This is a genomic window from Microbacterium mangrovi (assembly GCF_000802305.1).
In the GTDB taxonomy this organism is placed as follows: Bacteria; Actinomycetota; Actinomycetes; order Actinomycetales; family Microbacteriaceae; genus Microbacterium; species Microbacterium mangrovi.
Genome location: NZ_JTDK01000010.1, coordinates 56,511 through 171,853 on the forward strand (window position 1 = coordinate 56,511; position 115,343 = coordinate 171,853).

The 115,343-nt window shown below is 70.3% G+C and carries 101 protein-coding genes and 6 tRNA genes (2 of these 107 cut by a window edge); 74 read left to right on the plus strand and 33 right to left on the minus strand.

Translation table 11 applies throughout. The annotated features are described in order from the left end of the window. Both LK09_RS11005 and LK09_RS11010 read left to right on the plus strand, forming a co-directional pair. Positions 1-65, plus strand: the 3' end of a protein-coding gene (locus LK09_RS11005) for an aspartate aminotransferase family protein (protein ID WP_039399234.1). Its footprint begins 1,264 nt before the window's first position; only the last 65 of its 1,329 coding nucleotides appear in the window; its start codon lies beyond the left edge, outside the window; the stop codon is at positions 63-65. Next, entirely contained in the window at positions 52-1,224 is a 1,173-nt protein-coding gene (locus LK09_RS11010; protein WP_039399236.1) for an amidohydrolase family protein, read from the plus strand. Before LK09_RS11005 ends, LK09_RS11010 begins: the two co-directional genes overlap by 14 nt. 60 nt (positions 1,225-1,284) lie before the next feature. On the opposite strand, the gene glnA is transcribed toward LK09_RS11010, so the two are convergent. Continuing rightward, complete coding sequence (glnA, locus tag LK09_RS11015; RefSeq protein WP_039399238.1) at positions 1,285-2,709, minus strand: type I glutamate--ammonia ligase; 1,425 nt, start codon at positions 2,707-2,709, stop codon at positions 1,285-1,287. A 128-nt stretch (positions 2,710-2,837) separates the two neighbouring features. On the opposite strand from glnA, the gene LK09_RS11020 reads away from it, so the two are divergent. Beyond that, positions 2,838-3,236, plus strand: a complete 399-nt coding sequence (locus LK09_RS11020; protein ID WP_039399240.1) for an RDD family protein — start codon at positions 2,838-2,840, stop codon at positions 3,234-3,236. A gap of 59 nt (positions 3,237-3,295) precedes the next feature. Here the strand turns inward: LK09_RS11020 and LK09_RS11025 are convergent, their stop codons facing one another. Continuing rightward, positions 3,296-4,006, minus strand: coding sequence for a DUF4191 family protein (locus tag LK09_RS11025; protein WP_039399243.1), 711 nt, complete (start codon positions 4,004-4,006; stop codon positions 3,296-3,298). 112 nt (positions 4,007-4,118) lie between these two features. Between LK09_RS11025 and LK09_RS11030 the strand changes: the two genes are divergently transcribed. Then, entirely contained in the window at positions 4,119-5,498 is a 1,380-nt protein-coding gene (locus LK09_RS11030; protein WP_039399244.1) for a hypothetical protein, read from the plus strand. Positions 5,499-5,510: 12 nt separating this feature from the next. On the opposite strand, the gene sucB is transcribed toward LK09_RS11030, so the two are convergent. The 3 genes from sucB to LK09_RS11045 form a co-directional block, all read right to left on the minus strand. Beyond that, positions 5,511-7,265: a 2-oxoglutarate dehydrogenase, E2 component, dihydrolipoamide succinyltransferase gene (gene sucB / locus LK09_RS11035; RefSeq protein ID WP_039399246.1), complete on the minus strand. Its 1,755-nt coding sequence runs from the start codon at positions 7,263-7,265 to the stop codon at positions 5,511-5,513. A gap of 74 nt (positions 7,266-7,339) precedes the next feature. Further along, positions 7,340-8,713 (minus strand): dihydrolipoyl dehydrogenase, encoded by a 1,374-nt coding sequence (lpdA, locus tag LK09_RS11040; protein WP_039399248.1) that lies wholly within the window; start codon positions 8,711-8,713, stop codon positions 7,340-7,342. Continuing rightward, positions 8,713-10,194 (minus strand): leucyl aminopeptidase, encoded by a 1,482-nt coding sequence (locus LK09_RS11045; RefSeq protein ID WP_039399250.1) that lies wholly within the window; start codon positions 10,192-10,194, stop codon positions 8,713-8,715. The genes lpdA and LK09_RS11045 overlap by 1 nt, the downstream gene beginning before the upstream one ends. Positions 10,195-10,293: 99 nt before the next feature. Here LK09_RS11045 and LK09_RS11050 point away from each other — a divergent pair, with 99 nt between their 5' ends. From LK09_RS11050 to LK09_RS11060, 3 genes are all read left to right on the plus strand, one after another. Beyond that, positions 10,294-11,220 (plus strand): proteasome assembly chaperone family protein, encoded by a 927-nt coding sequence (locus LK09_RS11050; protein WP_052226678.1) that lies wholly within the window; start codon positions 10,294-10,296, stop codon positions 11,218-11,220. Positions 11,221-11,443: 223 nt separating this feature from the next. After that, positions 11,444-12,787 (plus strand): RNA polymerase sigma factor, encoded by a 1,344-nt coding sequence (locus tag LK09_RS11055; protein ID WP_039399252.1) that lies wholly within the window; start codon positions 11,444-11,446, stop codon positions 12,785-12,787. After that, a complete protein-coding gene (locus tag LK09_RS11060) occupies positions 12,784-13,482 on the plus strand; it encodes a coenzyme F420-0:L-glutamate ligase (RefSeq protein ID WP_039399254.1) in 699 nt (232 codons plus the stop codon). The genes LK09_RS11055 and LK09_RS11060 overlap by 4 nt, the downstream gene beginning before the upstream one ends. A 64-nt stretch (positions 13,483-13,546) precedes the next feature. On the opposite strand, the gene LK09_RS11065 is transcribed toward LK09_RS11060, so the two are convergent. Next, entirely contained in the window at positions 13,547-14,572 is a 1,026-nt protein-coding gene (locus LK09_RS11065) for a sugar-transfer associated ATP-grasp domain-containing protein (protein ID WP_039399255.1), read from the minus strand. Between the two features lie 90 nt (positions 14,573-14,662). Between LK09_RS11065 and LK09_RS11070 the strand changes: the two genes are divergently transcribed. The 3 genes from LK09_RS11070 to LK09_RS11080 are packed head-to-tail and all read left to right on the plus strand — an operon-like array spanning position 14,663 to position 17,399. Beyond that, complete coding sequence (locus LK09_RS11070; protein ID WP_039399258.1) at positions 14,663-15,679, plus strand: sugar-transfer associated ATP-grasp domain-containing protein; 1,017 nt, start codon at positions 14,663-14,665, stop codon at positions 15,677-15,679. Then, positions 15,673-16,359, plus strand: a complete 687-nt coding sequence (locus LK09_RS21975) for an alanine racemase C-terminal domain-containing protein (protein ID WP_039399260.1) — start codon at positions 15,673-15,675, stop codon at positions 16,357-16,359. Before LK09_RS11070 ends, LK09_RS21975 begins: the two co-directional genes overlap by 7 nt. Next, positions 16,356-17,399 (plus strand): alanine racemase, encoded by a 1,044-nt coding sequence (locus tag LK09_RS11080; RefSeq protein ID WP_039399262.1) that lies wholly within the window; start codon positions 16,356-16,358, stop codon positions 17,397-17,399. Before LK09_RS21975 ends, LK09_RS11080 begins: the two co-directional genes overlap by 4 nt. Positions 17,400-17,404: 5 nt before the next feature. Here LK09_RS11080 and LK09_RS11085 read toward each other — a convergent pair whose 3' ends face one another. Continuing rightward, positions 17,405-17,629: a DUF7455 domain-containing protein gene (locus LK09_RS11085; RefSeq protein ID WP_039399264.1), complete on the minus strand. Its 225-nt coding sequence runs from the start codon at positions 17,627-17,629 to the stop codon at positions 17,405-17,407. 182 nt (positions 17,630-17,811) lie between these two features. Between LK09_RS11085 and LK09_RS11090 the strand changes: the two genes are divergently transcribed. From LK09_RS11090 to LK09_RS11100, 3 genes are read left to right on the plus strand one after another with little or no spacing between them, the layout of a single operon-like run. Continuing rightward, entirely contained in the window at positions 17,812-19,887 is a 2,076-nt protein-coding gene (locus LK09_RS11090) for a DNA gyrase/topoisomerase IV subunit B (RefSeq protein ID WP_082008206.1), read from the plus strand. A 38-nt stretch (positions 19,888-19,925) separates the two neighbouring features. Beyond that, the gene (locus tag LK09_RS11095) at positions 19,926-20,156 is read left to right on the plus strand and encodes a CopG family transcriptional regulator (protein WP_156138749.1); all 231 of its coding nucleotides are present in this window, start codon (positions 19,926-19,928) and stop codon (positions 20,154-20,156) included. Next, positions 20,153-20,581, plus strand: a complete 429-nt coding sequence (locus tag LK09_RS11100) for a TA system VapC family ribonuclease toxin (protein WP_039399268.1) — start codon at positions 20,153-20,155, stop codon at positions 20,579-20,581. Before LK09_RS11095 ends, LK09_RS11100 begins: the two co-directional genes overlap by 4 nt. A 7-nt stretch (positions 20,582-20,588) precedes the next feature. Here the strand turns inward: LK09_RS11100 and LK09_RS11105 are convergent, their stop codons facing one another. Beyond that, positions 20,589-23,030, minus strand: a complete 2,442-nt coding sequence (locus LK09_RS11105) for a DNA gyrase/topoisomerase IV subunit A (RefSeq protein WP_039399271.1) — start codon at positions 23,028-23,030, stop codon at positions 20,589-20,591. A 65-nt stretch (positions 23,031-23,095) separates the two neighbouring features. On the opposite strand from LK09_RS11105, the gene LK09_RS11110 reads away from it, so the two are divergent. Continuing rightward, entirely contained in the window at positions 23,096-24,229 is a 1,134-nt protein-coding gene (locus LK09_RS11110) for an alkaline phosphatase family protein (RefSeq protein ID WP_039399273.1), read from the plus strand. On the opposite strand, the gene sepH is transcribed toward LK09_RS11110, so the two are convergent. Further along, the gene (gene sepH, locus LK09_RS11115; RefSeq protein WP_039399275.1) at positions 24,230-25,282 is read right to left on the minus strand and encodes a septation protein SepH; all 1,053 of its coding nucleotides are present in this window, start codon (positions 25,280-25,282) and stop codon (positions 24,230-24,232) included. Positions 25,283-25,494: 212 nt separating this feature from the next. On the opposite strand from sepH, the gene LK09_RS11120 reads away from it, so the two are divergent. Then, entirely contained in the window at positions 25,495-25,788 is a 294-nt protein-coding gene (locus LK09_RS11120; protein WP_039399277.1) for a DUF4193 domain-containing protein, read from the plus strand. Here LK09_RS11120 and LK09_RS11125 read toward each other — a convergent pair. Beyond that, on the minus strand, positions 25,785-26,261 hold the full coding sequence (locus LK09_RS11125) for a DUF3093 domain-containing protein (RefSeq protein ID WP_156138751.1): 477 nt from the start codon (positions 26,259-26,261) through the stop codon (positions 25,785-25,787). The two genes, LK09_RS11120 and LK09_RS11125, sit on opposite strands and share 4 nt — an antisense overlap. A gap of 12 nt (positions 26,262-26,273) precedes the next feature. On the opposite strand from LK09_RS11125, the gene dut reads away from it, so the two are divergent. The 5 genes from dut to dxs all read left to right on the plus strand — a co-directional run bounded on the left by dut (position 26,274) and on the right by dxs (position 33,100). Beyond that, entirely contained in the window at positions 26,274-26,741 is a 468-nt protein-coding gene (dut, locus tag LK09_RS11130; RefSeq protein WP_197061031.1) for a dUTP diphosphatase, read from the plus strand. Then, the gene (locus LK09_RS11135; RefSeq protein WP_082008207.1) at positions 26,738-27,352 is read left to right on the plus strand and encodes a DUF3710 domain-containing protein; all 615 of its coding nucleotides are present in this window, start codon (positions 26,738-26,740) and stop codon (positions 27,350-27,352) included. The genes dut and LK09_RS11135 overlap by 4 nt, the downstream gene beginning before the upstream one ends. Next, positions 27,349-28,149 carry a DUF3159 domain-containing protein gene (locus tag LK09_RS11140; RefSeq protein WP_407939164.1) on the plus strand — a complete coding sequence of 267 codons (801 nt, stop codon included), beginning with the start codon at positions 27,349-27,351 and terminating at the stop codon, positions 28,147-28,149. Before LK09_RS11135 ends, LK09_RS11140 begins: the two co-directional genes overlap by 4 nt. Before the next feature lie 134 nt (positions 28,150-28,283). Further along, positions 28,284-31,082 (plus strand): aconitate hydratase AcnA, encoded by a 2,799-nt coding sequence (gene acnA / locus LK09_RS11145; RefSeq protein WP_039399279.1) that lies wholly within the window; start codon positions 28,284-28,286, stop codon positions 31,080-31,082. A 62-nt stretch (positions 31,083-31,144) separates the two neighbouring features. Further along, positions 31,145-33,100, plus strand: coding sequence for a 1-deoxy-D-xylulose-5-phosphate synthase (gene dxs, locus LK09_RS11150; protein ID WP_039399281.1), 1,956 nt, complete (start codon positions 31,145-31,147; stop codon positions 33,098-33,100). A 28-nt stretch (positions 33,101-33,128) separates the two neighbouring features. On the opposite strand, the gene LK09_RS11155 is transcribed toward dxs, so the two are convergent. From LK09_RS11155 to LK09_RS11175, 5 genes are all read right to left on the minus strand, one after another. After that, the gene (locus tag LK09_RS11155; protein ID WP_039399283.1) at positions 33,129-33,905 is read right to left on the minus strand and encodes a hypothetical protein; all 777 of its coding nucleotides are present in this window, start codon (positions 33,903-33,905) and stop codon (positions 33,129-33,131) included. Between the two features lie 210 nt (positions 33,906-34,115). Beyond that, complete coding sequence (locus LK09_RS11160; RefSeq protein ID WP_039399689.1) at positions 34,116-36,260, minus strand: 3-hydroxyacyl-CoA dehydrogenase NAD-binding domain-containing protein; 2,145 nt, start codon at positions 36,258-36,260, stop codon at positions 34,116-34,118. Positions 36,261-36,271: 11 nt separating this feature from the next. Then, positions 36,272-37,477 carry a thiolase family protein gene (locus tag LK09_RS11165; RefSeq protein WP_039399285.1) on the minus strand — a complete coding sequence of 402 codons (1,206 nt, stop codon included), beginning with the start codon at positions 37,475-37,477 and terminating at the stop codon, positions 36,272-36,274. A 73-nt stretch (positions 37,478-37,550) separates the two neighbouring features. Beyond that, entirely contained in the window at positions 37,551-38,747 is a 1,197-nt protein-coding gene (locus tag LK09_RS11170) for an HRDC domain-containing protein (protein WP_039399288.1), read from the minus strand. Beyond that, complete coding sequence (locus LK09_RS11175; RefSeq protein WP_039399290.1) at positions 38,744-39,319, minus strand: DUF3000 domain-containing protein; 576 nt, start codon at positions 39,317-39,319, stop codon at positions 38,744-38,746. Before LK09_RS11175 ends, LK09_RS11170 begins: the two co-directional genes overlap by 4 nt. Positions 39,320-39,344: 25 nt before the next feature. On the opposite strand from LK09_RS11175, the gene LK09_RS11180 reads away from it, so the two are divergent. Further along, the gene (locus tag LK09_RS11180; protein ID WP_052226679.1) at positions 39,345-40,556 is read left to right on the plus strand and encodes an alpha/beta hydrolase family protein; all 1,212 of its coding nucleotides are present in this window, start codon (positions 39,345-39,347) and stop codon (positions 40,554-40,556) included. On the opposite strand, the gene LK09_RS11185 is transcribed toward LK09_RS11180, so the two are convergent. Further along, complete coding sequence (locus LK09_RS11185) at positions 40,541-40,972, minus strand: SufE family protein (RefSeq protein WP_039399292.1); 432 nt, start codon at positions 40,970-40,972, stop codon at positions 40,541-40,543. The two genes, LK09_RS11180 and LK09_RS11185, sit on opposite strands and share 16 nt — an antisense overlap. A 119-nt stretch (positions 40,973-41,091) precedes the next feature. Here LK09_RS11185 and zapE point away from each other — a divergent pair, with 119 nt between their 5' ends. The 3 genes from zapE to LK09_RS11200 all read left to right on the plus strand — a co-directional run bounded on the left by zapE (position 41,092) and on the right by LK09_RS11200 (position 44,036). After that, the gene (zapE, locus tag LK09_RS11190) at positions 41,092-42,057 is read left to right on the plus strand and encodes a cell division protein ZapE (protein WP_082008226.1); all 966 of its coding nucleotides are present in this window, start codon (positions 41,092-41,094) and stop codon (positions 42,055-42,057) included. Between the two features lie 143 nt (positions 42,058-42,200). Then, positions 42,201-43,463 (plus strand): ammonium transporter, encoded by a 1,263-nt coding sequence (locus LK09_RS11195; protein ID WP_052226680.1) that lies wholly within the window; start codon positions 42,201-42,203, stop codon positions 43,461-43,463. 48 nt (positions 43,464-43,511) lie between these two features. Next, positions 43,512-44,036 (plus strand): type II toxin-antitoxin system PemK/MazF family toxin, encoded by a 525-nt coding sequence (locus LK09_RS11200; RefSeq protein WP_039399296.1) that lies wholly within the window; start codon positions 43,512-43,514, stop codon positions 44,034-44,036. 198 nt (positions 44,037-44,234) lie between these two features. Here the strand turns inward: LK09_RS11200 and LK09_RS11205 are convergent, their stop codons facing one another. Next, entirely contained in the window at positions 44,235-46,235 is a 2,001-nt protein-coding gene (locus LK09_RS11205; RefSeq protein WP_052226681.1) for an ATP-dependent helicase, read from the minus strand. Positions 46,236-46,358: 123 nt separating this feature from the next. After that, positions 46,359-46,431, minus strand: a tRNA-Val gene (locus LK09_RS11210). Between the two features lie 70 nt (positions 46,432-46,501). On the opposite strand from LK09_RS11210, the gene LK09_RS20760 reads away from it, so the two are divergent. From LK09_RS20760 to LK09_RS11255, 9 genes are all read left to right on the plus strand, one after another. Further along, positions 46,502-48,082, plus strand: coding sequence for a D-alanyl-D-alanine carboxypeptidase family protein (locus LK09_RS20760; protein WP_052226682.1), 1,581 nt, complete (start codon positions 46,502-46,504; stop codon positions 48,080-48,082). Positions 48,083-48,179: 97 nt separating this feature from the next. Further along, positions 48,180-48,252, plus strand: a tRNA-Gly gene (locus LK09_RS11220). A gap of 50 nt (positions 48,253-48,302) precedes the next feature. After that, positions 48,303-48,376: transfer RNA gene (locus LK09_RS11225), tRNA-Cys, on the plus strand. A 38-nt stretch (positions 48,377-48,414) separates the two neighbouring features. After that, positions 48,415-48,486 (plus strand) — tRNA-Val (locus LK09_RS11230). Positions 48,487-48,697: 211 nt separating this feature from the next. Continuing rightward, positions 48,698-49,930 carry an acyltransferase family protein gene (locus LK09_RS11235; protein WP_039399298.1) on the plus strand — a complete coding sequence of 411 codons (1,233 nt, stop codon included), beginning with the start codon at positions 48,698-48,700 and terminating at the stop codon, positions 49,928-49,930. A 60-nt stretch (positions 49,931-49,990) separates the two neighbouring features. After that, on the plus strand, positions 49,991-50,494 hold the full coding sequence (locus LK09_RS11240; protein WP_039399300.1) for a glycine cleavage system protein R: 504 nt from the start codon (positions 49,991-49,993) through the stop codon (positions 50,492-50,494). Continuing rightward, on the plus strand, positions 50,491-51,177 hold the full coding sequence (locus LK09_RS11245) for a DNA alkylation repair protein (protein WP_052226683.1): 687 nt from the start codon (positions 50,491-50,493) through the stop codon (positions 51,175-51,177). Before LK09_RS11240 ends, LK09_RS11245 begins: the two co-directional genes overlap by 4 nt. A 41-nt stretch (positions 51,178-51,218) precedes the next feature. Further along, the gene (gene thrS, locus LK09_RS11250) at positions 51,219-53,228 is read left to right on the plus strand and encodes a threonine--tRNA ligase (RefSeq protein WP_039399302.1); all 2,010 of its coding nucleotides are present in this window, start codon (positions 51,219-51,221) and stop codon (positions 53,226-53,228) included. Next, entirely contained in the window at positions 53,225-53,773 is a 549-nt protein-coding gene (locus LK09_RS11255; RefSeq protein ID WP_039399304.1) for an HIT family protein, read from the plus strand. Before thrS ends, LK09_RS11255 begins: the two co-directional genes overlap by 4 nt. A 68-nt stretch (positions 53,774-53,841) precedes the next feature. Here the strand turns inward: LK09_RS11255 and pdxY are convergent, their stop codons facing one another. Both pdxY and LK09_RS11265 read right to left on the minus strand, forming a co-directional pair. Beyond that, complete coding sequence (gene pdxY, locus LK09_RS11260; protein ID WP_039399306.1) at positions 53,842-54,693, minus strand: pyridoxal kinase PdxY; 852 nt, start codon at positions 54,691-54,693, stop codon at positions 53,842-53,844. Between the two features lie 18 nt (positions 54,694-54,711). Continuing rightward, the gene (locus LK09_RS11265; RefSeq protein ID WP_197061033.1) at positions 54,712-56,058 is read right to left on the minus strand and encodes an aminotransferase class I/II-fold pyridoxal phosphate-dependent enzyme; all 1,347 of its coding nucleotides are present in this window, start codon (positions 56,056-56,058) and stop codon (positions 54,712-54,714) included. Between the two features lie 97 nt (positions 56,059-56,155). On the opposite strand from LK09_RS11265, the gene pdxS reads away from it, so the two are divergent. From pdxS to LK09_RS11325, 12 genes are all read left to right on the plus strand, one after another. Beyond that, positions 56,156-57,046: a pyridoxal 5'-phosphate synthase lyase subunit PdxS gene (gene pdxS / locus LK09_RS11270; RefSeq protein WP_039399308.1), complete on the plus strand. Its 891-nt coding sequence runs from the start codon at positions 56,156-56,158 to the stop codon at positions 57,044-57,046. After that, a complete protein-coding gene (gene pdxT / locus LK09_RS11275) occupies positions 57,040-57,636 on the plus strand; it encodes a pyridoxal 5'-phosphate synthase glutaminase subunit PdxT (protein WP_039399713.1) in 597 nt (198 codons plus the stop codon). The genes pdxS and pdxT overlap by 7 nt, the downstream gene beginning before the upstream one ends. Before the next feature lie 16 nt (positions 57,637-57,652). Next, on the plus strand, positions 57,653-58,174 hold the full coding sequence (locus tag LK09_RS11280) for a hypothetical protein (RefSeq protein WP_039399310.1): 522 nt from the start codon (positions 57,653-57,655) through the stop codon (positions 58,172-58,174). Then, positions 58,174-58,728: a DUF1697 domain-containing protein gene (locus tag LK09_RS11285; protein WP_039399312.1), complete on the plus strand. Its 555-nt coding sequence runs from the start codon at positions 58,174-58,176 to the stop codon at positions 58,726-58,728. Before LK09_RS11280 ends, LK09_RS11285 begins: the two co-directional genes overlap by 1 nt. Positions 58,729-58,817: 89 nt before the next feature. Then, on the plus strand, positions 58,818-59,579 hold the full coding sequence (locus tag LK09_RS11290) for a YebC/PmpR family DNA-binding transcriptional regulator (RefSeq protein ID WP_039399314.1): 762 nt from the start codon (positions 58,818-58,820) through the stop codon (positions 59,577-59,579). Positions 59,580-59,651: 72 nt separating this feature from the next. After that, positions 59,652-60,212: a crossover junction endodeoxyribonuclease RuvC gene (ruvC, locus tag LK09_RS11295; RefSeq protein ID WP_039399316.1), complete on the plus strand. Its 561-nt coding sequence runs from the start codon at positions 59,652-59,654 to the stop codon at positions 60,210-60,212. 62 nt (positions 60,213-60,274) lie between these two features. Continuing rightward, complete coding sequence (ruvA, locus tag LK09_RS11300; RefSeq protein WP_039399318.1) at positions 60,275-60,886, plus strand: Holliday junction branch migration protein RuvA; 612 nt, start codon at positions 60,275-60,277, stop codon at positions 60,884-60,886. After that, positions 60,879-61,907: a Holliday junction branch migration DNA helicase RuvB gene (gene ruvB / locus LK09_RS11305; RefSeq protein WP_039399320.1), complete on the plus strand. Its 1,029-nt coding sequence runs from the start codon at positions 60,879-60,881 to the stop codon at positions 61,905-61,907. Before ruvA ends, ruvB begins: the two co-directional genes overlap by 8 nt. A gap of 83 nt (positions 61,908-61,990) precedes the next feature. Further along, positions 61,991-62,497, plus strand: coding sequence for a preprotein translocase subunit YajC (locus tag LK09_RS21150; protein ID WP_039399322.1), 507 nt, complete (start codon positions 61,991-61,993; stop codon positions 62,495-62,497). 42 nt (positions 62,498-62,539) lie between these two features. Continuing rightward, positions 62,540-64,273, plus strand: a complete 1,734-nt coding sequence (secD, locus tag LK09_RS11315; protein ID WP_039399323.1) for a protein translocase subunit SecD — start codon at positions 62,540-62,542, stop codon at positions 64,271-64,273. After that, positions 64,273-65,262: a protein translocase subunit SecF gene (secF, locus tag LK09_RS11320; RefSeq protein WP_039399325.1), complete on the plus strand. Its 990-nt coding sequence runs from the start codon at positions 64,273-64,275 to the stop codon at positions 65,260-65,262. The genes secD and secF overlap by 1 nt, the downstream gene beginning before the upstream one ends. 61 nt (positions 65,263-65,323) lie before the next feature. Next, positions 65,324-67,579, plus strand: coding sequence for a RelA/SpoT family protein (locus LK09_RS11325; protein WP_039399328.1), 2,256 nt, complete (start codon positions 65,324-65,326; stop codon positions 67,577-67,579). Here the strand turns inward: LK09_RS11325 and LK09_RS11330 are convergent. The 3 genes from LK09_RS11330 to LK09_RS11340 all read right to left on the minus strand — a co-directional run bounded on the left by LK09_RS11330 (position 67,566) and on the right by LK09_RS11340 (position 69,822). Then, positions 67,566-68,105 (minus strand): hypothetical protein, encoded by a 540-nt coding sequence (locus LK09_RS11330; protein WP_052226684.1) that lies wholly within the window; start codon positions 68,103-68,105, stop codon positions 67,566-67,568. The two genes, LK09_RS11325 and LK09_RS11330, sit on opposite strands and share 14 nt — an antisense overlap. A 63-nt stretch (positions 68,106-68,168) precedes the next feature. Then, on the minus strand, positions 68,169-69,455 hold the full coding sequence (locus LK09_RS11335) for a DUF349 domain-containing protein (protein ID WP_407939166.1): 1,287 nt from the start codon (positions 69,453-69,455) through the stop codon (positions 68,169-68,171). A 73-nt stretch (positions 69,456-69,528) separates the two neighbouring features. Beyond that, complete coding sequence (locus LK09_RS11340) at positions 69,529-69,822, minus strand: hypothetical protein (protein WP_039399330.1); 294 nt, start codon at positions 69,820-69,822, stop codon at positions 69,529-69,531. A gap of 132 nt (positions 69,823-69,954) precedes the next feature. On the opposite strand from LK09_RS11340, the gene LK09_RS11345 reads away from it, so the two are divergent. Both LK09_RS11345 and LK09_RS11350 read left to right on the plus strand, forming a co-directional pair. After that, the gene (locus tag LK09_RS11345; RefSeq protein WP_197061034.1) at positions 69,955-73,098 is read left to right on the plus strand and encodes an ATP-dependent helicase; all 3,144 of its coding nucleotides are present in this window, start codon (positions 69,955-69,957) and stop codon (positions 73,096-73,098) included. Continuing rightward, positions 73,095-76,436 carry an ATP-dependent DNA helicase gene (locus LK09_RS11350; RefSeq protein ID WP_039399332.1) on the plus strand — a complete coding sequence of 1,114 codons (3,342 nt, stop codon included), beginning with the start codon at positions 73,095-73,097 and terminating at the stop codon, positions 76,434-76,436. Before LK09_RS11345 ends, LK09_RS11350 begins: the two co-directional genes overlap by 4 nt. Positions 76,437-76,456: 20 nt before the next feature. On the opposite strand, the gene LK09_RS11355 is transcribed toward LK09_RS11350, so the two are convergent. After that, the gene (locus LK09_RS11355; protein ID WP_082008209.1) at positions 76,457-77,680 is read right to left on the minus strand and encodes a phosphotransferase; all 1,224 of its coding nucleotides are present in this window, start codon (positions 77,678-77,680) and stop codon (positions 76,457-76,459) included. A 62-nt stretch (positions 77,681-77,742) separates the two neighbouring features. Between LK09_RS11355 and nudC the strand changes: the two genes are divergently transcribed. Further along, on the plus strand, positions 77,743-78,690 hold the full coding sequence (gene nudC, locus LK09_RS11360; protein WP_039399334.1) for an NAD(+) diphosphatase: 948 nt from the start codon (positions 77,743-77,745) through the stop codon (positions 78,688-78,690). Further along, the gene (locus LK09_RS11365) at positions 78,687-80,450 is read left to right on the plus strand and encodes an ATP-dependent helicase (protein ID WP_039399726.1); all 1,764 of its coding nucleotides are present in this window, start codon (positions 78,687-78,689) and stop codon (positions 80,448-80,450) included. The genes nudC and LK09_RS11365 overlap by 4 nt, the downstream gene beginning before the upstream one ends. A gap of 736 nt (positions 80,451-81,186) precedes the next feature. Here the strand turns inward: LK09_RS11365 and LK09_RS11370 are convergent. Beyond that, a complete protein-coding gene (locus tag LK09_RS11370; RefSeq protein ID WP_039399336.1) occupies positions 81,187-82,605 on the minus strand; it encodes a zinc-dependent metalloprotease in 1,419 nt (472 codons plus the stop codon). Positions 82,606-82,730: 125 nt separating this feature from the next. Here LK09_RS11370 and LK09_RS11375 point away from each other — a divergent pair, with 125 nt between their 5' ends. The 4 genes from LK09_RS11375 to LK09_RS11390 all read left to right on the plus strand — a co-directional run bounded on the left by LK09_RS11375 (position 82,731) and on the right by LK09_RS11390 (position 87,862). After that, on the plus strand, positions 82,731-83,855 hold the full coding sequence (locus LK09_RS11375) for a YlbL family protein (RefSeq protein WP_039399338.1): 1,125 nt from the start codon (positions 82,731-82,733) through the stop codon (positions 83,853-83,855). 62 nt (positions 83,856-83,917) lie between these two features. After that, positions 83,918-86,833: a UPF0182 family membrane protein gene (locus LK09_RS11380; RefSeq protein ID WP_039399340.1), complete on the plus strand. Its 2,916-nt coding sequence runs from the start codon at positions 83,918-83,920 to the stop codon at positions 86,831-86,833. A gap of 40 nt (positions 86,834-86,873) precedes the next feature. Next, positions 86,874-86,947: transfer RNA gene (locus LK09_RS11385), tRNA-Met, on the plus strand. A 105-nt stretch (positions 86,948-87,052) separates the two neighbouring features. Next, positions 87,053-87,862, plus strand: coding sequence for a carbon-nitrogen hydrolase family protein (locus LK09_RS11390; protein ID WP_039399727.1), 810 nt, complete (start codon positions 87,053-87,055; stop codon positions 87,860-87,862). A 6-nt stretch (positions 87,863-87,868) separates the two neighbouring features. Here LK09_RS11390 and LK09_RS11395 read toward each other — a convergent pair whose 3' ends face one another. Beyond that, positions 87,869-88,987: an aminotransferase class I/II-fold pyridoxal phosphate-dependent enzyme gene (locus LK09_RS11395; RefSeq protein WP_082008227.1), complete on the minus strand. Its 1,119-nt coding sequence runs from the start codon at positions 88,985-88,987 to the stop codon at positions 87,869-87,871. 198 nt (positions 88,988-89,185) lie between these two features. On the opposite strand from LK09_RS11395, the gene LK09_RS11400 reads away from it, so the two are divergent. The 3 genes from LK09_RS11400 to LK09_RS11410 are packed head-to-tail and all read left to right on the plus strand — an operon-like array spanning position 89,186 to position 93,513. Beyond that, positions 89,186-90,781, plus strand: coding sequence for a S1C family serine protease (locus tag LK09_RS11400; protein ID WP_039399344.1), 1,596 nt, complete (start codon positions 89,186-89,188; stop codon positions 90,779-90,781). Between the two features lie 45 nt (positions 90,782-90,826). Beyond that, positions 90,827-92,101, plus strand: a complete 1,275-nt coding sequence (locus tag LK09_RS11405; protein ID WP_039399733.1) for a CDP-glycerol glycerophosphotransferase family protein — start codon at positions 90,827-90,829, stop codon at positions 92,099-92,101. After that, the gene (locus tag LK09_RS11410; RefSeq protein ID WP_039399346.1) at positions 92,098-93,513 is read left to right on the plus strand and encodes a CDP-glycerol glycerophosphotransferase family protein; all 1,416 of its coding nucleotides are present in this window, start codon (positions 92,098-92,100) and stop codon (positions 93,511-93,513) included. Before LK09_RS11405 ends, LK09_RS11410 begins: the two co-directional genes overlap by 4 nt. A gap of 3 nt (positions 93,514-93,516) precedes the next feature. Here LK09_RS11410 and LK09_RS11415 read toward each other — a convergent pair whose 3' ends face one another. The 3 genes from LK09_RS11415 to LK09_RS11425 all read right to left on the minus strand — a co-directional run bounded on the left by LK09_RS11415 (position 93,517) and on the right by LK09_RS11425 (position 95,636). Further along, entirely contained in the window at positions 93,517-94,605 is a 1,089-nt protein-coding gene (locus LK09_RS11415; RefSeq protein ID WP_039399348.1) for a glycosyltransferase family 2 protein, read from the minus strand. 68 nt (positions 94,606-94,673) lie between these two features. After that, the gene (locus LK09_RS11420; RefSeq protein ID WP_039399350.1) at positions 94,674-94,862 is read right to left on the minus strand and encodes a hypothetical protein; all 189 of its coding nucleotides are present in this window, start codon (positions 94,860-94,862) and stop codon (positions 94,674-94,676) included. 81 nt (positions 94,863-94,943) lie between these two features. Continuing rightward, positions 94,944-95,636 (minus strand): phosphocholine cytidylyltransferase family protein, encoded by a 693-nt coding sequence (locus LK09_RS11425; protein ID WP_039399352.1) that lies wholly within the window; start codon positions 95,634-95,636, stop codon positions 94,944-94,946. Between the two features lie 273 nt (positions 95,637-95,909). Here LK09_RS11425 and LK09_RS11430 point away from each other — a divergent pair, with 273 nt between their 5' ends. From LK09_RS11430 to LK09_RS11440, 3 genes are read left to right on the plus strand one after another with little or no spacing between them, the layout of a single operon-like run. Next, complete coding sequence (locus LK09_RS11430) at positions 95,910-97,268, plus strand: ABC transporter ATP-binding protein (RefSeq protein ID WP_082008211.1); 1,359 nt, start codon at positions 95,910-95,912, stop codon at positions 97,266-97,268. After that, entirely contained in the window at positions 97,244-98,806 is a 1,563-nt protein-coding gene (locus LK09_RS11435) for a hypothetical protein (RefSeq protein ID WP_039399355.1), read from the plus strand. The genes LK09_RS11430 and LK09_RS11435 overlap by 25 nt, the downstream gene beginning before the upstream one ends. A 40-nt stretch (positions 98,807-98,846) precedes the next feature. Next, entirely contained in the window at positions 98,847-99,113 is a 267-nt protein-coding gene (locus LK09_RS11440; protein WP_039399357.1) for a DUF3039 domain-containing protein, read from the plus strand. A 24-nt stretch (positions 99,114-99,137) separates the two neighbouring features. On the opposite strand, the gene LK09_RS11445 is transcribed toward LK09_RS11440, so the two are convergent. Then, entirely contained in the window at positions 99,138-100,478 is a 1,341-nt protein-coding gene (locus LK09_RS11445) for a nicotinate phosphoribosyltransferase (RefSeq protein WP_039399736.1), read from the minus strand. A 65-nt stretch (positions 100,479-100,543) separates the two neighbouring features. Here LK09_RS11445 and murI point away from each other — a divergent pair, with 65 nt between their 5' ends. From murI to LK09_RS11465, 4 genes are all read left to right on the plus strand, one after another. Then, positions 100,544-101,392 carry a glutamate racemase gene (murI, locus tag LK09_RS11450; protein ID WP_039399359.1) on the plus strand — a complete coding sequence of 283 codons (849 nt, stop codon included), beginning with the start codon at positions 100,544-100,546 and terminating at the stop codon, positions 101,390-101,392. Next, a complete protein-coding gene (gene rph, locus LK09_RS11455; RefSeq protein WP_039399361.1) occupies positions 101,389-102,120 on the plus strand; it encodes a ribonuclease PH in 732 nt (243 codons plus the stop codon). Before murI ends, rph begins: the two co-directional genes overlap by 4 nt. Next, positions 102,117-102,731 carry an RdgB/HAM1 family non-canonical purine NTP pyrophosphatase gene (gene rdgB / locus LK09_RS11460; RefSeq protein ID WP_039399363.1) on the plus strand — a complete coding sequence of 205 codons (615 nt, stop codon included), beginning with the start codon at positions 102,117-102,119 and terminating at the stop codon, positions 102,729-102,731. Before rph ends, rdgB begins: the two co-directional genes overlap by 4 nt. Positions 102,732-102,810: 79 nt before the next feature. Next, on the plus strand, positions 102,811-103,719 hold the full coding sequence (locus tag LK09_RS11465; protein WP_039399366.1) for a cation diffusion facilitator family transporter: 909 nt from the start codon (positions 102,811-102,813) through the stop codon (positions 103,717-103,719). Between the two features lie 6 nt (positions 103,720-103,725). Here LK09_RS11465 and LK09_RS11470 read toward each other — a convergent pair whose 3' ends face one another. Then, positions 103,726-106,161: an ATP-dependent DNA ligase gene (locus tag LK09_RS11470; RefSeq protein WP_039399368.1), complete on the minus strand. Its 2,436-nt coding sequence runs from the start codon at positions 106,159-106,161 to the stop codon at positions 103,726-103,728. A gap of 58 nt (positions 106,162-106,219) precedes the next feature. On the opposite strand from LK09_RS11470, the gene ku reads away from it, so the two are divergent. Further along, positions 106,220-107,044 (plus strand): non-homologous end joining protein Ku, encoded by an 825-nt coding sequence (gene ku, locus LK09_RS11475; protein ID WP_039399370.1) that lies wholly within the window; start codon positions 106,220-106,222, stop codon positions 107,042-107,044. On the opposite strand, the gene LK09_RS11480 is transcribed toward ku, so the two are convergent. Next, the gene (locus LK09_RS11480; RefSeq protein WP_039399737.1) at positions 107,032-107,766 is read right to left on the minus strand and encodes a DedA family protein; all 735 of its coding nucleotides are present in this window, start codon (positions 107,764-107,766) and stop codon (positions 107,032-107,034) included. The two genes, ku and LK09_RS11480, sit on opposite strands and share 13 nt — an antisense overlap. Before the next feature lie 42 nt (positions 107,767-107,808). Next, positions 107,809-107,890, minus strand: a tRNA-Leu gene (locus LK09_RS11485). Positions 107,891-108,040: 150 nt separating this feature from the next. Between LK09_RS11485 and LK09_RS11490 the strand changes: the two genes are divergently transcribed. From LK09_RS11490 to ftsE, 10 genes are all read left to right on the plus strand, one after another. Beyond that, positions 108,041-109,342, plus strand: a complete 1,302-nt coding sequence (locus LK09_RS11490) for an alpha/beta hydrolase (protein WP_039399372.1) — start codon at positions 108,041-108,043, stop codon at positions 109,340-109,342. Between the two features lie 175 nt (positions 109,343-109,517). Further along, complete coding sequence (locus tag LK09_RS11495) at positions 109,518-110,636, plus strand: CpaF family protein (protein ID WP_039399738.1); 1,119 nt, start codon at positions 109,518-109,520, stop codon at positions 110,634-110,636. Beyond that, complete coding sequence (locus LK09_RS11500; RefSeq protein WP_039399374.1) at positions 110,633-111,493, plus strand: type II secretion system F family protein; 861 nt, start codon at positions 110,633-110,635, stop codon at positions 111,491-111,493. Before LK09_RS11495 ends, LK09_RS11500 begins: the two co-directional genes overlap by 4 nt. Next, entirely contained in the window at positions 111,490-112,422 is a 933-nt protein-coding gene (locus LK09_RS11505; RefSeq protein WP_039399376.1) for a type II secretion system F family protein, read from the plus strand. The genes LK09_RS11500 and LK09_RS11505 overlap by 4 nt, the downstream gene beginning before the upstream one ends. Before the next feature lie 50 nt (positions 112,423-112,472). Further along, the gene (locus tag LK09_RS11510; protein WP_052226687.1) at positions 112,473-112,673 is read left to right on the plus strand and encodes a hypothetical protein; all 201 of its coding nucleotides are present in this window, start codon (positions 112,473-112,475) and stop codon (positions 112,671-112,673) included. Beyond that, on the plus strand, positions 112,673-113,089 hold the full coding sequence (locus tag LK09_RS11515; RefSeq protein ID WP_052226688.1) for a TadE family protein: 417 nt from the start codon (positions 112,673-112,675) through the stop codon (positions 113,087-113,089). Before LK09_RS11510 ends, LK09_RS11515 begins: the two co-directional genes overlap by 1 nt. Further along, complete coding sequence (locus LK09_RS11520; protein ID WP_039399378.1) at positions 113,064-113,546, plus strand: TadE/TadG family type IV pilus assembly protein; 483 nt, start codon at positions 113,064-113,066, stop codon at positions 113,544-113,546. The genes LK09_RS11515 and LK09_RS11520 overlap by 26 nt, the downstream gene beginning before the upstream one ends. After that, a complete protein-coding gene (locus LK09_RS11525) occupies positions 113,543-113,983 on the plus strand; it encodes a hypothetical protein (RefSeq protein ID WP_231563018.1) in 441 nt (146 codons plus the stop codon). Before LK09_RS11520 ends, LK09_RS11525 begins: the two co-directional genes overlap by 4 nt. A gap of 27 nt (positions 113,984-114,010) precedes the next feature. Next, positions 114,011-115,123 (plus strand): peptide chain release factor 2, encoded by a 1,113-nt coding sequence (gene prfB / locus LK09_RS11530; protein ID WP_039399382.1) that lies wholly within the window; start codon positions 114,011-114,013, stop codon positions 115,121-115,123. An 89-nt stretch (positions 115,124-115,212) separates the two neighbouring features. Further along, positions 115,213-115,343, plus strand: partial view of a cell division ATP-binding protein FtsE gene (gene ftsE, locus LK09_RS11535; RefSeq protein WP_039399383.1) — the beginning only. It continues 883 nt past the right edge of the window; the window shows 131 of its 1,014 coding nt (coding positions 1-131); the start codon lies at positions 115,213-115,215; its stop codon lies off the right edge, out of view.

The following is a 115,343-nucleotide window of genomic DNA, read 5'->3' on the forward strand; positions in this document are numbered from 1 at the left end:
CGATCAGCGACGCCGTCGCGGGAGCCGTGAGTGATGAGGAGGTCGGCGCGTATGCCGGTTGGTGAATTCGACGTGCTGGACGGGCTGGACAGCATTCCCGGCCGGCTGGCGGAGGCGGCGGCGACACTGCGACTGGTCGACCATCACGTGCACGGATGCTTCGTCGACCCGATCGACCGGGGCGCTTTCGAGGAGTCCTTCAACGAGGCGTCGACCGATCCGATCCCGCCGTTCATGACGCAGTTCGACTCGCAGCCCGGGTTCGCCTTCCGCCGCTGGTGCGCGCCCCTGCTCGGCGTCGAACGGCATGCGCCGGCGGATGACTACTGGGCGGCGCGTGCGTCGCTCGCGCCCGCCGACCTCGACCGCCGGCTGCTGCCGCCGGCCGCGGTCGACCACTGGATCATGGACACCGGCTTCAGCCTGCGACCGATCACGACCCCGGTCGAGATGGCGGCGGAATCCGGGGGACGCACGAGCGAGATCGTCCGCCTCGAACTCCTCGCCGAGGAGCTGCTGGCCGCCGGGATCGCGCCCGCGGAGTTCGCCGACGCGTTCCGCGCGCGGATCGCGGCCGCCGCCGGGGAAGCAGTCGGGTTCAAGACGATCGTCGCGTACCGCTCCGGGTTCGACATCGACTGGGCGCCGCCGGGCGACGCCGCGGTCGCGATCGCCTTCGCACACTGGGCGGCCGCCGAACAGGCGAAGCCGCGTCTTGCCGACCCCGTCCTCGAAGCCTTCGTGGTGCACACCGCGCTCGCGACCGGACGGCCGCTCCAGGTGCACGTCGGGTTCGGGGACCGCGACCTCGACCTGCACCGCACGAATCCGATGCTGCTGCTTCCGCTGCTTCGCCGGCCGGAGGCCGCGCGTGCGCCGATCATGCTGCTGCACTGCTATCCGTACCATCGCGAGGCCGGCTACCTCGCGCAGGCGTTCGACAACGTCTATTTCGATGTCGGACTGGGCGTCAACTACGTGGGTGCGCAGAGTCGGCAGGTCATCGCCGAATCGCTGGAGCTCGCTCCGTTCGCCAAGCAGCTCTATTCGTCCGATGCGTTCGGCCTCCCCGAACTCCATCTCGTCGGATCGGTGCTGTGGCGGCGCGGGATGGCCGCCGTCCTCGCCCGATGGGTCGCCGAGGGCGAATGGTCGGAGGCGGATGCCTGCCGGGTGCTGCAGATGATCGGCTCCGAGAACGCCCGCCGCGTGTACGGCGTCTGAGTTCTCCGAGAGCGACGAAGGCCCCCGGTCGGTGACCGGGGGCCTTCGTGACGGCGGGACTCAGACGCCGAAGTACAGCTCGTACTCGAACGGGTGCGGACGCTGGGCCAGCGGCTGGATCTCGTTCGTGATCTTGTAGTCGATCCAGGTGTCGATGAGCTCCTGCGTGAACACGCCGCCCTCGAGGAGGAAGGCGTGGTCCGCGGCGAGGGCGTCGAGCGAGTCCTGCAGGGAGTTCGGCACCTGCGGGATGTTCTTCGCCTCCTCGGGGGGCAGCTCGTAGAGGTCCTTGTCGACCGGCTCGTGCGGCTCGATGCGGTTCTTGATGCCGTCGATGCCGGCCATCAGCTGCGCCGCGAATGCGAGGTACGGGTTGCCCGAGGCATCCGGCGCACGGAACTCGATGCGCTTGGCCTTCGGGTTGGAGCCCGTGATCGGGATGCGGATGGCCGCCGAGCGGTTGCCGGCCGAGTAGACCAGGTTCACCGGTGCCTCGAAGCCCTTGACCAGACGGTGGTAGCTGTTCAGGGTCGGGTTGGTGAACGCGAGCACGGCCGGAGCGTGGGCGAGCAGGCCGCCGATGTACCAGCGCGCGACGTCACTGAGTCCGCCGTAGCCCTTCTCGTCGTAGAACAGCGGCTTGCCGTCGAGCCACAGCGACTGGTGGGTGTGCATGCCCGAGCCGTTGTCGCCGAAGAGGGGCTTCGGCATGAACGTCGCCGTCTTGCCCCACTGCTCCGCGGTGTTCTTGACGATGTACTTGAACTTCAGGATGTCGTCGGCCGCGTGCACCATCGTGTCGAAGCGGTAGTTGATCTCAGCCTGACCGCCGGTGCCCACCTCGTGGTGAGCGCGCTCCAGGATGAGGCCGGCGTCGATCAGCTTGAGGCTGATGTCGTCGCGCAGGTCGGCCTGCTTGTCGACCGGCGAGACGGGGAAGTAGCCGCCTTTGTACGGGGTCTTGTTGGCGAGGTTGCCGCCCTCTTCTTCGCGGCCGGTGTTCCAGGCGCCCTCTTCGGAGTCGACCGAGTAGAAGCTCGCGTTCTGGGTGACCGAGTAACGGACGTCGTCGAAGATGTAGAACTCGGCCTCGGGTGCGAAGAAGGCCGTGTCGGCGATGCCCGTCGACGCGAGGTACTTCTCGGCCTTGTGTGCGACCTGGCGGGGGTCCTTCGAGTAGATCTCGCCGTTGCGCGGGTTGTAGATGTCGAAGACCATGATCAGGGTCTTCGCCTCGCGGAACGGGTCGAGGTAGGCCGTGGAGACATCCGGGATGAGCTGCATGTCCGACTCGTGGATGTTCGCGAAACCGCGGATGGACGAGCCGTCGAACAGCTGCCCCACGGTGAAGAACTCTTCGTCGACCGTCGAGGCGGGGATGTTGAAGTGCTGCTGCACACCAGGAAGGTCCGTGAAACGGATGTCGAGGAACTTGACGTCCTCGTCCTTGATGAACTTCAGCACCTCGGAGGAATCTTTGAACATGGAGTCTCCAGATCGGGTGCGGTTCGGCTCTGCCCACGGCGGAGCAGGCCCGACCTTACCGACGCGGCATTGCCCGGCAGTATCTGTCGTGTTTCGGGCATGTTACACGGACGGCGTACGCTTGACCGGTGACACAGGACGCCACGAACAGCTTTCCCGGTGAACGTCTGGGTCTTCCCGAGACCGGACGAGGAAGCATCGCCCGACCGGGGCGCCGGATCGCGGCACTCGCGATCGACTGGGCGTGCGCGGTGCTGATCTCGGTCGCGTTCTTCCAGTACAACCAGTGGGCGACGCTCGAGGTGTTCGCACTGGTGCAGATCGTCTTCCTGCCCACCCTCGGCGGGAGCCCCGGGCATCGGATCATGGGGCTGCGGCTGATGCTCCTGCCGGGCGGCTGGGTCGGCGTGTGGCGTCCGATCGTGCGGACCGTCCTGCTGGTCCTCGTCATCCCGGCCGTCATCTGGGATCCCGACCAGCGCGGCCTGCACGACAAAGCCGTCGGCACCGTCCTCATCCGCGGCTGAGCGCGGACCGGGGTCCGCGCCGGCCGGTCGAGGGAGCCGACGGCTGAGCGTCGCGTCGCTTACCGCGGGCGCTGCGCCCGGGCGCGCATCGGGTCGATCCCCTTCGGGATCGGCAGCGACGCAAGCGACTGCGACACCGAGGCGAGGCGCTTGATGACCGCCGCCTCGGTCGACTTGTCGATCGCCTTGGGGAGCTTCTTGATGGTCTTGGAAAGGTCGGCGATCTTCACGTCGTCGGCCTCGTGCCCGACGTACAGCACGGTGACGGGCACGCCGGATGCGACGCGCTGCGCCTTGGAGCGCTCTTCGTTGACGAGCCGGGTGAGGCGTCCGCGGGCGCCCTCGCCGACGATCACGATGCCGCCGCGGCCGACCGCGCGGTACACGGCCTCACGGGTCTTGGGGTTGACGCCCACGGGGGAGTCGCTCGCCTGCCAGCTGCGGCCGAGGGACGTCGAGAGCACGTGGCCGGCAGCGCCGGGCATCCCGTCGATCTTTCGGTACATGGCCACCGACGACAGACGCGTCGTGGCCATGAGGGCACCGAGCACGCCGAGCAGCAGGCCGGTGATGCCCCACAGGATGATGCTCCACACGGCCACGGGAGGGATCGCGAACCCCACGCCGACGCCGGCGAGGATGCCGAGCACGATGATGCCGGCGATCATCCAGGGCAGCCACCCGAAGGCTTCCTTCGTGAAGGTGTAGAGCGTCCGGATCTGAGAGAAGAAGCCGGGACCCTTGTCGGCTGCGGAACTGCGGGATGCCATAGGTTCCATTCTACGTGGCCCGGGGCGCGCCGACGATCCGAGCCCTCGGAAGTTATCCACAGGGGGCGTTCCGAGGATGCGGGCGGGAGGCGGGCGACCGCACACTCGAAGCATGGACACCTCCGCCGCCACGCCCGTCGCCGTCGCCGCTCTTCCCGGTGCGCTCCCGCTGGCCGGGGCGCCTCGCCCGGTCCGGCGCCTCGCGCCGCCCGAGGTGCCCTGGCCCGGAAGCCTGGCGGCCCACGGAGACGAATCCTGCTTCCTCGTGGACGCCGCACTGCTTCGGGACTGGCCGGGCTGGGATGCCGATCCGGACAGCCACGTGCTCGGGCCGGCCGACCTCGTCCGCCGGGACGACGGGCACGATGTCGTCCTGCCGCTGTGCACGGAGCGTCTCGTGAGATTCCTGCAGAGGCGAACCGGTCGCGGCGCGCTGCTGAGCGCCGGTGAGGCGGTCACCGTGCTCGTCAGCATCCTCCGGGGCACCGCAGACGCGTTGGCGCGCTCACCGTTCGCCGCCGGTGAATGGTGGCTGACGGATGCCGGCAAACCGGTGTTCGTGCAGGGCGACGGCCCGGATGCGGCCATGGCGGCGGATGTCTGTCTCGCCGCTCTCGGCGGAGTCCTCCCCGAGACGCCACAGCTGCGGGAGCGGCTCGGTGCCGGCACGAACGGCGGGCAGGAGCAGGCGAGCGCGGACCTGGCCCACCCGCGCGCCCTCGCCGCGGCACTGCCGGAGATCGAGGCGGCCCTGTTCGCCCGCACTGCACCCGAACCGTTGGCGACGACCGATCTCGCGCCGGCGCGGGCGCGCGTCCTCGGCGCCGTGACCGAACGCGCGGACGACGTCCTCGCGCACACGGGCCGAGGGCGCTGGAACGCTCTTTCCGGTTTCGTCGACAGTGACCTGCGCGAGGTGCTTGCGGCCGGATGGGACGCGCTCCGTGAACGCGTGCGCCGGAGGACGCGCTCGCGCGCACGCGAGTCCGGTTCGCGGGCATCCCGTCGCCGAATGGTCCTGGTCGCCGGGCTCGCCGGTGCGGCGGTGATCGCCGTCGGGCTCCTCTGGCCGCACGGTGATCCGGGGAGCAAGGGTGGCGCGGCGCCGGGTCGTCCCGTCACATCGCCCCCGGCCACGGCCTCGGCGCCCGCACGGACCCCGACGACCGCGTCGCCCGCGTCGTCGACCGCGTCGACGTCGACGATCGCCACGCGGGTGCAGGCCATGCTCGCCGCGCGCATCGCCTGCGGGGACGACCGGGCGTGTCGCGGATCCTTCTCGGAGGATCCGGACCACGTGATTCCTCCCGGGGCGATCGACCGAGCGGACCAGTCGGTCGAGCTGCTCGACGACTTCGGGGGCGCCGCCGTCCTGCGGGTGGCCAGCAGCGCGGCGACGGGCAGGGGGCGCAGTCAGCTGGTCGTCGTGGTCCGCACAGACAAGAAATGGCTGATCCGCGACGTCACAGACGCCGCGGATCAGCCAGGGTGAGGCAGTGCCGGGTCAGATGCCGAGATCCGCCTGGAAGTCGCCGGCCTCGAGACGGGTCTTGATCGCGCCCAGGAAGCGCGCCGCATCGGCACCGTCGATGATCCGGTGGTCGTACGACAGCGCCAGGTAGACGTAGGAGCGCACCGAGATGGCTTCCTTGCCGTCGACCGTCACGATCCCGGGCCGCTTGACGACGGTGCCGGTGCCCAGGATCGCCGACTGGGGCAGGAACACGACCGGGGTGTCGAACAGCGCGCCGCGCGACCCGGTGTTGGTCAGCGTGAACGTGCCGCCGCCGAGCTCGTCGGGCTTCAGCTTGTTGTCGCGCGTGCGGGCAGCGAGGTCGGCGATCTCGTGCGCGATCTGCGCGATGTTCTTCGAGCCCGCGTCGCGCAGGACCGGCGTGAGCAGGCCGCGCTCGGTGTCGACCGCGATCGAGATGTTCTCGGTCGCCGGGTAGACGATCTGGTCGCCGTCCACGGTCGCGTTCACGATCGGGAAGGCCTGCAGAGCCTCGGCGGCGGCGAGGGCGAAGAACGGCAGGAACGACAGCTTGTCGCCCGTCTTGGCGAGGAAGTCGTTCTTGGCACGGTCGCGGAACGACGCCACCTTGGTGACGTCCACCTCGACGACGGTCGTCAGCTGCGCGGTCTGCTGCATCGACGCGACCGCGCGCTCGGCGAGGATCTTGCGAAGACGCGACATCGGCTGCGTCGTTCCGCGCAGAGCGGAGACCTCGCGAGGAGCGCGTGCCGCGGCGGCCGGCGCTGCGGCAGCTGCGGCGGGGGCGGATGCCGCCTCGGCCGCCTTGAGGACGTCCTCCTTGCGGATGCGGCCGCCGACGCCGCTGCCGGTGACAGTGGTGAGGTCGATGCCGTTCTGCTGCGCGAGGCGGCGGACCAGCGGGGTGACGTAGGTCACGTCATCGGCGGGTGCCGGGGCCGACGGTGCCGGGGCGGACGGTGCGGGCGCGGCGGGTGCCGGCGCGGCGGGAGCAGCTGCAGCAGGAGCAGGAGCAGGAGCGGCCGGAGCCGCCGGAGCGGGGGCTGCCGGAGCTGCCGCAGTGGGCGCGGGAGCTGCCGGAGCGGGCGCGGCCGGGGCCTCGACCTCGGCCGCGGGCGCCGGGGCGGCGGGTGCGGCCGGAGCATCGCCGATGCGCGCGAGCGCGGCGCCGACGGCGACGGTCTCGTCTTCCTGGACGAGGATCGCCTGAAGGGTGCCCGCGACCGGCGAGGGGATCTCGGTGTCGACCTTGTCGGTGGAGATCTCCAGCAGGGGCTCGTCGATCGCGACGTCGTCGCCGACCTGCTTGAGCCAGCGGGTCACGGTTCCTTCGGTGACGCTCTCGCCGAGCTCGGGGAGGACGACCTCGGTGCCGCCGGAGGAAGCGGGGGCGGGGGCGGCGGGTGCCGACTCGGCCGGTGCGGCTGCGGCGGGCGCAGGCTGAGCAGCGGGTTCGGGTGCGGGGGCGGCCGGAGCCTCGGCCGGAGCGGCGGGCTCGGGCTCGGGAGCTGCAGCGGGCTCGGCGGCGCTGTCGCCGATCTTGGCCAGGACGGCACCGACCTCGACGGTCTCGTCTTCCTGCACCAGGATCTCCTGGATCACGCCGCTCACGGGGGAGGGGATCTCGGTGTCGACTTTGTCCGTCGAGATCTCGAGCAGACCTTCGTCCTCCTGAACCGTGTCTCCGACGTTCTTGAGCCAGCGGGTTACCGTTCCCTCGGTGACGCTTTCACCGAGAGCAGGCAGGACCACGGAAGTGCTCATGCGTATCTCTCCTTACGGATTGGCCGATGTGTTTCTAGCTTAGTGTCGTGCGAGGCCGCACAAAGTTGCACGGCCTACAAAGCGTGCAGGGGTTTGCCCGCGAGGGCGAGGAAGGCTTCGCCGAGCGCCTCGCTCTGCGTCGGGTGCGCGTGGACGAACGGTGCGATGTCCTCGGGATGCGCGCCCCAGCCGACCGCGAGCTGGCCCTCGGTGATCAGTTCGCCGACGCGGTCGCCGACCAGGTGGACGCCGACGACGGGACCGTCCTTGACCCGCACGACCTTCACGAGGCCGCCGGTGCCGATGATCTCGCTGCGTCCGTTGCCGGCGAGGTTGTATTCATACGCCGTGACCGCTTCCGCCCCATGCTCCTGGACGGCCTGCTGCTCGGTGAGGCCGACCGACGCCACCTCCGGGCTGCTGTACGCGACGCGCGGGATGTGCCGCTCGGGCACCGAGACCGGGGACAGTCCGGCGATCTGCTCGGCGACGAAGATCCCCTGCGCGAACCCGCGGTGGGCCAGCTGAAGGCCCGGGACGATGTCGCCGACCGCCCAGACGTGCGGCGCGGTGGTGCGCAGCAGCTCGTCCACGACGACGAATCCGCGATCGAGCGCGACGCCGGCATCCTCGAACCCGGCATCTGCCGTGGCGGGGCCTCGTCCGACGGCGACCAGCAGGATGTCGCCCTCGTAGGTCTTGCCGTCCTCGAGCGTGACGGTGACGCCCTGCTCGGTCTGCGCGGCCGACGCGAACCGGACGCCGAGCGACGAGGCGATCCCGCGCTTTCGGAAGGCCCGCTCCAGGGCCTTGCTGGAGGTCGGGTCCTCAGCGGGGAGCAGATGGTCGAGCGCCTCGATGACGGTGACCTCGGCGCCGAGCGACCGCCACGCGCTGGCGAACTCCACGCCGATCACGCCGCCTCCGAGCACGAGCGCGCGTGCGGGCACCTCGTCGAGCTCGAGGGCCTGCTCGCTCGTGATGATGCGTCCGCCGATCTCGAGGCCCGGAAGCGACCGGCTGTACGAGCCGGTGGCGAGGATGAGCTCGCCGCCGCGGTACTCGTCGTCGCCGACGACCACCGTGCGGTCGCCGGTCACGCGCCCGCGGCCGTCCACGACGGTGATGCCGCGCGCCTTGATGAGCCCCTGGAGTCCCTTGTACTTCTTCGCGACGATGCCCTCTCGATAGGCGCGCAGGGCGGGGCCGTCCACGCCGTCCAGCGCGGCCCGCAGGCCGACCTTGGCGGCATCGCGGGTGGCATCCGCGACCTCGCCGGCGTGCAGCAGAGCCTTCGTCGGGATGCAGCCGCGATGCAGACACGTCCCGCCGACCTTGTCCTGCTCGATGAGCGCGACGCTCTTGCCGAGCTCCGCGGATCGGAGGGCGGCGGCGTACCCGCCGCTGCCCCCGCCGAGGATGACGATGTCGAATTCGTGCGCGGCCATCAGGACTCCTTCGCCTCGGACTCGAGGAATGCGACGAGCGCCCGGACGGACGCGCCTGTCGCCCCCTTGTCGGTGAAGCCGTACGGGGCTCCCTTGTGCCAGCCGCTGCCGGCGATGTCCAGGTGCGCCCACGCGATGCGCGGCGCGTCGTCCTCCTCGCCGCGGCGCCCGACGAACCGCCGCAGGAACAGACCGGCGAACAGAGCCCCGCCCAGGGGGTCGCCGATCTTCGCGTTGACGAGATCCGCGATGGGGGAGTCGAGTTCGGACTCCATGTGCTCCGGCAGCGGCATCGGCCAGCCGAGCTCTCCGGTGACGTCGCTCGCGATCAGGTAGCGGGCGACGGTGTCGTCGTCGCCCATCACGCCGGTGTGGCGGGAACCGAGCGCGGTCATGATCGCTCCGGTGAGGGTGGCCACGTCGACGATGACGTCCGGGTTCTCGCGGCTCGCGGCCACGAGGCCGTCGGCGAGGACGAGGCGGCCCTCGGCATCCGTGTTGAGGACCTCGACGGTCTGGCCGTCGGCGATGCGCAGCACGTCACCGGGCCGGATCGCGCTTCCGGACGGCATGTTGTCGGCGATGCACATCCACGCGGTGACCCGCACCGGCAGCCGGAGGCGGGCGGCGGCCTGGATCACGGCGAGCACGCTGGCCGCGCCGCACATGTCGTCCTTCATCCCGACCATCGAGCCGGCGGGCTTCAGCGAGAGGCCACCGGTGTCGAACGTGATGCCCTTGCCCACGAGGGCGACGTGACGGGTCGCATCCGCCGGGGTGTACGAAAGCCGGACCAGACGCGGCGGGCGCGCCGAACCCTGGCCGACGCCGAGGATGCCGCCGAACCCGCCCTCGGCCAGAGCGGCCTCGTCGAGGATCTCGACCTCCACGGGGAGATCCGCGACGGCCTGCTGCGCGCGCTCGGCGAGGTCTGCCGGGCCCATCCATTCGGCGGGGATCGTCGTGAGGTCCTTGACGAGCGCGACAGCATCCGCCAGGGCCCGCGCACGTTCCAGGTCGTCGTCGTCGAGCTGTTCGCTGTGCAGGGTGACCAGTTCCGGGCCGCCCTTGCGCTCGCCCGACTTGTAGTCGTCGAAGCGGTACCCGCCGAGGGCGGCGCCCTCCGCGGCGGCCGCGGCATCCGCGGCGCCCGCACCCGGGATGCCGACGCGCACGTGGGCGCGGCCATTGATGGAGCGCACGGCCGCACCGACGGCGGTGCGCCAGGCCGCGGCATCCGGCTCCTTGCCGGTCCCCACGACGAAAAGAGGAGTCCGCGGCGCCCCGGGCGCGCCGACGCGCACGACCGTGCCCACGGCGCCGGTGAATTCGACGGCGGCCAGGCTGTCGGCCAGGCCCGGCCAATCCGAGAGTCCGGGGGAGTCCGCGTCGTCCTCCTGGGGCGGAAGCGCGAGGACCAGGGCATCGCAGTCGGTGGGGGCGAGGGGGGCGCTGCTTCGCGCGATCTCGGGGAACGGCATGATGGCCATTCTAAGGAGGAGGGCACAGGCACCGAGCGGGCGTGTTCGCTCTGAGCGGCATCCGGCGCGCTGCGCATCGCAGCCTCGTAGAGTTGAAGCGTGCCCACCCCCGAGTCGCTGTACCATCGTGAGCCGTCCGCACCCCCGGTGCCGGAGGGTCTGCCACTGGTGATCGCGCTGAACGGGTTCACGGACGCCGGGTCGGCCGTGTCGCAGGTGATCGACTATCTGCGCGACGAGGTCGACTCCTATCTCCTCGCGACCTTCATCAACGACGAGCTGCTCGACTACCGGGCGCGTCGCCCGATCATCACGTTCGACGGAGACCGCCTCACCGATTTCCAGCCGGCGCGTCTGGAGCTGTCGCTCGCGCGGGATGCCGCGGGGCGGTCGTTCCTGCTCCTGTCGGGGTACGAGCCGGACTTCGCGTGGGAGTCCTTCGCCGAGGCCGTGATCGACTTCGCCGACGAGTACGCGGTCTCGACGGTCACCTGGGTCCATGCGATCCCGATGCCGGTCCCGCACACGCGGCCGATCGGCACGACCGTCTCCGGCACGCGCACGGCACTCACCGAGGCGCACTCCGTCTGGCGGCCCCACACGCAGGTTCCCGGCACGGCCGTGCACCTTCTCGAGTACCGCTTCGCCGAGGTGGGCGCCTCGGTGGCCGGCTTCGTCCTGCTCGTCCCGCACTACCTCGGCGACACCGAGTACCCCGCCGCCGCGCTCGCCGCGCTGGACAGCATCGCGGTCGCCACCGGGCTCGAGTTCGACGGCGACGACTTCCGCCGTCTCAACCGGGAGTTCCTCGAGAAGGTCGCCGAGCAGGTCGAAGGAAACGAAGAGCTGTCCCAGATGGTGCAGACGCTCGAAGAGCGTTACGACGACTACATGGCGGGCTCGACGCACGCCACGCCGATCATCCACACCGGCGACCTGCCGAGTGCCGATGAGCTGGCCGCCGAGCTGGAGCGGTTCCTGGCCAATCGGCCCGGCGACGAGGACCGCCGGGGCCCGCTGTCCTGATCGTCGGCGGGGTCCGCGGAATACCGATCGCCCGGACCACGTTGAAATGTGGTATCCGGCGTCGCAGACCTCCAGGCGGGATGTGCGACAATGGAACAGCCGACCCGTTGTCAACCTGATGCGCGGCGGCGACACCCGTCGCCTTCCCGCATCCGGACTTGACAAGGGTCTTACTAGTGTCCGCACACCGACCGGTCGGGCCCTGACCGGTGAAAGGCGAAACGTGACCACAGGCACGAAGACAACCGCGCGTTCGAGCGCGAAGGATGCCGTCGATGAGACGGCCGTGACGGAGGAGGTCGCCGAGGCGTCCGCGCCCGCCAAGAAGGCTCCGGCCAAGCGTGCGGCGGCGAAGAAGACCGCCGACAAGAAGCCGGCCGCAAAGCGCGCCGGTGCCAAGAAGAAGTCCGCCGACGAGCCCGACGAAGAGCCGGACGGCGACGAGGTCGAACTGGACGAGGACGACGCGGCCGAGGTCGCCGACGACAGCGACGGCGAGGCTGCCGGCGCTCCGGCAGCAGCGGCGACCGCCGAGGACGACGAGGAGGAGGGCGCGACCAAGCCCTTCGCCGAGCCGCTTCCGACCGGCGCGATCGTGATCAGCTCGAAGGACGAGGACGACGTCCCCGTCTACTCGACGCAGATCACCGGCGCCACGGTCGACCCCGTCAAGGACTACCTGAAGCAGATCGGCAAGGTGCCCCTGCTCAACGCGGCCGAAGAGGTCGAGCTCGCGATGCGCATCGAGGCGGGCCTGTTCGCCGAAGAGAAGCTGTCGCACATGTCCGCGGCCGAGAAGTCGACCCAGCTGGGCATGGACCTGCAGTGGGTGGCCCGTGACGGCCAGCGCGCGAAGAGCCACCTGCTCGGCGCGAACCTGCGTCTTGTCGTGTCGCTCGCCAAGCGCTACACGGGTCGCGGAATGCAGTTCCTCGACCTCATCCAGGAGGGCAACCTGGGCCTTATCCGTGCAGTCGAGAAGTTCGACTACACCAAGGGCTTCAAGTTCTCGACCTACGCGACGTGGTGGATCCGGCAGGCGATCACCCGCGCGATGGCCGACCAGGCGCGCACGATCCGCATCCCGGTGCACATGGTCGAGGTCATCAACAAGCTCGCCCGCGTGCAGCGGCAGATGCTGCAGGACCTGGGCCGCGAGCCCACGCCCGAAGAGCTCTCGCGCGAACTCGACATGACCCCCGAGAAGGTCATCGAGGTGCAGAAGTACGGCCGTGAGCCGATCTCGCTGCACACTCCGCTCGGTGAGGACGGCGACAGCGAGTTCGGCGACCTGATCGAGGACACCGAGGCGGTCGTCCCGGCCGACGCGGTCGGCTTCACGATGCTGCAGCGTCAGCTGGAGTCTCTGCTGGACTCGCTGTCCGAGCGCGAGGCGGGCGTGATCCGCATGCGCTTCGGCCTGGGCGACGGCCAGCCGAAGACCCTCGACCAGATCGGCGACACGTTCGGCGTGACCCGCGAGCGGATCCGCCAGATCGAGTCGAAGACGATGGCGAAGCTGCGGCATCCGAGCCGCTCCCAGTCGCTGCGGGACTACCTCGAATGACCGCGCAGGCCAACGAGGGCAAGGCCCTGACCGTCCAGATCGACGGCACCAGCGTCGAGCGCATCCCGATCCGAACCCGGGTCGTGATGCCCGGCGACGATCTGGACACGTTCATCACCGAGTACGCGGCGGATGTCGTCCAGGACGGCGACATCCTCTTCGTCACCGAGAAGATCGTGGCGATCACGCAGGGACGCTCCTTCCCGGTGGACGAGATCAAGGCGCGTAAGCTCGCGCACTTCCTCTCGCACTACGTCGTGAAGACGCCGTACGGGATCGGTCTCGGGATGCCGCAGACGATGGAGATGGCGATCCGCGAGGTCGGCACCGTCCGCATCCTGTTCGCCGCCGCCGTCGCGGCGGTGACCAAGGCGTTCGGGCGCAAGGGCGACTTCTACCGGATCGCCGGTGACAAGGCGCGTGCGATCGACGGCCCCACCAAGCACACGATCCCGCCGTACAACCAGGCGGTCGTGCTGGGTCCGCTGCGCCCCCGCGAGGTGTCGCAGCACCTCCAGCAGCTGCTGGGCACGAAGGCCGATGTGGCCGTCGTCGACATCAACGACCTCGGCGGCAACATCCTCGGCTCCACGCTCGACAAGGCCGGCGAGGAGCGCCTCGTGCGCATCCTCAAGGACAACCCGCTCGGACAGGGACACGAGTCGACGCCTCTCGGCGTCGTCCGCCCCGCCTGATCAGGCACGACGACGACGGCCCCGGACTCGGTGAGTCCGGGGCCGTCCGTGTCTCACGTCCGGGTCATTTGACGACGGCGTCGCCGATCGCCTCGCGATAGCGGTGGAGCAGACCGGTGCGCACGCCCGAGACCGTCGGCTTCATCTGGAAGACGCTGGAGTTGTGGTTGGCCTCGATGACCGCGGGGCCGTCGGGCGTGATCGCGATGTCCCAGCCGACGTAGGGGATCTGCGGGATGCGCCGGGCCAGGCCGTCCACCATCGTGACGATCTCGTCGTAGCGGGGAACGGCGAAGCCGGCGATGGCCGTTCCGGTGACCGGGTGGGTGCGGAAGATGTGGCTGTGCTTGTCGACGGCCGGGTAGAGCGCGACGCCGTCGTCGTCGAGCATGGTGAACATTCCACCGCCGGCGAAGTTGTCGATGACGTTGCCGTTGCCGATGCGCAGGACGCCCGCGATGACGTGGAAGACGCCCTGCGGATCGAGGTAGGTGATCAGCCGCACCGTGTTCACGCTGTCGGGGTACAGCGACGCCATCGCGGCATCCTGCGTGAGGACCTGCTCGACGAGCGTCTGCCCGTCGGCGAGTCGTGCATCCCGCCAGGCGGCGACGTCGTCGATGTCGGCGACCGAGTGCATCGCGATCCCCGATCCGCCCAGGCCGTCGGGGACCTTCGTGAGGATGCGCTCCTGCCCGTCGAGGAAGGCGGCGAGGTCGTCGACGCTCGCTTCGCGCGCGTCGATCCACTCGCGTCGGATGACGTCGGCGAAGTCGGCGTAGAAGCGCTGCTTGTCTTCCATCAGCGCCCGCGACTCCGGTGCGTTGAGGGTCTTGTTGAGACGGAACGCCTTGGGATGCGTCATCCAGGTGGCCCGCTCGCGGCCTTTCAGCAGCCGGATGTCCCACACGGCGTAGTCGCGGAAGCCCATCTCGTAGCGCACCGAGCACCACAGCATGTCGGCGATGATCACCGGCAGCAGGGCGCGCGAGGAGCCCTTGGACTGCTTGGCGAACTCGACGAGGTTGGACGCCTTCAGGCGCCGGGCGCGATCGCCCAGATAGCGGAGGCGAAGAGCGGTCTGACCCATGATTTCGACGCTATCACGGGCCTTCGGACACTCCCCGAGCCGTCCACTCCCGGGGGCTTCCGAGCCGCTCCCGATATACTCGCGAACGCTATGCAGATCGATGTGAAGGCCCGTGCCCGCTATGCCGTGAACCGCCTCAAGCGGTTCTCCCCGACCCGCATCTGGGCGCTCGCGCGAAAGATCGGGGGCGAGCACCACAAGTGGACGCTGCCCGTGTTCGTCGACATGCTCTGGTGGGCGGCGTTCCACGACACCGCGTTCATCGACTACTACGAGGCCGACTTCGCGTCGCTGACGCCGAAGGAGCGCAAGACGTTCATGACGTCGCTCATCCAGCACCACATCGCGGTCAGCGTCAACGATGCCGAGGTCGCCGAGCTCTTCGCCGACAAGCGCCGGTTCCTGCGCCGGTTCGCCCCCTACGTGCACCGGGAGTGGATCGACCTCGAAGAGGTCGGTGCCGCCGAGCTGCAGGCGTTCTGCGAGCGGAACCCGATCATCATCGCGAAGGTTCCGATCAGCCGCGAAGGCCACGGCGTCTTCCGGCACGACACGACCGGGGTCACCGACTGGGAGGCGTACCACGCCGAGCTGGTGGGCAACGGACAGCTCCTCGTCGAGCAGCCGATCGTGCAGCATCCGTACCTCGCGGAGTACTGCGCCGGCACCGTCAACACGACGCGCGTCACCACCTATTTCGACGGCACGACCGTGCACCGCCTCGTGATGGTGCAGAAGTTCGGTCGCGGATCCGTCTCGGACCAGTTCTCCTGGGGCGGCTTCTTCACCATGCTCGACGACGACGGCCACTCGGTCGGCCGCGGGCACTCCGGCAAGAACGACACCTTCTACGCCGTCCACCCCGACTCGGGCCGCTCGATCATCGACTACCAGGTTCCGCTGTGGGACCAGGTCGAGGCGCTCACCGACAAGATCGGGCGCGAAGTGCCCGAGGTGCCGTACGTCGGCTGGGACATCGCGGTCACCGCAGACGGGCCCGAACTCATCGAGGGCAACTGGATCCCCGGACTCTACGAGAGCCGCGTGCTTGCGACGGGCATCCGCACCGGAACGCGCCCGCGGCACGAAGCCGTCATGACGTGGTGACCGGCGCCGACCTGGACAACCCCGGAGCCGCGCCCGTCGCGCAGATCAGCCGCGCCGCCATCGCCGCGAATCTCGCCGCGCTCGGCGCGGAGGCCGGATTCGCGGTCGACCTGCGCGGGGACGCCTACGGCCACGGCTGCGCCACGGTCGCAGCCTGGTGCGCCGAACTGGGAGCCGCGGCGGCCCGCAGCGACGACGGCACGGGCGCCGGACCGCTGCCGGAAGCTGCGGCGGACGCCGTGCTCCTGGATGCGGAGCGCGTCTTCGGACTCGCCGAGGGGACGACCGCTGCGATGCGGTTCGCCGGCACCGCTCTCGTGGTCAAGGACCTCCGCGCGGGCGAAGGGGTCTCCTACGGCTTCCGCCATCGCGCGGCGCGTGATACCCGCATCGCACTGGTGACCGGTGGCTATGCCCAGGGCGTCGTCCGCTCTCTCGGCGGCGCGGCGGAGGTTCTCATCGGCGGTGCGCGTCATCCGATCGTCGGCCGTGTCGCGATGGACGTCTGCATGGTGGACATCGGCGATGCCGACGTCCGGCGCGGCGACGAGGCCGTGTTCTTCGGCGATCCCGGCCGTGGGGAGCCGGGCGTCCGGGAGTGGGCCGCCGCGACCGGCCTGCACACCGCGGAGATCGTCACGGCGGTCGGTCGTCGCGCACTCCGGGAGACACGGGCATGAGCACACGACTGGACATCGACCTCGACGCGCTGCGCAAGAACCTCGCCGAGATCGCGGCACGCGTCGCCCCAGCGAGGCACATGCTGGTCGTGAAGGACGACGCCTACGGGCACGGGCTGACGACGATCGCGCAGACCGGGTGGGATGCCGGGGTGCGCTGGTTCGGCTCGTTCGACGTCGCCGGCGGCCGGATCGTCCGGGATGCCCTCGGCCCCGATGCGCGGATCTTCGCCTGGATGATCGGGTCCCGTGAGGATGCGCGGCTCGGTGTCAAGGCAGACCTCGACCTCGGTGTCGGCGACACCGCCCTCCTCGAGGATGCGGCCGCCGTCGGAGCGCAGCGCGTGCACCTGAAGATCGACACGGGCCTGCACCGCAACGGCATCCGGCCGGAGGAGTGGCCCGTCGCCGTGCGGCGTGCGGCCGAGCTGGAGCGGTCGGGTGCGATTCGGGTCGTCGGCGTCTGGAGCCACATCGCGGAGGCCTCCGACGCCGAGGACGATGCCGCGCGGGCCGTTTTCGACTGGGCCGTGGCCGAGGCGCAGGCGGCCGGGCTGGCACCTCGGATGCGGCACCTCGCCGCCAGCGCGGCATCCTTCGCGAGGTCGGAGTTCCGCTACGACATGGTCCGGGTCGGGGCCTTCGCGTACGGCATCCACCCGGCGGGAGGACCGGATGCGGCCGCCCTCGGCATCCGACCGATCGCGACTCTGGCGGCGCCTGTCACGGCGGCGGAGGAGGAGTTCGTCCGCATCGGCATCGGCATGCTCGACGGCATCCCGTCGACACTCGCGGGTCGCGTCCACGTCGGGACGCCCGGCGGTCCGCGGCGGCTCGTGCGCATCGACGCCGCAGAATCCGTCGTCGCGGCCTGGCCGGGTGCGGCCGTGGGGGACGAGGTCGCGGTCTACGGTCCGGGGCGCTGCGGCGAACTCACCGCTACGGACCTCGCCGAGTCGATCGACACGATCGGCGAGGAGATCGCGTTGCGGGTGTCTCAGGCGGTGCCGAGGAGCTACCTGCGCGAAACGGCTCGCTGAGCCGGTCAGGCCTCGTCGTTCAGACGCGCGGTCTCGTCGTGCCAGCTCGTGGCGATCGCGCGCAGCTTCTCTTCGTACTTGCGCCCGTGGTGGGCGCAGAACAGCAGCTCACTGCCGTTGACCTCGGCTGCGATGTAGGCCTGCGCTCCGCAGGAGTCGCAGCGGTCCGCGGCCGTGAGCCGGTAGATGGTGGCCCCGTTGGTTTCGTTGTGGGCCGTCAGCGTGGTCATCTCGGTGCCTCCTCGGTCGGTCGCGAACTTCGTCTGTCACAGACATACAACCACGCGGAACCGTGAACGATGCCCGGATTGCCGGGTGGTTCGCTGAGCGCGTATCCTTGGACCCTCGGGTCCTGCCGGTCTCGCCGTGTCAGGGACGATGGTGTCGGAGGCCCCGGATATCCTGGTTGATTGTGACCGCCGAGTACTCCGCCCACCACCTTCAGGTGCTTGAAGGCCTCGAGGCCGTCCGCAAGCGCCCCGGCATGTACATCGGCTCGACCGATAGCCGCGGGCTCATGCACTGCCTCTGGGAGATCATCGACAACTCCGTCGACGAGGCCCTGGGCGGGTTCGGCACCCGCATCGACATCCTGCTCCACGCCGACGGCAGCGTCGAGGTTCGCGACCGCGCGCGCGGCATCCCGGTCGACATCGAACCGCGCACCGGGCTCTCCGGCGTCGAGGTGGTCTTCACGAAGCTGCATGCCGGCGGCAAGTTCGGCGGCGGCTCCTATGCGGCATCCGGCGGCCTCCACGGCGTCGGCGCCTCGGTCGTGAACGCGCTGTCGGAGCGTCTCGACGTCGAGGTCGACCGCGGCGGCAAGACGTGGGCGATGTCGTTCCGCCGGGGGGAGCCCGGCGTCTTCGCGAACGGTTCGCCCGACTCCGACTTCCGCGCCTTCGACGCGCAGAGCGAGCTGCGCACCACCGGGAAGGTCGCGAAGGGCGTCACCGGAACCCGGATCCGCTACTGGGCCGACCGGCAGATCTTCACGAAGGATGCCGCCTTCGGGCTCGACGAACTCGTCCAGCGCGCCCGCCAGACGGCGTTCCTCGTGCCCGGGCTCGAGATCGTCATCCGCGACGAGCGGGACGCCGAGGCCGGCGCCACCGAGACCTCGTTCAAGTACGACGGCGGGATCTCCGAGTTCGCCGAGTTCCTCGCGCCCGACAGCGCCGTGACCGAGGTGTGGCGCCTGCAGGGCTCCGGCGGCTTCACCGAGACCGTGCCGGTCCTGCAGGCGTCGGGGGCGATGGTCCCCACCGAAGTCGAGCGCCAGTGCGAGGTCGACGTCGCCATGCGCTGGGGGACCGGGTACGAGACGACCGTGCGGTCGTTCGTCAACATCATCGCCACGCCCAAGGGCGGAACCCACCAGCAGGGCTTCGAGCAGGGGCTCATGAAATCGGTGCGGGCTCAGGTCGAGGCGAACGCGCGTCGCCTGAAGGTCGGCAACGACAAGCTCGAGAAGGACGACATCATGGCGGGCCTGACCGTCGTGCTGACCGTTCGCCTGCCTGAGCCGCAGTTCGAGGGTCAGACCAAGGAGGTGCTGGGCACCCCGGCCGTCCGGCAGATCGTCTCGAACGTCGTGGCCCGCGGCATCACGGAGCGCCTCACCTCCACGCGGCGCGACGACAAGCTGCAGTCCGCGCTGCTGCTGGACAAGATCGTCGCCGAGATGAAGGCGCGCATCTCCGCCCGGGCCCACAAAGAGACGCAGCGCCGCAAGAACGCGCTCGAGTCCTCGTCGCTGCCCGCGAAGCTGGTCGACTGCCGCTCCAACGACGTCGCCGACTCGGAGCTGTTCATCGTCGAGGGCGACTCCGCCCTCGGCACGGCAAAGCTCGCCCGCGACAGTGAGCACCAGGCGCTGCTGCCGATCCGGGGCAAGATCCTGAACGTGCAGAAGGCCTCGGTGAGCGACATGCTCTCCAACGCCGAGTGCGCGTCGATCATCCAGGTGGTGGGGGCCGGCTCGGGTCGCTCGTTCGATCTCGAGGCCGCCCGCTACGGCAAGATCATCCTGATGAGCGATGCGGACGTCGACGGCGCGCACATCCGCACGCTCCTGCTCACGCTGTTCTTCCGCTACATGCGTCCGCTCATCGAAGACGGCCGGGTGTTCGCCGCGGTGCCGCCCTTGCACCGCGTCATCGTGAACGGCCGCGGGAGCCGGGCGGCGGAGACCCTCTACACGTACAGTGAACAGGAGCTGCACGGCCTGCTCGCGAAGCTGAGCAAGGCGGGCCGGCGCTGGCAGGAGCCCATCCAGCGCTACAAGGGCCTCGGCGAGATGGATGCCGAGCAGCTCGCGACCACGACGATGGATCGCGCCGGCCGCACCCTGCGCCGTGTGCGCGTGGAGGATGCCGAGGCGGCGACCTCCGTCTTCGAGATGCTGATGGGCAACGACGTGGCTCCGCGACGCGAGTTCATCGTGACCTCGTCCGACCGCTTGGGCCGGGAGCGCATCGACGCCTGACCGTTGACGTGTGATGCGTGATGCGTGATGATCGATGCATGCGCACCACGGTCAACATCGACGACGATGTGCTCGCCGCCGCGCGCCAGTACGCCGACGCTCGCGGCCTGACCCTCGGCGAGGGGATCTCCCAACTCGTCCGGGCGACCCTCACCGAGCGTGCGCGCGAAGGGGGCCGCCGCAACGGGATCGTTCTCCTCCCGTCGTCACCGGGGGCTGGCTCGGCGACCCTCGACGACGTCACCCGGCTGCGGGACGACCTGTCGTGACCCGGTATCTGCTCGACGTCAACGTCGTGATCGCGCTCGTCGACCCGATGCACGTGCACCACGAGCGCGCGCACCGCTGGTTCGCCGCGCGCTCGGGAACGCCGTGGTGCACGTCGCCGGTGGTGCAGAACGGCGCCCTGCGCATCCTCGCGCACCCGAACTATCCCAACACCCAGTCGATGCCCGCCGTCGTGATGAGCCTGTCGAGCCTCGTCTCGCACCCGGAACACGAGTTCCTCGCGGATTCGGTGAGCCTGCTCACCGGTGACGTGAGACGCGAACGACTGCTCTCCAGCGCCCAGGTCACCGATTCGTACCTGCTCGCGCTCGCGGTGGCCTCCGACGCGCAGCTGGTGACGTTCGACACGAAGCTCGTGACGATCGCCGTGCCCGGCGGAGCCGAAGCGCTGCTCGCCCTGACCTGAGCCCGGATCAGGCGACCGCGGTTCCGATCGCTCCGATGACCGCGTCGAGCGGCGTGCCCGACGCATCCCGCTTCGCGCCGGCCTCCGGGAGGGGGCGAACCGCGCCATCGGACCCCACCGCGCGAGGATCCGCGCCCACCCAGGCGAGCGTGAGGGTGTCCTCGCCCTTCAGGAACCGCTGCGCCCGGACACCGCCGGTCGCGCGGCCCTTCGCCGGGAACTCGTCGAAGTCGGACACCTTCGCGGCGCCGGCATCCGTCCCCGGCAGGGCCTGCGCGGACCCGGCGACGGTGACGACCACGACATCCTGCGGGTCGGCGACGACCCCGAAGAACACCACCCGCTCGCCCGGCGCGACCCGGACGCCGGCCATGCCGCCGGCGGCACGGCCCTGCGGTCGGACGGATGCCGCGTCGAAGCGCAGCAGCTGTGCGTCGCTGGTGACGAAGACGAGCTCCGCTCCGTCGGGAGCCGCCGCAGCGCCGACGACGCGGTCGCCCTGCTTGAGCGAGATGGCCTCGGCATCCGACTTGTTCGCAAGCTCCGACGTGGCGACGCGCTTGACGACGCCCTGCGCGGTGCCGAGCGCGATCGCGGGCTGCTCGACGAACGGGACGAGCGCGACCACGTGCTCGTCCTTCTCGAGGCCGAGGTACTGGTCGACACGGGTGCCGGCGGCGAGCTGGACGGAGTTGCCCGGCACGGACGGCAGGTCGACCGGCGAGAACTTCACGAATCGCCCGAGGGTGGTGACCGCGACGACGTCGCCGCGGGTGGTCGTGTCGACGCTGCTGCGCACCGCGTCGTGCTTGGAACGACGCGCCGGCGGAACGATCGCCGTGCCGTCGCCGAGATCCGTGCGCACCATGCGCCCCGTCGCGGAGAGGTACACGCGACAGGGCGTGTCGGCGATCTGCAGGTCGGCCGGAGCGGCGGCACGCGACCGGGGCTGGATCGGACCGCCGTCCAGCAGCAGGGTGCGGCGCGGTGTGCCGTACGTCTCGGCCGCGGCATCCAGCTCGCGCGCGACCTGGGCGTGCAGCAGCTCTTCGCTGCCGAGGAGACGGACGAGCTCCTCGATCTGCGCGTTCAGCTCATCCCGCTCGGCCTCGAGCTCGATCCGGGAGAACTTCGTCAGCCGCCGCAGTCGCAGCTCGAGGATGTACTCCGCCTGCAGCTCCGACAGATCGAAGACGTCCTGCAGGCGGGTCCGGGCCTGCTCGCTGTCGTCCGAGGTGCGGATCACCTGGATGACCTCGTCGATGTCGAGGATCGCGATGAGGAGACCCTCGACCAGGTGCAGGCGCTCCCGCTTGCGCGCGAGACGGTACTCGCTGCGGCGGGTGACCACGCCGATGCGGTGGTCGAGGTAGACCCGCAGGAGTTCCCGCAGGCCCAGCGTCTGCGGCTGACCGCCCACCAGGGCGACGTTGTTGATGCTGAAGGAGTCTTCCAGCGGCGTCAGCCGGTAGAGGTGCTCGAGCACGGCGGCCGGGTCGAACCCGGTCTTGATCTGGATGACCAGTCGCAGGCCGTTCTTGCGGTCGGTGAGATCGGCGACGTCGGCGATGCCCGTCAGCTTCTTGGCGCTGACGGCGTCCTTGATCTTCTCGATGACGCGTTCCGGGCCGACGAGGTAGGGGAGTTCGGTGACGACGATGCCGGTGCGGCGCGGACCGAGCGACTCGATCGAGACCTTCGCGCGCGTGCGGAAGGACCCGCGGCCGTTGGCGTAGGCGTCCTTGACGCCGTCGAGACTCGTGATGATCCCGCCGGACGGGAGGTCGGGCCCGGGGACGAACGCCATGAGCTCTTCGACGGTCGCCTGCGGGTTCTGCAGCAGGTGGATGGCGGCGCCGACGACCTCGATGAGGTTGTGCGGGGCCATGTTGGTCGCCATGCCGACGGCGATGCCGGAGGCGCCGTTGACGAGCAGGTTCGGGTACGCGGCCGGCAGCACCTCGGGCTGCTGGAACTGGCCGTCGTAGTTCGGGATGAAGTCGACGACGTCCTCGTCGAGGCTCTCGGTCAGGGCGAGGGCCGGGGGCGCGAGGCGCGCCTCGGTGTAGCGGGATGCCGCGGGCCCGTCGTCGAGGGAGCCGAAGTTCCCGTGTCCGTCGACGAGCGGCACGCGCAGCGTGAACGGCTGCGCCAGACGCACGAGCGCGTCGTAGATCGCCGAATCGCCGTGCGGGTGGAGCTTGCCCATGACCTCGCCGACGACGCGCGCGCTCTTCACGTGCCCGCGGTCGGGGCGCAGCCCCATGTCGGCCATTTGGAAGAGGATGCGCCGCTGCACGGGCTTGAGGCCGTCGCGTGCGTCGGGGAGCGCACGCGAGTAGATCACCGAGTACGCGTACTCGAGGTATGAGCCCTGCATCTCGGCGGAGACATCGACGTCTTCGATGCGCTCGTTGACGGCGGCGGGCGGGGGAGTCTTGGCAGGCATGCAGGTGAGGCGATCTTCGAGTTCTGGGACGATGCGGCCGGCACGACTGTGCGAGACTTGGCCGGATGAGCCTCAGCCTACCGGGGGAGCCTGCGGACGCCCGGCGCCTCACCGACGTCGTCACGCAGTTGCAGGCGGCGCTCGACGGCCGACCCTCGTGGTTCGCCCCGGTCCGCAGCGCGATCGTCTTCGTCGTGGACGGGCTCGGGGCCCGCAACCTCTCGCAGCGCGCGGCCTATGCGCGCACCCTCGTGGCCGCCGGCGGACGCCGCGCGGTCGCACGGAGCGTCTTCCCGTCCACGACGGCCACGGCCCTCACGAGCCTGCTCACCGGGAAGGATGCCGGCGAGCACGGAATCGTGGGCTACCGGGTGCGGGTTCCGGGCACCGACGTGGTCTCGAACCAGCTGAAGGGCTGGGAGACCGACGGCCTGGATCCCCGGGCGTGGCAGCGGGCCGAGCCGATCATGGAGCGCCGAAGCGCTGCGGCGGCCCGGTCGTTCGTCGTCTCGCGCAACCGGTATCGCGGCACCGGCTTCACCCTCGCCACGATGCGCGGCGCCGACTTCATCGGGGTGGACGATCTCCGTGAACGCGCCCTGACCGCTGCGGCCCTCGCGGATCGGCATCCGGGCTCGCTCGTCTACCTGTATGCCCCCGAACTGGACACGATCGGCCATCGTCACGGCTGGCAGTCCGACCAGTGGGCGGCGGGGCTCGAGGCCGTGGATGCCGCGGTGCGCGCGCTCGCGGGCGCGCTGCGGCCGGGGGTCGGCGCGGTCGTCACCGCCGACCACGGCATGGTGGACGTCCCCCGGCATCGTCAGGTGCTGCTCCGGGCCGGGGATCCGCTCCTCGACGGGGTCCGCCTCCTCGGCGGGGAGCCCCGGATGCTGCACCTCTACGCGGAGCACGGCGCCGCCGGTGCGGTGCTGGACGCGTGGCGGGATGCCGAGTCGGCGCGATCCTGGGTGATCGCGCGCGACGAAGCGATCGAGGCGGGGCTGTTCGGGCGCGTCGCGGCGGAGGTCCGCCCGCGGATCGGCGACGTGGTGGTCGCCGCCCGCGCAGGCATCGCCTATTACGATGATCGCGTCGCCGACAAGGCGCCGCAGCGCATGATCGGCCAGCACGGCTCGCTCACCGACGAGGAGCGGGCGATCCCGCTGATCAGGTTCGGCGCGCTCGCGCAGCTCTGATCAGGAGTCCTCTCCGCGCGCACCGAAGACGATCTCGTCCCACGACGGCATCGAGGTGCGTCCCTTGCGCCGGTTGTCGCCCGGACCGGACCCCGTGCGGGCTGCCGGCGTGTCGACCACGGTCCGCTCGTCTACGGGGGGCGTGCGCTCCGGCTCGGGCTCGGTCGTCGCGAAGGCGTCGAAGAGGGAGACGGGGGCGAGTGGCACGGTGTCCGCCGAGCTCTCGGACTCGTCGTCGAGGATCGGCGACGGCTCTCGTTGTCCGCGTCGGCGGCGCAGTGCCTCGAGCAGATCCGCGGTGTCGCTCGATGTCGTCGAGTCGGACGGCGCGCGCTTGACCGCGGCGTCCTGCACCGAGGCGGCGGCGATGTCGGCGTCGCTGAGTCGACGCGGCCCGGGCTCGGCGGCCGGTGCGGGAGCAGGGGCGGGGGCGTCTGCGGCGGGCAGGGGCACTTCGAGAGCCCGGAGCCGGGGGATGAGGCCCTCGGGCAGCGAGCCCTGACGGGACAGCTGCGTCGCGGCGGAATTGGCCGGGGTGAGGGTGGTGCGGCGCGGGTCGAACGACCAGCGGGCGTCATGATCGACGTCGCCGACGGTGAACTCGAGCTTGACGATCCAGCCGCCGTCCTCCTTCCAGCTCGTCCAGCGCTCGCCCGTGGCATGCGCCTCGGCCAGCTTGGTGCGCACGGCGGCGCCGAAGGTGGGGGAGTGATCGTGCTCGAAGTCGTCGGCGACGAGGACGGGAACCGACAGCGCCTGGTCGACGATGTGTTCGCGCTCGGCGAGCACCGGCCCCTCGTAGCGCGCCACGACGTCGATCGAGATGCCGAACAGCTCGGCGACCTCGCGGGCGCTCAGCCCGGCGCGGATCTGCGCCTGGATCTCCCGGGGACTCGTGCGCGGCCCCTTGTCCTGCTCCTCGTCGCGTTCCCGGCGGGCCTGGCGCAGCTGAGCGCGGAGCACGTCGTCGACGGGCAGGGTGAATCGCTCCCCGGACTCGGTCGCGAGGACGAGGGTGTCGCCCTCGGTCCCGATGACTCTCAGCTGTTCCATGCGAACTGCGCCTCCGATCTGCTCCGTCAATCGTCCCATGCGCGTCGGCGCAGGCCGGGAATAGCGCGGGCGTGGCGCCTGTTTCGTCGATGCACGCATCCTCCGCGACCGCGATCTGCCCCCGCAGTTGCAAAATCGTTCGGAGTCATGCAAACTATGGCCGCCCATACGGGCCCACAGACAAGACGCACCGGAAGTAGAGACGTTCAGGAATGGCCACCGATTACGACGCACCGCGCAAGAACGAAGACGAGAGCGAGTCGATCGAGGCGCTCAAGGAGCGCGTGCCCGACAAGTCGTCGGGGTCGATCGATGTCGAGGACGCCGACAACCCGTCGGGCTTCGAACTGCCGGGTGCCGATCTGTCCGACCTCGAGCTCGACGTCGTCGTGCTGCCTGCGCAGGAGGACGAGTTCACCTGCGTGAGCTGCTTCCTCGTGAAGCACCGCTCGCAGCTCGACCACGAAGACGCCGCAGGCCCGATCTGCAAGGACTGCGCGGCTTAAGAGCCCATCTGTGAACGCCGGATCGCCGCAGCAAGGCGATCCGGCGTTCGCGTTGAGAGGACCCAGCTCGGCGTCGGGTCGTCCGGGTCGTCGACCGGCACGCGGACCACGCCGTCGATCCCGCCGCGGATGACGTGCCAGTCGCGGGGGTCGAGTCCGGGACCGCGCGCCTGGCGGGCCTCCAGTGCCTGGAAGGTCGCCGGGCGACCGAGCAGGTGCACGTCGATGTGGGCGCGTCCCGCGTGAAGCACACCGTCGCGCACGGAGATCACGGGTGCCCCGGCGATCATCAGGGCGACGACGAGAACGGCGACGAGGATGCCGATCGCGAGCGCCACCGCCTGGTTCAGCGGGACGAACACGAGCGCCGCCATCGGAGCCACGACAGCGGCTGAGACGAGGGCCCAGAGGGAGGGCGTGAGACGCTCCCGGTAGTCCCCACCGTCGCGCGTGCCGCTCGAAGCCATCTGCATTACCCTCGTTGAGTGACCGAAACCGTGGACGTCCCCATTATCGCCCCCGTGCTTCCGGCCTATGCGCACCCCGGTGACGCGGGCGCGGACCTCGTCTCGGCGGAGGCGGTGCGCCTGGAGCCCGGTGAGCGCGCCCTCGTGGGCACCGGCGTGAGCATCGCGCTTCCCGAAGGATTCGCCGCGTTCGTCGTGCCGCGCAGCGGGCTGGCGGCCAAGCACGGGATCACGATCGTGAACTCGCCCGGCACGGTGGATGCCGGCTACCGCGGTGAGATCAAGGTCGCGCTGCTGAACACCGACCGGGATGCCGCGTTCGACATCGCGGTCGGCGACCGGATCGCCCAGCTGATCGTCGCCCCCGTCGCGCGTGCGGTGTTCCTCCCCGTCGAGGAACTGCCCGGCAGCGTCCGTGGCGCCGGCGGCTTCGGCTCGACCGGCGTGGGCGCCATGACTTCCCTCGATACAAGGAGCGTGTCGTGAGCGACAGCATCAACAGCGACGAGCCGCAGCCGGAGCAGCCGGCGCGCAAGTCGGCACCCGAAGACCGCGACACCGCGGGCCCGTTCGACGAGAGCGAGGCGAACCCGGTCCGTCCGTACATCGACCTGGGCGGCATCAAGGTGCTGCCCCGGGAGGGACTGAATCTGCGACTCGAGATCGAGGAGCAGACCAACCGGATCGTCGCCGTCGGCCTGGACTACGCCGAGTCGACCTTGCAGGTCCAGCCGTTCGCGGCGCCCCGCAACGCCGGCCTGTGGGATGAGACCCGCGAGCAGATCCGTGCCCAGGTGCGCCAGCAGGGCGGGCGGGTCGAGGAGCGCGAAGGGCCGCTGGGGCCGGAACTGCTGGCGGAGGTCCCGGTGGCGAACGCCGACGGGACGACCGGCAAGCGCTTGGCGCGGTTCGTCGGGATCGACGGTCCGCGGTGGTTCCTCCGCGGCGTCATCGGCGGCGCGGCCACCGGCGACATGCAGGCCGCCGAGAGCGTGGAGGACCTCTTCCGCTCGCTCGTCGTGGTGCGCGGCGGAAACCCGATGCCGCCCCGCGACCTCATCCCGCTGAAGATGCCGACCACGCCGGGTACGGCGTGACCTCCGACCCGATCGGCTCCGTGCCCGAAGACGCGTCGGCCGGTCCGGCATCCGGGTCCGCCGATCCGGACTCGGCCGCGACGGCTTCGGAGGCCTTCGGGGCCGCGCTCGGAAGCGCCGCGCGCCGCGCCGGCTTCGATCCGGCGCAGGCCGACAGCACCGGCCACGTCGTGTGGCACGCGATGGGGGGCTGGCGGGGCGTTCTCGAATCGGTGCTGCCCGGGCTCGCGTTCGTCGTCACCTACACGATCACCCGACAGCTGGTGCTGCCGCTGGTGGTCTCGCTCGGGATCGCCGTCGTGTTCACCCTGGTCCGGCTGGTGTCCCGCCAGCCTGTGACGGCCGCCCTCGGCGGCCTGGTCGCCACGGCCATCGCGGCGGGGATCGCGCTGTGGACCGGCCGCGCCCAGGACAACTTCCTGTGGGGGTTCTTCATCGACCTCCTCTTCGGCGCGGTGCTCCTGATCTCGCTGCTCGTGCGCCGCCCGCTCATCGGCCTGGCGGTCGGCTGGCTCATGGACGACGCGCCCGGGTGGCGCGAGGATCCGCGCAAGCGTCGCACCTTCTTCTGGCTGACCGTGCTGTGGACGGGCCTGTTCGCGGCCCGGCTGATCGTCGAGGTCCCGCTCTATCTCGCCGGGGCCGTGACGGCTCTCGGAACCGTGAAGCTGCTCATGGGGCTTCCGCTGTTCGCACCCCTCGTCGCGGTCTCCTGGCTCGCCGTGCGCGCGCTGTATCCGCGCGGCAGCCGCGGCGCGCGGGACTCGGGCGACTCCGCTCCCACCACCGACCGGTGATACATTTATCTTGACGTCAAGATAAATTGACCGGTGCGGCGTGAGGCACTCCTTACTGGTGGAGCCCCGCGCAGCGCGCAAAGATGGGACGTGCGGGGACCTCCCGCATCCGCCGCCGACGAAGGAGACGAATCGTGTCCACGGTTGACAGCTTCGGTGCGAAGAGCACCCTGACGGTCGGCAGCACCGACTACGAGATCTTCCGCACCGATGCCGTGCCGGGGTACGAGAAGCTCCCCTTCAGCCTGAAGGTGCTGCTGGAGAACCTGCTGCGCACCGAAGACGGCGCGAACGTCACGAAGCAGCAGATCGAGGCCCTCGGCTCGTGGGATGCCGCCGCCGAGCCCGACACCGAGATCCAGTTCACGCCGGCGCGCGTGATCATGCAGGACTTCACCGGCGTGCCCTGCATCGTCGACCTCGCCACGATGCGCGAAGCGGTCGCCGACCTCGGCGGCGACCCGACCAAGATCAATCCGCTGTCGCCGGCGGAGCTCGTCATCGACCACTCCGTGATCGCCGACCTCTTCGGCCGCGCAGACGCGTTCGAGCGCAACGTCGAGATCGAGTATCAGCGCAACGGCGAGCGGTACCAGTTCCTCCGCTGGGGCCAGACCGCGTTCAACGACTTCAAGGTCGTGCCCCCGGGCACCGGCATCGTCCACCAGGTCAACATCGAGTACCTGGCGCGCGTCACCTACACGCGCGAGGTCGACGGCGTGCTGCGCGCCTACCCCGACACCTGCGTCGGCACCGACTCGCACACGACGATGGTCAACGGCCTCGGCGTGCTCGGCTGGGGCGTCGGCGGCATCGAGGCCGAGGCCGCGATGCTCGGCCAGCCGGTCTCGATGCTGATCCCGCGCGTCGTGGGGTTCAAGCTGACCGGAACGATCCCGACCGGCGTCACCGCCACCGACGTCGTGCTGACGATCACCGACATGCTGCGCAAGCACGGCGTGGTCGGCAAGTTCGTCGAGTTCTACGGCGACGGCGTCGCCTCCGTGCCGCTGGCCAACCGCGCCACCATCGGCAACATGAGCCCCGAGTTCGGTTCGACCGCCGCGATCTTCCCGATCGACGATGTCACCCTCGACTACCTGCGCCTCACCGGACGCAGCGACGACCAGGTGGCGCTCGTCGAGGCGTACAGCAAGGCCCAGACGCTCTGGCACGACCCGGCCAACGAGCCGACCTTCAGCGAGTACCTCGAACTCGACCTCGGCACCGTTGTGCCGTCGATCGCCGGCCCGAAGCGCCCGCAGGACCGCATCATCCTCAGCGACGCGAAGGCGCAGTTCGAGAAGGACCTCCTCAACTACGCGGACGTCGACCACGACCTCGTCGACCTCGAGGTGTCCGAGTCGTTCCCGGCATCCGACCCGCCGTCGAACACGCCGGAGAACGAGCACAGCATCCACCTGCACCACCACCGCAGCCACGCGCCGGCCTCGGCGTCGAAGCCGTCGCACGTCGTGCAGGCGGACGGCACGGAGTACACCCTCGACCACGGCGCCGTCACCATCGCCGCCATCACGTCGTGCACCAACACCTCCAACCCGTCGGTGATGCTCGCGGCCGGCCTGCTGGCCCGCAACGCCGCACGCAAGGGTCTCAAGGCGAAGCCGTGGGTGAAGACCACGATGGCGCCGGGCTCCAAGGTCGTCACCGAGTACTACGAGAAGGCCGGCCTGACCGACGACCTCGAGGCCCTCGGCTTCTTCACCGTCGGCTACGGATGCACCACGTGCATCGGCAACTCCGGTCCGCTGATCGAAGAGGTCTCGGCGGCGGTCAACGAGAACGACCTGGCCGTCACCGCGGTGCTGTCCGGAAACCGCAACTTCGAGGGGCGCATCAACCCCGACGTGAAGATGAACTACCTGGCCTCGCCGCCGCTGGTGATCGCGTACGCGCTGGCCGGATCGATGAACTTCGACTTCGAGACCGACCCGCTCGGCACCGACGGCGACGGCAACGCCGTGTTCCTCAAGGACATCTGGCCGGATGCCGCCGAGGTGCAGGCGACCATCGACTCGTCGATCGACACCGACATGTTCGACCGCGAGTACGCGGGCGTCTTCGACGGCGACGAGCGCTGGCAGTCGCTGCCCACGCCGACCGGTGCGACCTTCGAGTGGGCGGATGCCTCCACGTACGTTCGCAAGCCTCCGTACTTCGAGGGCATGACCCTGCAGCCCGAGCCGGTCAGCGACATCGCCGGCGCCCGCGTGCTGGCCAAGCTCGGCGACTCGGTCACCACCGACCACATCTCGCCCGCCGGCTCGATCAAGGCGGAGAGCCCGGCCGGCCAGTACCTCACCGAGCACGGCGTCGACCGCAAGGACTTCAACTCCTACGGCTCGCGTCGCGGCAACCACGAGGTGATGATCCGCGGCACGTTCGCGAACATCCGCCTGCGCAACCAGCTGCTCAGCGGCGTCGAGGGCGGGTACACCCGCGACTTCACGCAGGAGGGCGGCCCGCAGTCGTTCATCTACGACGCGTCGGTGAACTACCAGGCCGCCGGCACGCCGCTGGTCATCCTGGCCGGCAAGGAGTACGGCTCCGGCTCGTCGCGCGACTGGGCCGCCAAGGGCACGCGCCTGCTCGGCGTCCGGGCCGTCATCGCCGAGAGCTACGAGCGCATCCACCGCTCGAACCTCATCGGCATGGGCGTCATCCCGCTGCAGTTCCCGGCCGGGCAGTCCGCCGACTCGCTGGGCCTGACGGGCACCGAGACGTTCGCGATCTCGGGCATCACCGAGCTCAACGAGGGCCGGACTCCGGCCACCGTGCACGTCACGGCGACCCCGGAGGACGGCGGCACGCCGGTCGAGTTCGACGCGGTCGTGCGCATCGACACCCCCGGTGAGGCGGATTACTACCGCAACGGCGGAATCCTCCAGTACGTGCTGCGTTCGCTCGTCTGAGCAACGCGTGTAAAGAGGCCGGGCATCCGATGGTGCCCGGCCTCCTCACGTAGAATTGTGGGATGAGCCTGCTTGAGAACATCAAAGGTCCGCGGGATCTCGATGCTCTGAACGCGCGGCAGATGGATCAGGTCGCAGACGAGATCCGGGCGTTCCTCATCGAGAACGTGGCGCGCACCGGCGGGCATCTCGGCCCCAACCTCGGAGTCGTCGAACTCACCCTCGCCATCCACCGGGTGTTCGACTCGCCGAAGGATGCCGTGGTGTTCGACACCGGCCACCAGTCCTATGTGCACAAGCTCCTGACCGGGCGTCACGACTTCTCCACCCTGCGGCAGACCGGCGGCCTCGCCGGGTACCCGCAGCGCTCGGAGTCCGAGCACGACATCGTCGAGTCCTCGCACGCCTCCAGTTCGCTCTCCTGGGCGGACGGAATCTCGAAGGCGTTCGAGATGACCGGCCAGAAGGACCGCTACGTCATCGCCGTCGTCGGCGACGGATCGCTCACCGGCGGTATGACGTGGGAGGCGCTCAACAACATCTCCGACGACAACACCCGAAAGCTGATCATCGTCGTCAACGACAACGGGCGTTCCTACGCTCCCACGATCGGCGGCATGGCGCGGTTCCTGAACTCGGTGCGGACCAAGCAGTCCTATCGCCACCTGCACATGACCAGCAGCCGCGCCTTCGACAAGCTCGGCCGGCCGGGGCGCGCCTTCTACCGGGGCGTCCGCGGCGGGCTGCACGGGTTCCTCGCGCGCTTCACCGGCAACGAGTCGCTCTACTCCAACCTCGACATCAAGTACGTAGGGCCGGTGGACGGCCATGACGAGCAGGCCGTCGAGGCGGCGCTGAAGCAGGCGAAGCACTACGGCGCGCCGGTGATCGTCCACGCGATCACCGAGAAGGGGCGCGGGTACGCGCCCGCGCGTCAGGATGCCGCGGATCAGTTCCATGCGGTCGGGCAGATCGATCCCGAGACGGGGGAGTCCCTGCAGGCGAGCGGCGCCCAGTCCTGGACGGGAGTCTTCGCGGACAGTCTCGTCGACCTGGCCGAACGCGACCCGCGCCTGGTGGGGATCACGGCTGCGATGCTCCGTCCCACCGGCCTGCACCGCATGGCGGAGCGCTTCCCCGACCGGGTCTTCGACGTGGGGATCGCCGAACAGCACGGCGTCACGGCAGCGGCGGGGCTCGCCTACGGCGGCCTGCATCCCGTCGTCGCGATGTACGCGACCTTCATGAACCGCGCGTTCGACCAGGTGCTGATGGACGTCGCCCTGCACAAGGCGGGCGTCACCTTCGTGCTCGACCGCGCCGGCGTCACGGGTCCGGACGGACCCAGCCATCACGGCGTGTGGGATCTGGCCATCCTCCAGGTGGTACCCGGCATCCGCATCGCCGCTCCGCGTGACGCGACGCGCATCGTGGAAGAACTCGGCGAGGCGGTCGCCGTCGACGACGGCCCCACGGTCCTGCGGTTCCCGAAGGGAGCCGTCGGCCAGGAGATCGAGGCCGTCCGCCGCACCGACGACGGCGTCGACGTGCTCCGCGAATCCGCCGAGAAGGACGTGCTGCTGGTCACCGTCGGTCCGATGGCCGCCACCGGCCTGGCCGTCGCCGACCTCCTGGCAGCCCAGGGGATCGGCACGACCGTGGTGGATCCGCGCTGGGTGGTCCCGGTGGCCAAGAGCGTCATCGAGCTGTCCCGCGAGCACCGCATCGTGGTGTGCATCGAAGACGGCGTGCGGGTCGGCGGCATCGGAACGCGCATCCGCCAGGACCTCCGCGCCGCCGACGTCGACACCGCGGTGACCGAGATGGGTCTGCCCGACGAGTTCCTGCCGCACGGCGACCGTTCCGACATCCTGCAGCAGGTCGGACTGACCCCGCGACAGATCGCCCACGACGTCACCGCCATGGTCGTCGGCGCCAAGCTGCCCTACGCGCGCGGTGCCTCCGCCGACACGTCGGCGCTGCCGATCGTCGCACGCGCCGAAGGACCGGTCGCCTGACGACGACCGGTCCGCGCACTCGATTCGGTCAGCCGACCGTGGAGCACTGGCCGGTGGCTTTGCCCCCCACGGTGCTGGGGCCGTAGCCGGGGGGTGCTCCCACGACGGCGTCGCCCAGTTGGGGTGCCGGGCTCATCCCGGTGCAGCTCAGGTTGTGGCCGAAGCTGTCCGCCACGATCTCGTTGCCGTCGGGGTCCGACAGGGTGATGTTCGTCAGCGTCGTGTTGTGGTCGACCGCGGTGCGGATGACTCCGAACCACGAGCCGTTGAGGTCGGACACGGTGAGGTTGCCGTGGATGTGGTCGTCCTTGACCGAGAACGGGAAGCCGTTCGGTCCGCTGCCGCCCCCGGTCGAGGTGACATTGCCGAGGACCTCGATCCCGTTGAGGGCGGCGTCGTACACGGCGTCGAGGGTGACGTTGCCCTTCACCAGCACCGTGGATGCCGGGTCGCAGTTGCCGTGCGCCATCGTGCAGCCGAGCTCCACGAGGGATCCGGGGGCGCCGGTCACGTTGTGACCGACGGTGATGGTCGCGCCGGGCACCGGGGCGTCGAGGCCCCAGGTCGAGCGCAGCGCCGACCCGGCGGTGACGGTGATGTTGCCGCTGACCGTGACCACGGCGCCCGACGGGACGTCGCATTCACCGACCACGGTGATGCTGGAGTAGACGCCGGAGGGCAGCTGCCCCGAACACGTGTAGGCCGAGCCGGTCGGCGGCGCAGCCATGGCGGGTCCGCCGGCGAGGAGCAGCGCTCCGACGGCGGCCAAGGTCCCCAGAACCTTGAACCGAGTGATGTTCACCATCGTTGGTGTCCTTCCTGTCCGCGGCCCGCCCCAGCGAGCCGACGGGCTCCGGTCTACACCCGGTGCGCCGCCCGTCGCCAGAGGGGTGCCCTCCCGAGCCGCGCGAAGCCGCGTCCGACGGCCGGACGTGGCCGCGAAGCGCTCACAACGGCCCTGAAACGACGAAGGGCGACCCGGCGGGTGCCGGGTCGCCCTTCGTGCTCTGCGTCGTCAGCCGCCGATGCCGCGGATGACGGGCGTGTGGAACGTGCCGCCGAACACGCGCTCGGACGCGCCCTCGCGATCGAGGTAGGGTGATGCGCCCCCGTCGATGAAGGGCCAGCCGGCACCGAGGATGAGGCACAGGTCGATGTCCTGCACCTCCGGCACCACGCCCTCGTCGAGCATGAGACGGATCTCCTGCGTCAGGCCGTCCTGGACGCGGCGGAGGATCTCGGACTCGGATGCCGGGCTGTCGCCCACCGCGCCCTTGAGCGTCTTCTGCGCGTCCTTGGTCCAGCCGGTGACCCGCCCGGCCTTGTCCTTCTCGACGACCTGCGGCAGCGCCGCGAGCGCGTGGAAGTTCTCGTTCGCGTAGAAGCGGTCGGGGAAAGCGTGCGCCATCGTGTCCTGCACGTGCGCGGCCACCTTCCAGCCGACCAGATCGATGAGCTGGAACGGCTTCATCGGCAGGCCGAGCGGCTCGAAGGCCTTCTCGACGGTGAGCAGCGGGGTGCCCTCGTACAGGGCGCGTGCGGCTTCACCGAACACCTTCGCCAGAAGACGGTTGACCACGAAGCCGGGGGCATCCGCGGTCAGGACGGCGTTCTTTCCCAGGCCACGCGCGACGACGAACGCCGTCGAGAGCGCCTCGGGCGTCGTGTGCGAGGTCTTCACGATCTCGATGAGCGGCATCACCGCCACCGGGTTGAAGAAGTGGAAGCCGACGAGGCGCTCCGGGTGTGCGAGCTTCTCCCCGATCTCCTCCACCGACAGCGACGAGGTGTTGGTCGCGAGGATGGCATCCGGTGCGATGATCTTCTCGATCTCGCCGAACACCTGCTGCTTGACGCCGACCTCCTCGAACACGGCCTCGATCACGAAGTCGCAGTCGGCGTATTCGGCCTTGTCGGTGGTGCCGTGGAGCAGGCCGCGGAGCTTGTTCGCCGTGTCGGCGTCGAGGCGCCCCTTGCCCTCGAGCTTCGCGATCTCGTCGCGGATGTACTCCAGGCCCTTGTCGACGCGCGCCTGGTCGAGGTCGGTGATCACGACCGGCACCTGGAGCCGGCGCAGGAACAGCAGCGCGAACTGGCTCGCCATGAGCCCGGCACCGAGCACGCCGACCTTCGTGACCTTCTTGGCGAGGGACTTGTCGGGGGCGCCCACGGGTCGCTTGGCACGCTTTTGCACCAGGTCGAACGCGTACATCGACGCGGCGAACTGATCCCCCGTGACGAGGTCGGCCAGGGCTTCGTCCTCGCGGGCGAAACCCTCCGCCTTCGTTCCGCTCTTCGCCTTGTCGAGCAGCTCCAGAGCCGCATAGGGAGACTTCGGCACCGTGCCGATGCGGCTCTCCAGCATCCCGCGAGCGACCTTGATCGCGACCGGCCACTTGGTGAGACGCTCGATCTTGCCGGGCTCGTTGCGACGGTCGACCTTGATGGATCCGCCGAGCACGCCGTCGGCCCAGCGCAGCGAGTCCTCGAGGTAGTTCGAGGCCGGGAAGATCGCGTCGAAGATGCCGTAGTCGAAGGCCTGCTGCGGCTTGAGCATGCGGTTCTGCTTCAACGGGTTCGAGATGACCACCTCGAGGGCGTTCTCGATGCCGATGAGGTTCGGCAGGAGGTACGCGCCGCCCCAGCCCGGGATGATTCCGAGGAAGACCTCCGGCAGAGCCACCGCCGCGGCGGAGGCATCCACCGTGCGGTACGTCGAGTTCAGCGCGATCTCGAGGCCGCCGCCGAGCGCCAGCCCGTTCACGAAGGCGAAGGACGGGACGCCGAGGTCTGCGAGCGAGCCGAGCACCTTGTGGCCGAGCTGGGCGATGAGCTTGGCGTTGGCCTTGGATCCGACCTGCGAGATGTCGGAGAGGTCGGCGCCGGCGGCCATGATGTACTGCTTGCCGGTGATGCCGACCGCCTGGATCTCGCCGGCGGCCGCACGGGACCTGAGTCCGGCGAGGGTCTCGCCCAGCTCGGTCAGGGTCGCGGGCCCGAGGGTGTTCGGCCGCGTGTGATCGCGGCCGTTGTCCAGCGTGATGAGGGCGAGCGTGCGGCCCGAGGCCAGGCGGATGTCGCGCACACGCGAGTGCGTGACGACCTCGTCGGCGGTGGGGGCCTGGATGGGCGAGAAGTCGATCTCGTCGTAGTTCGTCATCGGTTCGTCGCTCACTTCTTCCGCTTGCCGTCGTAGTGCGGGTTCTCCCAGATGACCGAGCCGCCCTGCCCGAGCCCCACACACATGGCGGTGAGTCCGTAGCGGACGTCGGGGCGCTCGGCGAACTGCGCGGCCAGCTGGATCATGAGGCGCACGCCGGATGCCGCCAGCGGGTGGCCGAGCGCGATCGCCCCGCCCCACTGGTTGACGCGCGGGTCGTCGTCGGCGATGCCGAAGTGGTCCAGGAGCGAGATCACCTGGATGGCGAACGCCTCGTTCAGTTCGAAGAGGCCGATGTCGGTGATCGACAGACCCGCCTTGTGCAGGGCCTTCTCCGTCGAGGGGATCGGGCCGATGCCCATGATCTCCGGCTGCACGCCGGCGAAGGCGAACGAGACCATCCGCATCTTCGGCGTGAGTCCCAGCTCCTTGACTGCGGCGCCGCCGGCGAGCAGCGACATGGTCGCCCCGTCGGTGAGCGGCGAGGAGGTGCCGGCCGTGACCCGGCCGTGCGGCCGGAACGGGGTCTTCAAACCAGCGAGGTCCGCCATCGTCGTCTGCGGGCGACGCCCCTCGTCTTCCGTGGCCAGGCCCCAGGAGCCGTCGGCATCCTTGACGGCCACCGGGACCAGGTCGGGCTGGAGCTTGCCGGCGTCGTACGCGGCCTGCGCCTTGTGCTGGCTGAGCATCCCGTACCGGTCCGAGCGCTCCTTGGTGAAGTGCGGGAACCGGTCGAAGATGCGCTCCGCGGTGACGCCCATGTTCAGCGCCGCCGGGTCGACCATCTTCTCCGCGACGAAGCGGGGATTCGGGTCGGCGTTGCCGCCGATCGGGTGGTGCCCCATGTGCTCCACGCCACCCGCGAGGGCGACGTCGTACATGCCGGAGCCGATCGACGCGCCCATGGTCGCGACGCTGGTCATCGCGCCCGCGCACATCCGGTCGATCGCGAATCCGGGCACCGTCTGCGGCAGGCCTGCGAGGATCGCGACCGAGCGACCCAGGGTCAGGCCCTGGTCTCCGGTCTGACTCGTCGCGGCGATCGCGACATCGTCGATGCGGTCCGCAGGGACGCCGGGATTGCGCTCCATGAGTCCGATGGTCGCCTTCACGGCGAGATCATCGGCGCGGGTGTTCCAGTACATGCCTTTTTCGCCGGCGCGCCCGAACGGGGTGCGCATTCCATCGACGAAGTAGACGTCCGAAAGCTCGGCCACTCTGCCTCCAAATTCAGGGGATGCAGCCAGCCTAGGTCGGCCTCCGAGGGCGTCGGAATCGGGTGTGGCGAACCTACGAAGCCGGTTCGGTCGCCTCGTCGGCCGATTGCACGGAACCCACAAAGGCATCGGCGATCAGCTGTGCAGTCTCTTCAATCTGCCAGGGGCGTGCGCCGAGATCGGCGAGCGCGGCACCGATCGGCGCGGCACCGTATTCGGCCGGCGGCTCCCAGGCGACCCGGCGCAGAAGCTCGGGGGTGAGGAGGTTCTCGGTGGGCATGTGCAGCTCTTCGGCGTGCGCCTCGACGGCCGGACGCGCGGACTTCAGCCGGGCGTCGGCCTCCGGGTTGCGGTCGGCCCACGCGCGCGGGGGCGGCAGGGCGTCGCCATGGACGCGGGCACGGGGGAGGTCGGTCGTGGCGCGCCCCGCTTCGATCGCCGCCCACCACCGGTCCAGCTGGCTGCGGCTCGCTCGGCCGTTGAACTCCTTCACGGCGGCGAGCTCCTGCTTCGACCGCGGCTCGGCCAGCACGGCCGCCACCAGGGCGCGGTCGGGAACCAGACGGCCCGGGGCGACATCCTGCTCGCGCGCGTATTCGTCGCGTGCCTGCCACAGGGCCCGGGCGACCGCGAGGTTCCGCTGTCCGCGCACGGCGTGCAGACCGCTCAGGCGCCGCCACGGGTCCTCGCGCTGGGGCTTGGGCTCGCGAGTGCGCACCGCGTCGAACTCCTGCGCGGCGATCACCTCTTTGTGCTGGTCGGTGATCTCGTGTGCGAGCACGTCGCGGACGTCGACCAGGTGCAGCACGTCCAGCGCCGCATATTCGAGCCACGGCTGGGGGAGGGGCCGAGTCGACCAGTCCGCCGCCGAATGCGCCTTCGCGAGGCTGATGCCCAGTGTCTCCTCGACGACCGCGCCCAGCCCGAAACGATCATGACCGAGCAGCCGCGAAGCCAGTTCGGTGTCGAAGATGCGCGGCGGCACGAGGTCGAGCTCGCGCAGCGAGGGGAGGTCCTGGCTGGCGGCGTGGAACACCCACTCCTCGTCGCCGATCGCGCGCTGCAGGGCGGTGAAGTCCTGCACCGACGGCGCGTCGAAGAGGTACACGCCGGCATCGCGTCGGAAGACCTGGATCAGGTAGGCGCGCTGCGAATAGCGGAAGCCGGATGCCCGCTCGACGTCCACCGCCACCGGCCCGCGCCCGGCGTGCAGTGCTTCGGCGGCTGCTGCGAGCCCCGCAGCATCCCCGATCACGTCATAGTCCGTCACGCGCTGCTCCCTCTTGCCCGGAAAACCTGGATGTGCTCCGACCCGGGCGGGAGTCCTGCGAGCATGCACACGAACTCTGCCCAGGCGGAGACGTGCTGGTCGAACGCGCCGGAGGGAGACCACGACGCCCGCAGCTCCACCTGCGAGCCCTCTCCCTCGGCCGCGAGTGCCCCGAAGCCCTTGGACAGGGTCTTCGTGGCGGTCCCGGATGCTTGCGTATACGGGGCCCCGCGGGCCTGGAGCGCGTCGATCAGCCAAGACCAGGCTACGTCCGCGACGAGCGGATCGGTGCCGATCTCGGGTTCGAGCGGCGCCTGGGCGAAGCAGACCACGCGCCAGGGGCCGTCCCACGGCTCGGGTTCGTCCGGATCGTGCAGCAGGATGAACCGGCCGGTGCCGTAACGGGACTCGCCGGTCTCGTCCGGGCGCACGTCACCGGCCAGAGCCAATGCATGCGGGGCGAGACCGGACGGCGCCTCGATCTCCCGGACGACGAAGTCGGGACGGAACGACACGGCTCGCACCGACTCGGCGGCAGCAGCGAAGCTGCCCTCAGAACGAGGGTCTGGCACGCCGACAGACTAGAGTGAACGTTCGATGAAGCCCTCCAGGCGCGCCGTGCGGCGCGACGTCGACCCCCGCCTCGCCACCGGCGTGCGCGCAGCAGCCTTCGCGCTCGGCGGCGCGCTGGCGGCCGTGACCGGAGCCATGGCCGTGCTGACCGTCTCGGCAGCACGCAAAGTCGTGGCCCCGGCTGTTCGGATCCCCGATACCCGCATCCTCGATCTGGACGTCGCCGCCCAGACCATCACGCTCGGCCGCACGCCGGACACCGAACTGCCCGGCAGGTACGGACTGTTCACGTCCGGAACCCAGACCTACGTGAAGCTCGGCTCCGTGCTGGCGGAGGACGCCTCCTCGGTGAAGCGGAAACTCCTGACCGAAGTGCCCTCGAATGCGCACCTCGCGGCCGAGGCCGGATTCAGCGGGTGGTACTACGACAGCCCCGAGCAGCTGCACCTGCCTTTCACCGAGGAGCTCATCGGGACGTCGGCGGGCGTCTGCCCGGCCTGGCTGTTCGACGGCGACTCGGACACCTGGGTCATCCAGGTGCACGGACGCGGCACCACGCGCTCGGAGTGCCTGCGTGCCGTTCCGGTCTTCCACGCGCTCGGGATGCCGGTGCTGGTGGTGTCCTACCGCAACGACGGCGAAGGCGCCCGCACGCGCGGCGGACGGTACGCGCTCGGCGCGACCGAATGGCGCGACGTCGACGCCGCGATCGGATTCGCGATGCGCGCCGGGGCGCGCCGCGTGGTGCTCATGGGCTGGTCCATGGGCGGCGCGATCGTGCTCCAGACGGCGCTCAACGCGGCCCGGCGGGACTCCATCGCGGGGATCATCCTGGAATCGCCCGTCGTCGACTGGCGCAACGTGCTGCACTTCCAGGCGCGCCAGATGCGGCTCCCGGGGGTCGTGACCTCGCTGGCCCTCGGCACTCTGGAGTCGGAATGGACCGCGCCGCTGGCGCGGACCGCTCCGATCTCCTTCGACCGGCTCGACGTCGTGGCCCGCGCCGGGGAGCTTCGGCATCCCATCCTGCTGCTGCACTCCGACGACGACGGCTACGTGCCGGCGGACGCCTCCCACGCGCTCGCCGCGGCCAGGCCGGATCTGGTCGACATGGAGGTCTTCACCGGCGCCCGGCACACGAAGCTGTGGAACTACGACCAGAAGCGCTGGACCGACGCGATCACCGCGTGGCTGGAGCGCACGGGCATGACCGTGACGGATCAGACCGCCGACTGAGCCGAGATCTGCCGCTTCGCGCGCCGCAGCATCCCGCCCATACCAGCGATCCGCAGGGGCGACACGGTCTCGGCCAGACCCAGGCTCTGCGGGAAGTCGTCCGGGATGCCGAGCGCGTCGGCGACGCTGAGGCCCGACATCGCCCGGACCAGGATGCCGGCGAAACCGCGTGTGGTGGGGGATTCGGCCGGTGCCTTGGCGTGCACGCCCACGTGCCCGTCCGTCACACGCAGGGCGATGAACACCGGAGACTGGCATTCGGCCACGCGCTCGAAGGCGGCGTCCTCGAGATCGGCCGGGACCGGCGGAAGATCGTCGGCGTACTCGAGGAGGAGCTCGAGCCGCTCCGGCGGGTCGAGCTCGAGGAACTCGTCGCGGATCTCGGCCAGCGACTCCGGGAGGGCGGCATCGGTCATGGAACCATGGTCCCACCGCTGGGTCCGACGGGGCGCCGGCGGCCGATTAGGCTTGATCGGTGGATTCTCCCGGCATCGTGCATCTTGTCGACCGTACGCCGCAGGTCACCGGCGATGAGATGGTGGCGGCGCTCGTACCGCCCCCGCAGTTCGACGGGGCGACCTTCGAGACCTACCAGGCGGATGCCGCCTACCCCTCTCAGCAGCACGCGAAGGATCAGCTCAGCGCGTTCGCACGCGGTCAGGCCGAGCAGCCGCGGGGCGGCCTGTTCCGTCGGCCGAAGAAGGTCGAGCCGCTCAAACCCGGCGTGTACCTCGACGGCGGATTCGGCGTCGGCAAAACCCACCTGCTGGCGTCGATCTATCACGCGATGCCGGCCCGCCGGAAGTACTTCGGCTCGTTCATCGAGTACACGGCGCTCGTGGGGGCGCTCGGCTACCAGAACACGGTGAAGCTGTTCCTCGGTTCGGACCTGCTCTGCATCGACGAGTTCGAACTCGACGACCCGGGCGACACCATGGTGATGACCCGGCTGCTGGGGGAGCTGGTGGCCTCCGGAACCCGCCTGGCGGCGACGTCGAACACCCCGCCGAACGCGCTGGGTGAGGGGCGCTTCGCCGCACAGGACTTCCTCCGCGAGATCCACGCGATGTCCGACAGCTTCGAGACGATCCGCATCGACGGCACCGACTACCGTCAGCGCGCGGTGGACGGGGCGGCCGCCGTCCTGGACCCGGGAGCGTACGAGGCGGCAATCCATGACGCCGCGGCATCCCGCGCGGTGTCCGACGACGCGTTCGGTGACCTCGTGACGCACCTCGCGAAGGTGCATCCGTCGCGGTACATCCGCCTCATCGAAGGCCTCGGGATGATCGGCCTGCGCGACGTCGAGCAGCTTCAGGACCAGTCCGCGGCGCTGCGGTTCGTCGCGTTCATCGACCGGGCCTACGACGCCCAGGTGCCGATCCGCGCCACCGGGCGCCCGCTCAACGAGGTCTTTGGGGACGAGATGCTCGCCGGCGGCTATCGCAAGAAGTATCTCCGCGCGATCTCGCGCCTGATCGCACTCACGACCGCGGCTTGACCGGGCGCCGAAACACGCTGTTCACACAGCGGGCGCGGACGTTACACCCGGGAAACAGACGCGGGCGCACGGGGAAACGTGTGCTCGGGAGACTCTCCTCACCGGCGACCACCCGAGTCGCCACACGAGAGAGGTCCCCCCTCATGCACTTGTTCGCTGCGGATGCGCCGGCCACGACGGTCGACGTGAACTCCCTCTGGCTGCTGGTGGCGGCCGCCCTGGTGCTGCTGATGACGCCCGGCGTCGCATTCTTCTACGGGGGCATGGTCAAGGCGAAGAGCGTCGTCTCGATGATGATGATGAGCTTCGGCGCGATCGCCATCGTCGCCGTCCTGTGGGTCCTGTACGGATACGGGATGTCCTTCGGCACGCCGCTCATCCCGCACGTGCTCGGCAACCCGTTCGACGGCTACATCGGACTCGAGAAGATGCTCGGCATCCAGCCCGGCGGCGCCATGCAGCCCGACCTGAACGGTCTCGCCTTCGTCGGCTTCCAGGCGACGTTCGCGATCATCACGGTGGCGCTGATCAGCGGCGCGATCGCCGACCGCGCGAAGTTCGGCTCATGGATGATCTTCGCCGGCATCTGGGTCACCGTCGTCTACTTCCCGGTCGCGTACTGGGTGTTCAACCTGACCGACGGCTGGCTCGCGAGCGTCCTCAAGGTCAACGACTTCGCCGGCGGCACCGCGGTGCACATCAACGCCGGTGCCGCGGGCCTCGCGCTGGCGCTGGTGCTCGGAAAGCGCGTCGGGTTCCAGAAGGGCATCCAGAAGCCCCACAACGTGCCCCTCACCCTGCTCGGTGCCGCTCTGCTGTGGTTCGGATGGTTCGGGTTCAACGCGGGGTCCGAGGCGGCGGTGGACGGCGTCGCGGCGATCGCGTGGATCAACACGCTGGCCGCTCCCGCCGCGGCCACCCTCGGCTGGCTGATCGTGGAGAAGATCAAGGACGGCAAGCCGACCTCGATCGGAGCGGCCTCGGGCGCCGTCGCCGGCCTCGTCGCCATCACCCCGGCCTGTAACATCCTGACGCCGGGCTGGGCGATCGTCCTCGGCCTGCTGACCGGCGCGGTCTGCGCGATCGCCATCGAGATGAAGTGGAAGCTCGGCTTCGACGACTCGCTGGACGTCGTGGGCATCCACCTCGTCGGCGGCATCATCGGCACGCTCTACATCGGCATCTTCGGCTCCGGCATCGGCCTGCTCGACACGGGTTCGTTCAAGCAGCTGGGCGCACAGGCGGTCGGTGCATTCAGCGTCCTCATCTACTCGTTCGTCCTGGCGTACGCGATCGGCTGGGTCATCCAGAAGACGATCGGGTTCCGCATCGCCAACGAGGACGAGATCGCCGGCGTCGACACCGTCGTGCACGGCGAGGAGGGATACCTGCTCGACGCACGTTGACGGGACCCCGGTTCGAGAAGCCGGATGCCGCGCGGGTAATGTGACCGCGTGGCATCCGGCTTCTTCTCGCGCGTCCTGTCGTTCCTGTTCGGTGGCCGGCCGGCGCCGGCGGGGAGGGCACCGCGCGGACACGGCGGCGTCGAGCCCGGACGCACGGGCGCGAACGCGACCGTGGAGATCGCGCCGCCCGGTCGCCGCGGACTGCGCATCGCCTACGCCCCCGCGCGCGACGGTGACCCGGACGGCGGCGAGATCATCTGGACGTGGGTTCCGTACGCGGAGAACGACGGGCGCGGCAAGGACCGGCCGGTGCTCGTCATCGGGCGAAGGGATGCCACCTCGGTGTACGCGGTGAAGCTCACCAGCAAGCCGAAGGACGGCAACCGCGACTACATCCCGCTCGGCACCGGGCCCTGGGACACCCAGGGCAGGCCCTCGTGGCTCGACGTCGATCAGGTGTACGTGGTGCACCACGACGGGATGCGGCGGGAGGCGGCGGCTCTGGACGTCGATCGGTTCGCTCGCGTGGCGCAGGCGCTCCACAAGCGCTACGGGTGGGCGGTCGGGGAGTAGCTGCACGGTGCTGCACGGTTTTTCCGAAGGACTACTCAATTCGGCCGGACTCGCACTCATTCGACGCCGATTCGCGGTCGGCGGTCCTGGTCCGCTGACAGTCTCAGGGGAGCGGCTCTGCATCCCGATGAACACGGGCCTTGTGCGAGGGATGCAGAGCCGTTCCGATTGTCTCGCGCGGCGGTTCGCCGCTGCGGATCACGCGAACAGCGCGTCGAGCTCGTCCACGCTCACGCGGGGAACGGCAGAAGCCGACTTCCGAGTCGGCTCCGTGATCCTCGAATCCACGACGGTCACGCACGAGAGTGCAGCACTCGTCAGAAATCGGCTCGGCTTGGCCTGCACGTGGCGTGCCGTGAACGCCGTCGGGTGCGTCGGCAGGGTCGCCGGTGCATAGATGCTCAGGGCGTCGCGCGCGCGAGTGAGTCCGACGTAGAACAGGCGCCGCTCCTCCTCGAGACCGGCGGGCGAGGCGAGGGCCATGTCCGACGGCATCGCCCCGTCCGTGGCCCGCAGAAGGTGCACGTGGGACCACTCCAGGCCCTTGGCGGAGTGGATGGTGGAGAGCGTCACCCAGTCCTCGTCGAGATGGGGCTGCGCCGCCCAATCACCCGCGCGCGTCACCGGGTCGACGGCCTGCTCGCCGACGAACGTGCGCAGGTCGCTCTGGCGGCCCGCGGCTTCGGCGATCTCCTGCACATCGGAGGCTCGGCGCTGCCAATCGGGGTAGTGCTGCTCCAGGAGCCCCGAGACCGCGTCGTGGCACGCGTCGACGAGTTCGGACACCGGGGTCTCGGCGTCGACGGCGCCGAGCAGCGACAGGGTCGTCGCGAGCCCGACGCGGGCGGTCGGCGGCGCCGCTGCGATCGCGTCCGACCCGCCGGCGATGCCCTGATCCGCGAGGATGCCGGCGAGTCGCCGTGCGCTCACCTTTCCGAGGCCGCGGTGCCGGGTGAGCAGGCGGTACCACGCGATCTCGTCGCCCGGATTGAGCACGACGCGGAATGCTGCGAGCAGGTCTCGCACGTGGGCGGTCTCGAGGTAGCCGATCCCGCCGAACTTGACGAACGGGACACTGCGGACCTTCAGCTCCACCTCCAGCATCGCGCTGTGCGAGCCGGTGCGCATCAGGACCGCCTGCTCGCGAAGGGGGACGCCCTCCGCGTGCACGGCCAGGATCCGGTCGGCGACCGCGCGGGCCTCCTCGTCGGCGTTCTCGCATCGGACGAGCTCGGGACGCGGTGCGGCCCCGGCGCGATCCGCGACGAGCCGGATGGGGAAGTCCTCCGGGCGGGCGGCGTTCGCGAGATCGAGGATCGGCTGCGTGGAGCGGAAGTTGCGTTCCAGACGGACGAGCTCGGCGCCGGGATGGCGGTCGAGGATCTCCTGGAGCTGGCCGGCGCCGGCGCCGCGGAATCCGTAGATCGCCTGCGCGTCGTCGCCCACGACGGTGAGCCCGCGTCCGTCGGGGGTCAGCCCGTGCACGATGTCCGCCTGCACGCGGTTCACGTCCTGGTATTCATCGACGAGCACCCAGTCCCAGCGCGCCCGCAGCCTCGCACCGACGTGCGGGTCGCGAACGAGCGCCCGCCACGCCACCAGGAGATCGTCGAGATCCAGCAGTCCGCGCGCCCGCTTGCGCTGCGCGTAGGCGCGCAGGAGCCCCATGATCTGGTCGGCATGCCCGAGGGCCCACGGGAACTGCTCCGAGATCACCTCGCGTCCGGGCTTTTCCAGACTCACGGCCCGGGAGGCGATGTCGGCCATCGCCCTCGTCGTCGGCATCCTCCGGTCGGTGCCGTCCAGACCGTGTTCGCTGCGCAGGAGGTCGAGCAGGTCGACGACGTCGTCGGGTGCCAGCACGGTGACGTCCGCCAACCCCAGGTGCTGCGAGTACTCCGCCACGATGCGGTGCGCCACGGCGTGGAACGTCCCTCCGGCGATGCGCTGGGCGAGAGCCGTGTCTCCGACCATCGCCGCGGCGCGGGCGGTCATCGCGGCGGCGGCGCGCCGGGTGAAGGTGAGAAGCAGAATCCGTTCCGGCGCGACCCCTGCGTCGATGAGCCGGGCCACCCTGCTGGTGAGCACACGCGTCTTGCCCGTCCCGGCGCCGGTGGCGACGACCAGCGGCCCTTCGCCGTGCTCGACGGCTCGCCGCTGCATCTCGTCCAGCTCTTCGATCTCGTCTGTGCTGCTCACGGACGAGACGGTATCCGACCCCTCGGACATCGAAGTCTGCCGACGGAGGGAGTGGGCCGTGCGGAGTCGTCACCCCGGCCCAGAAATGCGAAAACCCCCGGGTGGACCAGGGGATTTCATCTGTGGGCGATACCAGACTCGAACTGATGACCTCTTCCGTGTGAAGGAAGCGCGCTACCAACTGCGCCAATCGCCCGTAGCTCCGCGGAGCAACAGATCGATACTATACGAACTCGAAGGGGCTTCTTGACCACAAGGGGGTCTCCATGAGTCGACGCGCGCTCGCCGCCGTCCTCGCGGCGCTCGGACTGGTGCTCGGGATCACCGTCTTCCCGTCCGCCTCTCCGGCGGCATCCGCAGCCGTGACAGCGCATCGCATCGCCGGGGCGGATGCCTACGCGACCTCGGTCGCCGTCTCGCGCGCCGCCTTTCCGGCGACGATCCCGCACGGCACCGTCGTGCTCGTCTCGGGCGTGTCGTTCGCCGACGAGGTCGCCGCAGGACCGGTGGCGCTGGTGCTCGGCGGCCCGGCGCTGCTGACGGCGCCCACGACGCTTCCCGCGATCGTCTCCGCGGAGATCCGTCGGCTGCAGCCGACACGCGTCCTCATCCTCGGGGGCACGCCGACCGTCGCGGCCTCGGTGGAGACCTCGGTGCGCGCGATCGTGCCCGGCACGACCCGCGTCGCGGGCTCGGACCGATTCGCGACCGCTGCGGCCGCCGTGCGTCTCGCGTTCCCCTCCGGGGCGACGCACGTGTATCTCGCGGGCGATCCGGCACCTGACGCACTGGGGGCCGCGACCCTCGCCGCGCGTCACCGCGAGCCGATGATCCCGATCGCCGGCCTCTCGACCTCATTGAGCCCGGTCCTCACGAGTCTGCTGCACGACCTCGGAACGACCCGGGCCACGGTGGTCGGCGGCACCGGTGGGGTGAGCGCCGCCACGGTCGCGCGCCTCACGGCGCTGCCCCTGACGGTCGCGCGCATCGCGGGGGCGGATCGATACGCCACGACCGCCCTCATCGCCCGGTACTTCGGCTCGACCGGATCCGGCGTGCTGGTGGCCCCGGGGGCGGTCTCGCACGAGTCGTTCACCGCCACCGTCCTGGCTGCGCGCCGCGGCATCCCGCTCATGCTCAACGAGCCGGTGTGTGCCGGGCCCGCGCTGCGCAGATATGTGTCCGCTCACGCGGTTTCGGCCATCACGGCGATCGGAGGTCCCACGCAGCTGCGCGGTCTGGTGGCCCGGCTGACGCCGTGTCTGTCGACGACCGCGGCCGGGAGCATCTGGGTCCTGGTCGACAAGAAGCACCACCTGAACCCGATCACGTATCGGCCCCCGGATCTGCGGGCCGTCTCGTTGCCGGGGCGCTACCCCATGCGCGCTGCGGCCGCATCGGCCCTCGAACGGCTCTCCGCGGCATCCCGCGCAGCCGGGCACGGCACGCTCGGCGTGGTGAGCGGTTTCCGGTCGTACGCGTACCAGCAGTCGCTCTACGCGCATTACGTGAGCGCGAAGGGGCAGAAGTGGGCCGATCTCGCCTCGGCGCGGGCCGGCTACAGCGAACATCAGACGGGCTTGGCGGCGGACGTGGTCGCCTGCGCGCCGGGCTGCGGATCGATGGACGGATTCGGGTCGTCGGGCACGGGGCGGTGGGTCACGGCCAACGCGTGGCGGTACGGGTTCATCGTGCGGTACGAATCCGGGCGCACCTCGATCACCGGCTACGCAGCGGAGCCATGGCATCTGCGGTACGTCGGCGGCGCGCTGGCGGCCGACTACCACGCGGGCGGGTTCCACACCCTGGAGCAGTATCTGGCGTATCCGCCGGCCCCGACGTACTGATGCGGCACAGTGTGACACGCGCGGGGCGCACTCGTTTTTGCACTTGCGCGAACGTCGGGTAAAGTCAATGGAGTCGCCGGGGCAGCCCGGAAGACACGCGGATGTAGCGCAGTTGGTAGCGCATCACCTTGCCAAGGTGAGGGTCGCGAGTTCGAGTCTCGTCATCCGCTCGAGTGCGGGGATCTTCTTCGGAAGATCACGCCGTGGTCCATCCACACGCGGTGGCGTGGCCGAGCGGCTAGGCACCGGCCTGCAAAGCCGTTTACACGGGTTCGAATCCCGTCGCCACCTCCACTCCCGACTTCGGTCGGACAAATCAACAGCCTTGACAGGCGCGATTGGCGCAGCGGTAGCGCGCTTCCCTGACACGGAAGAGGTCACTGGTTCGATCCCAGTATCGCGCACAGAGAGAACCCCCGGTCACCCGGGGGTTTTTGCTTTTCCCGGGCGACATCGCGCCGATTCCAAGGGGATTCGCACGAATCGCTCCCGTGGCGCTCAAGGTCGTTCACTACCGTTTTCTGCACCGCCACGTACCGTACCGGTCACCCTTTGGCGGGTCGGCGTTCGCGTCGATATCGGGTTGATCGGTCGCTCGGCGACGAAAGCGGCTCGATGACCTCACAGACGCCAACCGGCACGACGAGGCTCGCCGCGCTGGACGGATTGCGCGGCATCGCGTGCCTGGTGGTGCTGCTGCACCACTGCATGCTGAGCATTCCCGTCTTCGCGGATGCGTACTTCGACGGCACCCGCGCCCGCGCCACGCAGAGCCCCGGCGAGTACCTGCTCACATGGTCGCCGCTGCACCTCGTGTGGGAGGGCACCGGCGCGGTGTGGACGTTCTTCGTGCTGAGCGGCTTCGTGCTCACTCGCCAGGTCCTCGTCTCCCGCAGCTTCACCTGGCGCTCCTACTACCCGCAGCGCATCATCCGGCTGTACGTTCCGGTGATCGTCGCGGTGGCCCTCGCGTTCGCGCTGGTGACCCTCTTCGGCAGCGCCCCGCAGGATGCCGCGCCCAGCGACTGGATCGCCCGCCGGGCCGATTCCATGAACCCGAGCGGCGTCCTCCACGACCTCACCCTGCTGTTCGGGGCGGGGGCGGGAATCTCGCCGCTGTGGTCGCTGCAGTGGGAGGTCTGGTTCTCGCTGCTGCTGCCGCTGTACGTCTTCGCCGTGCGGGCACGCGCGGGTGTGCCGGGGCGCCTCGCCCTCGCCACGGTTCCGGCCGCGGTCTTCGCCGTCTTCGCGCTGGGCGGCGGACAGTACCTCGTGGTGTTCCTGGTCGGCGCCGCTCTGGCGAGCCTGCACGACCGGTCGGCGGCGCCCGTGGCTGCCATCGCCGCGCGCCCCCGCCTGGCGCGGGCGGTGATCGCGGTTGCGGTCGCGGGGGTGGTCGTGCTGCTGCCCGCGCGGTGGACGCTCTGGTTCCTGCACCTTCCGGGGCCCGCGACGATGGCCCTGTCCGTGTCCGCGGCGGCGGTCGTCGTGCTGCTGGTGCTGCACTGGCCGGTCCTCGATCGGGCGCTGAGCCGGCGTGCCGTCGTGTGGGCGGGGGCGGTGTCGTTCAGCCTCTACCTCGTGCACGAGCCGATCCTGGTCTCCGCGGTTCGCGTGTTCGGCGATCGCCATCTGTGGCTCTCGCTGCCGCTGGCCGCGGCGACCGCCCTCATCGTCGCGGAGCTCTTCCGCCGCTACGTCGAGGCGCCCTCCGCGACGCTTGCCCGCCACGCAGGCCGGACGATCGCCGACTGGCGGCCACGGGCGTCCTGGGCGTCCGCGCCCGGCCCGGTGCGGACGCCGGCCCACGAGCTGTGGCGCGTCTCCGCCGGCATCGGAAATCGCTGAGCGGAACAGGACGCGCCCGTTCGCTATCGGCATCCGGCGGTGTCCGCCTAGGCTCTGAGCATGGCCAAGCTCGTGCTCACAGCGGTCGGAGAAGACCGCGCCGGACTCGTTCGATCCCTCGCCGACGCGGTGAACGCGCACGGCGGCAACTGGGAGACCAGCGAACTCGCAGAGCTGGCGGGAGTGTTCGCCGGCGTCATCCTCGTCTCCGTGCCCGATGATCGGGTCGACGCACTTCGCGGCGATCTCGCCGGTGTGGCCGGGCTCCAGGTGACACCGCACGTCGGCACGGACGTGCCGGTCCGCCACGGCGTGCAGATGGAGTTCAGCGTGCTCGGCAACGACCACCCCGGGATCGTGCGCGAGATCAGCGACACGCTGGCCCGCCACCGGCTCACGATCGACCACCTCACGAGCCGGACCATCGACGCGCCGATGTCCGGCGGCACGCTCTTCGAGGCGACCGTGCGGGTGCGTCCCCTCGAGGGGGCGGACCTGGAGGCCGCCGTGGTCGATCTGGAACGCCTCGCGGGCGAGATCCAGGTCGACCTCACCGTGGCGTGACCGCGGCGCCCTCCGATCCGCGAGCGGCCGCCCTCGTCGCGCGGATCCGATCCGACCTCGCGGCATCCGGCGACCCCGCAAAGGCTCCCGCGCAGCAGTCGTACATGAAGTCGGCGATGCCCTTCCTCGGGGTCTCGGTTCCGGATGTGCGACGGATCACCCGGACCGCGGCGGCAGGCGAGCAGGATGCCGCGATCCTCCTCGCCGCGGCATCCCTCCTCTGGGCCGACGCCGGGTACCGGGAACAGCGGTACGCCGCGGTGCAGCTGCTCGCTCTCCGCCCGTCGGCGGGCGACCCGCGAACGGTTCCGCTCATCGAGCACATGGTGCGCACCGGGCGCTGGTGGGATTTCACCGACGAACTCGCCCATCGCGTCGCGGATCTCCTGGACGCGCGACCCGCCGAGACCGCCCGGCTCGTGCGTGCGTGGAGCGTCGACGACGAGTTCTGGATCCGCCGGCTTGCGATCCTGTCGCAGCTGACCCGGCGCGATCGGGTGGATGCCGACCTCCTGGCCGACGCGCTCGCCCCCAACCTGCAGGACCGCGAGTTCTTCATCCGCAAGGCGATCGGATGGGCGCTGCGCGACTACGCGCGGGTGGCACCCGACTGGGTGCGCGAGTACGTGGCGACGCACGAGCTGAGCCCTCTGAGCCGGCGCGAGGCGCTCAAGCATCTGTGACCGGTTCCGCCGAGCCGGGCGCGTCCGGGTAGCCTTGGGGAGTGACTGACGTATCCATCCCCGCCGACGTGGTGTACCCCGCCGACGGCTTCGCCCTGTTCCCCGACCGCTCCGTCATCGCCCTGCGCGTGAACGGCGAGCTCAAGGATCTCGCGACGACGGTCACGCAGACGGATGCCGTGGAACCGGTGATGATCGACAGCGCGGACGGCCTGGGCATCCTGCGCCACTCCACCGCGCACGTGCTCGCGCAGGCGGTGCAGCGCATCAAGCCGCAGACGAACCTCGGCATCGGCCCGCCCGTCACCGACGGCTTCTACTACGACTTCGGCACCGAGCATCCCTTCACGCCGGAAGACCTCAAGGCGATCGAGAAGGAGATGCAGCGCATCATCCGCGAGGGCCAGCGCTTCGTCCGCCGGGTCGTGACCGACGACGAGGCACGCGCCGAGCTCGCCGACGAGCCGTTCAAGCTCGAGCTGATCGGACTGAAGGGCGGCAACAAGGAGGCCGCCGAGGGCGCATCCGTCGAGGTCGGCGCCGGCGAGCTGACGATCTACGACAACGTCAACCGCGACGGCGAGACGGTCTGGAAAGACCTGTGCCGCGGCCCGCACCTGCCGTCGACCCGTCTGATCGGCAACGGCTGGGCGCTGATGCGGATCGCCGGCGCCTACTGGCGCGGCAGCGAGAAGAACCCGCAGCTGCAGCGCATCTACGGCACCGCCTGGCCGACCAAGGACGAACTGCGCGCCTACCAGCTGCGCTTGGAGGAGGCCGCCAAGCGCGACCATCGCAAGCTCGGCAAGGAGCTCGACCTCTTCTCGTTCCCGGACGAGCTCGGGTCGGGGATGTCGGTGTGGCATCCGCGTGGCGGCATCGTCCGCGGCGAGATGGAGCAGCACGCCCGCAAGCGCCACATCGAGGGCGGCTACACCTACGTGTACACGCCGCACATCTCCAAGGAAGACCTGTTCTGGCAGTCGAACCACCTCGTCAACTACAAGGACGACATGTTCCCGCCGATGAAGATCGACGAGGAGCACGACGACGAGGGCAACGTCACCCGCAAGGGCGTCGACTACTACCTGAAGCCGATGAACTGCCCGATGCACATCCTCATCTACAAGGAGCGCGGGCGCAGCTACCGGGATCTGCCCCTGCGCCTGGCGGAGAACGGCACCGTCTACCGGTACGAGCGGTCGGGCGCCCTGCACGGCCTGACCCGCGTCCGCGGGTTCACCCAGGACGACTCGCACCTGTTCGTCGCTCCGGAGCGGCTGCAGGAGGAGGTCGCCAAGGTCCTCGACTTCATCGTCTCGATGCTGCGCGACTTCGGACTCACGGAGTTCGAGCTCGAGCTGTCGATGCGCGACGACGAGAAGGACAAGTGGATCGGCACCGAGGAGTTCTGGGAGTCGTCGACCGACGCGCTTCGGCAGGTGGCGCTGGCGAGCGGTCTGAAGCTCACCGAGGTTCCCGGCGAGGCGGCCTTCTACGGGCCCAAGATCGACCTGAAGACCACGGATGCGATCGGTCGCGTCTGGCAGCTGTCCACGGTGCAGGTCGACCCGAACCTGCCGGCGCGCTTCGACCTCGAGTACACCGGGTCCGACGGCGAGAAGCACCGGCCGATCATGATCCACCGGGCCCTGTTCGGCTCGATCGAGCGGTTCTTCGCGATCCTGCTCGAGCACTACGCCGGCGCGTTCCCGGTGTGGCTGTCGCCGGTGCAGGTCGTGGGCATCCCGGTGGCCGAGGAGTTCGCCGACTATCTCGACGACATCGTCGGGCAGCTGCGCGTGGCCGGGGTTCGTGCCGAGGTCGATCACAGCACCGACCGCATGCAGAAGAAGATCCGCACCCACACGACCCAGAAGGTGCCGCTGCAGCTGATCGCCGGCGATCAGGACCGCACTGCCGGCACCGTCTCGTTCCGCTTCCGGGACGGCACACAGCGCAACGGGGTGCCGGTCGCCGAGGCGATCGAGCTCGTGACGGCGGCGATCGCGAACAAGACGCTCGTCAACACGGTGGACGATCTCGCGTGAACGACGAGCACCCGCTCGAGCAGGCGGCGGACTTCGCGGGCGTCCCCGACGGATTCCAGCGCCTGTGGACGCCGCATCGGATGGCGTACATCAACACCGGCGCCGAGGCGCTGCGCGGATCGGGATGCCCGTTCTGCGCGGCGCCGGCCAAGTCCGACGAAGACGGTCTCATCGTGTTCCGCGGCGAGACGGCCTACGCGCTGCTGAACCTGTTCCCGTACAACTCAGGACACCTGCTGGTGTGTCCGTACCGCCACATCGCGACCTACGATCAGGCGACCCCCGAAGAGGCCTCCGAGATGGCGGCGATCACGCAGACGGCGATGCGGGTGCTCCGCGACGTCTCGCGCTGCGACGGCTTCAACATCGGCATGAACCAGGGGCGGGTGGCCGGTGCGGGCGTGGACGAGCACCTGCATCAGCACATCGTGCCGCGGTGGGACGCCGACGCGAACTTCTTCCCGATCATCGCCCGGACCAAGGCGCTGCCGCAGCTGCTCGGCGAGGTGCGCGCAGCGGTGGCGGCCGACTGGCCGGCCTCGTAGAGGCATCCTGCACGGACGAAACGCCCCCGGACCGACGAACGGTCCGGGGGCGTTTCGGCCTCGGGTCCTCAGCGCACCTGGCGGACGTCGAACTGGAGCCGCGGATTCGCGTAGGCGTCCTGGGCCTCGACGAGCTGCAGCTCGCGCTGTCCGGACTCGTGGGTGAGGGCGAGCAGGTCGTAGACGCTCGACACGGCGCGGGCGAGGGCGATCGCCGCGCTGCCGGTCTCGCGGTAGTGCGCCGTGAACAGGGCCGCCGTGACGTCGCCGGAGCCGTTCGCCTTGAGGGGGAGCAGCGGGGTGGCGACGATCCAGGCGCCGGCATCGTCGACGGCGAGCATCTCGATGGTGTCGGGGTCACGATCGGGCCGCTCGACGCTGGTCACGAGCACCGTGCGCGGACCCATCGCGCGGGCGAGGTCCGCCGAGGCCAAGGTCGACTCGAGCGTGTCGGGTTCGGTGCCGGTGAGATAGCCGAGTTCGAACTGATTGGGGGTGATGATGTCGGCGGCCGGAACGACCCGCTCGCGCAGGAGTTCGGGGATCGCCGGGGCGACGAAGCAACCGCTTTTCGCATTGCCCATCACCGGATCGCACGCGTAGACGGCGTCCGGGTTGGCGGCCTTGACCCGCGAGACGGCATCGAGGATGACGTCCGCGATCCCCTCGCCGCCCTGGTAGCCGGACAGCACCACGTCGATCTCGGGGAGCACCCCGCGCTCCTGGATGCCGGTGATGACCTCGCGCACGTCGTCGGGGGCGATCAGCGGCCCGCGCCACGCGCCGTACCCGGTGTGGTTGGAGAAGTTGACGGTGTAGACGGGCAGCACCTCGACGCCGATGCGCTGCAGCGGGAACACCGCGGCGGAGTTGCCGACGTGGCCGTACGCGACGGCGGACTGAATCGAGAGGATCTTCACCGGTCGATCATCCCATCTTCACCGGACGGGACCCGTCCGGGTGGCGTCGCGGGCCTGGACGGCGGCGACCGCGGCGGCCACATCGGCGGCGAGACGGGACAGCGACGGGTCGTCGAGCTCGTGGACGGTGAAGCGCACGTGGACGGACGGCCCGGCGGCATCCAGCATGAACTCGTCGCCGGGGCGCGCGAGCCACCCGCGGCGCATCAGCTGCTCGCAGGCCTCGCGCGCGGGCACCGGCAGGCCGACCCACATGCTCAGTCCATCGCCGGGGGTCGTCGGCACCCCATGTGCGGTGAGCAGCTCTGCGAAGCGGGCGTTGCGCGCGGCGTAGTGCCGGCCGGCCGCGGCGATCTGCGCCTGTGCTTCCGGGTCGGTGAGCTGGGCGGCGGCGAGGCGCTGCAGGAGATGGCTCACCCAGGTGGTGCCGGGGGTGAGCCGCAGCGCGAGGCGCTCGGCGGTGTCGGGATCGGATGCCACGGCGGCGACGCCCATGTCCGGCCCCAGGAACTTCGACACCGACCGGACGACGGCGAACCGGCGGTGGTCCGGTCCGATGACGGAGTGGTACGGCTGCTGCGACAGAAGCGAGAAGTGGTCGTCCTCGATGACGAGCAGGTACGGGTGGTCGCGGAGCACGTCGCGCAGGGCGGCGGCGCGGCCTCCGGTAAGGCTCGCGCCCGTCGGGTTCTGCGCGCGCGGCGTGTACACGATTGCTCGGGCGCCTTCGGCGATGGCCGCGCGCAGGCCGTCGACGGTCATGCCCTCCTCGTCGACGGGCACTGCAACGGGGCGGTACCCGCCGATGCGGACGGTGTGGATGCTGGCCAGGAAGCAGGGGTCCTCCAGGGCGACCACGTCGTCGCGCTGGAGCGACTGGGCGAGGAGGCGCTCGGTGGCATCCGCCGCGCCGCTGGTGATCGTCAGGCGCATCTCGCCGGGCGCGAGGTCGGCGCGCAGCCACGGTGCGGCCCACGCCTCCAGCGCCGGGTCGATGACCGGCTCGCCGTAGAGGACGGGACGCGAGGCGATGGTCTGCAGGGCGCGCGCGGGGCTCGGGATCTGGTGCGCATCCGGGTTGCCCGACCCGACGTCGCGCAGCACGGTGTCGCGCGCGAACCCCTCCATGGCGACGGTGCGCGGCCGGGACACCACGGTCCCGGCCCGCCCGCGGGACTCCACGAGTCCCGTCGCGGCGAGGTGACGGTAGGCGGCGACCGCGGTGTTGCGGTTCACGCCGAGCTTCGCCGCCAGAGCGCGCACCGGCGGCAGCGGCTCGCCGGGGGAGAGCACCCCGCGCTCGACGAGCCCGCGGACGCTGTCGGCGATCTCGGATGCGGTCCGGCCGGTGATCGCGAGGGTCATGTGAGCCATGCTATCTTTTGGCCTAGGTCAAAGTGCGCATTGTCTGGCCGTCGATCTCCCCGGCGGCCGTCCGCGCGAATTCTCGAAGGGATCCCCCGTGTCGACACCCGAAACTGGTTCCAGCCGCGTCAAGCGCGGTCTTGCCGAGATGCTCAAGGGCGGCGTGATCATGGACGTCGTCACGCCTGAGCAGGCGAAGATCGCCGAGGATGCCGGCGCCGTCGCCGTCATGGCGCTCGAGCGCGTCCCCGCGGACATCCGCGCCGAGGGCGGCGTCTCGCGCATGAGCGACCCCGACATGATCGACGGCATCATCGACGCCGTCTCCATCCCGGTCATGGCCAAGGCCCGCATCGGCCACTTCGTCGAGGCGCAGGTGCTGCAGCAGCTCGGTGTGGACTACATCGACGAGTCCGAGGTGCTCTCGCCCGCCGACTACGTCAACCACATCGACAAGTGGGGCTTCACGGTTCCCTTCGTCTGCGGTGCGACCAACCTGGGCGAGGCGCTGCGCCGCATCAACGAGGGCGCTGCGATGATCCGCTCCAAGGGCGAGGCCGGCACCGGCGACGTCTCCGAGGCGACCAAGCACATCCGCAAGATCACCGGCGAGATCAACGTGCTGCGCTCGATGACGAAGGACGAGCTGTACGTCGCCGCCAAGGAGCTCCAGGCGCCCTACGAGCTCGTCGCCGAGGTCGCCGAGACCGGCAAGCTCCCGGTCGTGCTGTTCGTCGCCGGCGGCGTGGCGACCCCCGCCGACGCCGCGATGATGATGCAGATGGGCGCCGACGGCGTGTTCGTCGGATCGGGCATCTTCAAGTCCGGCGAGCCCGCCAAGCGCGCCGCCGCGATCGTCAAGGCGACCACGTTCTACGACGACCCCGCCGTGATCGCAGAGGTCTCGCGCGGCCTCGGCGAGGCCATGGTCGGCATCAACGTCTCCGACCTGCCCGCGCCGCACCGCCTCGCCGAGCGCGGCTGGTGAGCACCGCTGCGCGCGTCGGGGTCCTCGCACTCCAGGGCGACGTGCGCGAGCACGCCGCCGCACTGTCGGACCTCGGGGCGGACGTGCAGCTCGTGCGCCGCCCCGAGGAGCTGGCATCCGTCGACGGGCTGGTGCTTCCGGGAGGCGAGTCGAGCGTCATCGACAAGCTGTCCCGCATCTTCGGAATGCAGCAGCCCATCCGGGACGCGATCGCGTCGGGGATGCCGGTGTACGGCACCTGCGCCGGACTCATCCTCCTGGCAGACCGCATCACCGACGGCATCGACGGGCAGCAGGCCTTCGGCGGCCTGGACGTCACGGTCCGCCGGAACGCGTTCGGCGGCCAGGTCGAATCGTTCGAGACCGACCTCGACGTGCCGGCCTTCGGCGGAGAGCCCGTGCATGCGGTGTTCATCCGCGCGCCCCTCGTCGAGACGGTCGGTCAGCGGGCGACCCCGCTGGCCGCGCTCGCCGACGGGCGTGTCGTGGCCGTCCAGCAGGGAGCGCTCATCGGCACCTCGTTCCACCCCGAGGTCACCGGGGAGCGTCGCTTCCACCAGCGTTTCCTCGACCTGGTCCGGGCGGCCTGACCGATACGCTTCCGACATGGCGATCAACGAATGGTGGCGAGACCTCCCCGAGGAGCGGTACTGGATGATCGCCCCCTCCCGGGGAGTGGTCGGCGAGGCGCTGAGCGCTCCGAAGCAGGTCGACGACCATCGTTTCGAGTGGTCGCACGAGCTGGTCGCCTACACGCGCCCGGGTGACACGCTGTTCGTGTGGGACCGCACGCTGGCGCACCCGGGAATCGCCGCCTGGGGCCGCGTGCTCGGACCCCTGGGCGAGGAGACGCGCGCGCGCGACGGCGTCGAGCGGGCGCACTGGCGGATGCCCGTGAGCGACACGCTGCAGCTGGCCAACCCGATCACGATCACCGCTCTGCGCCGTCACGGCGCCGACGTCGTCGCGGTGCGGGACGCGCTCGAGCGCGACGTCGAGGGCCCGGTCTACTTCCCGTTCATCGGCGAGCCGCACACGCTCGTGCCGGCGCCCGCCTATCTCGCCAAGGTGCCGCGAGACCTGGTGTCGCTGCTCTCGTCCCGGTTCGGCTTCGACTTCGTGCTGTGATGGCGACGAACGACCAGGTCTGGGTCGCGCTGCTGCGCGGCGTGAACGTCGGCGGCATCACGATCCGCAGCGCCGATCTGGCCGCGCTGTTCACCGACCTCGGTTTCGGCGAGGTCAAGACCTTCCTCGCGAGCGGAAACGTCCGCTTCCGGGCATCCGGCGTACGCACCGGCCTCAAGAAGCGGATCGAGGCGGCGCTGCAGGACCGGTTCGGGTACGACGCCTGGATCGTCCTGGTGACGCGGGAGGAACTGGCGGATGCGGTGGCATCCTTCCCGTTCGACGCGGCGGACGCCTCCCGCCAGCCCTACGTCGTGTTCTGTGCCGACGCGTCGGCCCGAACGGCCGTCCTCGAGGCCGCCGCGCACACGGACCCGCCGCTCGACCCCGAGGAGGATCCGGTCGCACCGGGGCCCGGCGTCGTCTACTGGTCGCCCGCGAAGGGACGCACCCTGGACACGCCGTTCGCCAAGGCCATGGCGCGATCGTCCGCGCCGTTTCGCACCTCGACGACCACGCGCAATCTGCGGACGCTGCAGAAGATCCTCGCCTGACGCCGTGGCGGGGCTTTCCGATGGGCCCGTGGTGCGCTGAACTAGAATGAACCTCGGCCTCCGGGCCGGAGAACACGAGCAGGAGATTCATGTCCGGGCATTCCAAGTGGGCAACGACCAAGCACAAGAAGGCCGTCATCGACGCGCGCCGTGCCAAGTCGTGGGCCAAGCTCATCAAGAACATCGAGGTCGCGGCGAAGCTCGGCGGCCCCGACCAGGCCGGCAACCCGACGCTTTTCGACGCGGTGCTGAAGGCGAAGAAGACGTCGGTCCCCAAAGACAACATCGATCGCGCCATCAAGCGCGGCGCCGGCATCGGCGGCGAGTCGGTCGAGTACTCGTCGATCATGTACGAGGGCTACGGGCCCAACGGCGTGGCCCTCATGATCGAGTGCCTCACCGACAACAAGAACCGCGCAGCGGCCGAGGTGCGCACCGCGCTCACCCGCAACGGCGGCACGCTCGCCGACCCGGGCAGCGTCGCGTACAACTTCACGCGCAAGGGTGTCATCGTCGTCGGGTCCGAGGGGACCACCGAAGACGACGTCATGATGGTCGCGCTCGAAGCCGGCGCCGAAGACGTCGGCGGGCACGCCGACGGCTTCGAGGTGCTCACCGAGGCATCCGACCTGGTGGCCGTGCGCACGGCGCTCCAGGAGAACGGCATCGACTACGAGTCGGCGGATGTCGAGTTCGTCCCCAACCTCAAGGTCGAGGTCGACGCCGACACCGCGCGCAAGGTCTTCCGCCTCATCGACGCGCTCGAAGACAGCGACGACGTGCAGAACGTCTACAGCAACTTCGACCTCACCCCCGAGGTGCAGGCCGAGCTGGAGCAGGACGAGGACTGATCTTCAGGTTCCCGCGCCTGGGATGCCGCGTGCCTGACGGGCGCGCGGCATCCTCTGTTCTAGCGTGGGGGAGTGGCATCACTGCGCGTCCTCGGCATCGATCCCGGACTCACGCGCTGCGGCGTCGGGGTCGTCGATGTCGCCCCTGACCGCTCCGCCGTGCTCGTGCACGTCGGAGTCGTCCGTTCGGCGCCGGATGCCCCCGCGGCCCAGCGCCTGGCGGCCATCGCCGCCGGGATCCGCGAGGTGCTTCAGACCCACCGGCCGGACGTGGTCGCGGTGGAGCGGGTCTTCGCCCAGCAGAACCGCAACACCGTGATGGGCACGGCACAGGCCAGCGGCGTTGCGCTGCTGCTCGCAGCCGAGCACGGCATCCCCGCCGAGACGCACACGCCGACCGAGGTGAAGGCGGCCATCACCGGCTACGGCCAGGCCGACAAGAGGCAGGTGCAGACGATGGTGGCGCGGATCCTGCGGCTGGATGAACTGCCCAAGCCCGCCGATGCCGCGGACGCGCTCGCCCTCGCACTCTGCCACGCGTGGCGCGGCGCCGGCCCGCAGAGCGCGCAGAGCGGCGCGCTGACTCCCGCGCAGCGTGCATGGCGGGATGCCGAACGGCTCACGCGCCGCTGACCAGACCCTGGGCACGTGTGTCGAATCGAACAAAACTGCGACCGGTGTTCTAGGCTCGAGACATGATCTCCTCTCTGCGCGGTGAAGTGCTGCACGCGAGCGTCGACAGCATCGAGATCTCGGTCGGCGGCGTCGGCTTCACGGTCGCCGTTCCGCCCGACCTCGCGCGGGGAGCCCGCGAGGGCACCGAGATCCTGCTGCACACCGTGCTGATCGTCCGCGAAGACGCGCTCTCGCTGTTCGGTTTCGCCGAGCGCGCGCAGTCCGCCCTGTTCACCACGCTCCTGGGCGTCACCGGCGTCGGCCCGAAGTCGGCGCTCGGGGTCCTCTCCGCGATGAGCGTCGACGAGATCGCGCAGGCGGTCGCGGACGACGCCGACGGTCCGTTCCGCAAGGTGTCCGGCATCGGTCCCAAGACCGCCAAGCTCATCGTGGTGCAGCTGGCCGGCAAGCTCGCCCCGCCGGCGCCGGGCGGCACGGCGCCCGCCAGCACTGATGCCACGGTCGCCCAGGTGACCGCGGCCCTCGTCGGGCTCGGGTGGTCGGAGCGCGTCGCGGCCGAGGCCGCGGCGGCGACGGCGGCGGCGGGGCCGGCGGGGGAGTCGGTGCCGGCACTCCTGCGTCGCACGCTGGCCGATCTGGGTCCGGCGCGCACGGAGGTCGCGCGTGGCTGACCGGGACGAGGCATCCGAACCCGAGGCACTCGACGAGTCGGAACTCGCCGTCGAAGGAGCCCTGCGCCCCGGGTCGCTCGACGAGTTCGTCGGACAGCACAAGGTGCGCGGTCAGCTGCAGCTGCTGCTCCAGGCGGCGCGCATCCAGCAGCGCCCGTCCGACCACATCCTCCTCTCCGGCCCCCCGGGCCTCGGCAAGACGACCCTGGCGATGATCGTCGCCCACGAGAGCGAGCGTCCGCTGCGGCTATCGAGCGGACCCGCCATCCAGCACGCGGGCGACCTCGCGGCGCTGCTGTCGAGCCTCACGCCCGGCGAGGTGCTCTTCATCGACGAGGTGCATCGGATGGCGCGCTCCGCCGAAGAGATGCTGTATCTCGCGATGGAGGACTTCCGCATCGACATCATGGTCGGCAAAGGCGCCGGCGCCACGAGCATCCCGCTCGATCTCGCCCCCTTCACGCTCGTCGGCGCCACCACCCGAGCGGGGCTCCTGCCGAATCCGCTGCGCGACAGGTTCGGGTTCACCGCGCACCTCGAGTACTACGAGGTCGCCGAGCTCGAGCAGGTCGTCGAGCGATCGGCCGCGATGCTCGGCATCCGGCTGCCCGCCGCCGGTCGCGCCGAGATCGCCCGGCGCTCGCGGGGCACGCCGCGGATCGCCAACCGGCTGCTGCGCCGCGTGCGCGACTACTCGGTGGTGCACGGCGGAGACCTCGACGTCGCGACCGTCAGTGCGGCGCTCGACCTGTACGACGTCGACGAGATCGGTCTGGATCGCCTCGACCGGGCCGTGCTCGAGGCCCTCGTCCGACGCTTCCGCGGCGGGCCGGTGGGGCTGAACACGCTCGCCGTCACGGCGGGAGAGGAGCCCGAGACGATCGAGTCCGTCGTGGAGCCGTATCTCGTTCGCATCGGCTTCATGGGCCGCACGCCCCGCGGACGCATCGCCATGCCCGAGGCATACGCCCACCTCGGCGTCCCGCATCCGGACGGGGCGCTGAGATTCGATGACCTATAATCACTGAAGGCTCTCGCCTGCTCTTCCCTCACGGCCACGCCACCACCCGGCGCGCGCCGTCCTCCGAAAGGTGCTCCGACTCCATGGCTCAGTTCTTCTCGCAGTACGGCCTGATCATCATCCTCGCCGTCCTGCTGATCTTCATGTTCTGGAGCTCGCGTCGCCGGCAGGCCAAGCAGAAGCTCGAGCAGGAGGCCAAGGCGCGTCAGACGGTGCCGGGCGCCGAGGTGCTGCTCCAGGGCGGCCTGTACGGAACCATCGTGTCCTACAACCCCGACAACCTCGACGAGCCTGCTATCATCGAGCTCACCGACGGCGTGCACATCCGCGTGCACAGCCAGGCGATCCTGCGCGTCGTGACCCCGACCGAGTTCGAGGCGCACGAGCACGACTCGGTGAGCCCCGAGGCCGAGGCGGCGATCGAGATCCCCGACCACGACGACATCACCCCTGAGGCGATCGCCCCCGAGCTCGCCAAGGGCGAGGAGACGCCGTCCGCGCCGCACATCGAAACCGCCGACGAGACCGCGAAGCGTCTCGCCGACGAGCAGCGCCAGGCCGACCAGAAGAAGGACGACCCCGAGGCCTGAGCGCCCGTCGCCTTTTCCGGTTCCGAAGAAAGCTGATCCGACGTGGCATCCTCCACTCCTGTCCGGCATGCCTGGCGCGCGCTCCTGGGCCTGCTGCTGATCATCGTCGTGCTCGTGGGCATCAACGCGTTCGGCGTCTACGTGTCCAAGAAGGCCTCGTGGGTCCCGACGCTGGCGCTCGACCTGCAGGGCGGCACGCAGATGATCCTCGAGGCCGACACGCCGAACGGTGCCCAGCCGACCACTGATCAGATGAATCAGGCGGTCAAGATCATCCGCAACCGCATCGACGCGTCCGGCGTCGGCGAATCGGACGTCTCGACCCAGGCGGGCAACCAGATCGTCGTTCAGATTCCGGGGCAGGCGACGGACGAGGAGCGCAAGCGCATCGAGGCGTCTGCGCAGATGCAGCTGCGCCCCGTGCTCTACACCGGGTCTCCCGCGACGTCGTTCGTCGGCAAGGACGGAAAGTCGACGCCGTACCCGACGCCGGCGCCCACGCTGCAGTCCACGCCGTCGCCGGCGCCCACTGCGGCGAACGATCCGGCCTGGATCACGCCGAAGCTGCAGGCGGAGTTCCTCGCGTACGACTGCAAGGACAAGTCGAACAACCCGGCCGACCAGCCCAAGGACCAGCCGCTGATCACGTGCGACGTCACCAACCAGGCGAAGTACATCCTCGGTCCGGTGGCGCTGGACGGTTCGATGATCTCCAATGCCAGCTCGGGCATGAACTCCCAGAACGGCCAGTGGGAGGTGCAGCTGAACTTCAACGGCGAGGGCACCACGAAGTTCGCCGACATCAGCCAGAAGCTGTACGGGCAGCAGCCCCCGGCCAACCAGTTCGCCTTCGTGCTCGACGGCAAGGTCATCGAGGCGCCGTCGATGAACGCGGTGATCACCAACGGTCAGGCATCCATCTCGGGCAGTTTCACCCAGCAGAGCGCGCAGACCCTCGCCGACCAGCTGAAGTACGGAGCGCTGCCGCTGAGCTTCAAGGTCGTCAGCTCCGACACGATCTCCGCCACCCTGGGCTCCCAGCAGCTGATGACCGGTCTCATCGCCGGCCTCATCGGACTCGCGCTGGTCGCGCTGTACTCGCTGATCGTCTACCGGGCTCTCGGCTTCGTGATCATCGCCTCGCTGGCCGTGATGGGCGTCATCACCTACCTGATGCTGTGCATCCTGGCATGGCGCATGGGCTTCCGCCTGTCGCTCGCGGGAGTCGCCGGTCTGATCGTGACGATCGGCTTCACAGCCGACTCGTTCATCGTCTACTTCGAACGAATACGAGACGAACTGCGCGAGGGCAGGACGATCACCGGCGCGGTCGAGACGGGCTGGAGCCGTGCCAAGCGCACGATCTACATCTCGAAGTCGGTCAACATCCTCGCCGCCGTCGTGCTGTACATCCTGGCCGACGCGACGGTGAAGGGCTTCGCGTTCACGCTCGGCCTCACGACCGCGATCGACATCCTGATCTTCATCCTGTTCACCCATCCGGTGATGCAGCTCGCCGCCAGCACGCGATTCTTCGGATCCGGTCACCCGCTCTCGGGAATGGACCCGCAGGCGCTCGGGGCGGTCTACCGCGGCCGTGGTCAGTTCCGTGCCCCCGTGGCGCAGGACGCCAAGGGCGCCGCGTCGCGCAAGACCGAGCGGTCGCGCGGTGAGGCGGCGCGCCGCCAGACCATCGCCGAGCGCAAGTACGCCGACGAACAGGCCACCAAGAGCACGGGCGATACGACCGTCAAGACGAAGGAGGGCGACGACTGATGGGTGCCATGAGCAATTTCGGCAACGACCTCTACTCGGGCAAGCGCTCGTTCCCGTTCGTCGGACGGCGTCGGCTGTGGTTCATCATCGCCGCCGCCCTCGTCCTCGGCTCGGTGCTCGTGCCGCTGTTCCGGCCGATCCAGTTCTCGATCGAGTTCACCGGCGGGTCGCAGTTCACGGTGTCGGGTCTCGACAGCCCGGATCAGTCGACCGCCACCACCGCGGTCGAGAAGGTCGTGCCCAACGCGCACGTCACGGTCACGACCGTCGGCACCAACGGCGTGCGCGTCGAGACCGACCAGCTGACCGACAAGCAGACGCTCGCGGTGCGAGCCGCGCTCGCGGACGCCTACGGCGTGCAGGTCAACGAGGTGACGACGTCCTTCGTCGGGCCCACCTGGGGAGCCGACGTGACGCGGCAGTCGCTGTGGGGCCTGGCGATCTTCCTCGCGCTGACCTTCCTCATCCTGGCGCTCTACTTCCGGACGTGGAAGATGTCCGCCGCAGCCATCCTCGGGCTCGTGGACGTGCTGATCATCACCATCGGCATCTATTCGCTGTGCGGTTTCGCGATCTCGCCGGCGGCGGTCATCGGATTCCTGACGATCCTCGCGTACTCGCTGTACGACACCACCGTCGTGTTCGACAAGATCCGTGAGAACACGACACAGGACGGAGAGGCCACCGGCCGCACCTTCGGCGAGTCGGTGAACCTGGCGGTCAACCAGACGCTGGTGCGCTCGATCAACACCACCGTCGTGGCGATCCTCCCCGTGGGCTCGATCCTCTTCATCGGCGCGTTCCTGCTCGGCGCTTCCACGCTGACCGACATCTCGCTGTCGATCTTCGTCGGCATCATCGTCGCGGCGTACTCCACGCTGTTCGTCGCCGCGCCGCTGTACTCGCTGTTCCGCGAGGGCGAGCCGAAGATCACCGCCCACGACAAGAAGGTGCTGCAGATCCGCGAGCGGGCCGGCGTCCCGGCCTGAGCGCCGGGCGGTCCGCGCCGGAGCGTAGGATGAGAGGATTCCAGCGCAGAGAGGGGTCGCGATGACCGAGGCTCCCGCCCCGACGGCGTCACAGGCCCCGTCGCTGCGGCGTCTCGTGCCGCGCATCTTCTCCCGCAGCGGGCGCCCGGACGATGTCGACCAGCTGCTGCGCACCGTCCGCACCCATCACCCCAAGGGTGACCTCGGAATCATCGAGCGGGCCTACGAGGTCGCTTCGCGCGCCCACGAAGGGCAGAAGCGCCAGAGCGGCGAGCCCTACATCACGCACCCGCTCGCGGTGGCGCAGATCCTCGCCGAGATGGGTCTCGGCCCGCGCGCGATCGCCGCCGCTGTGCTGCACGACACGGTCGAAGACACCGACTACAGCCTCGAACAGCTCACCGCCGACTTCGGCGACGAAGTCGCGATGCTCGTGGACGGGGTCACGAAGCTCGACAAGGTCAAGTACGGCGAGAGTGCGCAGGCCGAGACCGTCCGCAAGATGATCGTCGCGATGTCGCGCGACATCCGCGTGCTGCTGATCAAGCTCGCCGATCGTCTGCACAACGCACGCACCTGGGGGTTCGTCCCACCGGAGAAGGCGAAGAAGAAGGCGACCGAGACCCTCGAGATCTACGCGCCGCTGGCGCACCGGCTCGGCATCCAGGCCATCAAGTCCGAGCTCGAAGACCTCTCGTTCGCCGTGCTGCACCCGAAGATCTACGCCGAGATCGAGAGCCTCGTGCGCCAGCGCACACCGCAGCGCGAGCAGTACGTGCACACCGTGATCGGCTCCGTCGAAGAAGACCTCCGGGAACTGCGCATCCGCGGCCGGGTCATGGGGCGGCCGAAGCAGCTGTACTCCGTCTACCAGAAGATGGTCGTGCGGGGCCGTGAGTTCGACGACATCTACGACCTGATCGGCATCCGTGTCCTGGTCGGAACCGTCCGGGACTGCTACGCGGTGCTCGGCGCCATCCATGCCCGGTGGACCCCGCTTCCGGGTCGGTTCAAGGACTACATCGCAACCCCGAAGTTCAACCTGTACCAGTCGCTGCACACGACCGTGATCGGCCCCGGAGGCCGCACCGTCGAGATCCAGATCCGCACGAACGAGATGCACCAGCAGGCGGAGTACGGTGTCGCTGCGCACTGGAAGTACAAAGAGCGCATGAACGGCGGCAAGTCGGACGGCAAGGCCGTCGACGCCGACATGGCATGGCTCGCGCACATCTCCGACTGGCAGGCCGAGACGGCCGACCCCGGGGAGTTCCTCGACTCGCTGCGCTTCGAGATCGGCGCCAAAGAGGTCTACGTCTTCACGCCGAAGGGCCGTGTGATCGGCCTGCCTGCCGGGGGCACCCCGGTGGACTTCGCCTACGCGGTGCACACCGAGGTCGGTCACCGCACGATGGGGGCGAAGGTCAACGGCCGCCTCGTGCCGCTCGAGTCGGAGCTGCACTCCGGCGACGTCGTCGAGGTGTTCACGTCGAAGAATCCGGATGCCGGACCCAGCCAGGACTGGCTCGGGTTCGTCAAGAGCACTCGCGCGCGCAGCAAGATCCGGGGATGGTTCACCAAGGAGCGTCGCGAGGAGGCCATCGAGCAGGGCAAGGAGGCCATCGCCCGGGCGATGCGCCGTCAGAACCTGCCGCTGCAGCGCCTGATGAACCAGGACTCCTTCGCCGAGGTCGCCCGCCAGCTCAAGTACGAGGACGTCACCGCGCTCTACGCGGCGGTCGGCGAGGGACACGTCTCGACGCAGTCGGTGATCGAGAAGGTCACGGCCCTCGTGGCGACCGAAGACACCTCGACCGGCGCGATCGACCTGCCCGGTCCGGGCCGGTCCCGCGCCCCGCGCGGCGGCGACTCGGGGGTGCTGGTGCGCGGCGCCGACGACATCCTCGTCAAGCTCGCCAAATGCTGCACGCCGGTGCCGGGCGACGAGATCGTCGGATTCGTCACTCGCGGAAGCGGTGTCTCGGTGCACCGCGCGGACTGCACGAACGTGAAGTCTTTGATGAACGACCCGGCGCGACTGATCGACGTCGAGTGGGCGCCCACGTCCAAGAGCGTCTTCCTGGTGCAGATCCAGGTCGAGGCCCTGGATCGCTCAGGGCTGCTCAGCGATGTGACGCGGGTGCTGAGCGAGCACCATGTCAACATCCTCTCCGCGACGGTGTCGACCACCAACGATCGCCTGGCACTCAGCCGCTTCGTGTTCGAGATGGGAGACACTGTGCATCTCGATCGCGTCCTCAACGCCGTTCGTCGCATCGAAGCGGTCTACGACGTGTACCGCGTCACGTCGTCCTGAGTCCGGCGAGCAGGCGCAGCGCCGAGCCGGTGTGGGGCAGCGACGCGTGGAGCCAGAGCCAGCGTCGTGCGGCATCCGGATCGGCCGCGCCGGCGGCGACCAGGGCGCGAGCGGCGTCGCGTGAGTCCGGGTCGGAGCATCGGGCGAGGTCTGCGAGCGTCCGCGTCGGTGTGGTCACGGCGACCCCTCCGAGCGTGATGAGGTCCTCCGATCCGATCAAGGTGTCGCGGTAGGCGACCCGAGCGGACTGATCGAGGCGGCGTCGCCCTGTCTGTGTGCGCTGGACGGCGTGGCGGACCGGAGGCGCGGGCACGGCGCCGTGGATCCAGGCCGCGGTCAGGTGCGTCGCGGCGCAGCCCCGTGGGACAGCGCCGGACACGGATGCCGCGCGCAGCGCGGGCGTCTCGGCGGCGTCGGCGGGGATGTAGGCGTCCCCGACTTCGACGACGTGTCCGTCGATCCGGGCTGCGCTGAGCTCGGCGATGCTGAGGACGGAGCCGGGGGAGTAGAGAAAGGGTGTCGACACTCCCTCAGTGTGCACAGAAGAGGGTCGCCGGCGACAGCCGACGACCCTCTCCTGTGGATAAGCTCAGCCGCCCAGCGCGCGCAGCCAGGCGCGGCGCGCTTCGAGGGACTCCCGTGCTTCGGCGATCGCGCGGGCGTCGCCGGACGCCTCGGCGGCCGCGAGGTCCTCCTCGAGCTTGGCGATCGCATCGGTGAGCTGACGGGTCATGTCGTTGGCCCGGGCCTTGGTCTCGGGGTCGTTGCGCTTCCAGTCGGCATCCTCACGGGTGCGGACGTTCTGCTCGATGCGGCGCAGTTCGTCGTCGAGCGCGCGCTCCCGGTCGCGCGGGAAGATGCGGCCGATCTCGTCCCAGCGACGCTGGATACCGGTCAGCAGGGCGCGGGCCCGGCCGAGGTCGGGCTCATCGGTGATCGCCTTGGCCTCGTCGAGCAGTGCGCGCTTGGCGACGATCTTTTCCTGGGAGGCTTCGGCTTCGGCGCTCTCACGGGCCGAGCGCGCGCCGTAGAGTGCGTCACCGGCGGCCTTGAACCGCGCCCACAGCGCGTCATCCGCCTTCTTGCCGGCACGACCGGCAGACTTCCACTGGTCCAGCAGCTCGCGGTAGGTGCCGATGCCCTCTTCGCCCTTCGGCGCAAGAGCCTCCGCCTTCTCGATGAGGCGCGTCTTCTGGTCCCGGGCGGACTTGTGGGTCTCGTCGAGCTCCGCGTAGAACGCGCGGCGTTCTTTGTCGAGGGTCGCACGCGCGTCACGGAAGCGCTTCCACAGCTGCTGGGCGACGGACTTCGGCAGACGTGCGCCGGCCTGCTGCTGCGACTGCCACCGCTCGAACAGACTGTTGAGCTCGGCGGTGGTCTGCTTCCACTGGATCGACTGGGGATCCTGCGCGGCGAGGGCCTCGGCACGCTCGACGAGCGCCGTGCGGTCGACGATGGCCTCCTCGACCGCCGCGCGGGCGGCGGCGCTCTCGGCCTCGGATGCCTCGGCGAGAGCGCCGGAGAGTGCGTCGAGACGTGCCTCCAGGGCGGCCAGGTCACCCACGGCGGCGGCGCCGTCCACCTTGCCGCGCAACGACTTCGCGGCGCTGCGGAGGTCGGCCGCGGACGCACCGCCGCGACGGTGACGGGCTTCGAGGAGCGAGACCTCGCTGGCGAGGTCGTTGTACTTGCGCTCGAAGTAGGCCAGGGCCTCCTCCGGCGTCCCGTCCGGGTATTCGCCGACGACGCGCCAGGCCTCGCCCTCGCGGACCGACACGGTCCCGTCCGATTCGACACGGCCCCAGCCGGTCTCCGCGGCCACGGCGGCCTCGGTCTCGGTCGGGCTGACAGGAGTGGATTCTGCGTCGGCAGTCACGGGATGCACCTCATCGCGGCAGGAGCCTGTGGGGGAGGGGGACGGCCCCAGCCTAGTACGGATCCGGCCGGACTCAGCGGGTCGCGGACGTACTCGGACTCGGAGTCGACGGCGACGGGACGGCAGTCGGGGCGACCGACGTCGTCGGCTTCGGGCTCGCCGCCGGGGCGGGCTTGCCGGGGCCCGCGGCGAAGTACGCGAACTGACCTGCGAGGATGACGACCAGGAGGACGCCGCCGCCGATGCCCGCGACCACGTTGTCGCGGCGACGCCGGCGGACCCGGGCCGTGTGCAGCTCCTGGCGGGCCTGATACGCGCGGGCGCGGTCCCGCGCGATGCGCGCATCCTTGTTCCTGCCGGCCGCCACTGTGCCTCCCGAAATCCGTGGTCGCGTCGATCTTACGCAGTGCCCGCCGGAGTGCGCGAAACATGGACTCGTCCGTCCGGGCCGGCCGCGAACACCACCGATGTCGGACGGGCGCGCTAGCGTAACGTGACGATGGATACGAGAGCACGCGACGCCCTGCCGGGCGAGAGCCCGGTGCATCCGGACGCCGACCAGGCGGCGGTCCTCGCGCTCGCTCCCGGCGCGTCCGGCACCATCGCCGGCGCTCCCGGCTCGGGCAAGACCCGCACGCTCGTGGGCCGGATCGAAGCGCTCATCGCCCGCGGTGCGGACGCCGACGCGATCATCGCTCTGACGCCGAGCCGCGTGACGGCGACGGCCCTGCGCGATCGCATCTCGCTGGCGACCGGCGCAGCCACGCAGGGCGCACCGGCCCGTTCCCTCGTGTCGTTCGCCTTCCAGATCGTGCGCGCGGCGGCCGTGGGACGCGGCGCCGCCGCACCCCAGCTGCTGACCGGAGCGGATGAAGACCAGATCATCCAGGAGCTGCTGCTCGGAGACGCCGAGGACGAGGATGCCGGCCTCTCCCGGTGGCCTGCCCAGCTGGCCGCGCCGGTGCGGGCCACTGCCGGGTTCCGCGCCGAGGTGCGGGCGTTCTTCGCGGAGTGCACGGAGCAGGGGATCGGACCGAGCGAACTCGCGCGCCTCGGGTCGGCCGCGGATGTGCCGGAGTGGTCCGCCCTTGCGTCCTTCTTGTCCGAGTACACCGAGGTGCGGGCGGCGATGCGCGGCGCGCACCGCGACGCCGCGGGCCTGGTCCGTGAGGCGGTGCAGCTCCTGCGGTCGGCGCCGGACTCCGACCTCGGTGCCGTCGGGCGCATCCGGACCATCCTCGTCGATGACGCACAGGAGCTGACCCTCGGCGGCGTGCAGCTCGTCGAGGCCTGTCGCGAGCGGGGGATGGCCGTGCTCGCCTTCGGCGACCCGGACACGTCCACGGGGGCGTTCCGCGGCGCGCGACCCGAGAACTTCGCGCGCCTCGTGCGTGCCCTCGGCGACATCCACGTCCTCCGCGGGGCCCACCGGCTGGCGCCGGCCATCGGGGACGTCGTGCGCACCCTCACCCAGCACATCGGCGCCGCCGGAGTCGTCGCGCACCGGATCCCGCCCCGTGACCCCGCCGATCCGGACGAAACCCCGGCGGTCCGGTGCATCACGGTGTCGTCGGCCGCGGAGGAGTTCGACTACATCGCACGCGCCCTGCGCGAGCGCCACGTTCATGACGACGTCGAGTGGTCGCAATGCGCCGTGATCGCCCACGACACCCGTCAGGTGGCGGCGCTGCAGACCGAGCTGTCGGCGCGGGAGGTGCCGGCGCGGGCGACCGGAGCCGGCGCCGCACCGGCACAGGTGCGACCGGTGCGCGACCTGCTGACGGTCGTCGAACTCGCGTCGCGTGCGCCCGCAGACCGTGAGCCGGGGGAGCTGACCGATGCGCTTCTGGGCATCGTCGGCGGGCTCGACCCCATCCAGCTGCGCCGGCTCCGCACCGCACTGCGCCATGCCGAACTCGGTGCCGGCGGTTCGCGGTCGGCCCGCGAGCTGATGGCGTCCGCGTTCGCGCATCCCGTCGAGTTCGAGTTGCTGCGCACGCGGGAGGGCGCGCGGGCCGCCCGCCTGGCCAAGACACTCGCGACGCTTCGCGAGCAGCTGGGCGAGGAGGCATCCGCTCACGAACTCCTGTGGACCGCATGGCAGGGCGCGGGCGTCGCAGGTGCCTGGCAGCAGGCATCCCGGTCGGCCGGGCCCGTGGGTGTGCAGGCGGGCCGCGACCTCGACGCCGTGGTCGCCCTGTTCCAGTCCGCCAAGCGGTTCGGCGAGCGGCGCCCCGACGAGGACCCGCTCGTGTACGTGCGCGGGATGCTCGACAGCTCGGTCGCCGACGACAGGTTCGACACCAGTGCCTCCGTGCGCGGGGTCGCCGTGCTGACCCCCGCCCAGGCGGTCGGGTGCGAGTTCGACACGGTCGTGATCGCCGGCCTCCAGGACGGCGTGTGGCCGAACACCCGATTGCGCGGCGGTCTGCTGCAAGCGTGGCGGCTGGCGGAGACGCGTGCCGACCCGACCGGGACGGGCGCCGCGGTGATCGACCGGAGGCGGGAGGCGCTGCACGACGAGCTCCGGCTGCTCGTCCGCGCGGTGTCGCGTGCGTCGCACCGCGTTCTGGTCACGGCCGTCGACGACGACGACACGGGCCCGAGCCCCCTTTTCGAATTGCTGCCCGAGGCGGAACACGGCGAGGTGTCGCACCCGCTGTCGCTGCGCGGTCTGGTCGCCATGCACCGCCGCACGCTCACCACCGGCTCGGGCGAGCCCGAGCACGCCGCCGCGCAGCTTGCGCTCCTCGCCGACGCGCGGGTGGCGGGCGCAGATCCGGATGAGTGGTACGGCATCCTTCCGCCGACGACGCGGGCGAGCCTCCGCGACCTCGACGAAGAGGATGTCCGTGTGTCGCCGTCCAAGCTCGATCAGCTCGCGACCTGTCAGCTCGACTGGGTGATCCGCGACCTCGGAGCCGATCTCGGAGGCGTCACGGCGGGGGTCGGCATCCTGATCCACGAGGCCTTCGAGCACGCGTCCCTCGCGACTCAGCTGCCGGCGGAAGACGACCTGTGGCGACGCGTGGATGCCCGGTGGGGCGAACTGGAGTTCGACGCCGCCTGGGTGGGGCGCGCCGAGAAGACGCGGGCTCGCGACCTGGTGCACCGGCTCCACCGGTATCTGCGTGATTTCGCCGCGGCGGGCGGGACCGTGCTCGGTGCCGAATCGCAGTTCCAGGTGCCGGTCGCCCTCGCCGAGCCCGGGCATCCGCACGGTGCCGTGCTGAGCGGGACGATCGATCGCGTGGAGCTCACTCGCGACGGCCGCGTGGAGATCGTCGACCTCAAGACCGGTAAGTCCGAAGGGCAGACCGATGCCGCCGTCGCGGGCAACGCGCAGCTCGCGGCCTACCAGCTCGCCTACGACGCCGGTGCGATCCCCGGCGCCCCGCCGGGGGTCCCGGGCGGAGCGAAACTCCTCGTGGTGCGCCCGAAGGCGGCGACCAAGCCGTACGTCACGCCCCGCCAGCCCCCGTTCGACGAGCCGACCAAGGAGGCCTTCATCGCACGCGTCCGCGAGGCAGCCGACATCATGCGCGGCACCGAGTTCCTGGCACCCTACGAAGAGCACTGCCGGGCCGACCACAGCTACGGGATGTGCCGCATCCACACGGTGGGGGCGGTGAGTCGCGCATGACGGACGCCGTGTTGCCGCGGACGGCGCTGATCGCGCCGGAGGTCATCGCGGCCGCGCTCGGGCAGCCGTCCCCCACGTCGGAGCAGTCCGCCGTGATCGCGGCGCCGCTGGGCCCGGCCCTGGTGGTGGCCGGAGCCGGCAGCGGCAAGACCGAGACCATGGCCGGGCGGGTCGTCTGGCTCATCGCCAACCGGCTCGTGGAACGCGACGAGGTGCTCGGGCTGACCTTCACCCGCAAGGCGGCGGGGGAACTGGCGGAACGGCTGCAGAGGAGGCTCGCGCGCTGGAGCCAACTGGAGCGGCGCGGGCTCGTGCCGCACCTGGCCCGCCTCCACGACGAGGGCCGCCTCGCGGAGCTCGCCGAGGCCTCGGCATCCGAGGCCGAACGCGCCGCCGTGCTCGACCGGCTCGCCACAGCCGTCGAGGCGGAGCCCGCGGCGTCCGATCCCGATTCCCTCCTGCGTCGGCCGACCGTCATGACCTACAACAGCTTCGCGGACGGCATCGTGCGCGAGAACGCCGTGCGGATCGGTCGTGACGCCGAATCCGCGGTGCTGTCCGAGTCGGCGGCCTGGTTGCTCATGCGCCGGGTGGTCTTCGCGTCGGACGACCCGCGGCTCGAGGAACGGCCGAACGCCCTCAGCACGATCATCGACGCGGCGCTGCGGATCGCGCGCGACGGGGTCGACAACCTGTGCGACTTCGACGCGCTGGAACGGTTCCCGCTCGAATTCGCGCGGGTGCGCGAGATCCCCTCGACGTCCGCGCGCACGACGGTCTATGCGGACATCGCGCGGGGCGCCGACGCGGTGGACGGACTGATGGTCCTGACCGCCCTTGCCCGCGAATACGATGCGCACAAGCGCCGACTCGGTGTCATCGACTTCACCGATCAGGTCGCGGGCGCCATCGAGATCGTGCGCTCGCATCCCTCCGTCGCCGAGGAGATCCGCCAGCAGTATCGCGTCGTGCTCCTGGACGAATACCAGGACACCTCGGTGGTGCAGACCAGCCTGCTCGCCGCCTTGTTCGCCGATACCGCGGTGATGGCCGTCGGGGATCCGCATCAGGCGATCTACGGCTGGCGAGGGGCGAGCGCCGGGAACCTCGGCGACTTCGCCGGCGCATTCTGCGCCGACCCCGATGATTGCCGGCAGTACAGCCTGCTCACCAGCTGGCGCAACAGCAGGCTCGTTCTCACCGCGGCGAACGCCGTGCTCGCGCCCCTCGACCCGCCGGTCCCGGTCGGAGAGCTCCGCCCCCGGCCCGGTGCGGGGGACGGTGTCGTCGACATCGCGTCGTGCGCGGACCTCGACGAGGAGGCCGCCGCGGTGGCGGACTGGTTCGCGCACGTGCGCGCCGAGCGCGCATCGGCCGGACGCTCGACCACCGGTGCGGTGCTGTTCCGGAACAAGAAGCACATGGTCCGGTTCGGCGACGCCCTCGCGGCGCGGGGCGTGCCGCATCGGATCCTGGGTCTGGGCGGTCTGCTCTCCACGCCCGAGGTCGTCGACGTCGTGAGCGCGCTGCGGGTCATCAGCGATCCCTCGGCGGGGTCCGCCCTGATCCGCCTGCTGGCAGGCCCCCGGTGGGCGATCGGACTCGCCGACCTGCGCCAGCTCGAGAAGCTGTCGCGGCGCATCGCCGCGCACGACAGCACCGGGCGACAACTCGATCCGGACATCGCCGAGCGCGTCCGCACGTCCGCGGATGCCGACCGGGGCTCCCTCATCGACGCTCTCGACTTCATGCTGCGCCGCGACGACGCCCACGCCTGGCTGCGCGGCTTCACCGCGGCCGCCCGGGAACGGCTGCGGGACGCAGCGGCCGTCTTCGCAGCGCTGCGGCAGGCCGCCGGGCTTCCGATCGCCGATCTCGTGCGCCTGGTCGAGCAGGAGCTCCGCCTCGACATCGAGCTGGCCGCCAACGAAGCGCGTGGCCCGGCGCGCACGGCGGGGGCTCAGCTTCGCGCGTTCGTCGACGAGGTGCACGCCTTCCTCGCCGCCGACGATTCCGGTTCGCTGTCGAGCCTGCTCGCGTGGCTCGACCACGCCGAGCAGCTGGATGAGTTCGCCCCGCGCACCGAGCCCCCCGAAGACGACGTCGTCCAGCTGCTCACGATCCACGGCTCGAAGGGGCTCGAATGGGATGCCGTCGCGGTCGTGCGCATGGTCGAAGACGAGCTGCCCACCGGCGCCAAGGGCAAGAGCGGCTGGCTGTCGTTCGGCGTCCTGCCGACCGTGTTCCGCGGCGACTCGGCGTGGCTGCCCGAGTTCGCCTGGCGGGACGCCCAGACCCAGCAGGAACTGAAGGCCGCGCTCGACCGGTATCAGGAGGAGAATCGCGCCAAGCAGCTCGACGAGGAGCGACGACTCGCCTACGTCGCGGTCACGCGGGCGCGAGATCACCTCCTGCTGAGCGCCTCGCCGTGGTCGGGCACGACCCGGCCGCGGGCCACCAGCCGGTTCCTGCAGGAGGTCGCGGACGCCCTCGGGACCCCTCGGGAGGACGCGGAGACGGGCGAGAACCCGTACGACGGCGAGCGGCGCACCCTCACCTGGCCGCTGGACCCCCTGGGCGTGCGTCGCCCCGCGGTCGTCGCGGCGGCCGCCCGGGCGCAGGACGCGCTGACTGCGCCGCGCGTTTCCGCCGACGACGACCTCGCCCTCCTGCTCGCCGAGCGGGAGGCGCGCAAAGCGGCGGCATCCGGGTCCGCACCCGTGCGCATTCCGGCATCCCGCTACAAGGACTTCGTCACGGACTACGAGGGGACCATCGCCGCCATCGAGCGCCCGATGCCCGAGCGGCCGTACCGCGAGACTCGCCTGGGAACCCTCTTCCATGCGTGGGTGGAACAGCGATCCGGCATGGTCGGCTCCTCCGCCACCCTCGACGAGGCACTCTGGGAGCAGGACGACGAGCTGTTCGCACCCGAGAACGGAGTCGCCTCCCGGCCCGGCACGTCAGCCGAGGCGCGCACGGACACCGGCGGGGAGCACGACGCGCTGCGGCGACTCCAGGCGGCCTTCGAGAAGTCCGAGTGGGCTTCGCTCAAGCCCCTCGAAGTGGAGACCGAGATCGACTTCCGGTTCGAAGGCGTCGGCGGTGGCGCGCATGTGGCGATCTGCAAGCTCGACGCCGTCTACCGCCGCGGCGACCGGATCGAGATCGTGGACTGGAAGACCGGCGCACCGCCGTCGAGTGCGTCCGATCGCGAGGCGCGGCTCCTCCAGCTGCAGCTGTATCGACGGGCGTACCACGCCAAGCACGGCGTTCCGCTCGACCAGATCGACGTCGCGCTGTACTACGTCGCGCACGATCTCGTCATCCGGGACTGATCCGTCCGGGGCCGCGCGGCTCAGCGGTTGTCGGCCGCGCGCTCGTCGGCTTCGGAGGCGTCCTGACGGATCCATTCGCCCATGTCGACCGGGACCGTCGCGCCGCCGTCGGCCTGCTCGTCGAGCGCGATGGCACCGGTCTCGTCGAAAGAATCGGTCTGCTGATCGTGACCGCGGCCGGCGTCGGACTCCTCGAAGGCGCCGAGCTCGTCGGGGTCGTAGGCGTCGGTCTGCATCGACGTGTCCGCCGCCAGGCGCACCTCGGGCACGCGTCCGGCGCGAGCGAGCGCATCGTCGATCTCGATCGACTGGGTGCGCGTGAGGTCGTCGTCCTGCACGCTGTCGGCGAGGGCGGTGAGCAGACCGACCGCGTCGGCCACGATCTCGTCGCTTCCGATGTCGTCGCCGTGGACGAGCCACTTCGCGAACTCGAGCTCGGCGTACAGCCGGGCGCGGCCGTGGATGCCGGCATCCGGGGCACGCACGCTCGCCTGCGTGTACGCGTCGAAGACGTCCAGTGCGGCCGTGGGAGCCGACGACAGCCACTGCAGGTCGAGAGCGGGGTCGCCGACGGCCAGGCCGTGCCAATCGAGGATGCCGGTGACCCGCGGCTCCCCGTCGCTGTCCTCCAGCAGGAAAGCGTCGGACGACGCTCCGCCCAGGATGACGGTGGACTCGAAGCGCCACAGGTGGTCGGCAGCGGCGGCGTGACTCCAGCGCGACAGCAGGGACACCGGGATCCGATGCAGTGCGGCGACCCGATCGAGCAGGCGCGACACGGACTGGCGCACCTGCTCGGGCGACTGGACCGTGAGGCCGTCGCCGGAGACGACGGATGCGGGCAGGGCGTGCACCGCCGCGAGCGCCTGGCCGATCGCGGTGGCCACCCCCCGGCCGGCGGGGACCTCGGCGGCATCCACGCGGTATCCGGCGACGAAGTCGGTCACGGCCGCGAATCGGCCGTCGACCGTGGTCTCGCCGATCATTCGCGGGGCGGTCATCCGGAGCTGGCCGAGCACGCCCGGAGTCAGCGCCCGCAGCGCGACCGCTTGATCACGCAGCTCCTTCTCGGCGGTGTCGTCGGCAGGAACCCGCACGACCAGGAGGCGATCGTCGTCGAGACGCACGACGGCACTGTCGAACCGGCCGCCCGCGCCCTCCGTCAGCTCAGAGACCCCCACGACGACGGCCTCCGGAAGAGCCGATGTCACCGACGCGGCTAGAGTGAGAGGTGAGCGTGCCATGCCCCCAGGGTAGGTCGGGCGCGAACACCGAGCAGAGCGCCACGCCCGCGACGGAGGTTTCGATGACGGCACAGCAGAGCCCGCAGACGGAGGCGCAGCCCCGGTTCGATCGGGCCGCGCACGAGCGTTCTCGACCGGACCTGCTCGAAGAGGTGCTGGCGAACTCCTCGACGCAGGTTCTGGTGATCCACCGCGACGGCGCGCCGCTGGACGGGGACCGGCTGCACCTGCGCAGGCTCTCCGCACTGCCGCGACTCCCGCATGCACCGGAGTTCGCCTTCCTCGGCCGAGTCGGGGCGGCAGCGGTGGTCGCCGCCGTCTACCCGGTCGAAGCCGAGCTGGACTCGCTCGCCGACGGCGCCGCGTGGGCGACGGTGCGCACGCACGGAGCGACGCTCGACGCGTCCGACGCCGAATTGCTCGTGACAGCCGTCTCGCTGGGTGCGTGGCTGCTCGATTCGGCCTTCTGCCCGCGCTGCGGCGCACGGACGGAGGTCGTCCAGGCGGGGTGGGCGCGGCACTGCGGCAACTGCGGACGCGAGCACTTCCCGCGCACCGATCCGGCCGTCATCATGACCGTGACCAGTGCGGAGGACCCCGACCTGCTGCTGCTCGGATCGAACGCGCTGTGGGGTCCGCCGCGGTACTCGTGCTTCGCGGGATTCGTGGAGGCGGGCGAGTCGCTGGAGTCGGCGGTTCGCCGAGAGCTCGCCGAAGAAGCGGGCGTGGAGATCGTCGACGAGCACTACCGGTGGTCGCAGGCCTGGCCGTACCCCCGGTCGCTGATGCTGGGGTTCGAGGCGCGTGCGGCATCCGGCTCGGTCGCGCGACCCGACGGGGACGAAATCGTCGACGTGCGCTGGTTCACGCGACGCGAGATCGCCGACGCGCTCGAGCGCGGCACGACGTGGGATGCCTCCGAGCCGCCGGCCGATCCCGAGGCTCTGCAGCTGCCCGGCCCGGCCTCCATCGCCTACCGCCTCATCGCGGACTGGTGCCGACGCGGATGAGCGGGTCGGCACTGGACGGACTGGACGACGCCCAGCGGGAGGCCGCGTCTGCGCTGCGCGGGCCGGTGTGCGTGCTCGCGGGTGCCGGGACCGGCAAGACCCGGGTGATCACCCACCGCATCGCCCACGGGGTCGAAACCGGCGCGTACACGCCGAATCGCGTCATGGCGGTCACCTTCACGAGCAAGGCGGCGGGGGAGATGCGCGGACGGCTGCACCGTCTCGGCGTGCCGGGGGTGGCGGCCCGCACCTTCCACGCGGCGGCGCTGTCTCAGCTGAACTTCTTCTGGCCGACGGTGGCCAAGGACTCCGCCCCCGGCATCGTCGACAACAAGGTGAAGCTGCTCGCGCACGCCGCCGATTCCATCGGCCTGGACCTCGACCGCCCGACGCTGCGCGACGTGGCGGCCGACATCGAATGGCGCAAGGTCACGCTCCGATCTCTGGATGCGTACGCCCATGCGCGCCCCGGCGGCATCGGCGGCCTTCCCGTGGAACGCGTCGTGGCGCTGCAGCGCGCGTATGAAGCGCTGAAGGACGAGCGACGCCAGCTCGACTTCGAGGACGTGCTCCTCGCGTGCGCCGGCATGCTCGAGGCGGAGCCGCGCGTCGCGGCCGCGGTGCGCGAGCAGTACCGGCATTTCACGGTCGACGAGTACCAGGACGTCTCGCCGCTGCAGAACCGCCTGCTCGACCTGTGGCTCGGCGATCGCCGCGACCTCTGCGTGGTGGGCGACGCGAGCCAGACCATCTACTCGTTCACCGGCGCGGACGCCTCGTTCCTGCTCGACTTCGAACGGCGTCACCCGGATGCCCGCGTCGTGCGCCTGGAGCGCAGCTATCGATCGGCGCCGACCGTGCTGGCCGTCGCGAACGAGCTCATGCGCGGCCGCCCCGGTGCCCTCCGCCTGACGCCGGCCCGCCCACAGGCGGAGGAGGCGGTTCCGCCGCGTCCGTCCGTCACCGCGTACCTGGACGACGAGCTCGAGGCCCGCGGTGTGGCGCAGGCGGTCGCGACGCAGCTGAAGTCGGGAGCCGACCCCCGCCAGATCGCCGTGCTGTACCGTACGCACGCCCAGTCGCTGGCCCTCGTCGAGGCCCTGAGCGCCAAGCACGTCGCCACCACGGTGCTCGGCGGTCGCCGGTTCTTCGACATCCCGGAGGTCCGTCAGGCCGTGATGGCCATCCGTGCGGCGGCCGTCGCCCCGACGACCGGCTCGCTGGTGCTCAGCGTGCGCGACGTGCTGCGAGGGCTCGGTCTCACGGACGCCCCGCCGCCCGCCGGCGGGGCGCTGCGGGAGGCCTGGGAGGCGCGGGCCGCCCTCCTGAGGCTGGCGGAGGAGTCGCCGGAGGACATGACGCTGCGGGCATTCGGCGATGAGCTGCAGCGGCGTGCCAAGGATCAGCACGAGCCGACGGTGAGAACCGTCACGCTGGCGACCCTGCACGCGGCGAAGGGGCTCGAGTGGGACCACGTGCACCTCGTCGGAATGGCCGAGGGCCTTCTGCCGATCTCCTACGCGACGACTTTCGAGCAGGTCGACGAGGAGCGCCGCCTCGCGTACGTCGGCATCACGCGCGCCGCGCGGACGCTCTCCATGTCGTGGGCGCGAGGCGGCGGTCGGCAGGAGCGGCTGCCGTCGCGCTTTCTGCGAGAGATCGGCACGAGCACCGTGGATGAGGTGAACATGCGGCGATCGACCGCCGGTGTTCGTCGGCCTCCAGCGTCACCACCTGCACGTCGTTCGCCGGTGCGGTGAGCATGCGGGCGCAGGTGAGGGCCGCCTCGGCGACGAGCGCCGGGCCGGAGGTCGGCGCCGCGCACTGAACGAGCTGGGATGCCAGCGCCGGCCAGGCGGGATCGTCGCCGTGCACGTTCGTCTGCGCGCAGATCGCACAAGCGGTGACGCCGGGGCGGACGAGCGGACCGATGCGGATGGTCCGGCCGGCCATCACCACGGGGAGGTGCAGGATGTCGTCTCTCAGCAGCCGGCCGGCGACGACCGGATCGACGAGGAACGGCGACAGCACCACGACCACGTCGCCGCACCGACCCGGAAGCGCGGAGCCGTCCGCGGGCAATGGGCGATGGGCTGTTCCGATCGCGTCGAGGGTGCCGGTGAACGCGGCGGCGTCGGACGGCGCGATGGAGGCGGCGATCTCCAGGACGATGGACGGCGGCGGCGTCGTCGGCGGCGTGCTCGCAAGGGCGGGGCGCAGCCGCTCGAGGAAGAGCTCCGCCTCACCATCGGCCGCCCCGAAGGCGGCCGCGACGGGAATCCACGCCGCCTCGTCCAGTCCGCGCCCCAGCTCGGCGATCATGCGCTCCTGCCAGGGGAGCGGCGACTCGATCCGGGCCACCGCGGGGACGCCGAACTGCATCAGGTCGGGCGTCCGCCAGAGGGGAGGGGTTGCCGGGTCGAGTCGGAGCATCCTCCGATTGTGCGCGGTGCGCGCCGCCGCCGTGGAGTTATCCACAGCAGCGGCGGCGCGGCGTCAGACCGGCCGGGGACCCTCCGGGCTTTCCGGCTCCTCGCCGGGTTCTTCGCCGGATGACGCCCCGCCGCCCGACGCGCCGCCGCCCAGGGCGTCACGCAGCAGGGCGTCGATCGCCTCGTCCATCTCGTCGCGCAGCGGCGCGCCCTCGGCGTGCGCCCGCATGCGCGCGATGAGAGCCGCCGGATCGTCGATGTCCTCCGCCGTCGGCATCAGATCGGGGTAGTCCCACAGGGCGTCGCGGCCGGCGATGCCGACGGCGTCGGTGACCGCGCGCCACATCGCGGCGGCCTCACGGATGCGACGCGGTCGCAACTCGAGACCGACCAGGGTTCCCAGCGCATGCTCACCGGGTCCGCCGACGGCACGGCGGCGCCGCACCACCTCGGCGATCCGGTCGGACGACGGAATGCGCGCGGTCGCGTCGGCGGTCACCACGTCGACCCAGCCCTCGATGGTCGCCAGCAGGTTCTCGAGGCGCGCGAGGGCCGCGGTCTGGGACTCGGTGCGCTCGGGCAGGAGCGCGCCGTTCTCGATGGCCTCGCGGAATTCGTCGGGGGCGTTCGGATCGAATCGGCTCGCCATGTCCTCGATCGCGCCCATGTCGATCTCCACGCCGCGGGCGAAGTCGGTCACCTGGGCGATGACGTGGAGGCGAAGCCACTTCGCGTGCCGGAACAGACGCGCATGGGCGAGTTCGCGGGTCGCGAGGTACAGGTCGAGCTGGTCCTGGGGGATCTCGAGGTCGCGGCCGAAGTCGGCCGCGTTGAGGGGCAGGATCACCGCGCGTCCGGCCGGCATCACGGGGATGCCGACGTCGCCGCCGCTGAGCACCTCCTTGGAGAGCTCGCCGACGACGTGCCCGAGCTGACCCGCGAACAGCGAGCCGCCGATGGCGCGCATGATGCGGCCTGCGCCCTGCAGCATGTCGCGCATCTCTTCGGGCGCCTGCTCGCCGATCGCCCGGGTCAGGGCGTCCGCGATGCTCGTCGCGACGGGCTCTGCCAGTTCCTGCCAGACGGGCATGGTCGCCTCGACCCACGCACCGCGGGTGATCGTCTCGGGTGCGGTGGCCAGTTCGGAGATCGTGGTGGATTCGCTCAGCCACAGCGTCGCGAGCGTGAACGCCTGCTCGAACCCGCCGCGCTGGACGGACGACACGCTGCGGTCGCTCTGGTTCGCAAGGTGCAGTGCGGCCCGCTTGGCCGCCTGCCAGTCGATGCCCGATTCGTCGGTGTTACGCATCGTCTCCTGCAGCTGCCGCATGGCCGCCTGCATCATGGCCGGGTCGACGCCCATGCGCTTGAGCTCCTCGAGCTGCTCGGGATCGATCGTGCTCGGATCGAACGAGCCGCCGAACAGCTGCCGCAGCATGTCTTCGAATTCGCGGTCGTCTCCGCGGTCGTCTTCGTCGGCCACGTCTGCCGCCTTTCCGCAATGGTGAGGTCCTGCATCTACGCTAGTCGCACGGATCGCTCCGGCAGCGGGGTGCGCGTCGACTGCTGTACGCCGCTCGCGAACGGGGCCGGAGGGAAGGGCTGCCTGTGGCGCTGTTCGACGAGAACGTGACGATCACCCCGGCGCCGAAGCCACCGCGCACCCGGCGCACGGTGATCGGCATCTGGGCGCTCGTGGTCGCCCTGGTGGCGATCCTGGTGATGTCGTTCCTGCCGACGGGGTACGTGATCCAGAAGCCGGGACCGGTGTTCAACACCCTCGGCACGACGACGGACGCGTCCGGCAAGGAGGTCCCGCTGATCTCGATCAAGGGCGCCGAGACCTATCCGACCGCCGGCACGCTGGACCTCCTGACGGTGCAGGTGGCGGGGACTCCCGAGCGCACGCCGAATTGGCTCGAGCTCGCGTCGGCGTGGTTCCAGCCCTCTCAGGCGGTCGTTCCGATCGACTCCGTCTACCCGCCCAACGTCTCCAGCAAGCAGCTGAACGAGGCGAACTCCGCCATGATGGTCGACTCGCAGAAGGAGGCCACGGCGGCGGCCCTGACCCACCTCGGCTACGACGTGCACCCGACTCTCCAGGTGTACTCGCTGACGCCGGAGTCGGCATCCGCGGGGGTCCTCAAACCCGGCGATCTCATCCTCGCCGCGAACGGCACGACCGTGACCGATGCCGACGCCCTCCGCTCCATCGTCGCGAAGTCCGCCGGCAAGTCCGTGAAGCTCACGATCCGCCGCGACGGCAAGACGCAGGACGTCAGTGTGACGCCGAAGCAGCAGACCGTGGACGGGAAGACCGTGTGGCTGATCGGCGTGACGCTGACCACCTCCTACGACTTCCCGATCGACGTCACCATCCAGCTCAACAACGTGGGCGGGCCGTCCGCCGGGATGATGTTCGCCCTCGGCATCGTCGACGACCTGACCCCGGGCAAGCTGAACGGCGGCAGGAACGTCGCCGGCACCGGCACCATCACCGCCGACGGGACCGTCGGCCCGATCGGCGGCATCCGCCAGAAGCTGTACGGCGCGCTGGATGCCGGCGCGTCCTACTTCCTGGCGCCCGCGTCGAACTGCGACGAGGTCGTCGGACACGTGCCGTCGGGGCTGCGCGTGTTCTCGGTGAAGACCCTCGACGATTCCCTCAAGGCGCTGTCCGCCATCAGCGACGGCGGGAACCTCGCTAGTCTGCCGACCTGTACGGCCAAGTAGCGTCGTCTTCGGATTCGGCGGGCCAGGTCGGGCGTGTCGTGCGTCGAACCTAGGATGGGAGGGTGACTTCGTCCCCAGCGCCGACGCCCGCCCCGCCCCGACGTTCACGCCGCGTGGTCGCGATCACCCTCGTGGTGCTCGCCGCGCTGGTGGTGGCGTTCTTCCTCTTCGCGAATCTCTACGCGGACTGGCTCTGGTACAGCCAGCTCGGCTACTCCCGTGTGCTCGGCACGCAGTGGGGCGCCAAGGTGGTGATGTTCGCCATCGGATTCCTCGGCATGGCCGTGCCGCTGTGGCTGGTGATCCAGCTGGCCTACCGGCTCCGTCCGGTCTACGCGCGGCTGAGTTTCCAGCTCAGCCGCTATCAGGAGGTCGTCGAGCCGCTGCGCCGCCTGGCGATGTGGGGCATCCCGATCTTCTTCGGGTTCTTCGCGGGCTTCGCGGCATCCACCCAGTGGCAGACGACCGCGCTGTGGCTCAACGGAGTGTCCACCACCACGACGGATCCCCAGTTCCACCTGGACACCGGGTTCTACCTCTTCGCGCTGCCGTTCTACAGTTCGCTGCTCGGATACCTGTCCGCCGTCGTGCTGGTGTGCCTCCTCGTCAGCGCGGTCGTGTCGTACCTGTACGGATCGGTGCGCATCGGCCAGCGTGAGCTGCGCATCTCGCGGGCCGCACGCATCCAGCTCGCGGTGCTGGCCTCGCTCTACCTGCTGCTGCAGGGACTCAGCCTCTGGCTCGACCGGTACAAGACCATGGTCGAACCCGCCGACCGCATCACCGGCCCCGGCTACACCGAGGTGAACGCCGTCATCCCCGGAAAGACGATCCTCGCGATCGCGGCGATCATCGTCGCCATCCTGTTCATCGTCACCGCGATCATCGGGCGCTGGCGCTATCCGCTGATCGCGACGGCGCTGCTGGTCGTGTCCGGTCTCGTCGTCGGAATGATCTACCCGTGGATCGTCAACGTCGTCCAGGTCAAGCCCAACCAGCTGAGCCTCGAATCGCCCTACTATCAGCGCAACATCGATGCGACGCAGGCGGCGTACGGCGTGGGTGAACTCTCCACGACGCCGTTCGAGGCGAAGCTCACCGCGAAGGCGGGGCAGCTGAAGTCGGACGCCGGCACCACCAGCCAGATCCGCATCATGGACCCGGCCATCGTCAGCCCCACCGTGCAGCAGCTGCAGCAGTACCGGTCGTACTACCAGTTCAAGAACCCGCTCGATGTCGATCGCTACAACGTGAACGGAACGACGCAGGATGCCGTCTCCTCGGTGCGTGAACTGAACCTCGACGCCCTCGGCAACGCCGCGTCGTGGCAGAACACGACGATGATCTACACGCACGGCTACGGTCTCGTGGTCGCCAAGGGCAACCAGCGCACCGACGACGGCAAGCCCGTCTTCATGGAGAGCGGCATCCCCACGTCGGGAACGCTGACCACGGAAGACAAGTACGAGCCGCGCATCTACTTCGGTGAGAACTCGCCGGAGTATTCGATCGTCGGCGCGCCCAAGGGCACGAGCCCGATCGAACTCGACTATCCGTCCGGCTCGGGCGGGTCGTCGGAGACGAAGACCACCTTCAGTGGCAACGGCGGTCCGAACATCGGCAACTGGTTCAACCGCCTCATCTACGCGCTGAAGTTCCAGTCCGAGCAGATCCTCTTCTCGGACGCCATCAACCCGGACTCGCAGATCCTCTACGACCGCGATCCCACGACGCGCGTCCAGAAGGCGGCGCCGTACCTGACGCTCGACAGCGACCCGTATCCGAGCGTCGTGGACGGCCGCATCGTGTGGATCGTCGACGGCTACACGACCAGCGCGCAGTACCCGTACTCGTCGACGGTGAGTCTGTCCTCGGCCATCGCCGACTCCTCGAACCCCGCGCCGCGCTACTCGCTGGACAACATCAACTACATCCGCAACTCGGTCAAGGCCACCGTGGATGCGTACTCCGGCAAGGTGACCCTCTACGCGTGGGATGACCAGGACCCGATCCTCAAGACGTGGCAGAAGGTCTACCCGAGCACGGTCAAGCCGATCAGCAAGATGTCGGCTCAGCTGATGAGCCACGTGCGTTACCCGACCGACCTGTTCAAGGTGCAGCGCGCGATGCTGGGCGTCTACCACGTCGACGACGCCCAGTCGTTCTACCAGAGCGACAACCGCTGGGTGACGCCCAACGACCCGCAGGACCCGTCGAAATTCCAGCCGCCGTACTATCAGATCCTGAAGATGCCGGGTCAGTCGTCGGCGGAGTACTCGATGTTCACGTCGTTCATTCCGCAGTCGAACGCCTCGACCACGACGCGCAACGTGTTGATGGGCTATCTGGCGGTCGACTCCAACGCGGGAAGCACCGCGGGCAAGGTGAATTCCGGCTACGGCCAGCTGCGGATGCTGGAGATCTCGGCCGACACCCCGGTGCCGGGCCCCGGCCAGGTGCAGAACACCTTCGATGCCCAGCCGAACGTCTCCGCCTTCATCAACATCCTGAAGCAGGGTGACTCCCAGGTGCTCAAGGGCAACCTGCTCACCCTTCCGGTCGGCGGCGGCCTGCTGTACGTCCAGCCGGTGTTCGTGCAGTCGTCGGGTGCGACGAAGCTGCCGACGCTGCAGAAGGTGCTGGTCACGTTCGGCAACAAGGTGGCGTTCTCCGACACGTTGTCCGAGGCGCTCGACACCCTGTTCGGCGGCAACTCGGGTGCGAACACCGGCGATCAGGGCGTGACGCCCACGTCGTCGCCGAGCCCCTCGTCATCGGGCTCCACCGGCGGTGGCAACACCGGCACCAGCAACAGCACGGCCTTCCAGGCGATCCTGCAGGATGCGAACCAGGCGATCGCCGATCGTGAGGCCGCGCTGAAGAAGGGCGACTGGGCGGCGTACGGTGCAGCGGACGCACGTCTGACCTCCGACATCCAGCAGCTGATGGTTCTGGAAGCGCAGCAGTCCGGCAAGTGAACGGAGCACCCCGCGGCGTGTGTTAGGCTATTAAACGTGCCGCGGGGTGGAGCAGCTCGGTAGCTCGCTGGGCTCATAACCCAGAGGTCGCAGGTTCAAATCCTGTCCCCGCAACAAAAGAAAGGCCCGGAATCCTCAAGGATTCCGGGCCTTTCGCTTTGCCGGGCGCCGAGCGGTGCCGGGCCGGCACGGCACTGACAGGATGGAACCGTGACAGACATCTCCGCATCCGGTTCCGTCGGCGTCGCCGTTGCGCAGTTCGCGCCCGGCGACGATGAGGATGCCAACCTCGCCGCGATCGGCGCACTCGCCGGCACCGCCGCGGCGCGAGGCGCACGCGTCGTGGTGCTGCCCGAATACTCGAGCTGGTTCCGCGACCCGATCGACGCCGGCCTGCACGAGCACGCCCAGCCCCTCGACGGGAAGTTCGCCCGGGCTCTCGCGGACATCGCGGCCGGTCACGGCGTGGTCCTCGTCGCCGGGATGGCCGAGATCGTCGCCGACTCCGCGCGCGTTCGCAACACCGTCATCGCGGTGGATGCCGCCGGCATCCGCGCCGTCTATCGCAAGCTGCACCTCTACGATGCGTTCGGGCAGAGGGAGTCGGACTGGATCGAACCGGGTGCGATCGAGACGCCGCAGACCTTCGAGGTGGACGGCCTGCGCTTCGGCATCATGACCTGCTACGACCTCCGGTTCCCGGAGGTCACGAGGCGGATCGTGGATGCCGGCGCCGACGTCGTCCTGGTGCCGTCCGAATGGGTCCGCGGCCCGGTGAAGGAACACCACTGGTCGACACTTCTGCAGGCGCGCGCCATCGAGAACACGGTCTTCGTCGCGGCGGCCGATCACACCCCGCCGGTGGGGGTCGGCCACGCGATGGTCGTCGATCCGCAGGGGGTCACGCGGGCCGAGCTCGGAACCCGGGCGGATGTCGCCGTGGCATTCCTGGACCCCGCCGAGGTGGCCGAGGTTCGTCGGGTGAACCCCGTGCTGGCCGTGCGGCGGTTCGGAGTCGTGCCGCGCTGACGCGGGTCAGGGGCGCGCGAGCCCGGCGAGCCGTGCCGCCGCATCCTGCAGCACCTCGATGCGCTTGCACGCGGCGAACCGCACCAGGGTGGCGTACTCACCCCGGTGCTCGGGCGTCACGAAGGCGGTGAGCGGGATCGCGACCACCCCGGCCCGCCCGGGGAGGGAGCGGCAGAACGCGGCCGCCTCGGTCGCTCCGAGCGGCGCGGCATCCGCGACCGTGAAGTACGTGCCGTGCGACGGGATGACGTCGAAGCCGGCACCCCCCAGTCCGGTGGCCAGCACGTCGCTCTTGGCGCGCATCGCCGTCGCGATCTGCACGAAGTACTCGTCGGGGAGGCGGAGCCCGGTCGCGATCGCGGGCTGGAACGGGGCCCCGTTCACGTACGTGAGGAACTGCTTGACGGCGAGGACGGCCTCGATGAGGGGCGCAGGGCCCGAGATCCAGCCGATCTTCCAGCCGGTGGTCGAGAACGTCTTGCCGCCCGACGAGACCGTGAGCGTGCGCTCCCACGCGCCGGGCAGGCTCGCGATCGGCACGTGGTCCGAGTCGAAGCGCAGGTGCTCGTAGACCTCGTCGGTGATGATGAGGGTGTCGTGCCGGTGCGCCAGCGCGACGATCTGCTGCTGGAGCTCGCGCGAGAACACCGCGCCGGTCGGATTGTGCGGATCGTTCACGAGGATGATGCGCGTCCGGTCGGTGACGGCCGCGGTCAGTTCGTCCGGATCCGGAGCGAATCCGGTGGCGGTCCGATGCAGACGCACGCGAACGAGCCGGGCGCCGGCAAGGGCGACGCACGCCGCGTAGGAGTCGTAGAACGGCTCGAAGACGACGACCTCGTCGGCCGGTCCGTCCGTGAGAGCGAGCAGGGCCGCGCTGAGCGCCTCCGTCGCCCCCGCCGTGACGAGCACGTCGCGGTCGGGGTCGGGGGACAGGCCGTACCAGTGCCGCTGGTGGTCGGCGATGGCACGACGCAGCTCGGGGATGCCCCGACCCGGCGGATACTGGTTGACTCCGTCGGCGATGGCGCGTCGCGCCTCCTCGAGGACCGCGGCGGGACCGTCCTCGTCCGGAAAGCCCTGTCCGAGGTTGATTGCACCGGTCCGGGCCGCGAGGGCGCTCATCTCGGCGAAGATGGTAGGGAGGACGTCACCGGCGGTGTCCTGGAGCCCCGCACCGGCTGCGGTCCGCCGCCAGGAACCCGTCACAGAACCAAGATCTCGCACAAGCACACGCTACTCGCATAGTCTCATCCCACTGTCGGCATAAGGTGCACACAGAATCGGCCGCCATGCTGGAATCGCTTGTCAGAAGGAGCACCAATGAGCGACAACCAGGGCAACCGCCCGGAAGACTTCCCGTACGAGGGACACACCCCCGCGCCGGATGCCGACGCCGCTGAGACCGGATTCACGAGCGCGCCCGCGCCGCAGGCCGATCAGCCCACTCTGCCGATCGCACCCCCGACGGCGCCGACCGTTCCCGCATCGGTCGCGGCCCAGCAGTCCGCGCCGACGCAGCCGGTCTCGCCCGCGTACCACGCCGCGCAGCCGCCGGCCTATCCCACGACCGTTCCGCAGACATCCCAGCCCGGGTACCCGGGGCAGGCCTTCGGCGTGCCCGCGCAGCCGCACGCCGGCGGCGCCGGGCAGCCCCCGCACACGCCCGGCCAGCCGCAGTACCGGCACGACGCCGGCGGCGCAGCGCAGAAGAAGTCGAGCGGCACCCGCATCGCGGGGCTCATCGTCGCCGCAGCGGTGGTCGGCGGCGTCGCCGGCCTCGGCGGCGCCTGGGCGGGCAGCAACCTGTGGAGCTCGAACAGCGCCTCCAGCGCTGCTGCCCCGCAGACGATCACGGTCAACGACAAGACGGGCGTGACCAACACCACGGCGATCGCCGCGAAGGTCGTGCCGAGCGTCGTGACCATCAGCGTGTCGTCGGGCAACTCGGGCGGAACCGGGTCCGGCGTCGTCCTGTCCAAGGACGGCTATGTCCTCACGAACACGCACGTCGTCACGCTCGACGGCGCGACGTCGGGCGGCACCGTCTCGGTGACCACCTCTGACGGCCACGTGTACGGCGCGACCGTCGTCGGCACCGACCCGACGTACGACCTCGCCGTCATCAAGCTGAAGAACGCGTCGAACCTGACGCCCATCGCGTGGGGCGATTCGAGCAAGCTGAACGTCGGCGATCAGACCGTCGCGGTCGGTGCCCCGCTCGGACTGTCGAACTCGGTGACGACCGGCATCGTGAGCGCGCTCAACCGCTCGATCGAGATCGCCTCGTCGGCGGCCCCGTCGGGCGGATCCCAGGACAACAGCAACGGCAACGGCGGCCAGAACGGCGACAGCCCGTTCTACTTCGACTTCGGTCAGGGGCAGTCGCCGTCGCAGTCGTCGACGACCATCAAGATCGCCGTGCTGCAGACCGACGCCGCCATCAACCCGGGCAACTCCGGCGGTGCGCTCGTCGACAGCAAGGGCGACCTCATCGGCATCAACGTGGCCATCGCGTCCACCGGGTCGAGCTCGTCGTCGGGCGCGCAGTCCGGCAACATCGGCGTCGGATTCTCGATCCCCTCCGACATCGCCCAGCGCATCGCGAACGATCTCATCAAGGACGGCAAGGCGACCCACGGCCTGCTCGGTGCGACCGTGGCGGATGCCGCCAACGTGAGCGGTGCCACCACCACCGGTGCGTACGTCGAGAAGGTCACTTCCGGCGGCGGCGCCGAGAAGGCGGGTCTGCAGAAGGGCGACGTGATCACGAAGTTCAACGGCGTGCCGGTCACTGACTCGGTCGACCTGACCGCGCAGGTGCGCGCCCTCGCGGGCGGCGCCACCACCGATCTCGTGTACACGCGAGACGGCCAGGCGCACACCGTGAAGGTGACGCTCGGGACGTTCACCGGCTGAGAAGCGCCTCCGGAGAAGGACGCCGCTGCGCGATAGGCTCGCGTGGTGGCGTCCTTCTCATTCGGTGCGGGCAACGCGGCGAAGCTTCTGCGGATCCCGCTCTACGCCGCCGGCAGGCTGCTGACCCTCATCGTCCCCCGCACGCGTGACGAATGGGTCTTCGGGTGCGGCGGCGGCATCGGCGACGGCGCGCTGGCGCTGTGGCGGATCGCCGCGGACGAGGGCGTCGATGCCGTGTGGCTCGTCGAGAACGACCGGGACGCGACCGATGCGCGGGCTCTCGGAATCCCGACGCTGCCGAAGCACTCGGCGGCCGGATTCTGGCGCACCGCCCGAGCGCGAGTGATCGTGATCACGCACGGGTTCGGCGACGTCAACAGATACGCGGTGTCCGGCGGATTCGTCGTGCAGCTGTGGCACGGCATCCCGCTCAAGCGGATCGGCGTCGACTCGCCGGAGACGCTGCGGCCTCCCGGGATCGTTCGCGGCACCTTCCTCGAGGCCCCGGCGCGCTTGCTGCTCGGAATCATGTACCGAGCCGCTTCGCGCCGCATCGACGTCCTCCCCGCGGCGTCGCACCTGGTGCGCGGGCGCCTGCAGTCCGCGTTCGCACTGCGGGACGACGCCGTGCCGGTGACGGGCGAGCCGCGTGTCGACGTGCTGTCGGCGGGGGAGCCGCGGGTGCGGCATCAGACCGCCCGCGCCCTCATCGCCGAGGCGACGGGCGAGGACCTCGACGATTCGACCCGCATCGTCCTCTACGCGCCGACGTGGCGTGACGGCGAGGAAGATCCGGCGATCCCCGATGCGGATGCCGCCGCCCGCATCGCCGACCTCCTCGACGAGCAGGATGCCGTGCTCCTGATCCGTTCGCACCCGCTCGGCGCTGGCGCGTACGACATCTCCTCGCCGCGGGTGCGCATGATCGGCAGCGACCGGCTGCGTGACATCACGCCGGCGCTCCCGGGCGTCGACGTGCTGATCACGGACTACTCCTCGCTCGCGTACGACAGCTCCCTGGTTCCGATGCCGGTCGTCTACCTCGCCCCGGATGTCACCGAGTACGCGCAGCAGCGCGGCTTCTACGGCCGCTACGAGGATGTCGCCGGCGACGATTGGGCGCGCACCTGGCCGGAGGCGCTCGCACAGCTGCACGGCATCCTCTCGGACCCGCACGAGCGCGAGCGCCGCGTCGTCCGCGCCGAGGCGCTCGACGCCGAGGTGCACGCGTTCTCCGACGGCGAGAGCACCCGGCGGGTCTTCGACCTCGTGCGGCTGCGGGTAGCCCGGGCGGACGAGCCGGCGCGGGCGGCGTCATGACCGCGGCGGAGTTCACGATCGCCGACGGACCCGCACTCGAACTCTCCGGCGATCTTCCCGCACCCCGCATCGTTCGTCTCGTCGGCCGGTCGGCGACCACGGAGGGGAGCGTGTCCGCCGACGGCGACCGCTGGCACGCGGTCGTGCCGCTTCGGGCATCCCACTGGGGCGGGCCCCTCCTTCCGCTCCCGGTCGGCGAGTACGAGCTGACGATCGACGGCGCGCGGCCGGAAGAGACCGCCGTGCCGCTGTCGATGCTCGGACCGTTGCGGGCCGTGCTCGAGCACGGGATCGTCCGCGTCGGCCCGCCCATGGATCCGGCCTACGATTCGGGCGAGGGGCAGGCGGCGCTCGAGCGACGGTACGCGACGCGCCCCGGACGCCTCGAGAACGCCGCCTTCTTCGAGAGTCGCCTTGGTCACGTCGCCGACGGCGACCCGTACGCCATCGACCGCGAGCTCGCTGGTCGAGCGCCGCGCGTGACGCGGTACTGGAGCGTCGTGGATCTCTCGGTGGACGTCCCCGAGGGGGCGATCCCCGTGGTCGAGGGCAGTCCGCAATGGTGGCGTGCACGCGGCGCCGCGCGTCTCCTGGTGGTCGACGACTGGCTGCGGCGGCGATTCGTGCGCAGCCGGGGCCAAGTGGTGCTGCAGACCTGGCACGGGTCGCCGCCGCGGCGCCTCGGACTCCGGCTGCCCGGGTGGAACTTCCGACGGGCCGTCGCCGTGGTGCGCGAATCGCTGCGGTGGAACGTCCTGCTCGCCCAGAGTCCGTTCGCCGCCCGATCATTGCGGCGAGGATACGCGTTCAATCGCACGGTCTGGATCGAGGGCGGCCCGCGCAACGACGAGCTCGTCACCGGAGTCGGCGCCGAGGCAGCTCGTGCCGCGCTGGGCATCCGTGCCGACGAGAAGGTCCTGCTCTACGCCGTGCTCGATCCCGATGCCGCAGCGCGGGTCCTCCCGGCCGACATCGCGCGGCGCACGGGATGGGTCGTCGTGCGCATCGGCGCGACGGCGCGCGGAACCGCCGCGGAGGAGGGCCGGGTGATCGATGCGACGGGTTATCCGCGGCTCGCGCATCTGCTGCTGTGCGCCGATGCCCTCGTCACCGATCGGTCACCGGTGATGTTCGATTTCTCCGTGACGGGCAAGCCGATGTTCTTCGTCGCCCCGTCCGCCGGCGACCGGCCGGACGGGCGACGCCCGGTCGTGGTCGATCTGGAGTCGCGCGCCCCCGGCCCGGTGGTGCGGACCGCCGACGGCCTCGTGGCGGCCATGGGCGCCGACGATCAGGAACGGTACGCCGGGAGATACGCCCAGTGGCGAGCCGTGTTCAACGCTCGCGACGACGGGCACGCCGCCGCGCGCGTGGTCGCCCGCATCCTCGATCAGGGGTTCGTGCGGCGCTGAGGCTCACGCGGGCCGGTCGTCAGCGCTCACCCGAGACGTGTCGACAGTGTCCTTCGCGCCCACCAGGGCGCCGCGGATGAACCCGACCCCCCAGGCGAGATGGATCGTGGGCAGCACCGCGGCCGTCCAGAGTTTGTCCTGCAGTCCCGGTCCGCCGCCGCGACCGGCGGCCGAGAACGACACCACGACGAGGTAGAGGGCGAGGGGCGCGTACACGAGGGATGCCGCCGCCGCGGCCGCGCCGCGCAGGGCGCGCGTCCCCTGAAGCGCCCCCACGAGCACGGCCAGCCCGGCCGTCGCCACGAGAGCCGGGGGAGCGAAGAACCGGAGCGAGTTGCGGCGACCGTAGCGGCGAACGAGCTCCCCGCGCCATGCTCCGGTGGCGACGAACTGACGGACCAGGCGCGTCCAGCTGTCGCGCGGCCAGTAGGTGACCAGCAGCTGCGGATCGAACCAGACGCGGTACCCGGCCTGTCGGATGCGGAAGTTGAGATCCCAGTCCTCGCCGCGTCGGATGGACTCGTCGTAGAGCCCGATCTCCTCGAGGACTTCGCGACGCATGACGCCCAGGTAGGCCGACTCGGCATCCCCCTCGTGCGTGCCGCCGTGATAGCTCGCTCCGCCGAGTCCGATGGGCGAGTTGTACGCGCGGGCGACCGCCCGCTGGAAGGCGGAGTGTCCCTCGGCGCGCATGATGCCGCCGACGCTCGCGGCACGCGTGCGCGCCAGCGTCTCCAGTGCGCGGCGCACGTAGCCGGGGGTGAGTTCGGAATGCGCGTCGACGCGCACGATCGTGGGGTGGATGCTGGCGCGGATCGCGTGGTTGAGACCGCACGGGATGTCCGCTTCGGGGTTGGCGACCAGGCGCACCCGGGGATCTTCGGCGGCGAGGCGCCGGGCGATCTCGTCCGTGGAATCGGTGGACGGGCCGAGGGCGATCACGAACTCCATCGGCCCGGGGACATCCTGCGCGAGCACCGAGCGCACCGCGCGCTCGAGGTAGTCCTCTTCGTTCAGCACCGGCATGACGAACGAGACGCCCGCCTCGGTCGCGGGGACGGGGGCGTCCTTGCTCGAGGGCTTTTCGTGCATCAGTCGATCATCCCATGGGCAGGACGATCCTCGTGTTCGCGCCGGGCGCGACGGCGCGTCCGCGCCGGTCAGTCCTGCGGCGTCGCGGGGGAGGACGGCAGCGGGATCGTCACCGACGTCACCCCGAGAATGCCGAGGGATGCCGCATCCGTCACGATCGCGTCGAGGTGCTCGGCGGGTGCCTCCGCGTGTTCCGGTTCGGAGGGCACGCCCGGCGTCTCGGCGGGTTCTTCCGGGTTGGTCGCGAAGATGGACATGTCGTCATTCTCCCGCGCGAGCCTGTGGCCGGGCTCTGCGATCGTGATGTGCGAATCGGGTGCGGCCGGCGCCGGGAGGCGTCAGACGTAGAGGTTGGCGCGCTCGAGGTCTTCGGCGAAGTCGACCTCGACGGCATAGAGGTCGGAGATGTCGAGGGGCTCCAGCAGAAGGCCGTCTTCGGCGATGGCGAGCTCGAGGCCGCGCTCGAAGTAGTCCTGGTCGCCGACTCGGTGCAGTTGTCGCATGAATGCGCGCTTGTCGGCGGCCGAGATGTAGTTGATGCCGACGGCCTCGCCGATGCCACCTCGAACGGTCTTCGACAGATCTTTGATGTGGCCGTCGGGCGTGACGGTGTATTTGACCTCTTCGTCGCTGACCTTGGCGGTGTTGACCGTCACGAACGACTGCTCGCGCTCGATCAGCGGAAGGGCGCGTCCGAGGATTCGAGGGTCGAACACCACATCGCCGTTCATCCACAGCACGCCGCCCCGGCCGCTGACCTGCAGCGCGCGAAGGAGGCTCTTGGAGGTGTTCGTCTGGTCGTAGCGGTCGTTGTGCACGTAGTCGACGTGCGGGAACGCCTCGATGATCGTCTCGGCGCGGTAGCCGACGACCGTGGTGATGCGCGCGGCATTGCCGAACGCGGCACGGATGTTGTCGTGCTGCTGGCGCATGATGCTGCGTCCGTCACCGAGCACCGTCAGCGACTTGGGAAGGCTGCGCCCGAGGCGCGAGCCCATGCCCGCCGCGAGAATGACGATCTGAATGCTCAAAGTGTGCTCCTGAAAGGTGACGACACGGCCCGTTCAGACCGCGATGACACCCCGTTGCGCCGTGACCAGGATAGCGGGACGGTCCGGATATAGGTCGAGGATCAGGGGTTATCCTCCGCCTATCGTGACGAAATCGAGACCTTGTGCCACGTCCGCGGCGCCGTCCCAACGCGCGTCCAGGCCCGCCTCAGAGGCGGTTGATACCGTGGAGCGGTGACAGCTTCGCGACACCTGCCACAGAACTCCTCGTCCGCCAAGCGGCGTGCCGGTGCCATGCCCCAACGCAGAGCGGGCCGCCCGCCCCTGCCTCCGAAGCCGGCGATCCCGGCGGCGGAGGCGGCCGCGCACGCAGCGGAGCAGGCCGGGGAGAAGATCGGATTCGTCGTGCCCCCCAAGCCGCCCCTTCCCGTCGACGGCGTGCCGCCGATCGTCGTCAGCCCGGTCGCAGAGCGGGATTCGGTGGCGGCGAGCGACACAGTGGCGGAGAGCGACACAGTGGCGGAGAGTGACGCCGTGGCGGAGAGCGAGCCGGTGGTGGAGAGCGAGCCGGTGGCAGCGACTGAGTCGGTGGTCGAGTCGGATGCCGTGGTCGAGCCGGATGCCGTGGTCGAGTCGGTGCCCGCCGCCGTCCCCGCCGTCGAGCCTGAGGTTGAGCCCGAGCCGGAGCCGGAGCCGCCGGTCGAGCCAGTGCTTGAGGCTCCGGTCGAACCTGAACCGCCGGTTGAGACCGAGCCCCCGCTTGAACTTGAACTTGAAGCTGAACCTGAACCTGAACCCCTGGTCGAGCCCACCCCGCGCGACGAGCCGGGGGACGTCGCGCCGACGGCTCCGAGGACCGTCCCGGCATCCGTCGTCGGGACGATGGAGCCGACCGAGCCCGCGGTCGTGGTGCAGGGGCTGCGCAAGTCGTTCGGCGAATCGGTCGCCGTCGAGGACATCGACCTGACGGTGCCGGCCGGCAGCTTCTACGGACTGGTCGGGCCCAACGGCGCCGGCAAGACGACGGTGCTCTCGATGATCGCGGGGCTCCTGAAGCCCGATGCGGGCACGATCGTCATCGCGGGCGAGGACGCCACCCGGCATCCGCACCGCGCCAAGCGGCACCTCGGCATCCTCCCGGATCGACTGCGCACCTTCGATCGGCTCACCGGGCGGCAGCTCCTCGCGTACCACGGCCTCCTGCGCCGGCTCGACCGGGCCGTCGTCGAGAAGCGGGTCGACGATCTCGCCCAAGCGTTCGATCTCACGAACGCGCTGTCGCGTCCGGTCTCGGACTATTCGCTGGGAATGACGAAGAAGGTCATGCTCGCGGCCGCCATGGTCCACGCGCCGCGGGTGCTCGTGCTGGACGAGCCGTTCGAGTCCGTCGACCCGGTGTCGAGCTCCGCGATCCTGGAGATCCTGCGCTCTTACGTCGCCGCGGGCGGCACTGTCGTCCTGTCCAGCCACGGCATGGACCTCGTGGAGCAAGTGTGCGACCGGGTCGCCGTCATGGTCGCAGGCCAGGTCCTCGCGGACGGGACCGTCGCCGAGGTGCGGGGCGAGCTCACTCTGGAGCAGCGCTTCGTCCAGCTCGCCGGCGACGTGAGAGATGTGGAGAGCCTGGAGTGGCTGCACACCTTCTCCGACTGAGGATCGCCCTCATCGTGGGCGCCCTGCGGGGGCGTCAGAGGGTGCGCATGGCTTCGGGTGCGGCACTGATCCTCGCGGGCGCCGTGCTCGCGTGCGCCGGTCTGGCGGCGATCGCGAACGCCGCCGCGCCGACCGCGTTCGTCGTGACCGTCATAGCCGGATCGGCGATGACCGTCGGTTTCGCGGTGGCGGCGCTCCTCTCGCGCTCGGACGACCCTGTGGATCCGCGCCGGTTCGCCCTGTTCGACTTCCGCGCCCGCGAGGTCGCGGTCGGGGCAGGACTGGCGGGAGCGGTGAGCGTCCCCGTCCTCGGCGCCACGATCGTCGCCGTGGGCGCGGTCGTGTTCTGGAGCGGGCGCGGGGTTCCCTGGCCCGTGACCGTGCTCAGCGCCCTGCTGGTCGTCGTGACGTGCGTGCTGCTGGCTCGCGTGTGCTTCGGTGCGGCCGCCCTGCTGCTGCGCGAACGCCGTTCGCGGGAGCTCACCGGCATCCTGCTGCTCGCCCTCGTGGTCTTCGTCGTGCCGACCGCCGTCTTCGTCTTCTCCCTGCAATGGCGCGGCGCCGTGCCCGCTCCGCTCGTCGCGGCCGCCCGCGTCCTGGGGGAGACGCCCTTCGGGGCGGCATGGGCGCTCCCGGCGCTGTTCGCATCGGGTGACGCGGCCGGCGGCTGGCTGAGCCTCGTGATCGCGCTGGCGACCCCCGTCGTGCTCGGTGCGCTCTGGTACGCGGTGACCGTGCGCCTGCTGACGACGACGGAGCGCCCGACGCGGGCGGGGCGCTCCGAGCTCGGCTGGTTCCTCGTCGCGCCGAGCACGCCGGGCGGTGCGATCGCGGCGCGCAGTCTCGTCTACTGGCGACGCGACAGTCGGTACCTCATGAGCCTCGTCGCCGTTCCGGTGGCCGCGGTGCTGTGCGTGATTCCGCTCCTGGTGGCCAACGTGCCGTTCGCCGACGCCGTCCTGCTGCCGGTGCCGGTCATCGCGCTGTTCCTCGGGTGGATGCCGCACAACGACGTCGCCTACGACGCCACCGCCGTCTGGATCCATTTCGCGGCCGACGTGCGCGGCTTCTCCGATCGGATCGGTCGCCTCGTCCCGGTCCTCCTGATCGGTCTGCCGGCGCTCGGCGTGCTGATCCCGGTCGCGATGGTGCTGCACGGGCACTGGTCGACCCTCCCGATGATGATCGGCCTGTGCGCCGCGCTCTATCTGTCCGGGCTCGGTCTGTCGAGCATCTCGTCCGCGCTGGCGCCCTACCCCGTGACGCTTCCCGGGGACAGCCCGCTGCGCCAGCCCGAACGCGTCGGCGTCGCTGCGGTCGTCTCGCCCGCGCTGGTGCTGCTGGGGGCTCTCGCCTGCGCTGTCCCGGTGCTCGCCTGGTCTTGGGCGGCGTGGCAGGGGGACGCGGTCGCGGCGGACTACGCGCTGTGGGGCGGAATCGGCATCGGGCTGGCCGTCCTGGTGGGCGGGGTCGCCGGCGGGTCGGCGGTGTTCGAACGCCGTCGCAGCCGCCTCATGGAGTTCGCGGAATCGCTCTGACCGGGGTCCGGTGGCCGCCTCGCCGACTAGAATCGGCGAAATGAGCACGCCCCTTGACAGCCCCGACCAGGGCGGCACCCTGACCCTCGACCGCGAACTCGAGGAACTCCTCAACGAGGAGCTCATCGAGCCGGGTGATCATGAGCGCTTCTCCCACTACGTCAAGAAGGAGAAGATCCTCGAGTCGGCCCTCACCGGCAAGCCGGTCAAGGCGCTGTGCGGCAAGAAGTGGACGCCGGGTCGGGATCCCGAGAAGTTCCCCATCTGCCCGACGTGCAAGGAGATCTACGAGTCGCTGCGCGACTGATCGGCCCGCGGGCCACGCGACGCCTCAGTCCGCCGACGTGTGCACGGTGGGGATGCCGGGATCGGCCCGGCTGAGGGCGAGAGCCTGCACCGGCAGCTCCTCCCGCACCCGCAGGTGGTGCGCCCGGGCACGGCGGACGCCCTCCGGTCCCTCGGCCGTCGCGTCGATGTCGCCGGCGACCACGAGCGGCACCTGCAGCGGACGCGCATCCGGATGCTGTGCCGGAGCGTCGGGAAGGTCGAATCCGCTCGCGACCTCGACCACTTCGGCCGTCGCGGTGCCGCCCTCCAGACGGCGGAAGGCGGTTTTGCGCCCGCCGAGCGACGCCTTGTCGGCGGACAGCTTGGCGACCGGTGTCCACCCACCAGCGGCATCCTGCCGGGCGACGAGTTTGAACACCATGCCCGCGGTCGGCGTTCCGGAGCCGGTCACGACCGACGTCCCCACACCGTAGGCATCCACCGGCGAGGCCGCCAGGGCGGCGATCGCGTACTCGTCGAGGTCGCTCGTCACGGTGATCCGCGTCCCGGTCGCCCCGAGTGCGTCCAATTGTGCGCGAACCTCGGCGGCGACGATCGGCAGGTCGCCGGAGTCGATGCGCACTCCGCCGAGCCCGGTGCCGGCGACGCGGATCGCGGTCGCGACGCCGGTCCGGATGTCGTAGGTGTCGACGAGGAGGGTCGTGTCGGCGCCCAGCGCCTCGATCTGGGCGCGGAAGGCGTCTTCCTCCCGGTCGTGGAGGAGCGTCCAGGCGTGCGCCGCGGTGCCCATCGTGGGGATTCCCCACGCGCGTCCGGCCTCGAGGTTGCTCGTCGCACCGAAACCGGCGATGTAGGCGGCTCGGGCGGCGGCGACCGCGCCGCGCTCCGATGCCCGGCGCGAGCCCATCTCGGCGAGCGGACGGTCTCCGGCGGCGATGGACATGCGCGCCGCGGCCGTGGCGACCGCGGAATCGTGATTGAGGATGCTGAGGGCGATGGTCTCCAGGACGACGGCATCCGCGAACGTGCCCTCGACGGTGAGGACCGGCGAGCCGGGGAAGTAGAGCTCACCCTCCCGATAGCCGGTCAGCGACCCGCGGAAGCGATAGTCCGCCAGGTACGCCAGAGTGGTGTCGTCCACCACGCGGTCATCGCGGAGGAACCGCAGTTCGTCGTCTCCGAAGCGGAACGAGCGCAGCGCCTCCAGGAGGCGCCCGGTGCCGGCGACCACGCCGAACCGGCGACCGCCCGCGAGGCGACGCGCGAACAGCTCGAACACGCAGCGCCGCGCGGCCGTGCCGTCGCGCAGCGCGCCCTCCAGCATGGTGAGCTCGTACCGGTCCGTGAGCAGCGCCGTGCTCGGCTGCGAGGAGGGGGCGACCATGCCGGTCAGCATATCGCCGCCGCCGCAGCCGACCGCCCGTGCACGCCCGGGTAGGCTGGTCGATTGTGAACGACGCGCCCATCGGAATCTTCGACTCCGGCGTCGGCGGACTCACCGTGGCGCGCGCGATCTCCGCGCTGCTGCCGCGGGAGTCGATCCTCTACGTCGGCGACACCGCGCGCTCTCCGTACGGGCCGAAGCCGATCGCCGACGTCCGCCGCTATTCGCTGGAGGTGCTGGACACCCTGGTCGATCAGGGCGTGAAGATGCTCGTCATCGCCTGCAACACGGCCTCGGCCGCCATGCTGCGCGACGCGCGGGAGCGATACGACGTGCCGGTCGTCGAAGTGATCGGCCCCGCCGTGCGCACCGCGATCTCCACGACCCGCTCGGGCAGGGTCGGGGTGATCGGAACGCAGGGCACGATCGGATCCGGCGTCTATCAGGACATGCTCGGCATCGACGCCCGGCACACCGTCTTCGCCCAGGCCTGCCCGCGCTTCGTCGAATTCGTCGAGGACGGCGTCACCGACAGCCCGGAGGTGCTCGCCGTCGCGGCCGACTACCTCGCCCCTCTGCGCGAGGCCGACGTCGACACCCTGGTGCTCGGCTGCACCCACTATCCCTTCCTGGAGGGTGCGATCAGCTACGTCATGGGCCCCGACGTCTCGATCGTCTCCAGCGACACCGAGACCGCCAAGGACGTCTTCCGCCAGCTCGTCTCGCTGGACCTGCTGGCCGGCCCCGACGCCGAGGCATCCCACGTCTACGAGGCGACGGGCACCTCGGCCGAGGACTTCCTGCGCCTCGCACACCGCCTGATGGGCCGCGAGGTCCGCGACGTGCGGCTCGTGCAGACCGGCACCATCGACATCCCGGCATCCGCCCGACTCCCCGAGAGGAACACCCGATGAGCGACATCGTCCGCGCCGACGGGCGCAGCGTCAGCGACCTGCGTCCGGTCACGATCGAACGAGGCTGGAGCAAGCAGGCCGAAGGATCCGCACTGGTGAGCTTCGGAGACACGAAGGTGCTGTGCACGGCGTCGTTCACCGGGGGAGTGCCGCGCTGGCTGACCGGGAAGGGCAAGGGGTGGGTGACCGCCGAGTACGCGATGCTGCCCCGCGCCACGAACTCCCGCAACGACCGCGAGTCGGTCAAGGGCCGGATCGGCGGTCGCACGCACGAGATCTCCCGGCTCATCGGTCGCGCGCTGCGGGCCGTCGTGGACACCAAGGCGCTGGGCGAGAACACCGTCGTGATCGACTGCGACGTGCTGCAGGCCGACGGCGGCACCCGCACGGCCGCCATCACGGGGGCGTACGTCGCCCTCGCGCAGGCGATCGAATGGGGCCGCGAGAAGCGTCTCGTCCCCGCCAAGGCCGACGTGCTGCTGGACTCCGTCGCGGCCGTCTCCGTCGGGATCATCGACGGCGAGCCGATGCTCGACCTCGCCTACGTCGAAGACGTGCGCGCGGAGACCGACATGAACGTCGTGGTCACCGGGCGCGGGCTGTTCGTCGAAGTGCAGGGGACGGCCGAGGGGGCCCCGTTCGACAAGCGCGAGCTCGACGCACTGCTCGACCTCGGCGTCGACGGATGCAGCCGCCTGCGCGAGCTCCAGCTCGCTGCACTCGCATGAACGCCGACGGAGCCCGCAAGCAGGCGGTGCTCGCCACGCACAACCCGCACAAGGTCACCGAATTCGAGCGGATCATCCGCACCACCCGGCCCGACTTCGAACTCCTCGGGTACGACGGGCCCGAACCCGTCGAAGACGGAGTGACGTTCGCGCAGAACGCGCTCATCAAGGCACGCGCAGCCTGCCGCCACACCGGGCTCCCGTCGTTCGCGGACGACTCCGGCGTGAGCGTCGACGTGCTCGGCGGATCACCCGGCATCTTCTCGGCCTACTGGGCCGGGCACAAGAAGGACCCGGTCGCCAACCTGAACCTGCTGCTCGACCAGATCTCCGACATCGCGGACCCGCACCGCACGGCCCAGTTCGTGAGCGTGATCGCCCTCGTGCTGCCGGACGGAGCGGAGCACACCGTCGAGGGCGTCTGGAACGGACGGATCGCCGAGGCCGCGCGCGGCGAGGGCGGCTTCGGGTACGACCCGGTCTTCGTCCCCGACGGACAGGTGCCGTGGGCCGAGCGCACCGTGGGCGAGTGGACGGATGCCGAGAAGGCCGAGGCATCCCACCGCGCGCGGGCGTTCCGTGCGCTCGAGCCCCTGCTCGAGACGCTCTGACGCGGTCCTGAGAACAAGTCTCATTCCCGACTAGGGGAAACGGCCCGGACCGGGGTTTTGCCGCCCGTACGCTGGATTCATGCACGATCACGCCCCCGGGGTCCGCGGCGCCGACAACCGTCGGCTGCTGGCGACCTCGCTCGCGATCACGAGTTCCGTGATGGTCGTGCAGATCGTCGGGTCGGTCCTGTCGGGTTCGCTCGCGCTCCTCGCCGATGCCGCGCACATGTTCACGGATGCCGCCGCGCTCGTGATCGCCCTGATCGCCAGTGTCGTGGCATCCCGCCCGGCCGACGAACGGAGCACGTTCGGCTATCAGCGCGCCGAGGTGTTCGGTGCTCTCGTGAATGCCGTGATCCTCATCGCGCTGTCGGTGTGGGTGGCCGTCGAGGGCGTCCTGCGCCTCCTGAATCCGGGAGAGACGGAGGTTGCCGGCGGCCTCATGCTCGTCGTCGCGGCGGTGGGTCTCGTCGCCAACGCGGTGTCGATGTGGCTGCTGAGCGCCGCTCAGCGCCACAGCATCAACGTGCGCGGGGCATACCTCGAGGTGCTCGGCGACCTCATCGGCTCCGCCCTCGTGATCGTCGCGGCGCTCGTGATCCTGCTGACCGGGTGGGCGCAGGCGGACGCCCTCGCCTCCCTCGCGATCGCGGCCATGATCGTGCCTCGTGCGGTCTCGCTGCTGCGCGAGGTCTTCTCGGTGCTCGGCGAAGCGGCGCCGGAAGGCGTCCACGTCCAGGAGATCCGCGAGCACATCCTCGGAACCCCGGGCGTCACGGACGTCCACGACGTGCACGTGTGGCAGCTCACCCGCGGGGCCCCCGTCTTCAGCGCCCACGTCGTCGTGACGCCGGAGGTGCTCGCCGACGGGCGCTCCGGCCGTGTCCTGGCGCAGCTGCAGGGATGCCTGTCGACCCATTTCGACGTGGAGCACTCCACGTTCCAGCTCGAGCCGGCCGGACACTCCGAGCACGACGCCCACATCTGAGGGCGCTCAGTCCTCCCGCACCACGTCGGCCGCCGACTTGTCCGGGCGCAGCCCGCGCCAGCGCGCCTGCCGCAGCGTGCCGTTCGGCGACCACTCGGCGAACTCGACCTCGGCCACCACGCTCGGCTGCACCCAGATCGCGTCGGCCGCGTCGGCGGCCGGGGTGTCGGCGAAGGGATCAGTGTTCACCACGAGTGGAGCCAAGAGGTCCAGGAGCGACGCGAGCGCGCGCTCGCTGAGGCCGGACCCGACCCGTCCGCAGTAGTGGAGACCTTCCGGCGTGGGCACTCCGACCAGGAGCGAGCCGATCATCGAGGCGCGGCCGCCCCTCCCCGGGCGCATGCCCCCGATGACGACTTCCTGCGTGCGCACGTGCTTCACCTTCAGCCACGACGGACTGCGCACACCGGGCTGATACGACGAGGCCGGATCCTTCACGACGACCCCCTCCAAGCCCAGCCGGCCGCTGGTCTCGAGGGCGGCATCCACGTCGTCGAAAACGGGCGGGACGATGATCTGGGCCGGGAGGCGCGCCGACAGGTCTTCGAGCAGCCGGCGCCGTTCGCGCAGCGGGAGGACGGCATCGTGCTCGTCTCCGACCGGCAGCGCGTCGAACAGCACGTACTGCACGGGAGTGCGCGGAACCTCCCGTGCGATCTCGTCCGGGGAGCGCAGATTCATGCGCTGCTGCAACCGGGTGAAGCTCGGCCGGCCGGATGCGTCCATCGCCACGACCTCGCCGTCCAGGACGAGCGGCCGCGGACCCAGGTCCACGTCACGGACGATGTCCGGATAGCGGGCAGTGGCATCCGCACCGCTTCGTGCATAGAGGCGGAGGCGCTCGCCGTCCCAGACCCCCAGGGCGCGCATGCCGTCCCACTTGATCTCGGTCCACGCGCCCCACCGCTGGGCTGCTGCCCGCGCGATGCCGGGGGTGGCCGAGACGGAGAGCATCGCCCGCGGCACCGCGAGCGAGAGCGTCTCGTGGTCGCGCGGCGGCCGCCGATCGGCCTGCTCGGTCGGCGTCGGCGTCGCGGCATCCGGCTGGGGGAGTCCGGCCGCATCGGTCTTCATCCGGTGCAGCAGCCACGTCGACTTCTCGCCGTCGCCGTCGGTTCGGATCAGCGCCAGCCGCGCGCGACCGAGCGGGCCGCCCGGTCGTCCTTCAGCGGTGAGGATGATCTCGTCCTCCCGCCACTTCTCGAGGTCGTAGCGCCCGTCGTCCCAGATCGTGACGGTGCCGGCGCCGTACTCGCCGCGCGGGATGGTGCCTTCGAACGACCCGTACTCCAGGGGATGGTCCTCGGTCTGGACCGCGAGATTGTTGCGGCCCGGGGTCGGGGGGACGCCGCGCGGGACGGCCCAGCTCGCGAAGACTCCGTCGTGCTCGAGGCGGAAGTCCCAGTGCAGCCGCGTCGCGTGATGCTCCTGGATGACGAACCGCGGCCGCTCGCCGGCCGGCGTCGCGTGGGCGAGCGGGTTCTCCGGCACCGGCTCCGGGGTCCTGTTCGCGTCGCGCTTCGCGATGTACGCCGACAGGGGGCCGGTGGTCCCGCCGCGCGCACCCGCGCGGAATCCGATCGCCGCCATCGGGTCGCCCAGCTCGTCGGCGCGCAGCAGCACGTCGCCGATCACCAGGTGCCGCAGTCCCGGGTCGTCCAGCTCGTCCCACGTCCGCGGGGCCGCGACGAACGGTCGCTCGCGTCCGCGGAGGGAATAGGGCGCGATCGTGGTCTTCTTGCCGTTGTTCTGACTCCAGTCGACGAGCACCTTGCCGTCGCGCAGCGCCTTGGACATGCTGCTCACCACCAGCTCGGGATGGTCCGACTCGAGCGCGCGCGCCAGTTCTTTGGCGACCTGCGACACCTGCTCGCTCGTCAGCGCGCCCTCGAGCGCCGCGTACAGGTGGAGGCCCTTGCTCCCGCTCGTCACCGGGTACGGCTCCAGGCCCATGTCGGTGAGGATGCGGCGCGCCCACCGCGCCACCGCGGCGCATTCGACCAGCCCGGCCCCCGGCCCCGGATCGAGGTCGAGCACCAGCCGGTCCGGCGGCGCCGGCATCCCGTCGTCGCCGAATCGCCACTGCGGCACATGCAGTTCCAGAGCCGCCGTCTGCGCCAGGTACACGAGCGCGGCCGTGTCGTCGGCGAGCGGGTAGTCCTTCGCCCCGCCGGAGTGCTGGATGGGCATCCGGCGCAGCCAGCCGGGCGCGCCGGCCTCGAGGTCCTTCGCGAAGAAAGGGGTGGACTGCACGCCTTCCGGCCAGCGTTTCCGAGTGATCGGGCGGCCGGTGACGTGCGGGATCATCAGCGGCGCGATCCGGGAGAAATAGTCGATCACCTCCGCCTTCGTGGTGCCGGTCTCGGGGTAGAGCACCTTGTCGAGATTGGTCAGCCGCAGGCGGCGACCCGCGACGCGGACCAGCTGCTCGTCGTCTGCCATGTGCCCATCCTGCCGCGAGACGGCCCCATCCGGCGCCGGGACGGTGTGTACTGGGTTCATGAGAGCCATCTGGAAAGGCGCGCTGACCTTCGGTCTGGTCAACGTCCCGGTGAAGGTGTACTCCGCGGTGGAGGACCATGACGTGTCCCTGCACCAGGTGCACGGAGTCGACGGCGGACGCATCCGGTACCAGCGCATCTGCGAGATCGACGGAGAAGTCGTGCCGTACGCCGACATCGACCGGGCCTACACCGACGGTGAACAGACCGTCGTGCTCACCAAGACCGATTTCGCCGCCCTTCCCGCGGAGCGAAGCCGGGAGATCGACGTCGTCGAGTTCGTGCCGAACGACCAGCTCGATCCGCTGCTCTTCGACAGCGCGTACTACCTCGAACCCGACTCGGCGTCTCCGAAGGCCTACGTGCTGCTGCGTCAGACGCTCGAGCGTACCGATCGCACCGCCATCGTGCGCTTCTCGCTGCGGCAGAAGACCCGCCTGGCCGCGCTCCGCGTCCGCGGCGACGTGCTCGTGCTGCAGACGCTGCGATGGTCCGACGAGGTTCGCGAGGTCGCGTTCCCCTCGTTGGACGAGCCGGTGCGGATCTCCTCACAGGAACTGGACCTGTCGGCATCCCTCGTGGAGAGCTACGCGTCCGACTTCGACCCCACCGAGTACACGGACGACTATCAACGAGAGCTTCGGGTGCTGATCGACGCGAAGATCGCCGAGGGCGACACGCTCGATCCGTCGGCCACGTTCGCCGCGTCCGCAGAACCCGAAACGGGCGGGGAGGTCATCGACCTCATGGCCGCGCTGCGCGCGAGCGTCGAGCGGTCCCGGGCCGCGAAGGGCACCGGGGACGACGAGGCTCAGGCGGGCTGATCTCCGGAGGCCTCCAGGCCCGCGGCATCCGCGGCATCCTGGGGGGCCTCCGCCTGCGCCTGCGCCTCGTGCTTGCGAGCCTTGGCGCGCTCGCGGAAGTAGTGGGCGAGCGTCACCCCGACGCTCACGACGACGACGCCCACCAGGATCACGTCGATGTACTTGGTCACGAAGTCCGCGACGACGGGAATGAAACCGATCACGTAGCCGAGCATCACGATACCGAAGCACCAGATCACGGCGCCGATCGCGTTGTACAGCGTGTACCGGCGCCGCGGCATCTTGCCGACGCCGGCGACGACCGGCGCGAAGGTCCGCACGACGGGGACGAACCGGGCCAGGATGACGGTCAGGCCGCCGTAGCGTGCGAAGAACGCGTTCGTGCGGTCGACGTTCTTGCGGCTGAAGAGCCCGGACTCGCGCCGCTCGAAGACCGCGGGGCCGGCCTTGTTGCCGATGTAATAGCCCATCTCGCCGCCCGCGAAAGCGGCGACGGCGATCAGCAGCGCGACCACCCAGACGTTCAGCCCGAAGATGTTCTTGGTGTTCGTGAGGAGCCCGGCGATGACCAGGAGGGTGTCGCCGGGGAGGATGAAGCCCACGAGGAGCCCGGTCTCCGCGAAGACGATGCCGAGCACCACGAGGAGCGCCCAGGGGCCGGCCCCGGAGATGATGTTCTCCGGGCTGAGCCAGGGGATCAATGAGGCAGCGTGCACAGGCATTCCGTCGTGAGTGTTGGAGTGGTGAAGAATCACCGGCATTCGTGCGGAAGGTGGGACTTGAACCCACACGCCCGAGGGCACAGGAACCTAAATCCTGCGTGTCTGCCGATTTCACCACTCCCGCGGAGATCCCAGTCTAGCCAGGAGCCGGCTGTGCGTGGTCCGTGTGCTCGCGGCATCTTCCCGGCATTCGTGGGGCGTCCCTCGGGCATGTTCAGGCGATTCGCGGAATGCGGCGGCGGTACTGTGAACCGGCTCAGAGGAAGGATGTCGCATGCGCGAACTGCTGAACCTGCAGATCATCGGGGGCGTGGTGCCGTGGGCGCTCACCATCACGTCGCTCGCGATGCTGATCGCGCTGCTCGTCCGCAAGCCCACCAAGGGGTGGGTGATCGGCTCCGCGGTCGCGATCGTGGTCGGGGTGGGGGTCGCCGTGGGCATCTACATCTGGGCGAACACGACGCTCGTCTTCGAGATCCCGCTCCCGGACGCCGTGCTCGGCTGGACCGCCGCCGCATTCGCCGGCATCGGTCTCGCGATCGTCTGCATCTGGCGCGGACGATGGTGGCAGCGCGTCATCGCCGTCGGAGCGATCGGCGCGTTCGCCCTCACCGGGGTGGTGCAGGTGAACGCCGTGTTCGGCATCGACCCGACCGTCGCGGATCTGCTCGGCGTCACGGTGAGCAACCCGGTCGCGCTGCCGCACGGGCACAAGGCCACCACGCCCGCAGCCGGGACGGCGCTGTATCTGCGGTGGCACGCCCCGAGCGGGATGCCGGCCGAGGGGCGCAGCGGCACCGTCTCGATCCCGGGGACCGTCTCGCACTTCCACGCCCGGCTGGCCGGGCTCTACCTGCCGCCGGCCGCTCTGGTGCCGAACGCGCCGGCGCTGCCGCTCATGATCATGATGATGGGCTACCCGGGCGTGCCCAGCATCCGCCCCACCGCCGACGTCGTGGCCAGACTCGCCGCCGCCCATCACGGGCTCGCGCCGATCGTGATCGTCGCCGACCAGGTCGGGACGGACGGCGACCCGGGCTGCACGAACGGAGCGCGCGGCAACGCCGAGCAGTACGTCACCACCGACGTCCTCGACTGGGCCCGCAAGCACCTGAACATCATCCAGAGTCCCCGCTACTGGACGATCGCCGGATACTCCAACGGCGCCACCTGCGCGGTGAAGATCGGCGCGCAGTACCCGAAGGAGTTCCGCAGCGTGCTCGCGGTGTCGCCCGAGCTGTACATCGGGACGCATTACTCGCGCACGATGATCCGCCACGTCTTCCGCGGCAATCTCGCCGCCTGGCAGGCGGCCAAGCCCGCGGTGATCCTGGCGAAGAACGCGCACGTGCACCACTTCTACCGTGGCGAGTACACGATCATCACGACGGGCGCCCTGGACACCCACTACGGCGTCCAGTCCCATGAGCTCGCGGCGGCGGCGCGGCGGGCGGGGATGTTCGTCTCACTGCGGGTGCTGCCCGGGGTGACCCACATCGGGGCGAACGTCGTCGACGGGCTGTCCACGGGCATCGGGCTTCTCTACGCCAGGTGGGGGCTCGCGCCGGCGGTCTGAGCAGCACCGCCGGGACCCCGGGCGCGTCGGTGAACGGGGTTGCGTGCGGGCCTGTGGATAACTTTCGAGGCAGCCTCGCGGAAATTGCGAGGATGTCCGGGTGCTCCTTCCGTCCAGTTCCACCGCGGCCCGTGCCCAGGGGACCGACGACGGTGCCGCCGCGCCGTCGAACCTCGTGGCCGCCCGGGTACGGGAAGAGCTGCGCAGCCAGCAGATCGATCCCTCCCGCGACCCCGATCGCGCGCAGACGCTGACGCGGGTCGAAGTCCGCCGGTACAACGACACCGCCCTCGCGCGCGGTGAGCGCCCCATCGACGACGAAGACGGGTGCGTGCGGGAGGTGCTGGCGGCGGTTGCCGGCTACGGCCCGCTGCAGCCGTACCTCGACGATCCCTCGGTCGAGGAGATCTGGATCAACGCGCCCGACCGGGTCTTCCTGGCGCGCGGCGGGGTGTCGCAGCAGCTTCCCCTGCACCTGCAGGACGGACAGGTGCGCGATCTCGTGGAGCGGATGCTGCACGCCACGGGGCGGCGCGTGGACCTGTCGCAGCCGTTCGTGGATGCATCCCTGCCGGATGGTTCTCGTCTGCACGTGGTGATCCCGGACGTGACGCGGCGGCACTGGTCGGTGAACATCCGCAAGTTCCTGTCGGCGTACCGCGACCTCGAGGGCCTCGTCGCGGCCGGCTCCCTCACGTCGCAGGCGGCCGAGGCGCTTCGCGTCGAGATGTCGCGCGGCAGCAGCGTGCTCGTCTCGGGGGCGACCCACGCGGGCAAGACGACGATGCTCGGAGCGCTCATCGCCGCCTGTCCGCCCGAGCACCGGATCATCACCGTGGAGGAGACCTTCGAGCTCGCCGTCGCCGCACCCGACATCGTCGCGATGCAGGGCCGCCAGCCGAGCCTCGAAGGCACCGGCGAGATCACGCTGCGCCGCCTCGTCAAAGAAGCCCTGCGGATGCGACCCGACCGTCTCATCGTCGGCGAGGTGCGGGATGCCGAGGCCCTCGATCTGCTCCTGGCGCTCAACACCGGCGTGCCCGGTGCCGCGACGATCCACGCGAACTCGGCACGAGAGGCCCTGCGCAAGCTGGGGGCCCTTCCGCTGCTGGCGGGTCGGAACATCGATGCCGCCTTCGTCACGGCGGCCATCGCCTCGTCGGTCCAGCTCGTCGTGCACTGCGCACAGGATTCGCAGGGTCGAAGGCGCGTCACCGAGATCGTCGCTCCGACCGGCACCGTGACGGACGGCGCCGTCGACGTCCGCACGGTCTACACGGGGGCGACATCGTGATCGTCGTCCTGGGCACGATGCTGGCGGCCGGCATCCTGCTTGTCGCGGCGCCCGCCCTGTGGCCGCGCGGAGCCGCACGGCCGGCGCCGGCCGATCGGACCGGAGCGGTCCGCCGACTGCTCGACGGCGCCGGGTTCGCGGCCGTGTCGACCCGGACGCCCGTGCTCCTGGCCCTCGGGTTCGCCGTCGCCGGCGCCTGCGCGACGTGGCTGGTGATGGGCGTGCCGGTCCTCGTGCTGATCGCCGGGGTGGCCGCCGCAGGTGCTCCGTTCGTGTGGCTGAACGCCCGCGCGAAGCGCTTGCGCCGCGCACGTCGTGCGCTGTGGCCGGACATCTGCGACCTGCTCATCGCGTCCGTCCGCGCCGGCATGGGTCTGCCGGATGCCGTCTCGTCCCTCGCCGGGTCGGCGCCGACGGCCCTGCGCGGGCCGTTCGACGCGTTCGCCCGCGACGTGGCGGCCTCCGGGCACTTCGACTCGGCGGCCGCGCGACTGAAGACCCGGCTGGCCGATCCGGTGGCCGACCGGATCATCGAGACGCTGCGCATGGCGCGCCAGGTGGGCGGCACGGAGCTCGTTCCAGTCCTGCGATCCCTCGCCTCATCCGTCCGCGCGGAGGCGGCGCTGCGCGCAGAGGTGGACTCGCGTCAGTCGTGGATCCGCGGAGCCGCGGTCCTCGGCGTAATCGCACCGTGGGTGATCGTGGCCCTCCTGGCACTGAGGCCGGAGGGCGTGAACGCGTACAGCAGCCCGGCCGGGGTCGCCCTCATCCTCGGCGGCGCGGTCGTGTCGGTGATCGCCTACCGGATCATGATCCGCATCGGACGCCTTCCGGAGCCGCGGCGGTGGTTCGCATGACGGGACGATGGACGACCGACGCAGCGCTGGCCGTGCTGCTGGGCGGGGCCTTCGGGGTCGGTGTGTGCCTGGTGCTGGTCTGCCTGCCGAGGTGGGGCGCACCGTCGCTGAGCCGGCGCATCGCACCGTACATCAGGGACGTCTCCGATCCGCTCGGCCTCACCGCCCTGACACCGTTGCACTCGTTCGGCATCCGCGATCTGCGGCTGCGGACGGCGGAGCGCGCCGCATCCCTCCTGGGCGGGTCTGCCGTGATCGAACGCCGTCTCCGACAGTCCCGACGGTCCGGCGACGTCATCGCCTTCCGGGGTCGTCAGCTCATCTGGATGCTGTCCGGGCTCGGGGCGGGCGCCGCCCTGGCGGTGCTGGCCGTGATCGGCGGGCGCGGCGGCGGCATCGCGGCCGTCCTCCCGCTCGTCGCCGCAGCGCTCGCCGTGGTCGTGTGCGACGCGGAACTCACCGCCGCCGCCCGGCGGCGATGCGCCCGGATCGAAGACGAACTGCCGACCATGCTCGACTTCCTCGCGATGTGCCTGTCGGCGGGGGAGGGCATCCTCGACTCGCTTCGCCGTGTCGCCCGCCTCGGATCCGGCGAGCTCACCGCGGAGCTGCGCGACGTGGTGCTCGCCGTCGGCACCGGCGCCGGCCTCGGCGACGCGCTCACCCGGATGAGCGCGGACCTCCAGCTGCCGGCGCTGTCGCGCTCCATCGATCACATCGTCGCCGCGATCGACCGCGGCGCCCCGCTCGCGCAGGTATTGCAGGCCCAGGCGGCCGATGCGCGCGAAGAGGCCAAACGCGGTCTCATCGAGCGAGCCGGCCGGAAGGAGATCTACATGCTGATCCCGCTGGTGTTCCTCATCCTGCCGCTGTCGGTGCTGTTCGCGATCTTCCCGGGGGTGTTCCTGCTGCGCCTCGGGATCGGGTGAGGCGACAGGGTCCCGGGGGTCGGCTGACGCAAGAGATGAAGGAGAGAAGAATGAAGAAGAAGGCACGTGCCATCCTGAAGGGCTTCGCATCGCGGTGGGATGCCGCGGCGAACGACGACCGCGGAGACGTCCCCGGCTGGGTGCTCATCACGCTGATGACCGCCGGTCTGGTCGTCGCCGTCTGGGCGCTCGCCGGTCCGGCGCTCGCGGATCTTTTCAATCAGGCGATCGCGCGCGTCTCCGGGCTGTGATGCGCACCGGGAGGCGCCGCCCGACCGATCGCGCGCGCGAGCGTGCGGCCGATCCGGATGACCGCGGGTCGAGCCCGGTCGAGTTCGTCCTCGTCGGAGGCCTGCTCACCATCCTCACGCTCGGCGTCCTGCAGTTCGGTCTCGACGTGTACGTGCGAAACGTCGTCCACGATGCCGCGGTGGAGGGCGCGTATCACGCGGCGCTGGCAGACCTCGATGCGGCGGACGGGGCGGCCTGGACGAGGCGGATCATCACGCGGACGGTCGGCGCCCGCTACGCCGGGCGGATCGATGCGCGCCGTTCCGGAGACGATGTGCGGCTCACGGTGCGCACGACGCTGCCCCTCATCGGGCTGATCGGGATCCCTCAAGCCTTGGAGGTGACCTCCCGTGCGCCGATCGAACGGCTGGACTGACCGGCTCCGAGTCAACGCGCCGGCGACGGACGACGCGGGGTCGGCGGCGATCGAGTTCATCTTCGTGGGCGTGCTCATGCTGGTTCCGCTGGTCTACCTGATCGTGACCCTGGGCCTGGTGCAGGGACAGACCCTGGGGGCGGAGGCCGCGGCGCGGCACATCGCCCGGGCGGTCGCCACGGCGCCGGATCCGGAGGCCGCATCCCGCCGCGCTCGCCAGGTTCTGCAGGCGGTGATCGCCGACTACGACCTCGACCCGGCGACGGTGGATCTGTCGATGAGCTGCCTGCCCCGCGGGGTCCGCTGCCCGTCGGCGGGCGCCACCGTCCGTGTGACCGTGCGCGCACAGGTCGCGCTGCCGCTCGTGCCGCACATCCTCGGCCTGAACGACTGGGCCAGCGTCCGGCTGGAATCCCATGCCGCCCAGCACGTCTCGCAGTTTCCGGGGTCGCCGTGACCGTCGCCTGGCCCGGGCGGCGCCCACGCCCCGGCGCCGACGACGAGGGCACGCTGATGATCCTGACGATCGCGTACGCGGCGCTGGCGCTGGTGCTCATCCTGCTGTGTGCGGATGCCACGTCGATGTACCTCGCTCAGAAGCAGGTCGAGGCGGTGGCCGACGGTGCCGCCGTCGCGGCCGCCGAGGGGGTGGCCTCCGCGACGGGCGAGGATACGGTCGCGGTGCGACTCGATGACGACGCGGTGCGCAGGGCGGCGTCGCTGTTCGTGCACGACAACGGAGGGGGAGCCGCCCTCGTGAGCGGGACGGCACCGGACAGCACGTCGGCCCGCGTCACGGTGGCGTCGACGTGGCATCCTCCGGTCATCACGCTGTTCGTCCCGCAGGGCGTGACGCTGCGCGCCACCGCGACGAGTCGCACGGCTCTGGAGTGACCCGTATCCGCGATACCCTGGACTGTCATGCTTGAGTTCGATCCGTCTGCCGACATCCAGGCCCTGCGTTCCACGTTCTCCGACATCCAGGCCGTCGTCGATGTTCCCGCCCTGCGCGCCGACATCGAGCGACTGAGCGCCGAGGCCGGTGCCCCCGACCTCTGGGACGACGTCGAGAAGGCGCAGAAGGTCACCAGCGCCCTCAGCCACCGTCAGGCGGAGCTCAAGCGCGTCACCGACGTCGAGCAGCGCCTGGACGACCTCGACGTGCTCGTCGAGCTCGCCAACGAGATGGACGACGAGGACACCGCGAACGAGGCGCGGGCCGAGCTCGCCGCGCTCGGCGAGGTCATCAGCGACCTCGAGGTCCAGACCCTCCTCGACGGCGAGTACGACGAGCGCGCTGCCGTCGTCACGATCCGCTCGGGCGCCGGCGGCGACGACGCGACCGACTTCGCCGAGATGCTGATGCGCATGTACCTGCGGTGGGCGGAGCGGCACAAGTACCCGGTGAAGGTGATGGACACCTCCTACGCCGAGGGCGCCGGCATCAAGTCCGCGACGTTCGAGGTGGATGCCCCGTACGCCTACGGCACGCTGTCGGTCGAGGCCGGCACGCACCGCCTGGCCCGCATCAGCCCGTTCGGCTCGGCGGACAAGCGCCAGACCAGCTTCGCCGCCGTCGAGGTCATCCCGGTGATGGAGGAGGCCGTCGAGGTCGACATCCCCGAGGGCGACATCCGCGTCGACGTGTTCCGCTCGTCGGGGCCGGGCGGACAGTCGGTCAACACCACCGACTCCGCCGTGCGCATCACGCACCTCCCGACCGGGATCGTCGTCTCGATGCAGAACGAGAAGTCGCAGATCCAGAACCGGGCCGCTGCGATGCGCGTGCTGCAGACGCGCCTGCTCCTTCTGAAGAAGGAAGAAGAGGCGGCCAAGAAGAAGGAGCTCGCCGGCGTCATCACCGCGAGCTGGGGCGACCAGATGCGCTCGTACTTCCTCTACGGACAGCAGCTCGTCAAAGACCTCCGCACCGGCTACGAGGTCGGCAACCCGGCGGTCGTCTTCGACGGCGACCTCGACGGCCTGATCGCCGCCGGCATCCGCTGGCGCAAGCGCAAGGACGACGACGACTGACGTCTCGACGCGAAGACATCGATCCGGATGCCGCGCGTCCGGGTGTCGTTAGCGGTCGCGACGGCGTGCCCGCTTAGGCTCGTTAGGCCATGATCCGGTTCGAGAACGTCACCAAGCGTTACCGCGGCACGTCGAAGCCCGCCCTCAGCGAGGTCGACTTCGAGGTGCTGCGAGGCGAGTTCGTCTTCCTCGTCGGCCCCTCCGGGTCCGGCAAGTCATC

Bases quoted from the DNA above. Each gene is read 5' to 3' on its own strand.
- LK09_RS11010 (WP_039399236.1), top strand. From the start codon at position 52: ATGCCGGTTGGTGAATTCGACGTGCTGGACGGGCTGGACAGCATTCCC.
- glnA (WP_039399238.1), bottom strand. From the start codon at position 2,709: ATGTTCAAAGATTCCTCCGAGGTGCTGAAGTTCATCAAGGACGAGGAC.
- LK09_RS11025 (WP_039399243.1), bottom strand. From the start codon at position 4,006: ATGGCATCCCGCAGTTCCGCAGCCGACAAGGGTCCCGGCTTCTTCTCT.
- LK09_RS11030 (WP_039399244.1), top strand. From the start codon at position 4,119: ATGGACACCTCCGCCGCCACGCCCGTCGCCGTCGCCGCTCTTCCCGGT.
- sucB (WP_039399246.1), bottom strand. From the start codon at position 7,265: ATGAGCACTTCCGTGGTCCTGCCTGCTCTCGGTGAAAGCGTCACCGAG.
- lpdA (WP_039399248.1), bottom strand. From the start codon at position 8,713: ATGGCCGCGCACGAATTCGACATCGTCATCCTCGGCGGGGGCAGCGGC.
- LK09_RS11045 (WP_039399250.1), bottom strand. From the start codon at position 10,194: ATGCCGTTCCCCGAGATCGCGCGAAGCAGCGCCCCCCTCGCCCCCACC.
- LK09_RS11060 (WP_039399254.1), top strand. From the start codon at position 12,784: ATGACCGCGCAGGCCAACGAGGGCAAGGCCCTGACCGTCCAGATCGAC.
- LK09_RS11065 (WP_039399255.1), bottom strand. From the start codon at position 14,572: ATGGGTCAGACCGCTCTTCGCCTCCGCTATCTGGGCGATCGCGCCCGG.
- LK09_RS11070 (WP_039399258.1), top strand. From the start codon at position 14,663: ATGCAGATCGATGTGAAGGCCCGTGCCCGCTATGCCGTGAACCGCCTC.
- LK09_RS11080 (WP_039399262.1), top strand. From the start codon at position 16,356: ATGAGCACACGACTGGACATCGACCTCGACGCGCTGCGCAAGAACCTC.
- LK09_RS11085 (WP_039399264.1), bottom strand. From the start codon at position 17,629: ATGACCACGCTGACGGCCCACAACGAAACCAACGGGGCCACCATCTAC.
- LK09_RS11095 (WP_156138749.1), top strand. From the start codon at position 19,926: ATGCGCACCACGGTCAACATCGACGACGATGTGCTCGCCGCCGCGCGC.
- LK09_RS11105 (WP_039399271.1), bottom strand. From the start codon at position 23,030: ATGCCTGCCAAGACTCCCCCGCCCGCCGCCGTCAACGAGCGCATCGAA.
- LK09_RS11110 (WP_039399273.1), top strand. From the start codon at position 23,096: ATGAGCCTCAGCCTACCGGGGGAGCCTGCGGACGCCCGGCGCCTCACC.
- sepH (WP_039399275.1), bottom strand. From the start codon at position 25,282: ATGGAACAGCTGAGAGTCATCGGGACCGAGGGCGACACCCTCGTCCTC.
- LK09_RS11120 (WP_039399277.1), top strand. From the start codon at position 25,495: ATGGCCACCGATTACGACGCACCGCGCAAGAACGAAGACGAGAGCGAG.
- LK09_RS11125 (WP_156138751.1), bottom strand. From the start codon at position 26,261: ATGCAGATGGCTTCGAGCGGCACGCGCGACGGTGGGGACTACCGGGAG.
- dxs (WP_039399281.1), top strand. From the start codon at position 31,145: ATGAGCCTGCTTGAGAACATCAAAGGTCCGCGGGATCTCGATGCTCTG.
- LK09_RS11155 (WP_039399283.1), bottom strand. From the start codon at position 33,905: ATGGTGAACATCACTCGGTTCAAGGTTCTGGGGACCTTGGCCGCCGTC.
- LK09_RS11160 (WP_039399689.1), bottom strand. From the start codon at position 36,260: ATGACGAACTACGACGAGATCGACTTCTCGCCCATCCAGGCCCCCACC.
- LK09_RS11180 (WP_052226679.1), top strand. From the start codon at position 39,345: ATGAAGCCCTCCAGGCGCGCCGTGCGGCGCGACGTCGACCCCCGCCTC.
- LK09_RS11185 (WP_039399292.1), bottom strand. From the start codon at position 40,972: ATGACCGATGCCGCCCTCCCGGAGTCGCTGGCCGAGATCCGCGACGAG.
- zapE (WP_082008226.1), top strand. From the start codon at position 41,092: ATGGTGGCGGCGCTCGTACCGCCCCCGCAGTTCGACGGGGCGACCTTC.
- LK09_RS11195 (WP_052226680.1), top strand. From the start codon at position 42,201: ATGCACTTGTTCGCTGCGGATGCGCCGGCCACGACGGTCGACGTGAAC.
- LK09_RS20760 (WP_052226682.1), top strand. From the start codon at position 46,502: ATGAGTCGACGCGCGCTCGCCGCCGTCCTCGCGGCGCTCGGACTGGTG.
- LK09_RS11235 (WP_039399298.1), top strand. From the start codon at position 48,698: ATGACCTCACAGACGCCAACCGGCACGACGAGGCTCGCCGCGCTGGAC.
- LK09_RS11240 (WP_039399300.1), top strand. From the start codon at position 49,991: ATGGCCAAGCTCGTGCTCACAGCGGTCGGAGAAGACCGCGCCGGACTC.
- LK09_RS11265 (WP_197061033.1), bottom strand. From the start codon at position 56,058: ATGACCCTCGCGATCACCGGCCGGACCGCATCCGAGATCGCCGACAGC.
- LK09_RS11280 (WP_039399310.1), top strand. From the start codon at position 57,653: ATGGCGATCAACGAATGGTGGCGAGACCTCCCCGAGGAGCGGTACTGG.
- LK09_RS11285 (WP_039399312.1), top strand. From the start codon at position 58,174: ATGGCGACGAACGACCAGGTCTGGGTCGCGCTGCTGCGCGGCGTGAAC.
- LK09_RS11290 (WP_039399314.1), top strand. From the start codon at position 58,818: ATGTCCGGGCATTCCAAGTGGGCAACGACCAAGCACAAGAAGGCCGTC.
- ruvA (WP_039399318.1), top strand. From the start codon at position 60,275: ATGATCTCCTCTCTGCGCGGTGAAGTGCTGCACGCGAGCGTCGACAGC.
- LK09_RS21150 (WP_039399322.1), top strand. From the start codon at position 61,991: ATGGCTCAGTTCTTCTCGCAGTACGGCCTGATCATCATCCTCGCCGTC.
- secF (WP_039399325.1), top strand. From the start codon at position 64,273: ATGGGTGCCATGAGCAATTTCGGCAACGACCTCTACTCGGGCAAGCGC.
- LK09_RS11325 (WP_039399328.1), top strand. From the start codon at position 65,324: ATGACCGAGGCTCCCGCCCCGACGGCGTCACAGGCCCCGTCGCTGCGG.
- LK09_RS11345 (WP_197061034.1), top strand. From the start codon at position 69,955: ATGGATACGAGAGCACGCGACGCCCTGCCGGGCGAGAGCCCGGTGCAT.
- LK09_RS11350 (WP_039399332.1), top strand. From the start codon at position 73,095: ATGACGGACGCCGTGTTGCCGCGGACGGCGCTGATCGCGCCGGAGGTC.
- LK09_RS11355 (WP_082008209.1), bottom strand. From the start codon at position 77,680: ATGGCACGCTCACCTCTCACTCTAGCCGCGTCGGTGACATCGGCTCTT.
- nudC (WP_039399334.1), top strand. From the start codon at position 77,743: ATGACGGCACAGCAGAGCCCGCAGACGGAGGCGCAGCCCCGGTTCGAT.
- LK09_RS11365 (WP_039399726.1), top strand. From the start codon at position 78,687: ATGAGCGGGTCGGCACTGGACGGACTGGACGACGCCCAGCGGGAGGCC.
- LK09_RS11395 (WP_082008227.1), bottom strand. From the start codon at position 88,987: ATGAGCGCCCTCGCGGCCCGGACCGGTGCAATCAACCTCGGACAGGGC.
- LK09_RS11400 (WP_039399344.1), top strand. From the start codon at position 89,186: ATGAGCGACAACCAGGGCAACCGCCCGGAAGACTTCCCGTACGAGGGA.
- LK09_RS11410 (WP_039399346.1), top strand. From the start codon at position 92,098: ATGACCGCGGCGGAGTTCACGATCGCCGACGGACCCGCACTCGAACTC.
- LK09_RS11415 (WP_039399348.1), bottom strand. From the start codon at position 94,605: ATGCACGAAAAGCCCTCGAGCAAGGACGCCCCCGTCCCCGCGACCGAG.
- LK09_RS11420 (WP_039399350.1), bottom strand. From the start codon at position 94,862: ATGTCCATCTTCGCGACCAACCCGGAAGAACCCGCCGAGACGCCGGGC.
- LK09_RS11430 (WP_082008211.1), top strand. From the start codon at position 95,910: ATGCCCCAACGCAGAGCGGGCCGCCCGCCCCTGCCTCCGAAGCCGGCG.
- LK09_RS11440 (WP_039399357.1), top strand. From the start codon at position 98,847: ATGAGCACGCCCCTTGACAGCCCCGACCAGGGCGGCACCCTGACCCTC.
- LK09_RS11445 (WP_039399736.1), bottom strand. From the start codon at position 100,478: ATGGTCGCCCCCTCCTCGCAGCCGAGCACGGCGCTGCTCACGGACCGG.
- rph (WP_039399361.1), top strand. From the start codon at position 101,389: ATGAGCGACATCGTCCGCGCCGACGGGCGCAGCGTCAGCGACCTGCGT.
- rdgB (WP_039399363.1), top strand. From the start codon at position 102,117: ATGAACGCCGACGGAGCCCGCAAGCAGGCGGTGCTCGCCACGCACAAC.
- LK09_RS11465 (WP_039399366.1), top strand. From the start codon at position 102,811: ATGCACGATCACGCCCCCGGGGTCCGCGGCGCCGACAACCGTCGGCTG.
- LK09_RS11470 (WP_039399368.1), bottom strand. From the start codon at position 106,161: ATGGCAGACGACGAGCAGCTGGTCCGCGTCGCGGGTCGCCGCCTGCGG.
- ku (WP_039399370.1), top strand. From the start codon at position 106,220: ATGAGAGCCATCTGGAAAGGCGCGCTGACCTTCGGTCTGGTCAACGTC.
- LK09_RS11480 (WP_039399737.1), bottom strand. From the start codon at position 107,766: ATGCCTGTGCACGCTGCCTCATTGATCCCCTGGCTCAGCCCGGAGAAC.
- LK09_RS11490 (WP_039399372.1), top strand. From the start codon at position 108,041: ATGCGCGAACTGCTGAACCTGCAGATCATCGGGGGCGTGGTGCCGTGG.
- LK09_RS11505 (WP_039399376.1), top strand. From the start codon at position 111,490: ATGACGGGACGATGGACGACCGACGCAGCGCTGGCCGTGCTGCTGGGC.
- LK09_RS11510 (WP_052226687.1), top strand. From the start codon at position 112,473: ATGAAGAAGAAGGCACGTGCCATCCTGAAGGGCTTCGCATCGCGGTGG.
- LK09_RS11515 (WP_052226688.1), top strand. From the start codon at position 112,673: ATGCGCACCGGGAGGCGCCGCCCGACCGATCGCGCGCGCGAGCGTGCG.
- prfB (WP_039399382.1), top strand. From the start codon at position 114,011: ATGCTTGAGTTCGATCCGTCTGCCGACATCCAGGCCCTGCGTTCCACG.